Raw genomic sequence first — 114219 nt, 5'->3', positions numbered from 1 at the left:
CTTGCCCAGCACCACCACGTCGCTGCTTTGCGTCGGCGTGTCTTGCGGCGCCAGCTCGATCAGCGCGCGGTTGGCCTTGAACTTGCCCTCGAAGCTGAAGCGCTTGTCATTGCGTACCAGGGTGCTGTTGCCCGACAGGATCAAGGTACGGTCGGGGCGCGACAGCGCCTGCAGTCGGTCGGCCATCAGTTTCAGTTCCAGGCTCGCTTCGCCATTCGCAAAGCGTACCCAGCCATCTGCCTGCACCTTGCCATCGCCGCCGTCAAAGCTCAGGCGCTGCAATTGCAATTGATCGCCGGCCAACTTGGCTTGCAGCACGCCATTGCGCAATTTCAAGCCCTGGTCGGCCCAGTTCACCAGCAGCTTGCTGCCGTTGATGTCGCCATTCAATTGCGGCGCGCCGATGGTACCGCTGCCGGCCAGCGCGACCTTCAAGGCGCCGCCCAGTTCCAGGCCCGGCTGGCCCGTCAGCGGCGCCAGCCACGCCAGCGAATCGATGCTGGTGGTGCCCGTCAGCGAGAGGGCGCTGTCGTTGCTGATGCGCCCGCCCAGCATTTGCACGGTGGCATTGATGTCGCTCTGGCCCGCGCGCGCGCCATCGAGTTTCACGGCCAGGCGCAATTGCTGGTTGGCCACGTCGATGCGCGCATCGAGGGTGCGCAAGCCCAGCGCCAGCGGCTGTTCCACGCCTACCGTCACGTCGCCTTTTTCGCGGTAGATATGCAGCATGCCGGCCAGTGACGGATCTTTCTGCTTGGCCGTCGGCACCTGCATGTCGAGCGACCACTGCGCGCCCAGGGTCAGGTCGCTGCGCGCATTGGCCTGCAGCGCGGGGATCACTTGCGCCAGGTAGGTCAGCGCCACGCCGGCCGCCTGGCCGGAACTGGTCCAGCGGGGGCCGTTCTTGACGAGGTTTTGCATGGTGATGCTGCCTGCTGGCAATTTGATGACGGTGTTGCCCACGCTGATCTGCTCGGGCTGACCGAGGCCCGCCACGCCGCTGCCGGCAGGACCGGCCACCTTGACGGGCACGGGCGCTTGCAGCACCAGCGCATAGCGGCCCTTGTTTTGCAGGCTGTCGATGGTGCCCGTCCAGTCGGCGCCGCTCTGGCTGCCGCGAATTTGCACCGTGGCGTCGAAATCGTCGTTGCGCGCCGCCAAATTCACCGTATGGCTGCCGCGCGTGCCCGTCGTGCCCAGGCGGGCGCTGGCCAGCTTGAAGGTGGGCGTGCTGTAGCCCGTGATGTCCAGGCTGCTGACCATGGGGTCGAGCGCGCCCTGGCCGGCGCCCACGCTGGCGCTGCCTTTGATGGATTTCAGTTGCTGGTCGCCAAAGAAGGTCAGGTCACGGCCGTCGAGCGTCAGTTGTGCGGCGGGCGCGTCCATCTTGCCGCTGACGGAGCCGGCTGCCTGCAGCACGCCGGCAAACCTGGGACCCAGGGTCGACAGTTGCGGCGCATCGAGTTTCCACGTCAGCTTGTCGGTGGCGCCGCCCAGCGCGCCCTTGGCCAGCAGGCTGTTCGGCCCCAGGCGCAGTTCCGTATCCACGCTGTCGATGCGTTTCGCGTTGGCCGACAGCTTGGCGTAGCCGGCCAGCGGGGCGTTTTGCAGGGTCGATTCGCGCAGGGCCAGGTTGAGGGCCACTTGCCAGTCGCCGCTCAGGCGGCCGTTGCCGTTGAAATCCGCATTGACGTTGCCGTTGGGCAGTGATGCGCCAAACGCGGCCGGGTTGATCTTTTGCAAGGAACCCGTCATTTTCAGTTCCGCTTCCTTCTTCGGTCCCGTCAAGCCCACGTCGCCGCTGGCGTGGATGGCGCTGTCCGGCGCAGGGCGCTTGCCGCTGGTGAGACCCAATCCTTTTGCATCGGCAACAAAGCTCGTGCGCGGCTGCTGCAGGGTGCCTTGCACCACGCCGCTGGCCAGCACGGTGCCCAGCAAGTCGCCCTGCAGGGCGGAAAGTTGCCGTGCATCGACATTCCAGTTCAGCTTTTCGCCGGCGCCGCCAAAGTTGCCCTTGGCCGTCACGTTGTTCTTGCCCAGTGCCAGCTGCACGTCGATGCCGCTGAAGTGGGCCGCATCGGCCGTCAGCTTGCCCTTGCCCGACAGGGGCTGGTCGAGCAGCTTGCTGGGGCGTACGGTGAAGTCCGCATTCGCCAGCCACTGGGGCGCCACGTGACCATTGGCGCGCACGTCGAGGTTCAGGTCGGCCACGGGGAAGGCGCCGAAGTCGGCGGGATTGAGGCGGCTGGCATTGGCCACGGCCTTGAACGGCTGATCGTCCTTCAGGCTGATCTGGCCCGTCGCATTCACGCTGCTTTTGCCTGCTTGCAAGGTTGCCTTGCGCAATTGCACGAGCGAGTCGGCCAGGGTGGCTTCCACGTCCAGGCGCAGCTTGGCTTCACCCAGCTTGGCGCGCAGGGTCTGCGTCTTGCCATCGCTGTCGAGCACGATGTCGCCGACGATCTTCGTGCTGTTGATGCTGCTGTAAATGTGTTGCAAGTCGATCTTGTCGGTGTGCAAGGTCAGCTGCGCGTTGCCGATGGGGCCGTCGACAGCGTCGCGGTTGAGCTTGCCGCTACCCGTGAATTTGCCCGCGTTGCCGAAATCGATGATGGCCGACTCGAGCGTGGTGGCCGTCAGGGTGCCGCCCAGGCGCGCCTCGAACTGGCTCAGCGGCAGCTTTTGCTGGTCGATGGGGCCGGGCGTGGCGTGGTTGAGGATGGCCAGCTTGCCCGACACGGTTTGCGCGTTGGGCCGCGTATCGATGGCGGCATCGAGTTCCAGGCTCAGGTCCGCCTGCGGCAGGGTGGCGTCGAACTTGCCCGGATTGATGTTGCGGCCACGGATGCTGGCCGAGCGCAGGATGATGACAGGGTCGAATGGCGCCAGCGCCAGCTGGGCATCGGCCGTGGCCGCGCCCGCGCTGCCCTTGGCTGTCACGTTCAGCACATTCAGGTCGCCGCCCAGTTGCAAGGCGAGGGCGGCGGGTTTTTCACCGGCGGCGGGGGTGAGCTGCGTCAAACTTGCCTTGCCGCCGAGTTTGAACGGTTGCGTGGCGGCAATCGTCGCGCTGGCCGTGGCCTGGCCGAAGGGCGTGAGGGCCGAAGCGTCTTCCAGCTGCCATTGCGTCTTGTCGCCCGACAGGCTGAAATGGATCTTTTCAAACACCGTGTTGCCGCCCGCGCTCACCAGCGTCACCTTGTCCAGGCGCGCGTCGCTGATGCCGATCTTGAACGGCGAGGCCAGGCTGGCAGGCATGGTCGATGGTTCTTCGGACGGCGCCGTGCTTTCCACGGACAGGCTGGCCACGTGCAGTTCGCTGATGGCGATGCCTTCCGAGAAGAACTGGAATGGCGACCAGTTGATATCGATGTTGTCGGCCGTGATGTGCTGCGTCTTGCTGCGGTAGCTGACGTGGCCCAGGTGCATGCGGTTGTACAGCGAGCCGGACACGCCCGACACTTCGATTTCGCCGCCGCTGGCGCTGGCCACTTTTTGCACCAGCATCTGCAAGGTCGATTCGCGGCCCAGGAACCAGAAGGCGCCGCCCAGCAGCACGGCCAGGCTGGCGACGGCGATCAGCACATAGCGCACCCAGCGGCGCGGTTTTTTCGCCGGCGGTGGCGGCGCGGCGTCGTGGGACTCGGTAGTAATATCGGACATCAGAAAGTGAATCCCAGAGAGAAGTGCAAACGGTAGGCGTGGACGGCGTGGCCATACGCCACGTCGACATTGATGGGGCCGACGGGGCTCTTGTAGCGCCCGCCCAGGCCATAGCCCGATTTCGGCGTCATGGCCGCTTTCACGGTATCGGCCGCGTTGCCGGCGTCATAGAAGGCGGCGATGGCCCACTTCGGCTTGAACCAGTACTGGTATTCGGCGCTGCCGGTGAGCATGTAGCGACCGCCGATGGTGGCGTCGCCTTCCTTGACGCCCAGTTCCTGGTAGGCATAGCCGCGCACCGACTGGTCGCCGCCCGCGCGGAACAGGTAGACGGCGGGCACGCCGCGTTTTTCCTTCGAGCCCAGCGCGCCCATTTCGCCGCGCACGATCAGTTCGCCTTTTTCACCGAGCGGACGGTAATACACGGCCTTGCCGGCCACGCGCACGAAGCGCTCGTCCGTCAGCACGGGCAGCAGGGCACCGCCCACCTGGGCGTTGATGACATAGCCCTTGGTGGGGAACAGCAGGCTGTCGAGGCTGCGCTTGGTGATGGCATAGGTCAGCGGCAAGCTCTTGCTGCGCGTCTGTTCCAGGCCGACGACGGTCTTGTCTTCGCTGAGGAACTCGAACGTCAGGCTGCGCTCGAGGTTGGTACCACCCCAGTTGCGCTTGGCCGAGATGGTGGTCACGGCCGTGATTTCGTTGGAAATGTCGCTGCGCTCGAACGAGGCGCCCGCGCTGTCGTTGTAGCCGCGCTCGGTCGTGGGAAAGTAAAAATTGGCGTGCGCCGCCTGTTTCTTCGTTTCCATGGTGATCGCGCTCTTGAAGCGCGTGCCCCACACGTTCAGGTTGTCATAGTTGAGCTGGGCGCGATTCCCCGTGTTCGTACTGAAACCGAGACCGGCGCTGACGTTCTGCTGCTTGTTTTCCGTCACGCGCACCACCAGCGGCAGCAGCGGCGCGGGGCCGCGGTTGGCCGGCTTGGCTTCGGCGGCGGCGCTGGCACCTTCGACCTCGGCTTGCTGGCTTTCCTGGCCCGCTTCGATCTGCTCGTTGAGGATGCTGCTCATGTCGGCGCTCACTTCCACGCTGGCAAAATAGCCCGTGTCCTGCAGGCGCGCCTGGAACGATTGCAGCGCCGATTCGCTGTAGTACTCGCCAGGGCGTATCTTGTCGAGGTTGCGGATGATGCTGGCATCGTAGCGTTTCAAGCCTTCGATGCGCAGCTCGCCGAAGCGCAGCTCGGGGCCGCTGTCGAGCACCACCAGCAGGGAGACCTTGTGCGTTTCCGGGTCGACCACGGCTTGCGTATCGACCAGCTGGGCGCGCGGGTAGCGCGTCTGCACCACTTCGCGCAGCAGGGCGCGCTTGGCCGATTCCCAGTCGGATTGGCGAAACACGCTGCCCGTCTTCAACGACCAGCTGCGCTTCAGGGCTTCCGTATCGTAGGGTTCGCTGGCGGCCAGCGGCGGCGTGGGGTCGAAGCCGCGCAATTCCAGCTCGACCTTGTCGATGGTCACCGGCTGGCCCGGGTCAAGGTCGACGATGACGACGGGTTTGGCGCCCGTCGTATCGACGCGCACCGTGACGACGGGCGTGTAATAGCCGGCCGTGGCGACGAGGTTTTTGGCTTGCTCGGGGGTATCGCGCACGAGGCGTTGCAATTGCTCGCGGTCCATGCGCGGGTTGCCGCGGAAGCGTTCCAGATCCAGGTTTTTTTCGAGCAACTCATCGAGGTCGCCCGGTGCGTTGACCTTGACCTCGTACTGCAGCGGGGCGGGCGCCGCTTCCGTGGAAGGGGTGTCGGCGGCCGCGTCTTGCGGACGCTCTTGCGTTTCCTCCTGCGCGCGCGCCTGGACGGCCGGGCATGCCAGGATGACACTGCCGGCGGCCGCCAGTGTCAGTTGACCCATTACTTTTGTCACTACTTGTGCCAAAATCCGTGGTCGTATCGCCTTGCCGGCAGCCGTATGCCGTATGGGTCGTGCAGAAAACATGGTGCTCCAGATGAGTAAATGCTGACTGCATGTTACCGGAATAGGTAAACTGATGGCGGACGAATAAGTATTTTTTGCATGGGGAATCCTGTTTCCCTGCGCACTATTGGACAGAATAAAACTGAAAGAAAGAAATTATGCTAGCAACGGACTCCGCACTGGTGCTCTTCAGCGGTGGACAAGATTCCACCACCTGCCTGGCCTGGGCCTTGAAACACTATAGCCGCGTGGAAACCATCGGCTTTGATTACGGCCAGCGCCATGCGATCGAACTGACCGTGCGCCCTGGCGTACTGGAGCAGATGCGCCAGCAGTCGCCCGAATGGGATAGCCGCCTGGGCCAGGATCACATGATCGACCTGTCCCTGATTTCCGCCATTTCCGATACGGCCATGACGCAGAACGTCGAGATCGTCATGCAGGAAAACGGCTTGCCGAACACTTTTGTTCCTGGACGCAACTTGCTGTTCATGACGGTGGCCGCCACCGTGGCGTACCGCCGCGGCTTGACGGTGCTCGTCGGCGGCATGTGCGAGACGGATTTTTCCGGCTACCCGGATTGCCGTGACGACACAATGAAGGCCCTGCAAGTGGCCCTGAACCTGGGCATGAATACGCGATTGAAGCTGGAAACGCCGCTGATGTGGCTGGACAAGGCGCAAAGCTGGGACCTGGCGGAAGACCTGGGCGGCCAGCCCCTGGTTGACCTGATCCGCAGCGGCACGCATACCTGCTACCTGGGCGAGCGGGGCGAATTGCACGACTGGGGCTATGGCTGCGGCACCTGCCCCGCCTGTGCCCTGCGCGCGAATGGTTACCAGCAATACGCGGCGAGGAAGGCTGCGAAGCCGGCTGTCAAATAAGCAGTTTGCGCCGTTTCTTCAAGCGGCGGGGCGGGGGACAAGGCCATGCTGTGGTTTTTGCCACAGGAGCGTCTTGCCATGAAATCCCTCTTTGCCGCGCTGTACGGCCCCGTGTTCTGGGCCGGCTTCATCGGCGCCGCCACCGTGCTGGTGGCGCTTTGCCAATTCTCCCTCTGGGTCTTGCCGCCGCTGTTGCTGCTGGCCCTGCTCACATCCTTTCTGGCCGAGCGTTATCTGCCGTATGACGGCGCGTGGAACCACGATCATGGCGACGGCTGGCGCGACATTGCGCACGCGCTCGTCAATGAAGCGCTGTACCTGCTGGGCCTGGCTGCCTTTCCCCTGCTGGCCGGGCACCTGGCGCTGGGCGCATTCTGGCCAGTCCAGCTGCCGTTCTGGGCGCAACTGTTGCTGGCGATCGTCATCGCCGATTGCGGCATCACGTTCGTGCATTACCTGAGCCACCGCTATTATTTTCTGTGGAAACTGCATGCCGTGCACCACAGCGTGCAGCGCCTGTATGGCTTTAATGGCTGGATGAAGCACCCGCTGCACCTGCTGCTGGAAGCGGCGGGCGGCATGCTGCCCTTGCTGCTGCTGGGCATACCGGAGCGTGTCATGGCCGTGCTGGCGTTTGCCGTGGCGATCCAGCTGTTGCTGCAGCATGCGAATGTCGACATGCGCATGGGCCCGCTGCGCCAGATATTCGCCTGGGCGCCATTGCACCGTTTTCATCACATGAAGTACGGCACGGCCGGCGACGTGAACTTCGGCCTGTTTTTTACCTGCTGGGACCGCTTGCTGGGCACGCGTTTCGATGCACCGGGCTACCGCATGCGGGGCGAGGACCTGGGCATCGGCAGCCGTCCCGATTATCCGGCCGCATACGGGGCGCAACTGCTGGAGCCGTTCCGCGCGGAAGAGGGCGTGCGCGCGCCCGAGTTGCCAGCTGGTTTGCGTAAAGTCATCAATCGAGCAGCTTGACGTCGAGCTGGCGCAAGCTGCGGTCGGCGCGCACGCCAAACAGGCTGCGCATGGTGCGCGAAAAATGCGCGGCATCGGCAAAGCCGGCGCCGTGGGCCGCCTCCGTCAGGGTACTGCCGAGCAAGATGAAACGGATGGCCAGGCGCAGGCGGCGCCACAGCACCAGGCGTCGCACGGGCAAGCCCAGCTGGGCGCTGAACAGGCGTTCCAGCTGGCTCAGCGACAAATGCGCCGCCTCGGCCACGGCGGCCGCGCTGACCTTGCCCGATAGCAGCGCATCGACCTTGTCCAGCGCGCGCTGCACGCGCGCGTCGGCGAGGATTTCCCTCGGTTGTGCCTGCAGCGCGGCGGCCAGGCTGTCCAGGCTGTGCGCGCCTGCGCTGGCGGCGGCCGCCAGCAAGGCCGCGCCGCTCAGGCGCTGCGGCTCCGCATAGATGGTCAGTGTGAAAGCCGGCGCGGCCAGGATGGCATGCGGGCGCAGGCTGTCGATCAGCAAGTGCCGCGCCGTGTGGACGATGCCGTCGAGCTTGGCCGTGAAGGGCGCCCCGGTGCTCAGCATCAGCTGGTGCGCATAATGGGCGTGGCTAGCCGTGGCGCCCGCTGCGCCATGCAAGATGGCAAAGTCCGGCGCCAGCCATAGTGTTCCCTGCCAGCTATCCTGCTGCAAACGCGACTCCCAGTTGATGGATTGCGGGGCGATCATACCAGCCGGTGGGGATGGTTTTCACGGCATCGAATTTTCCTGGGGCACACATCATTGCATTGACGAAATATGTGATCTTTTAAATACAATATTCAGCATTGCAAGGGCGCCTGCTGTAACGTACTATCATTCTCATCGACTACCGATGGTAGTCGTGCGGCCCGCCGCCAGCCATGTTGCTGGCCGTGTAGCGGTTTGATGTCCGTCCTGCTTTCTCGCCTGCCATGTCTACACGCGCGTCTACGTCGTGGTTTGCTCGTTCAGTATCGCACTGGCTGGGACCGCGCGCGTTGGCCGCGCTGGTGCTGGCGCTGTGCCTGGGATTGACGTATGGCGCCTGGCGCAATGCCGACGACGCCAGCGAACAGCAGGTGCAGGCCGATTTCGATTTCCGCGTGCGCGAACTGGTGGGCAACATCGTCGGCCGCATGCAGACCTACATCCAGGTGCTGCACGGGGTGCAGGGCCTGTATGCCAGTTCGCAGGAAGTCACGCGCCGCGAATTCCATGCCTATCTGGCGGTGCAGCAAGTGGACCGCCACTTTCCCGGTATTCACGGCATCGGCTACCTGCCGCTGCTGTCCGGCGCCGCCCTGGCACGGCATGAGGCCAGCGTGCGCGCGGACGGCTATCCCGGCTATACCGTGCGTCCGCATGGCCAGCGCGATTGGCATGCGCCTATCACCTATCTGGAACCTTTGAGCGAGAGCAACCTGCTGGCCTTCGGCTATGACATCGGGTCCGAATCCGTGCGCCGGGCCGCGCTGGAGCAGGCGCGCGACACGGGGCAAGCCGCGATGACGGGCAAGATCCACCTGGTGCAGGATGGCGGCAGCGCCCGGGCGCATGGCTTCCTGGTCGTATTGCCCGTGTATGACAATGGCTTGCCGCACGCCAGCGTGGAGCAGCGGCGCGCCGCCTTGCGCGCCTGGGTGTTTGCGCCGTTCCGCATGGGTGATCTGATGGCGGGCGTGGGCGGCGAGGGCGCGCGCCAGCTGGATCTGGAAATCTATGATGGCGCGCAACTGGCCGAGGCGGCCCTGATGTATGACAGCTTGCCGGGCGCCTTGTCGTCTGTCGCCTCGGACAGCCTGGTGTCGCAGCAGGCGATCACCATCGCCGGCCATGCCTGGACCTTGCGCATGCGCGCCATGCCGGGCTTTGATGGCGAACTGCTGGCGCGGCCCCGCCTGGTGGCCTGGACCGGCTTGCTGGCCAGCATCGGGCTGGCGCTGGCCACCTGGCTGCTGGCGGCGGGCCGCGCTCGCGCCCAGGCGGCGCTGGCGCGCTCGAGCGAACTGACCGGCCAGCTGGAGCAGGGGCAGGCGAGCGTGCTGGCCATGGCCGAGGCGGCGCAACGCAGCCAGGCCATGCTGCGCAGCATCCTCGATTCGACCATCGACGGCATTCTGGTCGACAATACCGATGGCCGCATCTTCACGTCGAACCGGCGCTTCCGCGACCTGTGGCAAGTGCCCGATGCGCTCGACTGGCAAGCCGATGGCGCGGCGCTGGTGCGCCATGTGGAAAGCCAGCTGGAGCAGGCGGCGCCGTTCCTTGGGGCACGCGCCCACGCACCGCATGGCCACCGCGAGCGGCGCGACGTGCTGCACCTGCGCGATGGACGGGTGGTCGAGCAATATGTGCGCAGCATGCAACTGGGCAATGAACAGGCGCGCCTGTGGACCTTCCGCGATATCAGCGAGCGCAGCCAGATGGAACGGCGCGAGCATACGCGGCGGCAGGTGCTGGAAATGCTGGCCACGGGCGCGCCGCTGGAACGGGTGCTGGAAAGCGTGGTGCTGAGCGTGCAAGCGGACCATCCCGCCATGCTGTGCAGCATCTTGCTGCTCGATGAAAGCCGCCACCGCCTGGTGCTGGGCGCTGCGCCGAGCTTACCTGCGTTTTTCAACCTGGCCAGCCATGGCCATGACCTCGACACCCTGCAGGGCGTGCATGGCATCGCCGCGCAAGCCGTGCGCGACGGCCAGCGCGTGATCGTCGGCGACCTGCATGCCGATGCGCAGGAAACGATGGAACTGGCGTGGCGGGCCCAGCTGCAATCGTGCTGGGCCGAGCCCGTGCGTGGCGGCTCGGGCAAGCTGCTCGGTGTGCTGATGGCGTATCACCGCCAGCCGACGCTGCCGGGCGCGGCGCATCTGGCGCGGCTGAGCGAGGCGGCGCACCTGGCCGGCATGGCCATCGAACAGGCGCAAGTGGCGCTGGCTCTGCGCGCCGGCGAAGCGCGTTTCCGCAGCCTGTACGACCATGCGCCCGTGGCCCTGTGGGAACAGGACTGGTCGGCCGTGCGCGCCGCGCTCGATGCCTTTGAACAAGCGGGCGTGCGTGACCTGGGCGCCCACTTCCAGGCCCATCCGGACGCGCTGCGGCAACTGGCGGGGCTGGTGCGCATCATCGATGCGAACGGCGCCGCGCTGGCGCAGGTGCGCGCCAACGAGGACGATCAGCGCCGCGGTGCGCTGGGCCTGGCGCAGAATTTCGACGACAGCGCCTTGCCCCGTTTCGGCGACGCGCTGCTGGCGCTGGCTGGCGGCGCCCACCTGTACGAGTGCGAGAGCAGCTTCGTGCGTCTCGACGGTGCGGCGCGGCAAAATGAATTGAGCTTGCTGGTGATGCCCGGCCATGCGGACAGCCTCGATTTCGTCATGGTGTCCTCGCTCGATATCACCGAGCGCAAGCGCATGAACGCGGAACTGCTGCAACTGGCCACCACGGATTTCCTGACCGGTTTGCCGAACCGGCGCCACTTCATGGCGTCACTGGAAAACGAGCATGCCCGTTTGCAGCGCGAGCTGGCCAGCTGCGCCAGCGTGCTGATGCTCGACATCGATCACTTCAAGCGCGTCAACGACGAGTATGGCCACGCCGTGGGCGATGCCGTGCTGCGCCACCTGGGCGCGCTGATGTGCCAGGCGCTGCGCAAGGTCGACGTGCCGGGTCGCGTGGGCGGCGAAGAATTCGCCATCCTGCTGCCCGGCACCGACCTGTCGGCAGCGGCCGTGTTTGCCGAACGGCTGCGCCGGCGCGTGGCGGAAAGTTCGCTGACCATCGATGGCGGCATCGTGATCACCGTCACGGTGAGCATCGGCATGGCCGCCATGGCCGGCACCGATGCCGATTGCGACGCCGTGCTGGCGCGCGCCGACGAGGCGCTGTACCGGGCCAAGCGGGGCGGGCGCAACCGCATCGAGCAGAATGACGGCGGCAGCGACGGCGTGCTCAGCAAGTTCATGGCGCAATGATTACAGGCTGTGCTGACGCGCTTGCGACTGCTTGCGGTTGCGGCTGACGATCAGCCAGACGATGGCGACGGGAATGAGCAGCGGCAGCAGCACGGGCGTGCTCAATGCCAGCGCCAGTACCACGCAGAGCGCCACCACCGCGATCAGCACCACGCCCACGCCGGCCAGGACGACGCCGGTGATGACGGCGGCGCACACTACCGCAATGGCGGCGATCAGCAAGCCGCCGCCGGCAAACACCAGGCCGAACAGCCATTCCAGCGGACCGTCGACATCGTCGCCGTTGAACTGCATGTGCATGTCGCTGCCGCCGATCTTGTCGAGGAACAGGCAGGCGAGCATGACGATGAGGACGAAGGTGAGCAATTTTTTCATGGTGAGCCTCAGTGTGTGGGTGATGGGGTGTTGCATGATCACACTGTAGGGGCGCGCCCGGCTTGCCGCCAGCGGCGTGCGACAGGCTGTCATTTTCACGGTATGGAAGGCGCTGGCGGGACGAAAAACGCTGATCTGGAACAAGATTTCTTTTCTTGTAATGTGCGCAAGCCGTCCTATACTGAATACCTCAGTCTCGCAAGGAGGGCAACATGCTTTTGTTTGCAGATACCGGGGATCAATCGCTATCCCCCCCTGACCATCAAATCACGCGCCAGCGTAGCGCCACGCAGTCCTGCGCCGAGCCCGTCGGCGCGCCATCGGCGATACCGCCGATCATCATCACCCCATTCAACTACCATGCACCGCTGCCGGCCATCGACCCGCGCTGGGTGCCGCCCGGTCCTCCGCTGACCTGGCCCAGCCGGCCTGCCATGTCCATGTGTTGAGGCGGCTATAAAGCGTTGCCGTCCATGCGATGGCTGGTTGTGAAAAAAGCCCGCGTCGCGGGCTTTGGCTTGCGCATGGCCGCGTTATGACGCTTTGCGGCGCAGCATGAAACCCAGCAGGCCCAGACCGGCCAGCAGCATGGCGTATGTTCCCGGTTCCGGCACGGCGGCGATGTAGGCGTGGTTGTCGCTTTCAAACGCGTTCGTGTTTGGCGAATGGAAGGCGACCGAGGTGAAGCTCGCCCCTTGGCCGGCCCAGGCGTTGATATACAGGCCGACGGACTGGTCGCCATTCGGACTGACGCCGCCCAAGGCGGCCATTTGCGAACCGGTCAGGACGACTGTGCTGCTGTCGCCCATGGTGAAGACGATGCTGTTGTACGTGTCGGGCGATCCCATGTAAAAGCCAAAATAGCTGAGCCCGCCGCTGAAGGTGGCCGTGCCTGGCGTGATCTGGCCATCCGAGACGCCGACGGAATAGAAGGCCGTCAAGTCATTTGGAGGTTGCGCGGCGTAGCTGGGGTGGTTGCTGGTAAACACGGCGCCCGTGTAGTTGCCGGGTAGTAAACCATCGTTGAAATTGATGGTCGTGGCGCCTGCGACCGAGGTGACAAGGCCTTCCCCTGCCAGTGCCGTGCCGCCGGCAGTGAAGGTGGGGACGGCGCTTGCGGTACCTGCGGCGAGCGTCAGCGTGGCCAAGGCCAGCGTAGTCAAGATTTTCATGTGAGTCCCTCTGATGAGTATAGTTATATGCAGCGGTAATGGACGATAGAGATGCCTGGCGTGGCGGGGCAATGCGGCGCGCGGGGACGAGGGACGTCGCGTGAGAAAAGAATTTCTTGGAGCCAAGCATTACTACATGCAATATTTAAATACAAAAAACACAATTCAGATTGCAAAATAATAATAGGTTTACTTGAGAAATATCAAAGCTCGATTACTAGAATAAAGCTACTACATTGATAGCTTGTCTTCTTGCCGGGATCGACTATGGCGGGCCGCTCCTTACCTTGCGGCAAGGCGGCACGGGCGGGCGTTTTCGACTATCATGCTAGCCCCGACCTTCCATCACGAGCACCGCCATGAGTACCGATTTTCCCGACTTTTCCGACGAAGCAGCCGAGCAAGACAATGACGCCCCGATCCAGGAGCCGCGCCTGTGGGTAGGCAATGGCTGGACGGCGCGCGTGATCAAGAACGAGGAAGATGAGGGCTGGGCCGTGGCCATGATCAAGGATGGTGAACCGGAGCCGGCCCTGGTGGGCCCGTGGACCATGGGGCGCGACAAGAAAAATCCGAAGCCGCTCGACGTCAACGCGTTCAACACGCTGGTCAAGACGGCTTCGGAAGTGCTGCGCCGCCATGAGCAGCAGCTGCATGCGCAATTGCACAAGAACCTGTTTGTCGCCACCGACGAGGGGCAAGTCAAGGTGATGTTCGACATCGTGCCCGACGAAGAGCACCCGTACGCGGAATTGAGTGCCTACGACGCCGACGGCGAGCAGATCGCCAAGGTGCGCACCTCGGCCGCCTTCAAGTTCAACGCCACATCAGCGGCGAACTGGATCGAAGGCGGCTACCGCCGGCCAGGCTAGCAAAATCTACTGCGCGGCACGCTTTGTGGCCTCCGATGCTCGCTGTACTTAAGTACAGCTGCGCTTCTCGGCCACAAATCGAAGCCGCTCGCTACGATTTTGCTACGCCTGGTTCCAGGACTACACCGCCGCGCCTTCGGGCGCGGCCTGCATTTCCACCTCGTCTTCCCTGCGGTACGCCAGCCGGTACAGCAGCGGCAGCACCAGCAGGGTCAATGCCGTCGAAGATAAAATGCCGCCGATCACCACGGTGGCCAGCGGACGCTGCACTTCAGCGCCCGTGCCCGTGGCAATGGCCATCGGCACGAAGCCCAGCGACGCCACCAGCGCCGTCATCAGCACGGGCCGCAAGCGCGTGATGGCCCCTACGCGTATCGCCTCCTGCAAGGGCATGCCCTGTTCGCGCAACTGGCGGATATAGGCGATCATCACGAGGCCGTTCAGCACGGCCACGCCGGACAGGGCGATGAAGCCCACGGCCGCCGAGATCGACATGGGAATGTCGCGCAGCCACAGGGCGACGATGCCGCCCGTCAAGGCGAACGGGATGCCGCTGAACACGAGCAAGCCATCTTTCACGTTGCCGAACATGGCGAACAGCAAGACGAAGACGAGGGCCAGCGCCACGGGCACCACCAGCTCCAGGCGTTTCGTGGCCGACTGCAATTGCTCGAACTGGCCGCCCCAGCTGGTCCAGTAGCCGGCGGGAATGGCTACCTGCGCTTGCAGCTGCTGCGTGGCGTCGGCCACGAACGAGCCGATGTCGCGCCCGCGCACGTTGGCGCTGATGACGATGCGGCGCTTGCCGTCTTCGCGGCTGATCTGGTTCGGCCCCGGCGCCACTTGCAGGCTGGCCACTTCGCCGAGCGGGATGAAGCGCGCGCGGCCTTCCGCCGCCGCGCCCAGGGGCAGGGCGATGGGCAGGCGTTTGAGTTGCTCCAGGTCGCTGCGCAGGCTGTCGGGCAGGCGCACGACGATGTCGAAGCGGCGGTCGCCCTGGAACAGGGTGCCCGCCTCTTGCCCGCCGATGGCCGTGGCAATCGCCGCTTGCACGTCGGCAATGTTGAGGCCGTAGCGGGCCGTCTGCTCGCGGTCGATCTGCACCGTCAGCATGGGCAGCCCCGTCGTCTGCTCGACTTTTACCTCTGTCGCGCCGGGAATCTTGCCCAGCACACCAGCGATCTTCGCCGCCGTGCCGTCGAGCACGGCCATGTCGTCGCCGAACAGTTTCACGGCCAAGTCGCTGCGCACGCCGGAAATCAGTTCATTGAAGCGCAGCTGGATCGGTTGCGAAAACTCGTAATTGTTGCCGGGTAAACTGGTGGCCGTCGCTTCGATTTCCGCCAGCAATTGCTCGCGCGACTTCCCGGGTTGCGGCCATTCGTCGCGGGGCTTCAGCATGATGTAGCCGTCGGAAATATTCGGCGGCATGGGGTCGGACGCGATCTCGGCCGTTCCCGTGCGGGCGAACACGCGCGCGATTTCCTTGTGGTTTTTCATGAGCTTGCTTTCCAGCTGCTGCTGCATGGCCAGCGATTGGCTCAAGCTGGTGCCGGGGATGCGCAAGGCCTGGATGGCGATGTCGCCCTCGTTCAGACTGGGCACGAACTCGCTGCCCATGCGCGTGGCCAGCAAGCCCGACAGCACGACGGCCACCGCCGCGCCCGTCAGCACGACGGGCGTGTTGCGCATCACCTTGTCCAGCAGCGGCGCATACCAGCGCTTGGCCGCGCGCATGATGGCGTTTTCCTTCTCCGCCACCTTGTCGCCGATAAACAGCGCCACGGCAGCCGGAATGAAGGTGATCGACAGCAGCATGGCGCCCAGCAGGGCAATGACGACCGTCAGGGCCATCGGCGTAAACATGCGGCCTTCCACGCCCGTCAGCGCGAAGATGGGCAGGTACACGACCATGATGATCAGCTGACCATACAGCAAGGGCCGGCGCGCTTCTTGCGATGCCGCAAACACTTCGTGAAAACGTTCCTGCAATGTCAACGGCCGTCCCAGTTTCTGCTGCGCATGGGCCAGGCGGCGCACGCAGTTTTCCACGATGACCACGGCGCCATCGATGATGATGCCGAAGTCCAGCGCGCCCAGGCTCATCAGATTGGCGCTCACATGGTATTGCACCATGCCCGTAAACGTGAACAGCATGGCCAGCGGAATCACCATGGCCGTGATGATGGCCGCGCGGATATTGCCGAGGAACAGGAACAGGATGGCGATCACCAGCACGGCGCCTTCGAGCAGGTTTTTCTTCACCGTATTGATGGCCTTGTCGACCAGTACCGTGCGGTCATACACGGTGACGGCGTGCACGCCTTTCGGCAGGCTGCGGTTGATTTCCACCATCTTTTTATCCACGGCTTGCGACACGGCGCGGCTGTTCTGCCCGATCAGCATGAAGACGGTGCCGAGCACCACTTCGCGGCCGTTTTCCGTGGCCGCGCCCGTGCGCAGCTCGCGCCCCAGCACCACGTCGGCCACGTCGCGGATACGGATCGCCACGCCCTGCACATTGGCGACGACGATGTTGCCGATGTCGTCCTTGGACGCCACCTGGCCCGGCGCGCGTATCAGCAACTGCTCGCCCTGCCTTTCGATGTAGCCGGCGCCCACGTTGCTGTTATTGCGCTCGAGCGCCGTCACCACGTCTTGCAGGCTGATGCCGTAGGCGGCCAGTTTTTCCGGATACGGCGCCACCTGGTATTGCTTGGCGTAACCGCCGATGGCATTGATCTCCGTGACACCCGTGACATTGCGCAACTGCGGCTTGATGATCCAGTCCTGGATTTCGCGCAAGTCCGTCGGCGTGTACGGCGTGCCATCGGGCTTTTTCGCGCCGTCCTGCGTTTCCACCGTCCACAGGTAGATTTCGCCGAGGCCCGTGGAGACGGGGCCCATCTTCGGCGTGATGCCGGCCGGCAGACTTTCCTTGGCTTCCTGCAAGCGCTCGTTGATCATCTGGCGCGCAAAATAAATGTCCGTGCCATCCTTGAAGATCACGGTGACCTGCGACAGGCCATAGCGCGACAGCGAACGCGTCTGTTCCAGGTTGGGCAAGCCGGCCATGGCCGTCTCGATGGGGAACGTCACGCGCTGCTCGGTTTCCAGCGGCGAATAGCCGGCGGACTGGGTATTGATTTGCACCTGCACATTGGTGATGTCGGGCACGGCGTCGATGGGCAGCTTTTGATAGCTGTAGATGCCCAGGCCGGCCATGGCGGCCACGGCCAGCATCACCAGCCAGCGCTGGTCGATGGCAAAGCGGATCAAGCGTTCAAACATGATGGTTTCCTTAGCTTTGACGTGATCAGTGTTCGTGGCCGGCAGAGTCCTTGCCCAGCTCGGACTTCAGGACAAAACTGCCTTGCGCCGCGTACGGCGTGCCGGCGGCCAGGCCCTGCTTGATGTGCGTCAATGTGCCATCGCTGCGGCCCAGCACCACGGGCGTGGCCTGGTAGCCATCTTTCACCTGCACGAAGACGACGGGCTTGTCTTCCACCGTCTGGATCGCCGTGCTGTGCACGGTGACAGGCGCGTCCGCTTCGCCGGAGACCACTTCCACCGTGACGAACAGGCCCGGGCGCCAGGCCATGTCGGGATTCAGCAAGCTGATGCGTGCCTTGGCCGTGCGCGTCTGCTCGCCCAGCAGCGCGCCCACATAGGTGATCGTGCCTTGCGCGCTGGCGTCAAACGCGCTGGCTTTGACTTCCGCCTTGCCTCCCATGCGCACGGTGGCCAGGTCTTTCGCCGGCACGGCGATTTCCGCCCACACGGTCGACAGGTCGGAAATGACGAAGATGTTCGCGTCTTCCTTGACGGCTTCGCCCAGGGTGATATGTTTTTCCAGCACCATGCCGTCGAACGGCGCGCGGATGTCGTAGCGGTTCAGCGGACCCTTGCTGGCCCCGGTCCCGGAACCACTGGCGCCCAGTGCGCTGAGCTTTTGCTGCGCGTTCTGCACGGCGATTTCCGCCTCGCGCCATGCTTGCTGCGCCTGCAGGTAATCCTGTTCGGCCGAAATCTTTTCGCGCCACAGTTTTTCTTCGCGCTCATACGTGGAGCGGGCCAGCGACAGGCGCCGCTGCGCCGACAGCAGTGCGCTGCGCTGTTCCGACAGTTCCGTGCTGGCGATGACGGCCAGTACTTGTCCCTTTTTGACCAGCTGGCCCAGGTCCGCCTGCACGGCTTCCACCACGCCAGCCAGGCGCGGCACGACGTGGGCCGTGCGGTCTTCGTTGAAACGGATTTCGCCGGGCAGGGCGACCGTCGTCTTGATGCGGCCAGGCGCGGCCGTGGCGATGACGACGCCGGCTGCCTTGCTTTGCGCCGCCGTCAATTCCAGCCGGCCTTCCACTTCGTCGTGGCCGTGTTCGTCTTTCTTTTCAGCATGTGCTTCCGCCTTGGCGGCAGGGGCAGGAGGAGCGCTGGACTTGCCCGTGCCGAGGATCAGAGCCGCCAGGACGATGCCGGCGGCGGCGATGGAGACGATGGCGATCGCCTGTTTCTTGTTCAATGTGATGTTCATGGAGGGTATTCCTTACAGGGGAGCTGGTGTGCCCAGCAGGCGCTCGATGTCGGCGGCGGCGTGCTGCGCTTCGGTCAGCGCGCGCAGGTATTGGTTTTTGGCTTGCAGCAAGGTGCGCTGGGCATCGAGCACGTCGAGGAAGGCGAACTTGCCGAACTCGAAGCCCTTGCTGGCCGCGTCGTAGGCGCTCTGGGCGCCAGGCAAGATGTCCTGGCGCAAGCTTTCCACGTCGAGCCGGGCCGTGGCCAGGCGTTCGGTGGCGGCGGTCACGTCCGTTTGCACGGCGATGCGGGCGGCGGCCAGCTCGTCGCTGGCCTTGTCGCTGCGGCGCAGTGCGTCGAGCTTGCTGCCGGCATTGCGGTCGAACAGGGGCAGCGGCAAGGCCAGGCCGATGATGGCCTGGTTGCGGCCCAGCTCTTCCGAACGCTTCATGCCGATACTGACCGTGACGTCGGGCGTGGCGCGCCGCTGTTCCACGTCCAGCATGGCTTGCCGCTGGGCCAGCGCGCTGTGCGCCTGGCGCACGGCCGGGGCTTGCTCCAGGCGCGCCGCCAGTTCGCTGGCCGGGGGCAGCTCGGGCACGGTTTCCAGGCGTCCCTCGGCGAGGGTAAAACGTGGCGTGGCGTTGCCCCACAGGGCGGCCAGGCGCTTGCGGGCGCTGGCCAGAGTGCTGCGGGCCAGGTTCAGCTCCAGCCGTACGCTTGCTTCGGCGACCCTGGCGCGGGTTTCCTCGACCGGGGACGCCTTGCCGGCCGTGACCCGGCGCGCCGTGATGTCGCTGGCGCGCGCGGCCAGCGCCTGCGCGCTGTCGGCCAGGCGCAAGCCTTCCTGCGCCGCCAGCACGTCGACAAAGGCGGAAGTCACGGCGGCGCGGGTTTCCGCCTGCTGCAGTGACAGGCCCGCTTGCGCCAGGTCTGCGCCGCGCTGGGCGACGGCGGCGCGCGCCCCCCGCTTGCCGCCCAGTTCGATGAGCTGGTTGAGCTGCACGGTGGTGCTGCGCGTGGCGCGCCGCGTGTCTTCCAGCACGGTTTGCAGTTCCGGATTGGGCAGGGCGCGCGCCTGTTGCAGGGCGCCCCCTTGCGCCGCCAGTTCATGGCGGGCAGCGGACAAAGTGGCGTTGCCGCCCTCGGCGAGCAGCAGCGCGGCAGGCAAGGTCAGGGGGCCGGCAGTCTCCTGTGGAGCTTGCGCATGGACAAAGTTGCCAGCCAGCAGGCCAGCGGAGAGTAATAACAGATAGATGGATCGGTACATCGAATTCTCCAAAAACATGGAAAAGAATTCGACGGGACGCGCAGGCTGGCGCCTGGCTTACTGCGAAAAGTGATTGAAACGCCCCGTCGGCCTAGGTGGCCGACGACCAGTCAGGGCGCTTGGGAGCGTCCGGGATGTGGGAAGCGTAAAAGAAGGGGGAAGTGTCCGCATTCACGGACGCCGTGTCGCCGATGGGCAGGCTGGAGCCGGCCGGCAGCCATGCATGGCCGATGCCGTGGCAGACGTTGCAGTCGCTGTGCGGCTGGCCTTTTTTCTGCTGCTCAGCTTTATCGCCGGCGGGTTTTTTGTCCGCATCGGCCTTGTGCTGGTGGCTGTGGTGGCCCAGGTGCTGCGCCGCCTTGCCTTCCTCGTGCAGGCAATACGCGCTCGCCGCAGCCCAGGACATCTGGAGCGGAAGCACGAACAGCAGCAAAATGAGGAAGAATCGGCGCATGGTGACGGCTATTGTACAGAAAGGCGGGCGGCCGTGCTGCGCTTAGCGCGGCTGGGCGCGCCACGCCTTCAGCTGCGCGGCGATGGCCTTGCCCTGGAACAGCTGCGGCTCGGAATGCTCTTCCGCTTCCATGCCGCCTTCGCGGAAGTCGGCCGCTTCACGGGCCTGCACCAGCACCTTGGCCTTGTCGAAGGCTTCGGCAAAGCCGGCGCTCCTGGGCAGCGCTTCCTTGAAATATGCTTCGCTGAAGTAGGTAAAATCGTTCTGGTCATCGCAGCCGAACGAAGTGCGGTCGCTGCGCGCGGCCGTGATGATGAGGGTGTTGTCATCCTTGAGTGGCGCAATGAAGCCGCCCGCATAGCAGGCCGAGATCACGATGACCTTCCAGCGGATGCCGCTGTGCTTGAGCATGGACGCCAGCTCTTGCGCGGGCAGGCTGTGCAGGTCCATGCCGTTTTGCGCCAGCGCCAGCTCGTGCTCGGGCGAGCCGTGGCTGGTGAGGAACAGGAACAGGATATCGTTATTCTTGTCCATCTTCGCGCCCAGGGCATCGAGGCTGGCGGCGATGCTGGTGCGCGTGGCCATCGGCTGCTGCGCCACCGTGTTGCGGCTGTTGACGAGCATCAAGGAGCGGCCTACGGTGCCGTAATCGCGGTCGAACTGGCGCTGCACGAAGGCCGTTTCGCGGTGAAACACTTCCTGCGCGCCGTCGCCGGCCACGCCCAGCAGGTACAGATTGATTTTTTTTGCCGCATCGCGCGGCAGTACACGGGCCAGGCTGCGTTCCAGCAAGGATTGCTGGCCGTACAGGGCCAGCTCGACATTGTCGCGCGTGAGCTTGTCCAGGGCCGGATCGTCCAGCTGGCCTTCCGTCCAGTTGCCGCTGTCTTCGCGCCGTCCATCCGCCTGCGCCACTGCATAGCGCAGCACGCCCTTGCCGTCGAACTGGCCATTCTTGAAGCCGCCCCGGTATTCGTCGCCCTCGGCCGTGCGCAGCACGCCTTCGCCTTCGAATTTCCAGTCTTTCAATTCGCCTTCGTAATGGATGCCGTCGCTGGTGGTGACCCTGGCCTTGCCCTGCACCTGGCCCTGGACGAATTCGCCTTCGAAGACGGTGCCGTCCGTGTCGGTCAGCTTGCCGGCGCCATGCGGGCGCCAGTGCTTGAAATGGCCTTCAAAGGTGGCGCCATCGGCGCCCTGGAAGCGGCCTTGGCCCTCGAAGCTGCCCTTGACGAAGCTGCCCGCATAAATCTCGCCCTTGGGCGAGGTGTAGCGGCCGATGCCGTCGAAGGCACCCTGGCGGAAGGCGCCCGTGTATTCGACGCCGGAAGCCTGGCGCAGCTTGCCCTGGCCGGAAAACACGCCGCGCGCGAAGCCTCCTTCATAAAAGGCGCCGCTCGCGTATTCGAGCCGCCCCTGGCCATGCATCTTGCCCGCGACGAGGGGGCCGAAATAGCGTCCGCCATCGGCCGTTTCCGCCGCCGGCGCCTTGGCTGGCGCGGCGCACAGCGGCGGCATGCCCAGCGCGGCAAAGGCCAGCAGGCCGGCGAGGGTGTAGGGGCGAAGCGAGGCGCGTAGCGTGGCAGTCATGAGGACGGTCTGGTCTGTAGGAAGGGGCCTAGTCTGCCACTGTATTGCCATCGTGGCAAATGCGCGCGTGGCGTGTGTTGCTCTGCTTCAAGGCAAGATTCTCCGTTTTATGCCGTGCCAAGGCTGGGCTGAACTGATAATATTGATTTTCAGAACATATACTTGCACAAGGTACATAGTCACCCATGGAAAGCCGTCTCAGCCGCCTGGAAGCCGTCCAGACCGTGTTGCTGGAAATCGGGCAGCGCTCGAGCACCTGCAGCGATATCAGTGAATTCCTGCAGGCGGTGCATGCAGCCTTGGGGCGCATCATGTATGCGGCGAACTTTTACGTGGCGCTCAGCGACCGTGACGACGGCCTCGTGCGCTTTCCCTATTTTGTCGATGAATTCGACGCCGCGCCCGATCCGGACGAGGGCGTGCGCCTGGCCAGCGCCGCGCAGTCGCCCACGGCGTGGGTCATCGTCAACCGCAAGCAGCTGGTGATGACGGCCGACGACGACGCCATGCGCGCCATCGGCGGCGGCGCCTGGGGCGGCGGCACGGCGGCCGAGCACTGGATCGGCTGTCCGCTGCTGGACCAGCAGCACCAGGTGCTGGGCGCCATCGTTATCCAGAGCTATGACGCGCAGCACCGTTTCAGCCTGGAAGACCAGGCCCTGTTCGCGCTGATCGCCACGCACGTATCGAGCGCGCTGCAAGGCATGCAAAGCATGGACCGGCTGGAAAAGGCGGTGCAGGAGCGCACGGCCCTGCTGGCGCACGAGGTGGCCGAGCGGCGCCGCGCGGAAAACCTGCAGCATGCGCTGTATGAAATCGCCAACCTGTCGGCGCAGGCTTCCGATGCGACGACCCTGTACGCGCGCCTGCACGCCATCATCAGCGAACTGGTGACGGCAAAAAATTTCCTCATCGCCCTGTATCACCCGGACAACAAGGACATCACAATCCCGTATTTCGTCGATGAAAAGGATGCGCAGGCGCCCGTGAAACGCTTTCATTACGGCATCGGCATGAGCTCGTATGTGCTGGCGCGCCGGCAAGCCTGTCTGCTGGATGCAGGCAGCTATGCGGCGCTGGTGGCCAGCGGCGAAATGGACGAGCCGCTGGGCAATGTCGGCATCGCCAGCTGGATGGGCGCGCCCATGCTGCTGGGTGACCGGAAATATGGCGTGATCATCGTGCAAAGCTACGACACGTCCGTCGTATATGGCCAGGCGGAACTGGACGTGCTGGCCTTCATGGCCAGCCATGTGGCCGTGGCGATGGCCCGCATCCAGGCCGACAACGCCATGCGCCAGGCCAAGGAAGCGCTGGAAGAGCAGAACGCGGCCCTGAACAGCGCCCTGAGCGCCTTGCAGGAAGCGCAGTCGGAACTGGTGCGCCAGGAAAAACTGGCCTCGCTGGGCCGCCTGGTGGCAGGCGTGGCGCATGAAATCAATACGCCGCTGGGCATTTGCGTGACGGCTACCAGCCATCTGGTGCAGGAATTGAAGCTCACGCGCGAAGACCTGGAAGGGGGCCAGCTCGATGAAGATGGCTTGCGGCAATTTTTCGATATCATCGACCAGACCCTGCGCATCATGACGACGAATACCCAGCGCGCCGCGGCGCTGGTGCGCAGCTTCAAGCAGGTGGCCGTGGACCAGTCGTCGGACGAATTGCGCAGCTTTAACTTGCGCAAATACCTCGATGAAATCCTGCTGTCGCTGCAGCCCAAGCTGAAGGGCAAGCCGATCAAGGTGGACATCGATTGCGCGCCCGAGGTGCAGCTGCGCAGCTATCCGGGCGCCGTTTCGCAGATCGTCACGAACATGGTGGTCAATTCACTCGTGCATGGCTTTGCCGAAGGCGAACCGGGCAAGATCAAGATCAGCGTGCGGACGGCCGGCGAGATGCTGGAACTCGACTACAGCGACGACGGCATGGGCATGGACAGCGCCACCCTGGGCCAGCTGTTCGACCCCTTCTTCACGACCAAGCGGGGTTCCGGTGGCAGCGGCCTGGGCGCGCATATCCTGTACAACCTGGTGACGGGGCCGCTGGGCGGCACGGTGAAGGTGGTCAGCGCGCCGGGCATGGGGTTACATTACAAGATACGCTTCCCATTGGAGCCGAAGAGCGCTTGAAAACCTGAAAACGGCGGGCCGGAGACGCTTGGCCCGGAACGCCCGTGTTGGGGGCTTGGGCCGAAGCCACGTAGGTCGGATTAGCGGCGCAGCCGCGTAATCCGACCTACGCATGCTAATCCGGGAAACGTTGATTCAGCGCCAGCGCTGCATCGAGATTTTCAATCAGTAATTCCACATACTGCGGGTCGAGGTGGCTGCCGCTCACTTCGCGCAGGTAGCCCACCACGCGTTCCAGGGGCCAGGCGTCCTTGTAGCAGCGCTTGTGCATGAGGGCGTCGAAGACGTCGGCCACGGCGGCGATGCGCGCGTATTTGTGGATGTGCTCGCCGACCAGGCCTTGCGGGTAGCCGCTGCCGTCGTATTTTTCATGGTGCTGGTGGGCGATCACGGCGGCCGCCTTCAAGAGCGGGCGCTGCGAGCCGTCGAGGATGGACATGCCCACCGTCGGATGCTGTTTCATGATTTCCCACTCGGCCGCGTCGAGCTTGCCCGGTTTGAGCAGCACGGCGTCGGGCGTGGAAATCTTGCCGATGTCGTGCATGGGTGCCGCGTGGCGCAGCACCATGGTTTCCTCTTCCGACATGCCGGAGGCCTGCGCCAGCAGCTGGCACACTTCGGCCATGCGGCGCACGTGGTTGCCGCCTTCGTGCGAGCGCGATTCGACCACGTCGCCCAGGCGCAGGATCAGCTCGGCCTGGGTATCGGTGATTTCCTGCGTCAGCAGGATGTTGTCGAAGGCGATCGCCACGCCGGAACAGAAGACTTCCAGCAATTGCGCGTCGAGGTCGGAAATTTCTTCCACGCCTTTCAACACCAGCAGCGAGGCCTTGCCGCTGCTGTTGGGAAAGTAGCCCACATAGGTGTCGCCGTGCAGGCGCGAGATCTTGTTGCTCTTGGCATCGTCCAGCTGTGACAGCAGTGACGGGCTGAGGATGCCGTCGTCCGTGTCGCCGATCTGCGCGAGGATTTCATAGTCTTGCTCACCTGAAATGGCGCTGGCGCCGCGCAGGCGCAGCAGCATGCTCGTTTCCAGGCGCAGCAGGGCGACGACTTGCTGCAGCAGGCCGCTGGCGAAGTCGCGCAGGTTGCGTTGCTTGAAAATGTGCGCCGAGGCGGCGATGACGCGCTCGAGCCCCTCGCGGTAATGGAGCTGGGCCTGGCGCGCCTCTTCCACCTTCATGATGTCGCGGTAGGCGCGCAGGGCGGCAAAGGTGGTGGTGAACAGCTTGGTGCGGTCCAGTTCCGTCTTTTCCTTGTAGTCGTTGATGTCGTAGTTGACGATCACCCGTTCTTCCGGCGCCTGTCCCGGCTGTCCCGTGCGCAGCACGATGCGCGTAAACTGGTTGCCGAGGTCTTCGCGCATCCAGCGCGCCACTTCCAGGCCACTGTCTTCGCGTTCCATCACCACGTCGAGAAACACCAGCGCGATGTCTTCTTCGCGCGCCAGCACCTGCTTGGCCTCGGCGCCGCTGTACGCATGCACGAAACTCAGGGCGCGGCCTTCCAGGCGAAAACGGCTCAGCGTCAGTTTGGTGATGTCGTGGATGTCGGGTTCATCATCGACGAGCAGGACTTTCCAGGGAGGTAACTTGGGTGAGGCTGAAGACAAAAATGACATAAGGGCGAGTTCCGCTAAAAGGCATAACTGACGCAATGCTGAGACGCCCGCGCCAGGCTTGCCTGTGCGCCACTACTGGCGTTGCGCGTTTTTCGGGCGCATTTTATCGATTGTAGACTGACAGCCAAGTATTAACAACAAGCAAGAATAATTGACTAAATTCATGCAACATGCATATCAAAAAAGCACTTTAAATCCACGCTGGCGACACTATGTATACTTTATCGCTTAGGCAACTATATTTTCAAGACAATACTTTGTTTTAATTAATATTGCCAATGAATCTGGAAAAAAAGTCTGTGGTCTGCGCCATGTTCGTTACACGGCGCAAGAAAAGTAACAATGTATTAGTTTCTCTTTAGAATGAAACACATCGCGCTATATTAAAACGTAAAGAATGGCCGGAGCGCCATCCACATTCCTGAAAGGACTCATCATGAAAACGACGCGTACCTTCATTGCTGGTCTTGCCTTGCTGGCGAGCACCGCCGCCTGGGCGGGCACGGAAGTGCATTTCACCAAGCCGGAACAATTCACGGACCTGTCTTTCGATCAGACGGAGCGTGAGAAAGTGCTCAAGGACTTGACGGCGCATTTCGAGAAACTGGGAGAGTCGCTCAAGCCTGGGCAAACCCTGAAGATCGATGTGACGGATCTGGACATGGCTGGCCGTGAAAATCCCGCCATGCGCTCCACCCAGGATTTCCGCGTGATGACCGGCGGGGCCGATTGGCCGCGCATGCGCCTGCACTATGTGCTGGAGCAAGATGGCAAGGTCATCGCCAATGCCGATGCAGCCCTGTCCGATATGTCCTATCTGACGCGCATCAACCGCTATTCCAGCGGCGACAAGCTGCGTTACGAGAAACAGATGATCGATGACTGGTTTGCCGACACCTTCAAGACGCAAAAAAAGCCATCAATGCGTAAATAAGTTGTCAGCAAGGTGAGATGCGGGTCAGGACGTTATTTGTCTTTTTTGATATATTGCGCTACAGAAATTCCCATTTGATGTATATTTAAGCAAGGTGCCGCGATGAATGGCATTTCGGAGCTTGCCCGCTTGTAAGACTTTTTGAAAGGGATACTGTATGCGCATTTCGAGAGCGACGAAAACCTGGATAGCCGCCGTGATGCTGGTAGCCAGCAGTAGTGCTTTTGCCGGCGTTGAAGTGACTTTTGCCAAGCCGGAAGAGTTTTCAGATTTGCCGTTCAAACCGCATGACCGACAAGATGTGCTGAAGGGTTTAGAAGAACATTTTCAGTTCCTCGGCAAGCGCTTGCGGCCGGGACAGGAACTGAAGATAGAAGTCACCGATGTCGATATGGCGGGACGCGAAGAGCCGGGACGCCATGGTGGCCGTGACCTGCGCGTGCTGAATGGACAAAGTGACTGGCCGCGCATGCGTCTGCGTTATGTGCTCGAGCAAAATGGCAAGGTCATTGCCAGTGGCGAATCCGCCATGTCCGATATGGCGTATCTGCAGCGTCTCAATCGCTATTCCAGCGGTGACGCGTTGCGCTATGAAAAGCAGTTGATCGATGATTGGTTTAAAAGCGCCTTTGATATCACTCCCAAGGGCCGCAGCAATCCGGTAAGCTCCTTGACACCGCCGCAAGTTCAGGGCAAGTAGGCACCCTCGATCCGCGCCAGCTCGCCGTTCTGCCGCATGGCAAGCAGGGCGGCATTCATCTTCTGGATGAAATCGGCCTTGTAGGCGGGCGTATTGCGCGCGCTGTAGGCGATGTAGGTGGCTTCGGACGACAATTCCAGCACTTCGTGCAATTGAAAGCCGTAACTGGCCAGTTCGGCGCCCAGCTGGCGCGCCGTGTGGCGCGCCGCGCCGCGGTCGCTGGCGTAGCAATCGATGCGCCGCAAGGCCAGTTTTTTCAGGTTGGCTTCATTGCCCTTGGCCGCTTCCAGGCGCAGCAGCCCCTCGCGGGCCGGCGCCATCAGTTTTTCCGAGAGCAAAAAACCTGTATTGACGCCGATGGTCAGGCCGGCAAAGTCGGCGGGAAACCGCGTGCGCGGCGTGCGCATGACGGCATCATGGCAAAACAGGACCACTGATTCGCGGTACAGCATGGCCGAATACGGTTGCACGTACGGCCGTTCCGTTTTGCGTCCGGGTGGAAACAGGCCGAAAACCTGGCCCTTTTCCAGCGCGGCTAGCCCCCGTTTCCAGGGGCGTGGCTGCAGTTCCAGCCGGTAATCGGGCATCGCACTGGCTGCCAGGCGCAGGATGTCGATATACATGCCCTTGAAAACGCCGTTTTCCACATAGCTGTACGGCGCATAGTCGTCGTCGCCGTACAGGATGACGGTTTGCGGTGCGGCATGGGCGATGCCGGGTGCCGCCATCGCGCAGGCGGCGGCCAGCAGGCAGGCGCCGGCGTGGCGCAGGTTAATTTTGCATGTCATCCTGATAAGCATACAGGATGATGGCCAGAATGTACCGCGCCTCAGTCGATCCAGTTTACCTGTGGGAACTTGCTGCCGAAATCTTCTGCCATGGGCACGACCTGGCTGAGCTTATAGTTGAAGAACACAAAACCGGACTTGGCCATGGCGATCAGGGTGTTGTCGCGCGGGCGCGTGATGCGGAAGGTGATGTCGCCGCCATACTTGTTGAAATCCATGACGCCCACTTCGAACAGCAGCTGGTCGCGTGCATGGGCTTCGGCGCGGTAGGTGGTGGCCAGGTCGGTGACGATGATGCCGGTGCCGTCCGCTTCGATGTCGCGCACGCCATATTCGAACAGGAAGCGGGCGCGCGCCTCGGAAATCATGGAAATCATGGAATCGTTGCCGAGATGGTTGCCGGCATTGATGTCCGTCGTGCGTACCGTCAGTTGCGAGGAATAGCAGTACTGGTCTTCAGGAAATTCAAGTTTCAAACGGGCCATGGTGTTCTCTTGGTCTGATGCGCAGGGCGCGGCGGAAATGTCAATTCTAGCCGGTTCCCCGCGTCCCGTCGAAAAATGCCCTCAGCCGCGTGCGTGCCGTCCGCTTCACTGGCACGCAGGTTTGCGTACGCCTATTTACGGACGATCTTGTACACCTTGCCCGTGCCGCTCAGCATGTACAGCTCGTTTTGACCATCCTGGCCAAACGACAGGATGTTGCCCACGTTCGTGATGCCCCAGTCTGTCACGGCCGATGCCGTGCCATTGCTGTAGCTGAAACTCTTCAGCCAGCCGCTGCAGTAGTCCGAATACAGGTACTGCCCCGCCAGCTCCGGCAAGGCCGCCCCCCGGTACACATAGCCGCCCGTGATCGAGCAGCCGCCGGCCGCATCGTGGCCGTATTCGATGGCGGGCAGGACCAGCCCCGCCTGGTTGCAGCTGGCACTGTTGTAGCAGTGCGCGCCTTCCATGATGTTCCAGCCATAGTTGTTGCCCGCCTGGCCCACGGGACGCACATCGACCTCTTCCCAGTTGCCCTGGCCCACGTCGGCGAGGTACAGCAGCTGGGCCGGCACATCGAAAGCGTAGCGCCACGGGTTGCGCAAGCCGTAGGCCCAGATTTCAGGGCGCCCGCCTGCCGCCGTAAATGGGTTGCCCGGCGGAATGGCATACGGTTGGGCCACGCTGCTGGCGTTGACGTCCAGGCGCAGCAGTTTTCCCAAGAGCACGTTGGTGTTTTGCGCATTGCCGGGCGGGTCGCCCGCGCTGCCGCCGTCGCCCGTGCCCGCATACAGATAGCCGTCCGGTCCAAAGCTGAGCAAGCCGCCATAGTGGTTGCTGAACGTGGGGTGGGCAATCGTCAGGATGGTCAGCGCGGACAGGGGATCGGCCACGTTGGGGTTGCCAGCCGACACTTGCCGCCGCTCGATGACGATATCACCAGCCAGGTTGGTGTAATAAATGAAGAAATAGCCGTTGCTGACGTATTGCGGGTGGAAGGCCAGTGACAGCAAGCCCCGTTCGCCGCTCGTGGTGGTGAGCGTACTGATGTCGAGGAAGGGCGTGGCCAGCAGGTTGCCATTTTGCATCACGCGGATGCGGCCGGCCCGTTCGATGATGAACAAACGGCTGTCGCCGGGCGGCGCCGTGAGGAAGATGGGCGCGCTCAAGCCGCTGGCCACTTCCTGCAGCCCCAGGGCCAGCGGCGTGGCGGCCGCATACAGGACGCTGGCGCTGGCCGTCGCCCCCGCATTGACTTGCACCTGCTGCGTGACGGGCGTGGGCGCCAGCGTCCCCGTGCCTTGCGCCACGCTGGCGGCGCTGAGCGTGTAGGCGCCGGGCGCCAGGCCGGTGAGCGTGGTGCTCGCCGTCAGCGCCTTGCTGTATGACGCGGGCCCGCCCACCGTGACGGCGCCCGCCACGCCGGCCGGCAAGCCGCCGATGCTGATATTCAGGCTGCCGGTGCCGGCGGCAGGCGGATGGTGGCCGCCGCCCCCGCCACACGATGCCAGCAGGCTCAGGCAGCAGGCCAGCAGCAAGGCTGGCCAGGCAGGGAAAAGCCGGGATAGGAAGTGGCGCATGTCAGTCTCCTGCGGGAACGATGAAACGGCTGCACGGTATGGCGCTAGGTTTGCTGCAAGAATGCGCGTTTTGGCGTCGGCATGATTGAGCTTGCGCAAGCATACCCCGCGTGGCGTCCGCACTTCCGTGCGCTGCTGCACCGTGCGGCGGCATCGGACAAATGCGCCGCGTTTTCAGACAAGCGCGGGTCCAGCGGTACCGCCGCGCCCGCAGCCGCCCGATAATGGCGCATCTGAAACCGAGCAGGAATGACACACATGAAAACCAAAGCCGCGATTGCCTGGAAGGCGGGCGCCCCGCTGACCATCGAAGAAGTCGACCTGGCCGGCCCGCGCGCCGGCGAAGTGCTGGTCGAGCTGAAAGCCACGGGCATTTGCCACACCGATTACTACACCCTGTCTGGCGCCGACCCGGAAGGCATCTTCCCCGCCATCCTCGGCCATGAAGGCGCCGGCGTCGTCGTCGACGTGGGCCCGGGCGTGACCACCCTGAAAAAGGATGACCACGTCATTCCCCTGTACACGCCGGAATGCCGCCAGTGCAAGTTCTGTCTGTCGCAAAAGACGAACCTGTGCCAGGCCATCCGTTCCACGCAGGGCCGCGGCCTGATGCCTGACGCCACCAGCCGCTTTTCGCTGAATGGCCAGCCGCTGTTCCACTACATGGGCACGTCCACCTTTTCCAATTACATCGTCGTGCCGGAAATCGCCCTGGCGAAAATCCGCTCCGACGCGCCGTTCGACAAGGTGTGCTACATCGGCTGCGGCGTGACGACGGGCGTGGGCGCCGTGCTGTTCTCGGCGAAGGTCGAGGCGGGCGCCAACGTGGCCGTGTTCGGCCTGGGCGGCATCGGCCTGAACGTGATCCAGGCGGCGAAGATGGTCGGCGCCGACAAGATCATCGGTATCGACATCAACCCGGCGCGCCAGGCCATCGCCCGCAAGTTCGGCATGACGCATTTCATCAACCCGAACGAGGTGGAAAACGTCGTCGACGCCATCGTGCAGCTGACGGATGGCGGCGCCGATTACTCGTTTGAATGCGTGGGCAACACGACCCTGATGCGCCAGGCGCTCGAGTGCACGCACAAGGGCTGGGGCAAGTCTTTCATCATCGGCGTGGCGGCGGCCGGCCAGGAAATTTCCACGCGGCCATTCCAGCTGGTGACGGGGCGCGAATGGCGCGGTTCGGCCTTTGGCGGCGCGCGGGGACGCACGGACGTGCCGAAGATCGTCGACTGGTATATGGAAGGCAAGCTCAATATTGACGACCTGATCACGCACCGCCTGAAGCTGGAAGACATCAACCAGGGCTTCGACCTGATGAAAAGCGGCGAATCGATCCGTTCGGTGGTGCTGTATTAAGCGCGCTGGATTGAGCTGAATGTACGTATTGCGCAACACTTGACGGACGGGGCAGGGCGGCAGGCTGTACTTCGCCGCCTGCCCCTGCTAGTGTGAAGACATCCGCCTTGCTTTGGGAGCCGTCCATGTTTGCCACTGCCTACCTCGCGACCTTGCGCCGCATGCTGCCCGTCTTCCTCGGCGCGGCCCTGTCTTCCCTGCTGGCCTTGTGGTGGAGCAATGCCGCCAGCCTCGCCACGCCCGCCATCTGGCTGGCGCTGCTGGCCACGTATCTGCTGTGCGCACTCCTGTTTACGCCGCTGGCCCGTCAGAGCCGCCAACTGGCCACGCGCCACGTGCGCCACGGCAAGCCGCGCTGATTCCCGCTGCGCCTAGCGCGCCGTGCTGGAAAAGCGCTCGCGGTAGTCGCGCGGCGTGATGGCGAGTTTCTTTTGAAACAGGCGGCGCAGCCTCTCCTCGCTATGCAAGCCCGCCTGCACGGCCACCTGTTTTAAGGAGGACACATTGTCCTCCAGCAAACGGCGCGCCACTTCGAAGCGGGCCGTGTCGATGAATTCCGTGGGACTGGTACCCGTTTCGCGCTGGAACACGCGCGTAAAATTGCGCTCGCTCATGGCCAGCCTGGCCGCCAGCAGCGGTACGGTGAGCTCTTCGGCAAGATGCTCCATGATCCAGCCCTGCAACTGGCGGATGGTCGGATGCGTCGTCATCTGGCTCGACAGGTGCACGGAAAACTGCGACTGGCCGCCCGGCCGCTTCAAGTACACCACCAGGTCGCGCGCCACTTCCAGCGCGATATCGCGGCTGAAATCGTCTTCCACCAGGGCCAGCGCCAGGTCGATGCCGGCCGTCACGCCGGCCGACGTCCAGAATTTCCCTTCCCGCACGAAGATCGCATCGGCATTGACCTGTATCAATGGATAGCGCTGGCGCAAACTGTCCACGGCGCTCCAGTGCGTGGCCGCGCTCTTGCCGTCGAGCACGCCCGCCTCGGCCAGGAAGAAGCAGCCCGTGCATAGTGCCGCCAGGGTGCCGATGCGGGGTGCCGCTTCGACTACCCAGGCGGCGAGGGCGGGAATGTCCTGCAAGACTTGCTCGACGTGGTGGCAGCCGACGATGACGGCCAGGTCGGGCAGGCGGCTGGCATCGAGCGCCTTGCTGGCGTGCAACGACATCAGGGTGTCCGACTCGACCGGGCCGATGGCCGTCGAGGCGATACGCACGTCGTAGCCGCCGGGCAGGTTACGCAGGCGCAAATGGGTGTTGGCGTAGTCAAATACCTTCATGGCGCCGATGGCTTCGAGCGCCTTGAAACCGGGATAGACGATGATGTCGACGGTGCGCAGGGGGAATTCTTTGGGGTTTTGCTTGATCATGCGATATGCGCGAGGGGGATAAATACTGCCATAATGCAACAACGGCGATGGCGTAGGTTAGCATGAAATAATCCGCGCGCCCGCTGGCTCCCCACCCATCGGATTCCTGAATATCGTGCGCTTACTCCATCTTTTTGCCGCCCTGACATTGCTGTTGGGCTCATCCCTTGCCCACGCGGTGACGCTCAACTTCAATGGCGGCGCCGTCAACGGCTGCACTCTGCCGGCGTCCAGCAACCAATATACTTGCGCCAGCCTGATCATGGGCAGCACCGACAACGTCGTCATCGCCAGCGGCTATGGCGTGACGGTCAACAGCGATGTGAGCATCGACTACAACCAGGGCTTGAGCATGAGCGGCACGGCGGCCCTGACCGCCAACAAGAATATCGACATCGGCAATGTCAATCCGCCCAACCTGAAGATCACGGGCGGCAGCCTGACGGCCAAGGGCGGCAATTTCAAGGTGGGGTCGCAGGGCGGCACCGTGCTCGTGGCCGATATCTCGGCGGCGTCCGTCTCCCTGGGCGGCACGCCCGTGAAGGTGACGGGCAATATCACGGCCACGGGCAATATCGACATTTCCTCCGGCTCGACGCTGAATGGCGCCATCAGCGGCGGCTCGATCAGCGGCAACTCCAAGGTCACGATCACGGGCAGCGTGAAGGCCAGCGGCAACGTCAGCATCGGCTCCAGCTCGACCATAACGGGACCCGTCAACGGCAGCAGCATCACCACCAGTTCCAGCGTGTCGATTACAGGCGACGTGACGGCTGTCAATGCGTTCAGCCTCGGTTCGGGCAGCAACCTGAATGGCACCACCAAGGCGCCCGTCGTCAGCATCGAGGCAGCGAACAGCCAGGTGCAGGGCGATATCACGGCCAGTACCTCGCTGACAGTCGGTTCGGGCAGCCAGGTGAAGGGCAACCTGACGTCGCCGACCATCGACTTGAAGGCCTCGGGCCTGCTGGTCACGGGCGACGTGAAAGCGTCCAGCTCCCTGAGCATCGCCTCCGGCAACGGCGTGAAGGGCAATGTCGAGGGCGGCAACGTCACGCTGGACTCGTCGAACGCCTATATCACGGGCAATGCGCTGGTCGACCACATCACCCTGGGCTGGCAGGGCCGGGTGCAGCAAACCATCACCTGCAAGGCGTATACGCCATCGAACCCGTGCAGTTGCGTGACGAACAACAGCGGCTGGGCCTTCAATGAACCGATGGGGCCGAAGTGCGGGCCCGGTACGCCGAGCGGACTGCACCATTTCCAGATCGAGCACCCGCTGACGGCGCTTACTTGCCAGGTGCCCACGGTGAAGGTGACTGCCTGCGCGGATGCCAGCTGCAGCGCGGTCTACAAGAATGGCGTGAGCGTTACCATCAGTCCGGGCGGCGTGCCGACGCAGATCGATACCAGCGGCGTCAACGCCAATGTCACGGTGCGCCAGACCACGGTGGGCATCGCCACCCTGAGCCTGGTCAGCACGCCCGCCACGACGGGCGCGCTGGTGTGCAAGAGCGGCGGCAACACGAGCAATTGCCAGATCAGCTTTCTTTCCAGCGGCTTCCAGGTAAGCGGCGTTCCGCGCTACGCGGAGGACGTGGCCGTACTGGAAATCAGCGCCTTGCAGACCTCGTCCGGCAACAGGGACGTGTGCGTGCCCATGTTCGCCAGCCAGACCAAGGACTTGAACCTCAGTTGCGGGTACAGCAATCCGGACAAGGGAACATTGCCTGCGCGTATCTTTGACAGTACCAAAAATAGTTATGTTGCCCTGGCGGCCAGCGACCAGAGCAGTTGCAGCGGGTCGAGCACCAAGGTGACGGTGACGTTCGGCGCCGACGGCGTAGCCAAGCCGAACATGCTGTATGCCGATGCGGGAGCGCTGCTTCTGACAGCCTCCTACAAGCCGGACAGCGGCAGCGACAAAGGTTTGGACATGAACGGCAGCGGTACGGTCGTCGTGGCGCCGAAGAAATTTCTGTTCACGAAGCTGGCGCCGACGCAGCGCGCGGGTCTGGCGGCAGCGCCCCTCGTGGCGGGGGCGACCATCACGTTATCGGCCGTCAATGCGCTCGATGCCGTGACGAAGAACTTTGGCAACGAAAGCGGTGTCGCTGTGCAAAAAGTCGTGCTCGACCGTAATCTGCAGGCGCCGCTCTACACAAGCGTAGTCAATCCGCAGGTCAGCGGCGATCTCGATTTCGTGAAGAAAGGGGGCGTCATCGCGGCGCCGCCGCTGGTCTGGCCCGAAGTGGGCAAGATCAATTTCACGGCCGCGCTGCAAAACGGATATCTGGGCAGCAGCTTGACGTCGCCGGGACCGAGCGATACCGTGCTCTTTTACCCGCACCACTTTGTGACGGAACTGGTCATCAAGCAAGTGGACATCGGGGGGGGCGTGAAGATGCCGTTTCCTTTCCCGTGCAGCGCGCCGCTCGTGTGCGCCGGTGACCGTGCCGTGTATTCGCGCCAGCCCTTTGATCTGACCATCCGCGCCCAGACGGCCGCTGGCAATGAGACGAAGAACTTCGACGCCAGGAATGACGGCATCAACACGACGCAGGTGTCGCTGGTCCCCTATGACGCGGCAACGGGGAAGAACAGCTATCCGCCCACGGCGCCATCGGGCAGCACGCTGACGGATGGGGCAAAAGCAGCTGTGGCCGTGACGGGCGTGCCTGTCACCAGTTTTACCAATGGCCTTGCCACGCGCACCATCGCCTACAGCTTCCCCGCCGCCTATGCCGTGCCCAAGGAGCCGACCGCACTGGCATCGCCGACGGGGCTGCTGCTGCGCGCGACGTATGCCTATCCGGCGGCTGGCAATGTGAGCTCGGCGCCGGCCGATGGCATGGAAGCGCAACTGACCGTGCTCACGGGCCGCCTGATGGTGCCGCATGATTACGGTTCCGAGCGCTATCCCGTACGCCTGGCGGTGCAGGCGCAGTACTGGGATGGCAAGACCTGGGTTACCAGCCTGCTGGACAGCATCAGTGCGTTCGACAACACGCTGGTGGTGTTTGCCAATTGCAAGAAAACCCTGGTGTGCAAGGATTTTGCATTCCCCGTTGGCACCACTATTACTTATACGTTCGACAAGGGAATCTTGCCGCCGAATAGACGCCTGACCCTGGCGGCGCCCGGCGTCGGCAAGAGCGGCAGCGTCGATGTTTCCGTGCCCGGCATTGCATACCTGCCCAGCACCGTGGGCACCGTCGTCTTTGGCGTCTTCAAGTCGGGCCCCGTGATTTACCTGCGCGAGATGTACTAAGCCTGGACAAAGGGCGGGCGCAGAAAGTGGGGAAAACCAGTAACATGCCTGGCTGTGGCATTCCCCCAACCTCAGACTGGAGTTTTCTATGAGCACAACTTCGCAGTGGATCGATATCGCCGGCCCGGACGGCAGCTTCCAGGCCTACCTGGCTGTGCCGCACGTGGGCAAGGGCCCCGCCATCATCCTGTTGCAGGAAATTTTCGGCGTCAACGAGCACATCCGCGCCGTGGCTGACCAGTACGCGGCCGATGGCTACGTGGTGCTGGTACCCGACCTGTTCTGGCGCGCCGGCGCGCACATCGAGCTGGGCTATGACGCGGACGGCTGGAAGCGCGCCGTCGAACTGATGCAGGCTACCGACAATCCGCATGCCGACGCCGATATCGCGGCCACCATCGCCGTCCTGCGCGCGCGTCCTGAAGTGACGGGCAAGCTGGCTTCCGTCGGCTACTGCTTCGGTGGCCGGCTGTCGTTCCAGGCGGCCGCGGCCGGTCTGGTCGATGTTGCCATCGCCTATTACGGCGGCGGCATCCAGAACAAGCTGGACCTGGCTGACCGGATCCAGGTGCCGCTGCTCATGCATTTCGGCGGCCAGGACAGCCATATCCCGCCGGAAGCCGTGCAAAAGATCGCCGAGCGCTTCGAAGACCGGCAAGACGTGGAAATCCATATCTACCCGGGCGCCGAGCACGGTTTCAATTGCACCCACCGCGACAGCTACCAGCAGCGCGCCGCTGCCCAGGCACATGGCAATTCCTTGATTTTCCTGGCAGAAAATCTGTAAGACTGCCTCGCCAGGCTGGCCTGTTGCTATTTTCCGCCCAGCAGCAACGCCGCATGGGCGTTAAAATAGCGGCTGTGCCGGGCAACTCCGGCCGGCCGGGCACGGCGCCCGGCAAACCTGGATGAGGAACCGAATTAAAGATGGCCCAAGTAATTGTTTCTGTAACATTGGCGGCAAGCGCCGAACGCGTGTGGGATTTTATCGGCGGCTTCCAGTCGCTGGCTGAATGGTCTAGCTCGATCAAGACCAGCCTGTCCGAGCACGGCGGCCGCGTGCGCCGCCTGAAAACCACGGACGGCGCCATCATCGCCGAACGCCTGCAAAGCTACAGCGAAGCGGACAAGAGCTACAGCTACACCATCGTTTCGGGCCCGATCCCCGTCAAGAACTACCGTTCTACTTTGCGCGTCACGGGCGAACCGGGCGGCGCTTCCTGCGTGGCGCAATGGTCGAGCGAGTTCGACGCGGCCGAAGGCGTGGAAGAAGTCATGACCGGCGCGTTTCAACATTTGTACGAAACCGCGTTCGTGGACCTGAAACGCATCATGGCAATTTGATTTGCCAGGGCTAACGGCAAATACTGGGGTCAGACCCTGAGGGTCTGACCCCGGCCTTTTTTGCTTTGCGGGTTAGTTCACCGCTATCTGCTTACCGTTTTACTTTTCCAAACGCCTCGCCCTTGTTCCATGTAGGCAAATTCTTGTCATTCGCCACTTCATAGCCCAGATTCAGGGTGAACTGCGCCTGCTGCACCATGCCCGACAGGTCCCATGACGGGTTGTACTCGTCCGTCACCTGGTGGTAATCCTTTTTAAAGGCCACCAGGCGCTCGCTCGACGCTTTCGGGTCCTTGACGAAATCGAAAGAACCATCGCCGGAAAACACGGCCGAGCCCACGTTGAAGGCGGGTACGCCGGCCTTGGCGAAGGCAAAATGGTCGGCCCGGTAAAACGCGCCGGACAGGTCGGGTATCGTCGGCGCCAGGCGCAGGCCCATGCGCTTGGCGACCTTGGCGGCACTCGCGTACAGGCTGCTGCGCTCGGCACCGGCCACGCCGATGTCGCGCGTCTTGCCGACGAAGTTCATGCTGTCGAGGTTCAGGTCGGCGGCCGTCTTGGCCAGTGGCCACAGGGGCTTGCGCGTATAGGCCGTGCTGCCCAGCATGCCCGTTTCTTCGCCGGCCGGCCACAGGAAGATCTGCGTGCGGCGTGCCGGTTGTTTCACGGCCACTTGCGCCATGGCCAGCAGGGCTGCCGCGCCCGAAGCGTTGTCGATGGCGCCGTTGTAGATATGGTCGCTTTGCCCTGAGCGGGCGCTGCCTTCGTCGTCCTTGCCCAGGTGGTCCCAGTGGGCCGAGTAAATCACGGCTTCGTCCTTGAGTTTCGGGTCCGTGCCCGGCACGATGCCGGCCACGTTGAATTGCTCGATGCTGCGGATCTGGCTGTCCAGTGCCACCTTGACCGTGGCGTTCAGGGCCACGGGGCGGAATGCGCGCGTTTCCGCCTGCGCGCGCAAGGCGTCCAGGTCTTGCCCGGCGGCCTGGAACAGCGTGCGCGCCATGTCTTCCTGCAGCCAGCCTTCCATGGCATTGCCCGCGCCGGCCAGGTTGAAGCGCTCATGGCCGAAACCGTTGGCCGGCACCGACCATGGGTACGAGGCCGATGCCGTCGTATGGATCAGCAGCACGCCGGCCGCGCCCTGGCGCAGCGCTTCCTCGTACTTGTAGACCCAGCGGCCGTACCAGGTCAGCGACTTGCCGGCAAAACGGTTGGGTTCGGCGGCGGTCGGTTGCGGATCGTTGACCATCATGATGACCAGTTTGCCTTTTAAATCAGCACCCTTGAAGTCGTCCCAGTTTTCCTCGGGCGCGTGGATGCCGTAACCGGCAAACACCACGGGCGCGTCGAACGCCACCTTCTGCTGGCCATTCGCCGCGCCGAAGACGATGTCCTGGCCGAAGGCGGGAGACAAGGTCTTGCCGCCCGCGCTAAAAGTGACCTTGCTCGATGGCAAGGCCTTGCTGCCGACGATGGTCAGCGCCTGGCGATACGTGCCATCCGGCAAGGGTTGCAAGCCGGCCACGGCCGCCTGCGTTTCCAGGTAGCGCACGGCCAGGTCGCCGCCGCGCTGGCCCGTGCCGCGTCCTTCGAGCAAGTCGTCGGCCAGGAAGGACAGGTGGGCGCGCAGGGGCGCTTCGGTAACGAGCGGTTGGGCGAGGGCGGCCGTGCTGAGCAGGCTGGCGGCGAGGACGAAGGGAAAACGCATGGCAACTCCAAAAGTGAATACGGGAAAACAAAGCAGCGGCAATCTTACTCTACCGCAATGCTCTGGCGTAGCGCGCGGCGCGCGCAAGGCGATTGCGGCCACAATGGCTGCTGGTCCACCGACAAGGAGCGTTCCATGACTAGCCCTAACTTGCAATCGAGCAATACCCTGCGTACCGCCGACGGCACCCTGATCTACTACAAGGACTGGGGCAGCGGCCCGCCCGTCGTCTTCAGCCACGGCTGGCCATTGTCGTCCGACGCGTGGGAAGACCAGATGTTTTATCTTGCCTCGCGCGGCTACCGCGTCATCGCGCACGACCGGCGCGGCCATGGCCGCTCCAGCCAGCCGTTCGACGGCAACGACATGGATACCTATGCCGACGACCTGGCCGCCTTGCTCGCCGCACTGGATTTGACGGGCGCCACCCTCGTGGGCCACTCGACGGGCGGCGGCGAAGTGGCCCGCTACATCGGCCGCCATGGCACGCAGCGCCTGGCCGGCGCCGTGCTGGTGGGCGCCGTGCCGCCGCTGATGCTGCAAACCGCGGAAAACCCGCTGGGCTTGCCGCTGTCCGTTTTTGATGACATCCGCGCCGGCGTGCAGGCCGACCGCAGCCAGTTTTTCCGCGACTTGAGCGAGGCCTTCTATGGCTACAACCGGCCCGGCGCCACCCCGTCGCAGGGCGTGCGCGACAGTTTTTGGCGGCAAGGCATGCAGGCGGGCATGCCGGCCGCCTACCTGTGCATCAAGCAATTTTCCGAGACGGACTTTACGGCCGACCTGGCCAGGTTCGATGTGCCGACCCTGGTGATCCATGGCGACGACGACCAGATCGTGCCGATCGCCGCCTCGGCGCGGCGCACTGCCGAGCTCATTATCGGTAGCAAGCTGCTCGTGTATGCGGGCGCGCCGCACGGCCTGGCGACGACGCACAAGGACCGGCTGAACGAGGACTTGCTGGAGTTCTTGCGCACCTGAAACGGGGCGGGCGCCATCGTCTCGAGGCGCCCGCCGTTGCTGTTGACGCGTGGAACCGGCGCAGGTCGCAGATTGTTGTGTATCGTTTAATGTTAGCAAAATCACGCGCCAATTGCGTGCGGATCGCCGATTTTTCTGGCTTTTTTACGTAGATATGGCGCAAAAAACGGCGTTCTGCGGCATGCGGCCACCCGGTAAGGTCCAGTAAAGAGTAAACTAGCAGATACACTCTTTCGCATTGGGCGATTCGAGCGAACTTGTGAGTGATTTCATGTCTGATACACCAATTTCCTTATTTTCCGACCTTAACCTGAGCGAGCCGCTGATTCGCGCGCTCAAGGATGTCGGTTACGAAACACCGTCGCCTATCCAGGCGGCCACGATTCCATTATTGCTCGCGAACCGCGACGTGCTGGGCCAGGCGCAAACGGGCACGGGTAAAACCGCCGCCTTCGCCTTGCCGATCCTGTCGCGCATCGATCTGAAACAAAGCTCACCCCAAGCCCTGGTCCTGGCACCGACGCGCGAACTGGCCATCCAGGTCGCCGAAGCGTTCCAGGTGTACGCTGCCCACATTCCCGGCTTCCACGTGCTGCCGATCTACGGCGGCCAAAGCTACGGCCCGCAGCTGTCGGCCCTGCGCCGCGGCGTGCACGTCGTCGTCGGCACCCCTGGCCGCGTCATCGATCACCTGGACAAGGGTTCGCTCGACCTGTCCAAGCTGAAGACCCTGGTGCTCGACGAAGCCGATGAAATGCTGCGCATGGGCTTTATCGACGACGTCGAACGCATCTTGCAAGAAACGCCGGAAGGCCATCAAACGGCCCTGTTCTCGGCCACCATGCCTTCCGTCATCAAGCGCATCGCCACGACCTACCTGGTGAACCCGGCCGAAGTGACGGTTGCCGCCAAGACGGGTACGGCCGACAACATCCGCCAGCGCTACTGGCTGGTGTCGGGCATGCACAAGCTCGACGCGCTGACCCGCATCCTGGAAGCGGAAGCGTTTGACGGCATGATCATCTTCGCCCGCACCAAGCTGGGCACGGAAGAGCTGGCCGGCAAGCTGCAAGCGCGCGGCTTCTCCGCTGCCGCCATCAATGGCGACATTCAGCAAGCCCAGCGCGAGCGCACGATCCAGCAGTTGAAAGACGGCAAGATCGACATCCTCGTGGCAACCGACGTGGCCGCCCGCGGCCTGGACGTCGAGCGCATCAGCCACGTCGTCAACTATGACGTGCCGCACGATCCGGAAAGCTATACCCACCGCATCGGCCGCACGGGCCGCGCCGGCCGCAGCGGCGAAGCGATCCTGTTCATCACGCCACGTGAAAAGAACCTGTTGAAAGCCATCGAACGCTCGACCCGCCAGCCTATCGGCATGCTGGAACTGCCGACGATCCAGGCCGTCAACGACGTGCGTATCGCCAAGTTCAAGGAACAGATCAGCGAAACCCTGGCCTTGGGCGAGCTGGAACAGTTCCAGTCGCTGATCGAAGACTTCGAACGCGAACAGAACATTCCCGCCATCGAAATCGCCGCCGCCCTGGCGAAGATGGCGCGTGGCAATGTGCCTCTGCTGCTGGACAAGAACAAGGCGCGCGAGCAAGCCACGTGGCAGGACGACCGTCCCGTGCGCCAAGACCGCTTCGAGCGCAACGACCGTCCGGAACGGGGCGACCGCTTCGACCGTAACGAGCGCAGCGACCGTGGCGAACGCCCGGCCTTCCCGAAAAAGGAACGCATCCAGCGTCCGGCCGACGCCGGCATGCAGACCTTCCGCATCGAAGTCGGTCATCAGCACGGCGTGAAGCCGGGCAATATCGTGGGCGCCATCGCCAACGAAGCGGGCATCGATTCGAAAAACATCGGTCGCATCGAAATCTATGACGACTACAGCGTCCTGGACTTGCCGGACAGCATGCCGAAAGAATTGCTGGACCAGCTGAAAACCGTGTGGGTGGCGGGCCAGCAGCTGCGCATCAGCCGCGACGGCGACGCGCCGGACCTGGCGCCGCCAGCCGCGCCACGCAAGCCGTTTGCCGCCAAGTCCGCGCCCGCGTTCAAGGATGCGCCGGCGGACGCGGGCGAAGTTGCCCCGCGCGCGCCGAAGAAGGAACGTCCACGCCCAGGCGTGACGGCCTACCGCATCGAAGTGGGCCGCGAGCACGCTGTGACGCCAAGCAACATCGTCGGCGCCATCGCCAACGAAGCGAACCTGGAAGCCAAGCATATCGGCCGTATCGATATCTTTGACAACTACAGCGTGCTGGACCTGCCGGAAGGCATGCCGCCGGAAATCCTCGACCACCTGAAATCGGTCGTGGTCTCGGGCCAGAAACTGCGCATCAGCCTTGACGATGGCACGACGGAGCGCAAGCCTGCGCCACCGCGTCCGAAGTCGCCACCCCGTAAAACGTACAAGTAAGCCATTCCCGCGGGCGCTCCGGCGCCTGTGTCGCGGATTGGAGACAGTTCCCCCACTGGCGCATTCGCGCCAGTTTTTATTTTCCCTCAAGAAATGAACATGGTTGCCGCGTTATGGTTGGCAACTGGCGCCGCCATGTGCCGGTAATTGGCATGCCCCTCTGCGCATTTTTATCGGCACAAACAGCGTATTTATCGGCTGGTGCATCGATACATAATTTTTTATTAATTATTTTGTATGCACGCAATTTAAATTTTACATTCAATAAAATCAATCAAGTTGAATCAAAGTAAATTCTAAAACATAAATGAATTGGCTTTTATTAAATTATTTGACTGGCGTCACTGTCGCCGAGGCGATATATCATGGGTGCTTGATGTGGTATATTGTTTTTATGTTTTTGTTATGCTAGTTGAAAAAAAATAGAGGAGCGACGATGCGGGTCAATACACCTATCACGCAAAATGAATACGTATTAAATGAAGGCATGACGATTGTTTCCACCACGGATTTACAGGGAAACATCAATTACGCCAATCAGTATTTCATTGAAGTCAGCGGTTTTTCAGAAATGGAATTGCTGGGTGCGCCACAGAATATCTTGCGTCATCCCGATATGCCGGCCGAAGCGTTTGCCGACCTGTGGGACACCATCAAGACGGGCATGCCATGGACCGGCATGGTCAAGAACCGCTGCAAGAATGGCGATTTCTACTGGGTCTTCGCCAATATCACGCCCGTCATCGAAAACGGCCGCCCGATCGGCTATATGTCCGTGCGCACCAAGCCCACGCGCGAGCAGATCAACGAAGCGGCAGCCTTGTATAAAAGTTTCAAGGACGGCAATAGTGCCAACCTGGCGATCCGCAATGGCCGCGTCGTGCGCCAGGGCTGGGCCGCCAGGCTGGCCGAGTGGCGCAAGCTGAGCCTGTCGCAAGACCTGGCCCTGCATTGCATCGTCTTTGGCGTGGTGCTGGCCATCCTCGGCTGCGCCGTGTGGAATATCGACGGCGACACGAGCACGGCCACGCGCAGCTGGCTCAGCGGTGCTGCCGCCGCGGCCGTGGCGCTGATGCTGTATTTCTGGGCCCATCTGCACAATTCCCTCGTTGCACCGCTGGGCGACGCCATCACCGTGGCGCGCAAGATGGCCGGTGGCGACTTGACGGGCGTCATCGACAAGGTGCGCGACGACGACATGGGGCAATTGATGGCGGCCTTGCGCCAGACCAACATCAACCTGCACAGCATCATCGGCGACGTGCGCGCCAACTTCGAGGATATCCGCATCACCACGGCGGAGATCGCCACGGGCAATATGGACCTGTCCAGCCGCACGGAATCGCAGGCGTCCAGCCTCGAGCAGACGGCGGCCAGCATGGAAGAGCTGACTTCCACGGTGCAAAACAGCGCCGACCACGTGGCCACGGCCAATGACCTGGCGGCGCAGGCGTCGACCGTCGCGGCCAAGGGCGGCACCATCGTCAGCGAAGTGGTCACCACGATGGACGAGATCAGCACTTCGTCGCGCAAGATTCTCGACATCATCGGCCTCATCGACGGCATCGCCTTCCAGACGAATATCCTCGCCTTGAACGCGGCCGTGGAAGCGGCGCGCGCGGGCGAGCATGGCCGCGGCTTCGCCGTCGTGGCCGGTGAAGTGCGCAGCCTGGCGCAGCGCTCGGCGACGGCAGCAAAAGAGGTGAAAAACCTGATCGACCATTCGATCGCCACCGTGAACGCGGGCAGCGTGTTAACCAGCAATGCGGGCGCCACCATGACGGAAGTGATCGCCTCGGTGGCCCGCGTGACGGAAGTGATGGACGAGATTTCCTCCACCACTCGCGAGCAGAACCAGGGCATCGGGCAAGTCAACCAGGCCGTCATCCACATGGATGGCATCACGCAGCAGAATGCGGCGCTGGTGGAGCAGGCGGCCGCCGCCGCCACCAACCTGGCACAGCGCACCGACAGCGTGGCCCAGTCGATCGGCATCTTCAAATTGAAGGCGTCGCCCAAGCGCAAGGTTGCCGGCGTGGGGCGTAGTCCCAGCGTGGCGGCCGGCGTGGCGTCGCGGGCCTTGCTGAAAGCACGCTAATTACCCCAACGGCGAAAGACCGGGGTCGTACCCTCAGGGTACGACCCCAGTTTGTTTTTTTGGTAGTTTTACTTCTTCACCCGGTACACTTCGCCGCTGCGCACCTTCCGCACCACCCCATCCCCGCCAAACAGAATCACATATTCTCCCTGCGCGCCCGAGGCGGCCGGGTAGGTGTACATCCACACTTCATTGCCGCTGTCGAAACGGATGGATGTGCTGTCGCCCAGCGCGGCGCGCACCTGTTCGCGCGTGCTGCTGCCCGGCTGTACCGTCTGCTCCAGCGTTGCGTAAGGCACATTCTTGCTTGCCTGCAAGGCGCGCGTGCCGGAGCAGGCGGCCAGCAGCGCCAGCGCGAAGACACTGAGCCATTTCATGGCGCCACCTCGTCCATATAAGTAAATTCCAGCAAGGTATCGTCGGGCCATTTGGCATCCCACAGGGGCGCGTAATACGTGCGGTCAAGCAGCACCTGGCAATCGCAATAGGGCAGCGAGGCGGGCGTTTGTTCGCCGCCCGCGTACAACATGGTGAACGGCAGGGCCAGGCGGCGTTCGCCATGCACGAGGGTGACGCCGAACAGGGGGCGCTCCGTGAAAAACAGATAGTTGCCGTCCGGCTCGGAACACACCTTGTCCGTGCTGTAGAGCATGCTGGACAGCCAGGCAATGATTTGCGGGTCGTTCGAGATCAGGCCGGAATCCATGCCGGCGCGGCATTCCAGGCGCAGGTCGCCCAGGCGCCGCGTGCCGGGCGGCAAGCCGGGCGTGATGACTTGCGCGCGCCAGCTCATGGTGGTGGCCTTGCGGTTGGCGATCAGCACGGCGTCTTCGCGCGCCGCCTGCGCATGGCGCACGGGGGCAAAGCTGTTGTCCTCGGCCAAGGGCAAGGGGATGCTGACCGTGTCGCCAGCGATGCGCAGCTGCACGCCCGTCATGTCCACGCCGGGCTGGCGCGGCAGCAAGCGAAAGCGCAGCACGGCCTGCGGCGCCAGCGCATGGTCGCGCTCGAAGCGGTCCACGCCCTGCAGCATCTTGCGGTAGGATTTATCGACAGGGTCGCGCGTGGCGTCCACTTTGACTTGCGGCACGGGCACGGTTTGCGCCAGGGCAACAGGGCCAGTGAGCAGGCAGGCAAGCAGCAGGGAAAGAGGGATACGCATGGCCCGATGCTACGCCTTTTTGCGCGGCAGCCACGCACGGATGACGGATCAGTATTCGCTGTATTTGCGCGCATCGCCACGCACCTGCTGCGCCGGGTATTTCTGTGCGTTGAGTTCCATCTTTTCCAGCACGGCCCCATGCAGGTCGACGCCGCTCTTGTCGGCCAGGCGCACCAGATACATCAGCACGTCGGCCAGTTCGTGGCGGATGCCCGTGCGCTTCGCTTCGTCCAGTTCCGCGTCCGCCCCCGTGGGCAGCCACTGGTAGTGTTCCACCAGTTCCGCCACTTCCACGGACAGGGCCATGGCCAGGTTTTTCGGCGTGTGGAATTGCTCCCAGTCGCGTTCGTCGGCAAAGGCGCGCAGGCGCGCGCGAATGTCGAGCAAGCTGTCGGTGGGTGCGCTCATGCCGCCACCTGCAGCGTTTTTTCCATGAAGACACTGAATGGATCGTCGGGATAGTCGCCGTACGGTCCGCGCCGCTGGTAGCCGTGGCGCGCGTACAGGGCGATGGCTTCTGGCTGGTGGATGCCCGTCTCCAAGGTCAGCAAGCGGCAGCCGCGCGCCAGCGCCTGTTCTTCCAGCAGGGCCAGCAGGCGCTTGGCCAGGCCCAGGCCGCGGCTGTCCGGGTGCACGTACATGCGCTTGACCTCGCCGAAAGCGGGCGTGACGACAATGGCGCCGCAGGCGCGCGCCGCACCGGCCGCATCGCGGGCGACGGCAAACAGCAGGGTCTCCGGCGGCAACGATGCCAAGTCCAGCGAGTAGACGCACTCGGCCGGGTACAGGGTCTGTTGATAGGCATCAAGCTCGGCGATCAGGGTTTGCACATCGGCTTGCTGCGGCGATTCCAGGCGGATAGTCATGAGGGAGGTCGAATGAATGGGACTTCCCCCATGGTATCACTGCGGCTGCGTCAGGCGCATGGTCAGGCCGATGGGCGACATCACAAAACCCATCAGTTCCTGCGCCTCGCCGCCATCGGGCGTATCAACACCGGCGATGTCGAAGCTGCCCAGCAGCATGGCCATGGCGATCTTGATTTCCAGCAAGGCCAGGTAGCGGCCCGGGCACGTGCGCAAGCCGGCGCCGAACGGCATCGAGACGCGCTTGTTGTTCGCCTCGCCGCTTTCGGCCAGCCAGCGTTCGGGCTGGAAGGCACTGGCATCGGGAAAGTGCGCGTCGGATACGGTGTCGTTGCGCATCACGCACCACACGAGGGTGCCGGCCGGCACGGCGATGTCGGCGATGACCGTGTCGCGCAGCGCTTCGACGGGCAGGAAGGGCGCCACCGGTTTCAAGCGCATGGCTTCGCTGGCGCAGGCGCCCAGGTAGTCGAGGCTATCCATCTGCTCGATCGTGAAGTGCGCCACGTCGGGCGCCAGGCGCCGCACTTCCTCGCGCGCCCGCGCCAGGGTGTGCGGATGGCGTTGCAACAGGTAAATCATCCAGGAAATCGTGTTGGCCGTCGTATCTTCACCGGCCAGCAGCATGGTCAGCACGTTGCCGGCCACGTTGCGGTCCGTCACGCCGCTGCCTTCCAGGTCGGCGGCGGCGATCATGGCTTCGAGCAGGTTGGGCGGGTGTTCGCGGCGCGCCGGGTCGTGCGCCATGCGCGTGCGCGCCTGCTGTACCAGGCCGGCCACGGCGGCGGAAAGGGCCGCCACGTCGCGGTCCAGCCGGCGGTCGACGGGCAGCTTGACATAGCGCCAGTACGGGAACATGGACAGGCTGCGCCGCGCCACGGCGGGCAGGATGTCGTCCATGTGGCGCTGGATCACGTCCTCGCCCGATTCGAGCGTGTTGACTTCCGTGCCAAAGGCCAGGCCGGCGATGATGTCGACCGTGTAGCGTTTCAGGTCGCCGTCCAGGTCGATCGCCTGACCTTGCGTCGCGGCAAGATGCCAGCGCCGCTGCAAGCGCTGCGCCACCGTCACCAGCGCGGGGAAATAGGCCTTGATGGCGCCGGGCGCCATGCCGGCCATGACCATGCGGCGCTGGTTGCGCCACTCCGTGCCCTCGGCCAGGAACAGGCCGGGGATGCCGCCCATCTCTTCGGAGACGACGGAGCTGCTCAGGGGGCGGCGAAAACCGTCTGGCCGGTCGCGTAGCACGGCGCCGACGGCCTCGCTGTCGGCCACCACCAGCACCAGGGTGCGGCCGAACCAGGCGCGCATGTAGGGGCCGTAGCGCCGCACCCACGCTTCCACGTCGCGGTGGATGCGCGTGAGCTTGAGTTGCAGGCTGTTGCCGACGATGGGCAGGGCGAAGGGCCCCGGCAAGCGGCGGATCTGGCGCAGCGGCCGGGCAATGTCGGGTGCGGCGGCGTGGTCGAGTGGCGGCATGGCAAGCTCCTGTTTCAGTGGGAACGATGGCATGACTGTAGCGCGCTTGCGCGCCCGCGTCTTGAACGAATACGACATCGTGCGCGGCCAGAAATTGCCGGTACAATCGTCGCCATGCCTGCCGCCCCTACGCCCCTGACCCGTTTGATCGCGCCGCGCACCGCGCTCGCTTCCTGCGTGCGCGCCTTCCTCGTGCGCGACACCACGGGCTGCGCGCCCCTGCCGCCGGCGCAGCGCCTGAACCGCTTTCCCGCCGCGCCCATGTGCAGCATCATCTGGACCGTCGCGGGCGACGTGGAAGCGGCCGCGCCGGGCCTGTCGCTGCGGGATGTGCGCATGCCGCCCGCGCTGTTCGGCGGCCCCCGCTCGTATCCGCTGGTCAGCTACAACCCCGGTCCCGTGCGTTCGTTTGTCGTCATGTTTTATCCGGCCGCGCTGCATGCGTTGACGGGCGTGTCGATGGATGCCCTGCTGGACCAGTTTCTCCCGCTCGACGCGCTGCTCGATGCCGACTGGCAGGCCCTGTCGGACGCCGTGCTGGCGGCGCCGGACGACGAGGCCCGCGTCAGGCTGGTGGAAGATTTTCTCGCGCCGCGATGGCAACTGGCGCGCAAGAGCGGCGACCATCCTGCCGGCGCCGTGCAGGACTGGGTGCGCCGCCTTGGCGTGCAGGCGGCATCGACGGGCCTGGCCAGCAGCGCGCGCAATGTCGAGCGCCGCATCAAGGCCTGGGCCGGCCAGCCCATGCGCACCTTGCGCCGCATGCGCCGCGCGGAACAGCTGTTTCTCGACGAGCGCGGTGCCATCCTGCAAGGCACGGCGTCCTGGTCCGACGTCGCCGCCAGCGGCGGTTACGCCGACCAGGCCCATTTCTGCCGCGAGACGCGCGAAATCACGGGCTTGAGCCCCACCGAGCTGGTGCGGGCCATGCGCGACGATGAAAGTTACTGGATTTACAGAATCTGGAATTGAGGGCGTAGGTCGGATTAGCGAGGCTTGGTCTCGCGTAATCCGACAACATTGTTGCAAGACGCTGGTGTCGGATTACGCGGCTGCGCCGCTAATCCGACCTACCGCTCGCTGTACACCTTGCCCTTGGATAGGGTCACTTCATGGTGCCCCGCGCCGGGCGCCATCATGGGGAAGCAGTTTTCCGCGCCATGCACGCGCACGTCGAGGAAGTAGGGGCCGCTGGATTCCAGGCAGGCCGCCAGCGCCGCGTCGAGCTGCTCGCGCCGGCTCACCGTCTGTGCCTGCCAGCCGAACGCGCGTGCCAGGGCGACGAAATCGGGCAGCGCTTCCGTGTAGCTGTGGCTGTAGCGCTCGCCGTGGTGCAGTTCCTGCCACTGGCGCACCATGCCCATGTAGCCATTGTTCGACAACACCACTTTCACGGGCAGGCGGTGCTGCACGGCCGTGGCCAGCTCCTGGATATTCATCAGAATCGACGCATCGCCGCTGACGCACACCACGCGCTTGCCGGGATGGGCGATCTGCGCGCCGATGGCCGCTGGCAGTCCATAGCCCATGGTGCCGGCGCCGCCCGAGGTGAGCCAGCGGCGCGGCTGCTCGAAGCGCATATGCTGTGCCGCCCACATCTGGTGCTGGCCCACGTCGGTGGCGACGATGGCGTCGACGCCGTCCATGCTGTCCAGCGCCGCCTGCAGCCGGCGCATCAGCGCCTGCGGCGCGATCACTTCGGGCGTGTCGTCGAACGCCAGCGAGTCTTGCGCGCGCCAGCCGTCGATGCGTTGCCACCACGGCTGGCGGTCCGCCAGCAGGCGGCCGCGCAGCTGCGCCAGCAATGCCGCCAGCACGGGTGCGCAATCGCCGCGCAGGGCCACGTCGGCGCGCACCACCTTGCCGATCGACGCCGGGTCGATATCGATGTGGATGATTTTCGCGCCGGGACAAAAGGCATCGAGCCGCCCCGTGACCCGGTCGTCGAAGCGGGCGCCGACGCAGACGATCAAATCCGCATGATGCATGGCCAGGTTGGCTTCCAGGGTGCCGTGCATGCCCAGCATGCCGAGGAAGGCCGGGTGCGAGGCGGGAAAGGCGCCCAGGCCCAGCAGGGTCAAGGTGCACGGCGCGGCCGCCAGCTTCACCAGCTGGCCGAACGCGGCGCAGGCATCCAGGCCGGAATTGATAAGCCCGCCGCCGCCATAGAATACGGGCTGGCGCGCACCGGCGATCAGGCTGGCGGCTTGCTCGATATCGGCCGCGCCGGGCAGGGGGGCAGGGACGGCGGCGACGGACGGCAGCGGCGTGCCGGCCGCGACCCGCGCCAACTGCATATCCTTGGGAAAATCGATCAGCACGGGACCGGGCCGGCCCTGCGTGGCCTGCGCGTACGCCTCCTGCACCACGCCAGCCGTCTCGTCGGCCGCGCGGATTTGCCGGTTCCACTTGGTGACGGGGCGCGAAATGCCCAGCGCGTCGCATTCCTGGAAGGCGTTCGTGCCGATGCTGGTGGTGGCCACCTGGCCGCTGATGCAGATGAGGGGAATCGAATCGCACAGGGCGTCGAGCAGGCCCGTGGTGGTGTTGCTCATGCCGGGGCCGGACGTGACGAAGACGACGCCGGGCCGGCCCGTGCTGCGCGCATAACCTTCGGCCGCATGCACGGCTGCCTGTTCGTGGCGCACCAGCACGTGGCGCAAGCGCGGCTGCGCGTGCAGCGCATCGTACAGGGGCAGTACGGCGCCGCCCGGGTAGCCGAAGACGGTGTCGACGCCCAGGGCCAGCAGGGTGTCGATCAGGACGCTGGCGCCGTTGCGCGGCGCAGTATCGGTGGCGGGAGCGAGGAGGGGATCGGGATCGGGTTTCATGTGTCTATTTTCTGCTCGCCCCGACAGAAAAGGCTGCTGGTTTTCTCGTATAGAATGCAATCTTCAGCAAAATTTGCTGTGAAATAAGGAGATGACAGAATGAAGTTGGATAAATTCGACCTCGCCATCCTGACGGCCCTGCAACAGGATGCCCGCATCAGCTTGCATGAGCTGAGCGCCAAGGTGGGCCTGACCTCGTCGCCATGCTGGGCCCGCATCAAGCGCATGGAAGACGATGGCGTCATCGAAGGCTATACGGTGAACGTCAACGCGGCCAAGGTGGGGCTGGCCGACACCGTCATCGTGCAAGTCACGCTGGACGACCATTCCGACCAGGCCCTGTTCGAATTCGGCCACGCGCTGGCCATGATCCCGGAAGTGCTGGAAGCGTTTCTCGTCTCGGGCGACTACGACTACTATTTGCGCATTGCCGTCAGCGACACGCGCGACTATGAACGCCTGCTGCGCGAGCGTTTATATAAAATTCCCGGCATCCGCCACAGCAAATCGAGTTTCGTGTTGCGCCAGCTCAAGCAAAGCTATCTTCCCTTGCAGCGCTGACTTTGTTACCCCTTCCCCGCACGGCGGGAGTTTTTCCCTAGTTCCCCGATGGTGGCTGTCCGATACTGGACGCAATAAAAACCACTATAAAAACGGGGATACGCATGAAACTGACTTTATTCGCGGCCGCCGCCATGGCGGTGTGCCAGGCGCAGGCCGCCGACCTTGCCGCTGACGCCAGCCTGGCCGCGAGCCTGGCCACCTCGGGCGACTTGCCCACCGTCATCATCACGGGCAGCATGCCGCTGCCCACCGTGGAGCAGCCGCGCGATGCCTTGGCCGCGCCCGTGCAGACGGCCAGCGCGCAGCAGATCGCCCGCAGCGGCGCGCTCGATATTTCCGCTTTCCTGCGCCGCAACCTGGGCAGCGTGGTTGTCAACGAGGTGCAGAACAACCCGTTCCAGCCTGACATCAGCTACCGCGGCTACACGGCTTCGCCCCTGCTGGGCACGCCGCAGGGGCTCTCCGTGTATCTGGATGGCATGCGCCTGAACCAGCCGTTTGGCGACGTCGTCAGCTGGGACTTGATCCCGCGCATGGCCATCGAATCGCTGACCCTGATGCCGGGCTCAAATCCCCTGTTCGGCTTGAATACCCTGGGCGGCGCGCTGGCCCTGCAAACCAAGGATGGCAGGAGCAGTCCCGGCAGCGCCATCGAGGCGCGCCTGGGTTCCGACAAACGGCGCGCCGTCGAGGTCGAGCATGGCGGCAGCAATGCGCAAGGCTGGCACTGGTATGTGACGGGCAACCGCTTCAAGGAGGCGGGCTGGCGCGACGATTCGCCGTCCGACGTGCATCAGGTGTTTGGCAAGCTGGGCTGGAGCGATGCGCGCACGGACATCGCCTTGATCTTGTCTCACGCGGACAATGCGCTGACGGGCAACGGCTTGCAGGAACAGCGCCTGCTGGCGCGCGACTACCGCAGCGTCTATACCAAGCCGGATTTGACGCAGAACAAATCGACCCTGTTGAACCTGACGGGCAAGCACCAGGCCGGTGCTGCCTTGCTCTTGTCCGGCAATGTGTACTACCGCAAGATCGACACGCACACGTTCAATGGCGACCTGAACGACGAGTCGCTCGACCAGTCCGTCTACCAGCCCGGCGCGGCCGAGCGGGCGGCCCTGGCGGCGGCCGGCTACACGGGCTTTCCCGCCAGCGGGGCGAATGCATCCAACACGCCATTTCCCAAATGGCGCTGCATCGCCAACGTGCTGCTGAACGATGAGCCGGCCGAAAAGTGCAATGGCATGCTCAACCGCAGCCATACGCGGCAGGAAAACTATGGGTTTTCCGGCCAGGTCACCGCGCTGGCCGACGTGGCGGGAGCACGCCATGCCGTCACTGCCGGTACCGCCTACGACACGAGCCACGCCACCTTCCGCCAGACGAGCCAGTTCGGCTATCTGAATCCCGACCGCAGCATCACGCCTGTGGATTTCTTTGCCGATGGCACGCAGATCGATGACGATGGCACGCCCGTCGATAACCGGGTCGACTTGAGCGGGCGCATGCGCACGTGGAGCGTGTATGCGAGCGACAGCATGGCGTTGAATCAAGACCTGACCTTGACCATCTCCGGCCGTTACAACCGCAGCACGGTGCGCAACCGCGATGCCATCACGCCCGGTGGCGGCAGCGGCTCGCTCGATGGCGACCATCGTTTCAGCCGCTTTAATCCCGCCATCGGCCTCGCCTATGCGCCGGCCGGAGGTACCGGCGCGTATTTCGGCTACAACGAAGGCAGCCGCACGCCGACGGCCATCGAACTTGGTTGCGCCGACCCGGAAAACCCATGCCGCCTGCCCAACGCCATGGCCGGCGACCCGCCATTGAAACAGGTGGTGACGAAGACGTGGGAGGCGGGCGTGCGCGGCCAGTGGCGCGACGTGGCCCGCTGGAGTGCGGGCGTGTTCCGCGCGGAAAACCATGACGATATTCTGTTCGTCGCCGACAACCAGGCCGGTTTCGGCTATTTCAAGAATTTCGGCAAGACGCGCCACCAGGGCGTGGAACTGGCGGTCGACGGCAAGGCGGGCGCGCTGGACTTCGGCGTCAATTACACGTGGCTGCAGGCGACCTACCAAAGCCGGGAAACCGTCAACGGCAGCGCCAACAGCAGCAGCGATGCGGAGGCGCCCGGTCTGGAAGGCAATATCGCCATCGCGCCGGGTAACCGCATTCCTTTGACGCCGAGCCATATCCTGAAGGCGCATGTGGATGTCCAGGGCGGGCGCGACTGGACGGTGGGCCTGGCCATGACGGCCGTCTCCAGCGCGTATGCGCGCGGCAATGAAAACAACCAGCACCAGGCGGGCGGTCCATCGTACCTGGGCGCGGGCAAGAGCGGCGGCTATGCCGTGGTCGAGCTGAACGGCAAGTACCAGCTGACGCCCCGGCTCAGCGTGGTCGCCCAGGTGAATAATCTGTTCGATCGGAAATATGCGACAGCGGCCCAGCTGGGCGCGACGGGTTTCGATGCCAGCGGCAATTTTGCCGCCCGGCCATTGCCCGCCGTGAACGGTGAGTATCCGATGGTCAATGCCACGTTTTATGCGGCCGGCGCGCCGCGCAGCGTGAACGTGGGTGTGCGCTACGCGTTTTAAGGGTGGATATGCTCAATGACGCCATTGCGCAGCGCAAGGTGGACGAGGGCGGCGGGGCCGGGCACGTCGAGCTTTTCCTTGATGCAGGTCTGGTGGTTGGCCACCGTCTTGCTGCTCACGTGCAGCAGGCGGGCGCAGTCGGCGGCGCTGCGGCCTTCGGCCAGCAGGCGGAAGATTTCGAATTCGCGCTGGCTCAGGCTGCTCAAGCGCTGTGCTTCCGCACTGGCCGTGCCTTGCAGCATGCCCGGTGCGCTGTGCGGGTCCAGGTAGCGCCGGCCCGCGTGGGCCGCGCGCACGGCGTCGACCAGGTGTTCCGGGTCGGCTTGCTTGCTGACGAAGCCGCAGGCGCCGCCATCGAGCGCGCGCGCGATCAGCTGCGGCGTGTCGTGCATGGTAAATACCAGCACGCGCGCGCCGGCATCGCGGGCGAGCAGCTTGCGCAGCAATTCCAGGCCGCCGATGCCGGGCATGGACAAATCCGTCACGCAGACGTCGGGCGCGTGCTCCTGGTACAAGCCATACGCCGTTTCGCCATTGCCCGCCTCGGCCACGACGGCGATGTCGCCGCCCTGTTCCAGCAGGCGGCGGTAGCCCGTGCGCACCACCGGGTGGTCGTCCACCAGCATCACGCGGATCGGCCGTATGCTGCCGTGCATGGCGCTCATGCCGCGCACCGTGCCGCCAAGGGCATCGCCACTTCGATGCGCAAGCCCTTGCCCAGCGCGCTGATCCAGCGGATATGGCCGCGCAAGCCGGCCACGCGCTCGCGCATGCCCAGCATGCCGTAACCGGAGTCCTGCTGCATGTCCTGGCGCAAGCCCCGGCCATTGTCTTCGATGGCCAGGTGCAGCACGCCGCGCGCATCGGCGCGCAATTCCACCGTGGCCTGGTCGGCGCCCGCGTGGCGCGCCACGTTCGTCAAGCCTTCCTGCACCAGGCGGTAGATGGCGGTGGCGGTGCTGTCGTCGAGGCCGGCGGGGATGGCGTGCGCCGCGAAATGGCAGGCGATGCCGTGCTGCTGGGCCCAGCTGTCGCACAGCGCCTGCAGGGCCGGCGCCAATCCCAGGCTGTCGAGCACGGGCGGGCGCAGCCGGCGCAGCATGGTGCGCACCATCGCATGCAGCGCTTCCGAGGAGCGGGCGATGCTGGCGGCGCAGGCCTGCACGTTGGCCTGGTCGCCATCGCGCGCGCGCAGGATGTAGCTGGCGGCGGCGCGGATGGCCGTGCAGTCTTGTCCCACTTCATCGTGCAGCTCGCGCGCCAGCGCGCAGCGTTCCTCTTCCTGCGCGCGCAGCAGGCGCTGCGTGAGGGCGCGGTTTTGCGCCAGCAGCAGCGCCACCTGGCGTCCGCGCCGCACGGCAAAGCCGGCCAGCGCCAGCACCAGCAGCAACAGGCTCAGGACCAGTTCATCGAGTTGCCAGTGTTCCTGGCGCCAGAGCGCGCGCGTCAGCCGTTCGGCCAGGTCCAGCCTGGCGGCCAGCAGGAAAAAAGCCAGCGCCAGCGTGCCGCACGCGATGATGCGCCGGGCCGGCAGCGTGCCTGAGCGGCCGCTGCCGGCCAGTTGGTAGTGTTCCATGATGCTGCTCCCTGAGCACGGTCGATCTCTTTGTTGTGCAAGCTTCATGCCATCGCTGCAGGGGCTGTGGCCGGGCGCGTGGCGGGAGAGACAAGTGTTCCAGGATGGAACAGGTGTACCGCGATGTGACGGGAAGATGACGGTGCGGCAGGCGTGGTTTTCGAGCTTATCTGAAGTCGGGCCGGCACGCTGGCGCGCACGTCTGCAGTGCGCAGCATTGTTGTTCCAATGTAACGTTGAGATTGCTCAAGCTTTCATAGATAAAACAAAACAAAGTTTCGCGGAGCTAGATAAAAAATAAATAAATGATATTAAAAATATGTTATTTGTTTTATGCGATTTGCTATATTTGTTGACACTTTTGTGAAAAAGCTGAAAGCGGGCGCCAGACCTGCCGACCTATCTATCCACAACAAACAAGGGAATAGAATGAATCGTTCATCACATGCGCGGGTATCGCCCGCCACCGCCAATCCGCCCGCTACCCGCGGTCGCGCCACCATCCTGGCCGCGCTGGCCACCTTGTCCGTGCTGGCCTCGGCGCCGGCCATGGCCGATGTCCTGACCTTCGATAACTTGCGCCCCGACGTGTATGCCAGCGGCCAGACGCTCAATACGTCGAGCTACAACCTGCTGTTCCTGGCCGATCCGACCACGGCGGCCGGCGGCGGCGTCAGCGGCGTGGGCGCCATCCTCGATGGCCGTGTGGGCTCGTCGTGCGATATCGCCGCCTGCCCGCAGGGCGCCACCGGCAATTACCTGGCCATCCTCAACGATGGCGGCGTGAATTTTTCGCGTGCCGACCACCAGGCGTTCAGCCTGGCCGGTTTCGATTATTCCTTCATCGCGCCCGTATCCGGCTTGCCCAACATGAATTGGGGCCAGTTGCAGCTGAGCGGCACCCTGAGCAACGGCCAGGTGATCAGTACCTCGCTGGCGTTTCCCGGCCAGGGCGGCGATGGCAATTACCATTTCCAGGGCGCTTCCCTGCTGGGCGGTTTCAGCAACTACGCGTTTACGGGCCTGACCTTCAACGCGTGCATTTTCAATGACACTGGCGCGTGCAGCAATTCCATCGATTTCCCCGCCTTTAACCAGGGCCAGTTTGCGCTCGACAATATCAACATCAGCGCCGTGCCGGAACCGTCGACCTACATGCTGATGCTGGTCGGCCTGGGCGCCATCGGCATGCTGTCGCGCCGCCGCACCGGCAAGTTCGCAGCGTTCACCGTGCAAGGAGCGTGAGATGAAATTACGTCCCGTTTCACTCGGTATCCTCCTGCTGGCCGCCAGCCTGGCGCAAGCGGCGCAGGCGCAGGAACGCCGCTCCTACATCGTGCAATTGGTCGACAAGCCGGCCGCCACCTACACGGGCCAGGTCGATGGCCTGGCCGCCACCAAGCCGGCCCCGGGCGCGCGCATCAACGTGGGCGCCGCCGATGTGCAGGCTTATTTGAGCTACCTCGACACCAAGCAGGCCGCCGTGGCCGGCACCGTCAGCGCGGCTGAAATCACGCACCAGTACAGCGTCGTCTTCAACGGCTTTTCTGCCTTGCTGACGGACGATGAAGTACGGGCCCTGAAGAAAAACAGCGGCGTGGCCAGCATCAGCGCCGACTCCATCTTGCAGCTCGACACCAGCTACACGCCCAGCTTCCTGGGCCTGGACAAGCCGGGCGGCATCTGGGAGCAGCTGGGCGGCAAGGCGCACGCGGGTGAAGACATCATCATCGGCATCGTCGACAGCGGCATCTGGCCGGAAAACACGGCCTTTGCCGACCGCCTGGACGAGAATGGCGTACCTAGCCACAGCGGCAACAATGTCGTGTACGGCGCGCCACCGGCCAGCTGGCAGGGCACTTGCCAGACGGGCGAGGGATTCTCCGCCGAGAATTGCAACAACAAGCTGATCGGTGCGCGCTACTACCGCGCCGCCACGTCGGCGCTGCACTGGACGGAATTCCGTTCGCCGCGCGATTCCGTCGCCGGCCTGACGGGACACGGCGGCCATGGCACGCATACGGCCTCCACGGCCGGCGGCAACAATGGCGCCCTGGCCACCTCGAACGGCGTGTCGCTGGGCAAGGCGTCGGGCATGGCGCCGCGCGCCCGCATCGCCGCCTATAAAGTGTGCTGGACGGCCGCATCGACGGGCCGCAACGGTTGCGCCACGGCCGACAGCGTGGCCGCCATCGACCAGGCGGTCAAGGATGGCGTCAACGTCATCAACTTCTCCATCGGCCCGAACGCGGGCGGCGGCGCCTTCGACGAACCGACGGAAGTCGCCTTCCTCGGCGCGGCGGCAGCCGGCGTATTCGTTGCCACGTCGGGCGGCAATTCCGGTCCGGCCACGCCGGCGCCCGACGTGCCGGCACCCGTGTCGCACATCAGCCCGTGGCTGGCAACCGTGGCCAATTCCACCCACAACCGCCTGTACGCGGGCAATGTCATCCTCAGCAACGGCACCAAGCTGGAAGGCGCGTCGAGCAATGCGAAGACGCCGGCGCTGCCGCTGATCCGCTCGCGCGACGCGGGCCTGGCCGGCGTGCCGCCGACGGACGTCAATCTGCTGCGCTGCTTCGGCGTGGCCGATGCCACTTCGGCGTATCTGGACCCGGCGAAAGTGGCTGGCAAGATACTCGTGTGCGACCGTGGCGGCAACGTGCTGGTCAACAAGAGCGCGAATGCGAAGACGGCGGGCGCGGCGGGCGTGATCATCGCCAACGTGGCCGGCGGCGCCAACACCATCATCAACCAGGCGCACGTGCTGTCGACCGTGCACCTGGCGCAGGCGCAGGGCGACGCGCTGAAGGCCTTCATGGCGGCGATGCCCGATGGCACGGCGGCGCTGGGCGAGGTGCATACGATCCCCGACACCACGGTGCAGGCGCCGATCGTCAGCGACCGGTCCTCGCGCGGGCCGAACGTGGCCAATGCGAACATCCTGAAACCGGATCTCTCGGCGCCCGGCACCAACGTGCTGGCCGGCGTGACGGCCGACCTGACGCCGGCGCAGCGCGATGCCGTGGCGGCAGGCGGCGTGGCGCCGGCGGCCGAGTGGGATTTCTATTCCGGCACTTCGATGGCCAGTCCGCACGTGGCCGGTGTGGCGGCGCTGCTCAAGCAGCAGCATCCCGACTGGTCGCCCGCGGCCATCAAGTCGGCGCTGATGACGACGGCCTTCAGCACCTATTCGGATGGCTTGAACGGTTCCGTGTCGTGGGATGCCACGGCGAAGACCTCGGGCCAGCTGCCATGGGGCCAGGGCGCCGGCCACATTGCGCCGAACAGCGCGGCCGATCCTGGCCTCGTGTACGACATGTCGGAAATCGACTATGCGCGCTTCCTGTGCGGCCTGAACCTGAAGGTCTACAGCGCCGCCACGTGCCAGGCCATCGGTACCATCACGGCCTATAACCTGAACCTGGCGTCGCTGACGGCGGCCAACGTGCTGGGCACGCAAACGCTGACGCGCACGGTGACCAACGTGGGCGCCAGCAGCGCCGTCTACAACGTCTCGGCCAGCCTGCCCGGCTATACGGTGGCGGTGACGCCTACCAGCCTGAACCTGGCGCCGGGCGCCAAGGGTCAGTACCAGGTCAAGCTGACGCGCACCACGGCGCCGGCCAATACCTGGACCTACGGCGCCCTGAGCTGGACGGATGGCACGCACACCGTGCGCAGCCCGCTGACGGCGCGCGGCACCTCGCTGGCCGCCATTCCGCTGGTCAGCAGCGAAGCGGCCACGGGCAGCAAGGTGCTGACCCTGGGCACGGGCTTCACGGGCGCGCTGGTCGGCGTCAAGTCGGGTCTCGTCGAAGCCGTGCGCCAGACGCGCACGATCGGCCAGGCGGCGACAGGGGCTGCCGCATCGGCTGCCTGCAAGGCGGGCGGCGCCACGGGTGTGAACGTGCACAACGTGGTGATCCCGGCCGGCACCCTGGCGGCGCGCTTTGCCACCTACGATGCGGAAACGACGGGTGGCGCGAATACCGACATGGACATGGAGGTCTACAACGCCGCCAATGTGCTGGTCGGCAGCAGCGGCAATGAAAGTTCCAATGAACAAGTGGAACTGCGCCTGCCTGCCGCCGGCACCTACAAGGTGTGCGTGATCGGTTTTGCGCCGCAAAACGGCCAGGCCGACTACACCTTGTCGTCGTGGGTGCTGGCGCCGGGCTTGAACAACGGCAGCTTCAAGGCGCTGATGCCGGGCACGGCCTACACGGGCGGCACCGCATCTGTCTCCCTGAGCTGGTCCAACCTGGCCGAAGGCAAGCGCCACCTGGGCGCCGTCGGCTACCAGGTGGCTGGCGTGGTGCAGGGCGTGACGGTGGTCGAGGTCAATACCAATGATCCCGTGCCGCTGTTCCAGAACGCGCGCGGCGCCAGGCCGGTGCTGGCGGAATAAACCGTTCATTGTGTGAACGCAAGGCGTGCCTCCGGGCACGCCTTTTTTTATGGGAACCCCCGTTCGCCAGGAATAGCGCTTGCGCGCCGGCAAAGCCACCGGTATCTTGTCGGATAGCCATGGCTTTGTGCCCTGGCATTCTTGGGGAGTCGCGCGTGACCAGTTTCCGCACCAATACCGACCGCCTGCTGGAAGTGCGCCTGCAGGATGAAAAAGTGCTGGCGATTGCCGGCGCCATGGTCGCCTATACGGGCGCCATCAAATTTGAAAAGTCCCTGCTCGGTGGCGAGGGCATCTTTGGCGCGCTCAAGCGCAAGGTGACAAACGAAGGCATGCAGGTGATGCAGGCCGCCGGCACGGGCACCGTGTTTTTCGCGCAGAATGCGGCCGAGATCACCGTCATGGCGCTGGCCGGCGAAAAGCTGACCATCGAAAGCAGCAGCCTGCTGGCCTACGACACGAGCCTGAAGACGGGCACCAGCTTTGCGGGCTTGCGCGGCGCCAGTTCCGGCCAGGGCCTGTTCTCCACCACCGTGGAAGGCAACGGCAACCTGGCCGTCATTTCGCGCGGCAACCTGATCATGCTGGAAGTGACGCCGGCGCATCCGCTGCGCGTGGACCCGGACGCCTTCGTCGGCTTCAAGGGCGACATCCGCCAGGAATTCGTTTTTGATGTCAACTGGCGCACGATGATCGGCCAGAGCTCGGGCGAATCGTACCAGCACAAATTCACAGGCCAGGGCGTGGTGTTCATCCAGCCCGCCGAACGTTAAGTCAGCGAGGACCCGCGATGCCTGTCTATCAGCAGATCAATGAAAAGATGCTTGAGGTCAAACTCGGCAATGAGGAAGTGTTCGCGCGCAAGGGCGCCATGGTGTCGTACCAGGGCGACGTGGCGTTCAGCCGCTCCTTCCTGGCCGGCCAGGGCGTGCAAAGCCTGGCCATGCGCGCCGTCACGAATGAAGGCTACGCCATGATGTCGGCGCGTGGCACGGGCAGCGTGTTTTACGCCCAGGGCGGCCTGTTCGTCACCATCGTCCCCGTGCGCGGCGAAACGTTTTATGTGGAAAGCGATTCCCTGCTGGCCTTCGATGCGCGCCTGACGGCTGGCACCATGTTCCTCGGCAACCAGGGCGGCGTGCAGGGCGTGGTGCGCGGCATGGCCTCGGGCCAGGGCTTGTTTACCACCACCTTGCAAGGCACGGGCGAAGTGGCGATTTTGTCCGATGGTAACGCCATCGGCTTGCCCGTCACGCCGGATGTGCCCGTGTTTGTCGACCCGCAAGCGTATATCGGCCATACGGGGCAGCTGAGCTCGACCATCGTCACGGACCTGAACTGGAAAACCTTCGTCGGCCAGGCGTCCGGCGAATCGTACCAGGTGAAGTTCACGGGCCAGGGCACGGTCTACATCCAAGCGAGCGAAAGGTAAGCCATGACGATTTACACCCCCGATACCTTGCCGAAGAACGATAACCTGAACCGTTTTTCGTATGTCATCGACGTCAAGGAACAGATCTTCATTCGCAAGGGCAAGATGATCGCCTTCTATGGCGAACTGCGCTTCGAAGCCATGGGCAGCAGCGTGCTCGACTTGATCGTGCGCAACGCCTTCAATGCGCCGAAATACATCCACCATTTTGTCGTGGCGCAAGGGCAGGGCCAGTTGATCCTGGGCGACAACGGCAACGACCTGGCGTGCTATGACCTGGACAACGCCAACATGACCATCCGCGCGAAAAACCTGCTGGGTTTTACGAAGGACGTGATTTGCCAGGAATCGACCTTGCCCGGCTATCTGACGATGATCGGCACGGGCAAGGTGATCGCCTCGTCGAACGGCCCCGTGCACTTCCTGGAGCTGCCGTGCCGCGTCGACGAGCAGGCCGTGCTGGGCTGGGCCGATTGCCCCAGCCCGTCGTATCACTACGATTACGCCCACGTGCAGGGCTGGGCTTCGGCCGCCGGCGCGCTGACCGGTTTCAGTTTGTCGGGCGAGGAAAAACAGATCGACTTCACGGGCGCCGGCACGGTGCTGGTGCAGTCGTCCGAGCTGGACGTGACGGGCAGTTCCGCCCTGATGCAGCTGCTGGCGCAATTGCCGCTGCTGGGCAAGGAAGACCTGGGCACCTTGAGTCTTTCCGTGCAGCAGCAGATGAAGCAGGAACGCTAAGTTAGATTACGGCCGCGCCCAGCTGGGCGGCCGTTTTTCAAGGAAGGCGGTAACGCCTTCGTCCGCATCCTCTTCCATCATATTGCGCGCCATCACGTCGCCCGCGTACGCATACGCCTCGTCCAGCGGCAGCTGGCGCTGCCGGTAGAACATGGCCTTGCCGTAGCGGATGGCTGTCGGGCTTTTCGCCATGATCTGCTGCGCCAGGCGCGCCACGGCCTCGTCGAGCGCCGTGTCGGCCACCGTTTCGTTGATCAAGCCCCAGTCGGCGGCCGTGTCGGCATCGATGAAGCGGCCCGTCACCAGCATGTCGAAAGCCCGCTTGGGCGAGACATTGCGCGACAGGGCCACGGATGGCGTGGCGCAGAACAGGCCCACGTTGATGCCGGACACGGCAAAGCGGGCGGACGCGCCCGCCACGGCCAGGTCGCAGCTGGCGACCAATTGGCAGCCGGCCGCCGTGGCGATGCCGTGCACGCGGGCAATCACGGGCACGGGCAAGGTTTGAATGGCTTGCATCACGCGCGAGCATTGCGCGAACAGGGTTTGGTAATACGCAAGCTGGCGCGTCGCCTGCATCTGGCGCAAATCGTGGCCCGCGCAAAACGCCTTGCCTTCGGCGGCCAGCACCACGCAGCGCACGTGCGGCTGCCCGGCGATGAAGTCCAGTTCAGCCAGCAGCGCGGCCAGCATGGCTTCCGACAGGGCATTGAATTGCAGGGGACGGTTCAGGCGCAGGGTGACCAGGCCACCCTCGTCCTCGCGCAGCACCAGCGGTGCTTGCGTGTCATGTGTTGCGGTCATGCGGTCTCCAGTGGCCTGATGGCCTTGTTATTTTAGGAAATCTTATTTGGCGGCGTTGACGCTGCCGATGCCGGCGATCGACTTGTGCACGATCTTCGGCTTGCCGTAATAGATCAGTTCGCCCATGCCGCGCACCACGGCATTCAGTTCGCCCGAGGAATACACCTTGACGGAACCGATGCCGTCGAAATTGACGTCGACGTTTTTCGCCAACAAGGCTTTCGTATCGACTTCGCCGACGCCTTGCGCCTTCAGGCGCAGCCAGTCGACCTGTCCATCGGCAGCCAGGCGGCCCGCGCCCTTGTAGCTGATGTCGACCCGGGGACCATTGAGCTTGGTCAATATCTTTTCTCCCGCGCCTTCCGCGATCAGCTTGCGCAAGGTGGGCATGGTGATGATGACCCGCGGGTCGCCATCCGTCTTCTTGATGTCCTTGTCCTTCATGGAAATTTTCAGCTCGCCATCGACCACTTCCGTGATCACGCCGCTGAGGAATTTCTGGTCGCCGCGCAGCAGCAGGCTTTGCTCCTTGCCCGATTCGACTTCGATGCTGATGGGGCCGCGGATGTCGATGGCGTTGAAGGCGCCGACCGTGCGGGTTTGCTCGTCGGCATGCGCGAGCGTGGAGAGGCAGGCAAGGGACAGGACTGACAACAGGAGCAGAGGGCGCATGGCGGTTTCCTTGAGTAGTTGATCAGTGTATTCTATTGTGCAACATCTCCATTGGGGAGAAATTTGCGATGAACTGCACAAATCGCGGCGCGGATGATACGGCTGCCATCGGGCAGCCGCGCGCCCGGCAAGGCGCCGTTGGGCTATGCTATGGCGTACCGCGTCCTGGAGACTGCATGAAAAATTACCACAAAGAAGATTATCCCGTCGCCGACATCCGGCGCTTCCTTGAACCGGGGCCTGTGGTGCTCGTCAGTTCAACGTGGAAGGGTGAGAGCGACGTCATGACCATGGCCTGGCACATGCTGATGGAATTTACGCCATCCTTGCTGGGCTGCTTCATTTCCGACGCGAACCACAGCTATGAAATGATCAAGCGCAGCATGGAGTGCGTGATCAACCTGCCCACGGCCGATATGGTCGACCAGGTGGTGGCCATCGGCAATTGCAGCGGCGAAGATACGGACAAGTTCACGGCCTTCGGCCTGACGGCCCAGCCGGCCGAGCAGGTGGGCGCGCCCCTGATCGCCGAGTGCTACGCCAACTTCGAATGCAAGCTGGCCCAGGTGTCGGGCAACCCGAAAGGCGGTTTCTTCATTTTCGAGTGCGTGAAAGCCCACGTGGCCACGTCGCCCAAGCTGCCCGAAACCCTGCACTACCGTGGCAATGGCGAGTTCATGGTGTCGGGCAGGACCATCAGCCGCAAGAGTCTGATGAAACCTGAAATGCGTTAACCCCAAACGCAAGGGCTGGGGTCGGACCCTGAGGGTCCGACCCCAGATTTTGTCATTGGGTTAAATGACCCCTTGCGCCAGCATCGCGTCGGCCACTTTGACGAAGCCGGCGATATTGGCGCCATCCACATAGCTGACCGTGCCGTCGGCGCGCGTGCCGTACTGCTTGCACGCGGCGTGGATGCCTTGCATGATCTGCAGCAAACGCGCATCGACTTCTTCGCGCGGCCACGATATGCGGGCCGCGTTCTGGCTCATTTCCAGGCCGGACGTCGCCACGCCGCCCGCATTGCTGGCCTTGCCCGGCGCGTACAGCACGCCGGCCGCTTCGAAGGCCTTGGCGGCCTCGATGGTGGTGGGCATGTTGGCGCCTTCGGCCACGCACTGCACGCCATTGGCAATCAAGGTGCGCGCATCGTCGATGTTCAGTTCATTTTGCGTGGCGCAGGGCAGGGCGATGTCGACCGGCACATGCCATGGCGATACGCCTGCTTCGAAGCGCACGCCCGTGCGCGCGGCGTAATCGCTGACCCTGCCATACAGATGGTTCTTGATCTCCATCAGGATGGCCAGCTTTTCCGGCGTGAAACCTTCCTCGTCGATGACGGTGCCGCTCGAATCGGAGACGGTGATGATTTTCGCGCCCATGGCCATGGCTTTCTCGACCGCGTATTGCGCCACGTTGCCCGAGCCGGACACGGACACGCGCATGCCTTCGAACGAGCGGCCCCGGGTTTTCAGCATTTCCTGCGCGAAATACACGGTGCCGTAGCCCGTCGCTTCCGGACGCATCAGCGAGCCGCCGAAGCTGGCGCCCTTGCCCGTGAATACGCAGTCGGCGCGGTTGCTGAGTTTTTTCATCATGCCGGCCATATAGCCCACTTCACGCCCGCCCACGCCGATGTCGCCGGCCGGCACGTCCGTGTCCGAACCCACATGGCGGAACAGTTCGCTCACGAAGGCCTGGCAGAAGCGCATCACTTCGCCCGGGCTCTTGCCCTTCGGATCGAAATCGGCGCCGCCCTTGCCGCCGCCCATCGGCAAGGTGGTCAGGGCATTCTTGAACGTCTGTTCGAAGGCGAGGAATTTCAGCACGGACAAGGTGACGGAAGGGTGGAAGCGGATGCCGCCCTTGTACGGCCCGATGGCCATGCTGTGCTGGATGCGGTAGCCGCGATTGACTTGTACTTGCCCGTGGTCATCGACCCACGACACGCGGAACATCACCACGCGTTCCGGCTCGATCAAGCGTTCCAGCAAGCCTTGTTCCGCGTATTTCGGGTGCTGTTCCAGGAATGGCCACAAGCTCTCCATGACTTCGGTGACGGCTTGCAGAAACTCGGGTTGACCTGGATTGCGTGCGGCGACATGCTGGACATACTCGTGAGCAGATGCGTATTTCATCAGAATTCCATGGAGGTAAACGGTTATTTGGGCAACTATCATCGCAGATTTTGCACGAAAATGGTGCGGAAATTTGGTTTTGAGGGGTTTCTGCTACATTCTGGAGCGCGCTTTCCCATCAAGCGGCGAGGCAAAGCAGATAGTGGTCTGGTGGAAAAAATGACCGAAAAACAAAAAACGCCAGCGCGAGCGCTGGCGTTGCGGGCCGTTACATCGGATGCCCGGATCGTTTCGGGCGCAGCTCAGGCAAGAGTGCTTCCTTGCCGATGAGTAGCTGCATGGCGCGCTGCCGCAGCGTGTGGCGAATCCGGTGCGGGGCCCGGCATGCAATAGTGTCTAACAAGAAATAGGAAAGGGTGCGCAGGCTGGATGCCGGGCGCGGCACGCTGGCGCGCCAGTAACGTAGCGCCGCCCGCATGCCGGTATGGCTCAGCAGGGAACGCAGATTGTTCAGCCGGCGCGCGCAACGGATCCGCTTCGCCAGCGCTGGCGCCAGCTGCTCGAGATAGGGCGCGACAATGGCATCCATATTCAGGAAATGCTCGAACTTGCGCGCCGGCGCCGTCATCTGCGGATGATGTTGCCGATAGTGCAGCAGGACGTTGCTGCTGTAGCGGATGGACATGCCGGCACTCAGGCAGCGTATCCAGTAGTCGTAAGCGGCACCTTCCTTCAGTTGTTCGCTGAATGGCCCGATACGGGAGAGCAGCCGTTTGCTGAGCAACACGCCGGATGGCTGGATGGGAGAACCCAGCAGGCAGGCGGGCCAGGTGGCAAACTGCCGTGGCGTTGCCCAAGCCACGGGATTGCCGCCATGGCTGTTCAGCGTGGCAACTTGCGATACATACATGATCGCATCTGGCGTTACTGATGCGTGTACCTGTGCCAGTTGTTCAGCCAGTTTTCCAGGACACCAGATGTCATCGTCGTCGATGAAGGCGACCCATGGAAAACGGGCGGCGGCCACTCCCGTGTTCCGGGCGGCCGCCAGGCCGGTGCCCGCATTGTGCACGATGATTACGTGCGGGTAGGCTTGCCGGACGTAGGCGGCCGTGCCATCGCTGCTGGCGTCATCGATCAGCAAGATTTCCTGCGCGGGCCTGGACTGGGCCAGCAGCGATTGCAAAGTGTCGTCGAGAAAGCCCCTGGACCAGCCGTTCCTGGTGCAAATGATGACGCTGACGGGGGCGACGCTCATGGCGCCACGGCTTCTGGCGGCGCAACACGGATGCGGATGGCTGCGCCGTCTTGCCGGATGTCATACGGTTGCAGTGTCAATGACGGGCACGATGATTTTCCTGTTTGCAAGTCGAACGAGATGGCACAGGCCGGGCAATACACTTTGTCGCTATCGCATCCGCCATCGGCCAGGTCTACGCCGTAGTGCGGGCAGGCCGCGTCGTAGGCGCGGGTGCCGTCGCTGGTGTGCACCAGCATGATGCGATACGGCGCGGCATCGACGATGATGCGCTGCGTGTCCGGCCCGGCGGCAGGCAGCTGGCCATGTATGAAGCCGCTCGCCTGGTCGAGCTGGCCGGCAATGACGGGAACGGCTGCCGGCGTCTGCACGGGGGCGGCGACGACGGGCGCGCCGAAGTTGTCTTCGCGTCGCAGGTGCAGCACTTCATCGTGGCCCTGCTCGATATCGGCGGCCCGGCGCCAGAATTCGCGCGAGTAAAAACAGGCGGGATCGAAGGTCGGGCGGGAAGCATTGAGGCGCATGGAAATGGCCACGCGCGTCGCGTCCGTCGTATTGAGGTGCGTGCCATGCAGCACTTCTGGATCGAAGACCAGCATTTCGCCTGCCGCCAGCGGCAGATAAGTTGGCACCGGCAGGCGGTAGCCCGCTTGCAGGTACAGCGTGCGTCGCTCGCAGGGCAGCGAGGCGTTGGCCAATTCCGGATACAGCACCATGCCCGCTTCCGCCGGCACTTCGCCGATGGCCCACCAGATATTGCGCCCGTCCCGCGAATGGCCGGCCCAGCTATCGATGTGCGGACCATGCGCCCAGGCGGCGGGCGGGTGGCCCCGGTGATAGTCTTTCGGCGCGTACACGGGGTCAACGACTTTACGGGCTTGAAATTGCTCGCGCACGGACGCGCTGAGGCGGCCAATGCCGGGATTTTCGCTCGCCGGATTGGTCTTGCGCGCCACTTCATAGGGGAAGTTGATGCGCAGGATCAAATAGTCATCCACATAGAAATCACCATCCCAGCCCAGGATCTGGCGGCCGACGGCCGTCGCCATGGCCAGCAAGGGCTGGCGCAAGCGTTCCAGCACCTGGTTGCGCAAGGACGTCACATCGTCGGTGTCGATCACTTCGTGCAGCCGCTCGATGCCATGCTGGCGCAGCACCTGGGCTGCCGCGGCGCCTTTCATTTGTTCGACCGTGGAAATGATTTCGCTGAGCACGCGTTCGGTCATCGTTGCCCACGGAGCGAGTTCACGGACGTGACACTTGAGCCACACGCCCTGTGTCGAGGATGGAGCGCTCATCTTCATTGCTCCGATGCCAGGGTGCGCAATGTCTGCAAGCCGTGCACCGTGATCTGGCGCAATTCTTGTATCAGCGGCAGGGCGTTCTGGCGGGCGCGGTAATACTGCGCGGCCGAGCGCGCGCGGTCCATGATGGCGCTCACGCAGTCGCCACTTTGCATCAGATCGACATCCCACGACGCCATGCCGATGGTCGACAGCATCGAGCGGCCCCGTTCGTCATACGACAGGTTGATGCTGTGCGAGCCCATGGCCAGGCAGGGCAGGAAGCCATGCAGGCGGTAGCTGACGTGCAGCTTGCAGGTGCGCAGCGCCTCGATGTAGCGGCCGACTTCGTCAAAGTACAGGGGCGCCGCGTCCGGGAAGCCGGCGGCGAATTCGAGGTCGATGTAGTCGTGGCAGGCCAGATAGACCGGTTGCGCATATTCGGCACGCAGGGCGGCAATCAGGCGGCGCAAGTCTTCGGCGATGCGCCACTGTAAGGGGGCAGGAACGCTCATGCGCATGGGATGACGGATGGAAATGATCACGCCGCCCCTGGCCGCTTCACCCTCGGCATTCGGCGGCAGGTACAGCGTGGGGCAGCCACCGACCGTCACCTTGGCGCCAAGGTCGGCGAGGATTTCCTGCGAACCCGTGTCGCGCACCATGGCCACCTTGGCGTGCTCGACCAGGTGCCGTATCGCAGTCGGGCTGAGCGCGTCTGTGCGGTCTTCCATTTGCCCGTCGCGCCCCGTGATGCGGCCGTGGGATAGGCCCATCAGCATCATCGGTCGGCGCAAGGCATTGACGGCCTGGACATCATAGGATAGCTGGCCGTTTTCAAACAGGTTTCCGCCGCCGACGATAACGGCGTCGGCGAGACGGTTCATGTCATAGATCTGGCGTGGCACCAGGCCGCCAAACTGCGGTCCCTTCAAGGCGGGAATGCTGACGACATTGGTGGCTGCTCCGAACACTTCGTAGAGGAGCTCTGCTGTAGCGTAGCCGATGAGGTCGTTGCCGATGTTGCGAGTGGTGGGCCGCACCATAAAGATATTCAATGTTCGTCCTTCTTGTTGTACGTGTTTAAGGAAAATGGGGAGGCGGGGCGTTGATTAGCCGCGTGCCGCAAGTTCTTCGACGAGCGTGCGCATGCGCGATTTCAGTTCCAGATCACCCGGGTAGGCGCCCCGATCCACGTCCAGCATGCGCTGGGCGCTTGCCGCATCGGCGTTGACGCCGAGCAAGGCGGCGATGTCATCGATCAGCGTCATGTCGTGCCTGTTGACACGTTCGGTACTGATGACGAGCGGTTCGATACCCCGTTGCCTGAACCAGTCCTGCCAAAGCTGTTCATCCACGGCAATCAGCTGCATGGCCTTGCGCGCCGCCAGTTTGAGGCGCCAGGTCGAGTAATTTTTTGTTACCGGGGCGACTTCGAAACCCCAGCGCCCCGTGATCATGCAGGTCGCCAGGGATGCCGCCTGGGCGAGCTTGTTGTCGCGGATCAAATGAACGACCGTCGCGCCTTCGAACAAGGCGGTAAAGTCGTGCGGATACGGCCATTTTTGCATCTGGGGAAACTGGATATTCGATGCGAACAGGCCATTCGCAGAACGCCTGGCAAAAATATGCGCGAGGTAATCCTGTTTGTTGATTTGCCAGCGCTCCGTCAGCGCCTGCACGCTATTGTCATTGAAATACTCCAGCGGCACGCCGATCCCTGCGCCGAGTAACAGGCGGGCCAGCCGCTTGCTCGATGCGCGTGGCGCTGCGCAGACCAGCAGCTTTTTATCGGGGAACGCCGGCGACGTAGTATCGTAAGGAAACTCACGCATTTCTGCGGGTGTCGGGCGCGTGGCGCCTGTCCACACGGACTTGGCTTCAGTCAACGAAGTTGGAGAACGTTCATTCATGAATAGGGAGATAGGCCAGCTGCGCCATGTTACGTGCGATCGGATGTATTCAAAGCAAGGGAGCAACTGACTTCTTTTGAAAATATATTGCTTTAAAATACTATCGTACTTCATGCTATCTATGGAACGAAATTGCATTTTATTTATGTTTGCATGTCTCTCTCTAGCAACTATTGGTGGCCGCTAGCAAGTTGAGCCGCGCACCAACGACAACGCCAGCCCGAAGGCTGGCGTTGTCGTTGCGGATCGCCTGGTCAAGCCAGGATCGTCATCACCCCGCCATGCTGCGCAGGATCAGCCCCGTGATGTAGGCGCCGTAGGTGCCCAGCGCATAGCCAAGCACGGCCAGCAGCACGCCGACGGGGGCCAGGGCCGGATGGAAGGCGCTGGCGATGACGGGGGCGGAGGCGGCGCCGCCGATGTTCGCTTGCGATCCCACGGCCATGAAGAACAGGGGCGCGCGGATCAGTTTGGCGACGAGCAGCATCAGGCCGCCATGCACGGCGATCCAGATCAGGCCCAGCAGGAACAAAAACGGCTTGTCGAGCAGGGCGCCCAGGTCCATGTGCATGCCGATCGTTGCCACCAGCACGTACAGCATGGCCGAGCCGATGGTCGAGGCGCCCGCGCCTTCCAGGCTGCGCGCCTTGGTAAAGCTGAGCAGCAAGCCGAAGGTGGTGGCGAGCACGACGATCCAGAAGAAGTTCGACGTCAGGCTGTAGTCCTGCAAGCGCCATGCGGCGGGCAGGGTGTTGATCCAGCTGATGATGGGGCCGGCCAGGAAGTGCGACAGGCCCGTCACGCCCAGGCCCACGCCGAGGATGATCATGATGTCGGTCAGGGTGGCGATGCGCGCGTGTTGCGTGCGGTAGCTTTCGATGCTGTCCTTGAGCGCGTTGATGGCCGTCAAATCGGCCCCCGTCCAGCGGTCGAAGGCGCCCGCGCGGCCGGCCAGGAAGAGCAGCACGGCCGTCCAGACGTTGGCCACCAGCACGTCGACGGCGACGAACTGGCCGAACAGGGTGGCATCCACTTCAAACACTTCCTTCATGGCCGCCTGGTTGGCGCCGCCGCCTATCCACGAGCCGGCGACAGTCGTCATGCCGCGCCAGGTGTCGCCCGCCACCGTTTCCGGGTGGATCAAACGCAAGGCTTCGAACGAGACGAGGGCGCCCAGCATGACGCCCAGGGTGCCGGTCAAGAACATGATGATGGCCTTGGGGCCGAGGCGGATGATGCCGCCGAAATCGATGGCCACGCACAGCAGGACCAGCGCGCTGGGCAGCAGGTAGTCGCGCGCCACCGCATACAGGCCGGAAGCGTTGCCATCGATGATGCCAAACGTGTTGAGCAGTGCCGGGATCAGGTAGCACATCAGCAGCGACGGGATATACGTATAAAACTTTTTCCAGAAGCCATCCTGGCGGGAGGCGGTCCAGAAGACGGTCCCCAGGGTCAGGGCGAGCAAGCCGAGGACGACGGCGTCATTGGTGATCAGGGCGGTAGTGGCAGGTGGCATCGGGGATTCCGGTGAACGTGTCAGGGACGCACCGGGTGCCGATAAGGCCCCCGGGCGCAGGGTGGCCGTATCGTATAGCAATGTTGAAGCCTAAACAAATTGTTTAGACGGTGGTGCGTGGATTTTTACTTGCCAAATCAAACACTTAGATACTGGTTCCTCACCCCGCGCGGCAGACTGGCGGTTACAAATAACGTGCCAGCAAGGCCTTGTCGAGGGCCCCGTCGAGTTCGATGCGCACGAAGTGGCCGCTGCCGGGCGCCACCTGGATCTCGCTGCCATCGTCGTCGAGCATGCGGGCAATGGTGAAATCGCGGTTGCCACCCGGATGCACGGCCTCGATGCGGTCGCCCACGGCGAAGCGGTTTTTCACTTCCACCCTGGCCCAGCCGTCCGTCACGCCCAGCACGTCGCCCACGTACTGGCTGCGGTCCGCTTCGGACGCGCCGCGCATGTAGTTCTGGTGCGTTTGCGTGTGGTGGCGCTGGTAGAAACCGTCCGTGTAGCCGCGGTTGGCCAGGCCTTGCAGCTGACCTAAGAGACCAATATCGAAGGGGCGGCCCGCCACGGCGTCATCGATGGCCTGGCGGTAGACTTGCGCCGTACGCGCCGCGTAGTACAGCGACTTGGTGCGGCCTTCGACCTTCAGCGAGTCGACGCCGATTTTCACCAGGCGCTCGATGTGCTCGACGGCGCGCAAATCCTTCGAATTCATGATGTAGGTGCCGTGCTCGTCCTCGAGTATCGGCATCAGCTGGCCCGGACGCTGGGCTTCTTCAATAAAATATGGCTGGTCGGCCAGCGGGTGGCGCGGCTGCTGGTGCAGGGCGGAAAACGCGTTGTTGTCGGCTTCGGCCAGCGCCTGGTGAAATTCCAGCGGCACTACCTGCATGCCGCCCAGGTCGCCGCTGGCGTCTTCGGACGCATTTTTCACCTTGTAATCCCAGCGGCAGGAATTCGTGCACGTACCCTGGTTCGGATCACGGTGGTTGAAATAACCGGACAACAGGCAGCGGCCCGAATAGGCGATGCACAGGGCGCCGTGGACGAATACCTCGAGCTCCATTTCCGGGCAGCGCTGGCGGATTTCCTCGATTTCGTCGAGCGACAATTCGCGCGACAGGATCACGCGCGTCAAGCCCATGCGGTGCCAGAATTTGACGTCGGCCCAGTTAACGGCGTTCGCCTGCACCGACAGGTGCACGGGGACGTCCGGCCACTTGTCGCGCACCATCATGATCAGGCCCGGATCGGCCATGATCAGGGCGTCCGGGCGCATGGCGATCACCGGCTCCATGTCGCGCAGATACGTTTTCAGCTTGGCGTTGTGGGCGAAGATATTGCTGGCGACAAAAAATTGCTTGCCGCGCGCATGCGCGCCTTCAATTCCCTCCTGCAAGGCTTGCAAGGTCGAAAAATCATTATTGCGCACACGCAAGCTGTAGCGCGGCTGGCCCGCGTAGACGGCGTCAGCGCCAAAGTCGAAGGCGGCATGCATCTTGGCCAGGGAGCCGGCAGGCAGGAGGAGTTCGGGAGCGTGGCGCATGGAGGAGGGGCAAAGCCGGCGATTGTAAGCGGGCGGCGAGCGCATTGCATTGCCCTGGATCAAGGGATTGCAAGGCGCTGCGCCGTGGCAGCCTAGGCGGCCGGACAGATGTTCTGGTTGGCGCGGAACAGGTTGGCGGGATCGTATTGCTTCTTGATGCGCGCCAGGCGCGGATAGTTCACGCCATACGCGTCGGCCGTGCGCCCGCTTTCATCCTCGGTCAGGAAATTGACGTAGACGCTGCCCGTCGCATACGGTGCGGCGTCGTTGAAGAAGTCGCGAGCCCAGGCGATGCAGCGCGCATCATCGGCCGGCTCGTCCCAGCGCGTGTGCACGTTCATCACGTACAGGGCGTCGCGGTGCGGATAGGCCGTATCCTGCGGCGCCGGCCGGCTCGCCTGCGCGCCCAGCAGGCCGAGGAAGATTTCGCATTGCGGCGTCGGCAGCTTGCCGGCATGGCGGATGACAGTATCGATGGCCGCGTCGCTGAGCTGCGTGAAGTTGTGCGATTTCCAGTAATTGCGCGCGCCCGGCGTGAGCAGGGCATCGAACGCCTGTTGCCAGGCCGTGTACGGCATGCTGCCCAGGTGCATGCCCAGCGGCTGGCCGAAGCTGCCGATGCGCTCGATCGCTTCCTGCATGGCGGCAGATTGCACGGGTGAAAAGACGGGCAGGACCAGCACGTCCTGGCCGTGCACTTCCGGTGGCAGGAAGGGCAGCGGCGGCGCCTTGCGCAAGACGGCCCAGACGGTCAATTCATCGGGCATGCCGTCGACGAAATCGCGGTATTTCGTCAGCACCGCCTTGGCTTGCGCGTAAGGAAACACGATGAGGCCGGCCGTCACTTGCGGCCCCACCGGATGCAGCTGGAATTCGAAGCGCGTGACCACGCCGAAGTTGCCGCCGCCGCCGCGCAAGGCCCAGAACAGGTCGGGATGCTCCGTCGCGCTCGCATGCAGGAATTGTCCGTCGGCCGTGACGACGTCGGCCGCCAGCAGGTTGTCGGCCGCCAGGCCCAGCGTGCGGCTGAGCCAGCCAAAGCCGCCGCCCAGGGCCAGTCCTGCCACGCCCGTGGTGGAATTGATGCCCAGCGGCGTGGCCAGGCCGAACGCTTGCGCCTCGTGGTCGAAGTCGTGCAAGGTGGCCCCGCCTTCGACGTGGGCGCGGCGTTGTTGCGGATCGATATGCACCGAGCGCATGCCGGACAGGTCGATCACCAGGCCATCGTTGCACAGGGCGCTGCCGGCGATATTGTGGCCGCCGCCGCGCACGGCCAGGGGCAGGCCGTGGTCGCGCGCATATGCCAGCGCCGTGCGCACGTCGGCCGTGCCCGCGCAACGCGCGATAAGGGCCGGATGCCGGTCGATCATCGCATTCCAGACGGCGCGCGCGCTGTCGTAGCCGGCGTCGTTCGTTTGTAACAGTTGCCCTCTCAATGAGGCTTGCAACTCATTGAGCTGGCCGTTCGTCAAGGTATTCATCGTGTACCTCCCAGCGGCTGCATGCGGTTATGGGTATGGTGACGGGAAGCAGGAGGACTTTCCCCGCGTGCCGGCCTGCATGCATCGTTTGCCAGCGCGTGGTTTCATGATAGGAAGGCACCAGACGGTACGCAAGCCCAGGTGCTGGCAAATGAAACAAGGAAGTGCGAGGGCTTGCGCTGCGACAGACGATGGGCTGCCTGAACGACGGGGTTGTCGCTTCAGGCGTAGGGCGTGCCCGCCATGGCGGCGTTCAAGCCCGTGTGTCCCCGGTCCACCAGGGACAGGAAGCCGGCCTTGGCCAGTTGCGCGTCGCCATGTTGCGTGAAGGCACGGTGCGCCTCGATGAGGGCGGTGCTCCACGTGGCCAGCAGCAGGCTGGCCGCCAGGTGCGCGAGGGGATCGCTTGCATCGCGCCCCGTGGATTCGGTCAGCGCTTGCGCCACTACTTGCGCCAGTTCGTCGCGGATGGCCCGCGCCCGCGCTTTCAAGGTATCGCTGGCTTCGATGGTGGCAATGAAACCCTGGCCAGCGGCGGAAAAGGTGATGTAGGGACTGTCTTCCAGTACCAGCCGGTGCGCCAGCAGGCGCAGGGTTTCGATGGGCGGGATGGCGGGATCGCGCTGGCGCAAGGCGTCGCGCAGCAGCTCGCGCCCCTCTTCCTCGCGGTCGAAGAACATGTCTTCCTTGCGCGGGAAATGGTTGAACACCGTCATGCGTCCCACGCTGGCCGCCGCCGCGATCTCGTCCACCGTCACCTGCTCGAAGCCGCGCACGAAGAACAGGCGCGTGGCGGCATTCGAGATGGCTTGGCGGGTGGCAAGGCGTTTGCGGGAGCGGAGGTCGGAAGGAATCGTCATGTTGCCACGATCATACACGAAGTGTACTGAGTACAGATAAGGCTTGCTGGCGCGGCAAGGCTGGGCGTACTATTTATGTACTGAGTACATATTTGGATTGAGTATATGAAGGAATCTGTTCCCGTGGCGGCATTGCCCGTCATCTTTACCACTGTCGTGCTCGACGCCGTCGGCATCGGCCTGATCTTTCCCATCCTGCCGGCGCTGCTGCGGGACGTCACGCACGCCGATAACGTGGCGCCGTATATCGGCATCATGACGGCCCTGTATGCGTTGATGCAGTTCATCTTTGCGCCCGTGCTGGGGGCCCTGAGCGACCGCCTGGGGCGGCGCCCCGTGCTGCTGCTTTCGTTGGCGGGCGCGGCCGTCAATTACCTGTTCCTCGCCTTTGCGCCGAGCCTGTGGATGCTGCTGCTGGGGCGTGCCATCGCCGGGTTGACGAGCGCCAACGTTTCCGTGGCCACCGCCTACATCACCGACATTTCTCCCGAGGCGAAGCGGGCGCACCGCTTCGGTTTGCTCAACGCCATGTTCGGCGCAGGCTTCATCATCGGTCCCGTGCTGGGAGGCGCGCTGGGCGATTACGGGCTGCGCCTGCCGTTCATGGCGGCAGCCGTTTTGAATGCCGGTAATTTGCTGCTGGCCTGGCATCTGCTGCCAGAATCACGCCACCCCTCGCGCACGCCGACACGGGGGAAAATCGACCTGGCGGCATTGAACCCTCTGCGCCCGTTGCGCTGGGTTTTCTCGGAGAAAAGCTTGCTGCCGATTACCGTCATCTTCTTTACCTTCAGCGCGGCCGGCGAAGTGTATGGCGTGTGCTGGGCGCTGTGGGGACACGATGCGTTCGCGTGGAACGGGCTGTGGATCGGCCTGTCGCTGGGCGCCTTTGGCGTGTGCCAGGCGCTGGCCCAGGCTTTTCTACCTGGCCCGGCCGTGAAACTGCTGGGCGAGCGCGCCACCATCCTGGCGGGCGTGGCCTGCGCCTGCGTGGCATTGACCGTCATGGCGTTTGCCACGCGCAGCTGGATGATCTTCGCCATCATGCCCGTGTTCGCCTTGGGCGGCATCGGCGCGCCGGCCCTGCAGTCGCTGGCCACGCGCCAGGTGGCCGAGGACCGGCAAGGCCAGTTCCAGGGTGTGCTGGCCTCGGCCGTGAGCCTGGCATCCGTCCTGTGTCCGCTGGTGTTTTCCAGCATCTATTTTGGTGTCAGGGCGTACTGGCCCGGCGCCGTCTGGCTGTCGGTGCTCGTCGTGTACGCGGCACTCGTGCCGCTCGTGCTGGGCTTGCGCTTGCAGAAACCGGCGCAAGCCCTGGCAGGCTAGTGCGCGTGCGAGGCCCCGCTGCTGCCGGCTTGTCCCGTCATGGGCAGATGTTCGGGCGGCATGCCGTCCTTGAACAATTGGCGTAGTTGCTGGCGCAGCTCCGGGGTATCGTGGTGATGGTGTACCGAGACTGCGTGTTCCACAGCAATGCCAAGCAGCTCTTCCTCGCTGTCAGCCGAGATGGCTACCGAGCAATGCGTGTCGCTTGGGAATTCCCTGCAATCGATGTATTTGCGCGTCATGATCGACTCCTTTCTGGAAAGAGCGGGCACCGTACCCGCTCCATTCAGTATAGGCCGCAAAGCAGCCCCGCCTAGGCTGCGCGGCTCTCGCCAGCGGATTCGTCATCAAGACGCTGCACGGCGCCGCCGCCTTGAGCCAGATGCGCCGCATCGGCCGGAAAATCGTCGACCTGGATCAAGCCGTCGACCAGGCGCGCATATTCGAGCAAGGTATTGTGCTCCTGGCAGCTGACCGAGCCTGCGGCCTTGGCCGTTGCCAGCCACTGCTGCATGGCGGACAGGCTTTGCGGCAGGTGCCGCAGGGCTGCGCCTGCGGGCGTGTCTTTCAGGCGTTTTTCGATGTGCAGCACGTCGGCCAGCAGGGCCAGTGCCCGCTCGGCGCAGGCCACGGGATCTGTGTTGTCGTTGGCCACATAACCGTCGGCCAGCAGGCGCTCGCGGTCGGCACCCGGCGTTTGCAGGGCCAGCGCCACTTCGCTGCCCAGCTCGTCGGAAGGCGGGCGATGCGGCAGGCCGAACGGGAACAGCAGGGTGCGCAGCAGCACGGCCAGCACGCGCGCGGGGAAATTGTCGAGTACGCCCGTCAAGCCCTGCTGCGCCTTGACCAGCGCATCTTGCAGCGACCAGTGCACGTAGGGCAGGTCGGCCTCGGGCCGGCCATCGTCCTCGTAGCGCTTCAGCACGGACGAAGCCAGGTACAGCTGCGCCAGCACGTCGCCCAGCCGGGCGGACAGCCGCTCGCGGCGCTTGAGCTCACCGCCGAGCACGAACATCGACATATCCGTCATGACGGCAAACGCCGTCGACAGCCGCGTCAGGGCGCGGTAGTAGGGCGCCAGTGCGGGCGCGCCGGTGTCGGGCGCGGCCGCCAGGCGCGCGCCGCCCAGTCCGTACCATAATCCCCTGGCCAGGTTGCCCAGCACAAAGCCCACGTGGCCAAAGAAGGCAGCGTCGAAATCCCGCAGGGCCTTGCGGCCATCGCTTTCGTTGACGGCGGCCATTTCCCTGAGCACATACGGATGCGCGCGGATGGCGCCCTGGCCGAAGATGATCAGGCTGCGCGTGAGGATGTTGGCCCCTTCGACGGTAATGGCGATGGGGATTTGCTGGTAGGCGCTGGCGAGGAAGTTGTTGGGCCCCACGCAGATGCCCTTGCCGCCGAGAATGTCCATGCCGTCATTGACGAGCGCGCGGCCCCGTTCCGTGACGTGGTATTTGACGATGGCGGAAATGACGGCCGGCTTTTCGCCCAGGTCGACGGCGTGCGCGGCCAGCGTGCGGGCCGCGTCCATCAGGTACAGGTTGGCGCCCATGCGGGCCAGCGCTTCCTGCACCCCTTCGAATTTGCCGATAGCCATGTTGAACTGGCGCCGCACGGCCGCATACGCGCCGGTGCCGCGCACGGCCATCTTGCCCATGCCCACGCTGGACGAGGGCAGCGAAATGGCGCGCCCGGCCGCCAGGCACTCCATCAGCATGCGCCATCCCTTGCCCACTTGCGCCTGGCCGCCGATGACCCAGTCGATGGGGATGAAGACATCGTTGCCCGAGGTGGGGCCGTTCTGGAACGCGGCGTTCAATGGGTGATGGCGGCGGCCGATCACCACGCCGTCGTGGCTGGCGGGGATCAGGGCGCAAGTGATGCCCGGCGTGTCATTCTCGGACAGCAGATGTTCGGGATCACTGGTCTGGAATGCCAGTCCCAGCAAGGTCGCGACGGGCGCCAGGGTGATGTAGCGCTTATTCCAGGTGAGACGGAAACCCAGCGTGGCGCGGCCCTCATGCATGCCCATGCACACGACGCCGAGGTCGGGAATGGCGGCCGCATCGGAACCCGCATACGGGCTGGTGAGGGCAAAACAGGGAATCTCGGTGCCGGCGGCTAATCGCGGCAGATAATGGTTTTTCTGTTCTTCGGTGCCGTAATGCAGCAGCAGCTCGGCCGGCCCCAGCGAATTGGGTACCATCACGGTGACGGCCAGCGCCGAGCAGCGGCTCGACAATTTCATGACCACTTGCGAGTGCATGTAGGCGGAGAATTGCTTGCCGCCGTATTGTTTCGGGATGATCATGCCGAGGAAACCTTGCGCCTTCATGTAGGCCCAGGCCTGGGGCGGCAAGTCCTGCGCCTGCTGCGTTTCCCAGTCGTTGACCAGTTCGCACAGCCGCTCGACGTCATGCTCGAGAAAGTGACGCTCCTCGGTCGTGAGCGAGGCACGTCCATAGTCCAGCAGCTTGGGCCAGTCGGGCCGGCCGGAAAACAGGTCTGCGTCCCACCACGTGGTACCCGCTTCGAGCGCGTCGCGTTCCGTGTCGGACATGGTTGGCAAGATGCGCTTGAACAAGGCCAGCAAGCGCGGGGTGACGAGGGCGCGGCGCACGGGGCCGGGGGCGAACAGTAAAGCCAAGCCCAGCAGGGCTACCATCAGTAGGATCGTCAGCATGCGTATCTCCCTGTGTAATAAGTACAGGGTAGGCCGATTTGGTGAATGTTACTGTGCGGTACAGCGCATACGCACAACGCCAACCGCATGGGTTGGCGTTGTGGTGTATGGCGTGGGGCGTATTAGCGTTGCGGGACGACAATCACCGTGTCGCCCGTCTTGCCTTTGGCGCCGTCGTCGCCCTTGGCGCCATCGTTGCCTTGAACACCATCGTTGCCTTGTGCGCCAGTGGCGCCCTTGGCGCCGTCATATCCGGCGGCACCGCTGTCGCCGGTCTGGCCCGTGGCGCCGGTCGCACCGGTCGCGCCGGCAGGGGCTTCAGCGCCCGTCGCACCCGTAGCGCCGGCAGGACCAGGCGCGCCGGCCGGGCCAGCGATGACTTGCACGACAGGTGGCGCTTCGCGCTGGCAAGCGGTCAAGGCGAGGGTAGAGGCGAGCGCGAGCAATATCAGGGTAGTTTTCATGATGCATCCTTTGGCAGTGTGCCGTGATGTACGGAACGGCTCGACGGCGTCGGGCGCGAGTTTCGCATGGCGGTGTTACGGAGAGAATCTGATCAGGTGGCCGTTGCGCCGTGTCGCGCAGGGCGCTGGCGGCGGGAGGGGGTGTGGTCTGCCTGCAGCATGTGCTCTTGGGCGGCTGCAGTCCGTACGTTTGCGTACATAGCGGCGTGGTGGGGGAGGGTTTGGCAAAGAGAAACAAAAAAGCCAACCCGAAGGTTGGCTTTTTGCTATGTTCTGCTGAATTCTTGGTGGCCCGGGGCGGAATCGAACCACCGACACAAGGATTTTCAATCCTCTGCTCTACCGACTGAGCTACCAGGCCAAGGCGGCGAATTATAGCAGAAAGACTTTCCACCTGACCAGAGCTAGCTGTGTTCAAATGCAACAGATGGCCAAAACATAGTGTTTTGGCATCCTTGTATGAACTGAAGGGATGTGGCGATGCAGCGACGTATTGGAGTGCAAGGCCTGGCGGCGGCGGGCTTGTTCGGCTTGTTGTGCGGCGCGGCGCGGGCCGACGGGCTGGCTGATTTGAATGCGGCGCTGGCGCGCTTGCAGGGCCAGATGCCCATCAAGGCGCAGGTCGAATCGAAATCCTGGCGCCGCGAGGGCGAGGGCAAGGCGGCGGAAGAGGATAGCGGCCAGGCCACTGTCACTGTCGAGGGCGGGCCGGCGGGCTTGCAGGTGCTTTACGGCAAGGACTTGCTGGCGAAAGTGGAAGCCGAGCAGCGCGCCAGGGTGAAGGATCCGAAGGTCAAGACGCCGATCGGCTTTGCGCTGGGGGAAATGAAGGCAACGGAGCTGCGCTCCATGGTGTCGGCGGCCGATGCCCTGTCGCGCGAGATCGAGGAAGCCGTGTTCAGCAGCGAAAAGATGGATAGCTACAAGGGCAAGCCGGCGCGTTTGCTCAGCTTTACCTTGTCGCTTGACAAGGTGCCTGAGAAAGACCGCAAGTATGTGAAGAAGTTCGAAGGCGGCATCGAGGTATGGATCGCCGCGGACGGCACGCCGCTGGCCAGCCATTTCCACTTTGACGTGAGCGGGCGCGCCTTTGTCGTCGTCAGCTTTACGCAGAAGTCGGACGAGACGCGCCAGTATGGCGTCAGCGGCGACCATTTATTGTTGCTGCGCAAGGAGAGCAAGAATGCCACCGCGGGCGCGGGCGAGAAGGTGGAGAGCAAGATCGTCAAGACCTTGCAATTGCAGTCCTGACGTGTTGCAGAAGCACTCAAGCCGCTGATCCAGCGGCTTTGTTTTTTACATGGCGGCGCTGCCGCCCAGGGCGCTCTTTTGCAGCACGCAGCGCCCCGCCTCGCAGGTGGCGCCCGGGTCCGTGACGATGGAGCAGGTCGACATCATGCCGTCCGCTTGCTGCTGTTTGCGGCTCGCCTCGGCTTGCGCCTGGGCCAGTGCCTTGAGTTTCTTGCCGTCATTGCCCTTGCTGGACCAGGCCAGGTAGCGCTCGGGGCCGCCGCAAGCCTTGGCGCCGATGGCGATGGTCTGGCATTGCTGGGTGGAATCGCAGGCGGCTACGCCCACTTCCGCCTGGATTTGCGCCAGCAAGCCGGCATTGCCGGGGGCGGGCGGCGCATCATCTTGCGTGGGCGCGCTGCCGCAGGCGCTGGCGGCCAGCAGCAGGAAGCTGGCGCACGCGGCGCGCAGCAGGGAGTAGGTAGGTGTGTGCATGCCTTTATCATGTGCCACGCTTGCGTAAATGGCAAGCGCGATTCGCACTTGGCGAGAACCTTGACCCTGGTCATTTTCCTTATTAACTAGTCAAAGTTAATATAAATCAACATCCAACCAGCGATGTACGGGTGGCAACCGGGCCGGTGCGCTGCATTCCCGCGCCGGTGCGCGCCGCCGATTCGGGAATGCTTCCAGGAGTTAGATTATGCGCCGCACCCTTTCACCCTTTCTCTTCATCACCAGCCTGGCCCTTGGCGGCGTCCTGCATGCCGCCGACAAGGAGCCGATCCAGCCCATCACTGCCGCCAAGATCGCCAATCCGGCCATGGTCGAATTGGGCAAGAAGCTGTTTTTCGATCCCCGCCTGTCGCGTTCGGGCTTTATTTCCTGCAATAGCTGCCACAACCTGAGCATGGGCGGCACGGACAATATCAAGACCTCGATCGGCCACAACTGGCAGCGCGGGCCCATCAATTCGCCCACGGTGCTCAATTCCAGCATGAACGTGGCGCAATTCTGGGATGGCCGCGCCAAGGATTTGCAGGAACAGGCGGGCGGTCCCATCGCCAATCCCGGCGAAATGGCTTTTACGCACGAGCTGGCCATCGACGTGCTGGCCTCGATTCCCGCCTACCGCGCGGAGTTCCGGCAAGTGTTTGGCCAGGATAAGCTGACCATCGAGCAAGTCACGCGCGCCATCGCCGCCTTTGAAGAGGTGCTGGTGACGCCCGGTTCTCGTTTCGATCAATGGTTGTCGGGCAAGAAAAGCGCACTGACGAAGGACGAACTGGCCGGCTACCAGCTGTTCAAATCGAGCGGCTGCATCGCCTGTCATAACGGCCCGGCCGTGGGCGGCAACACCTTCCAGAAGATGGGCGTGGTGGAACCGTATAAAACGGCGATGACGGCGCAGGGACGCTCGGCCGTGACGGGCAAGGATGCGGACCGCTTCAACTTCAAGGTGCCGACCTTGCGCAACGTGGAACTGACGTATCCCTATTTCCACGATGGCGAAGCGGCGACGTTGACGCAAGCCGTCGACGTGATGGGCCGCCTGCAGCTGGGCCGCACCTTCACGCCCGATGAAAACGCCAAGCTGGTAGCCTTCCTGAAAACCCTGACGGGCAAGCAGCCGCACATCGTGCTGCCGATCCTGCCGCCATCGTCGGACACGACGCCGCGGCCGGTGCCGTTTGACTGAATGAGTCCATGAAAAATGCCCGCATCAAGCGGGCATCGGGGTTTATTTCAATGTTCTCTGGAACAACTGATAGATGCGGCGGTACTCGTCATACCACGCTTCCGGCTGCACGAAGCCGTGGCGCTCCATCGGGTAGCTGGCCATTTCCCAGTTATCCTTTTTTAGTTCGATCAGGCGCTGCGACAGGCGCACGGAATCCTGGTAAAACACGTTGTCGTCGATCATGCCGTGGGCGATCAGGAGGTTGCCCGTCAGCTTGTCCGCGTATTCGATCGGCGACGAGACTTTATAGGCTTGCGGATCGACGTCCGGCGTGTTCAGGATATTTGCCGTGTACTCGTGGTTGTAGGTGGTCCAGTCCGTCACGGGACGCAGCGCGGCGCCCGATTTGAAGATGTCCGGCGCGCGCATCAGGGCCATCAGGCTCATGAAGCCGCCATAGCTGCCGCCATAGATGCCCACGTTCCGGATGTCGCCCTGGTGCTGGGCTGCCAGCCAGTTGGCGCCGTCGATGAAATCTTCCAGTTCCGGGTGGCCCATCTGGCGGTAGATGGCCGTGCGCCAGGCGCTGCCGTAGCCGAGCGAGGCGCGATAGTCGACGTCGAGCACGATGTAGCCCTGTTCCACCAGCAGGTTGTGGAACATCTGCTCGCGGAAGTAGACGGGATAGCGTTCAGTGACGTTTTGCAGGTAGCCGGCGCCATGCGCGAACATGACGATGGGATATTTCTTGCCCGCTTCCAGCTGGGCCGGGCGGTACAGCTTGGCCCAGATCGGCGCCGCGCCATGTGTGGACGGCACTTGCACCAGTTCCGGCATGACCCAGTGGCGCGCCTTGAAGGCCTCGCTGCGGGTATCGGTCAGGATAGTCGCCTTGTCGCCGGCAACGGAAATCGTCGCCAGCTGGGCCGGCATGTAGCTGGTCGAATAGCGCAGCAGCAGCTTGCCGTTATCGGGCGACAGGCCGAAGTTTTCCACGCCTTTCAGATTCGTCACTTCGCGCGCGCCGCCATCCCTTGCCGTGCTGGCGCACACTTCATAGGTGCCGGGCGCCTGCCGGTTGCACATGAAATAGGCATGCTTGCCGTCGCGGCTCCATTCGACGGCGCTCACTTCCCATTTGCCTTGCGTCAATGCGCGTGCCGGGGCCGCGCCTGTCTTCGTGTACAGGTGGGCGTAGCCGCTTTCCTCGGACAGATACCACAGGGTGGTGTTGTCGGGCAGCCAGCCGAATTCGTCGGCGCGGCGGTTGACCCAGGCCGTGTCGCTGATGCGGTGCACGGGCACGAGGGCGGCGTTGGCCAGGTCGACGTTGGCGAGCCAGCCATCCTTGTTGTCGACGGCGCGGATGCGCACGGCCACCTTGCTGCCGTCATCGGTCCAGGCGATGCCGTCGCGCTGGGCGTCGATGCGCACGGCACGGTTGCCTTTCAGGGGCGGCAGCTTCTGTTCGGCGCGCAGACTGGCCAGCGGGTCGGTGGCGATGCCGGGCAGGCTGTCGAAACCGATCTCGCGCACGGTGCCCGTGCGCAGGTCGGCCAGCTTCAGGCTTTGCGCGATCGGCATGTTGCGGCCCACGCGCGTGCGCTCGTCATCGACGTCCGGGTAGCCCGTTTCCGTCACGTAGCGGGCCAGTTTGCCCAGCTTGCCCTTCTCGGCCGCCTTGTCTTGCGTGACGAACAGCAGCCAGCGGCCGTCCGGCGACAGGGCGCTGCCGGAAATGGTGACTTTCTCGCCCAGGTAGATCGGTTCCGGCGCGCGCGTGGCGTCCAGGCGGCGCTCTTCATGGCGGCGTTCGCGGTTCGCGTCGCGGTCTTGCTTCTGGCGTGCCAGGTTGACGATCAGGCGCAGCTGCAGGTCGCGCAGGGCGTCCGCTTCCGGTGTGGCGTCCGGGTCCTTGGCCGCGCGCAGCAGGGCGACGGGGGCGCTCAGACGCTCTGCGCGGCTCCAGCTGAACCAGTCGGTACCGCTGCGGTATTGCACGGCGACGCCGTCGGCGGAATATTGCGGGTCGCTGATGGCCGAGACGCCGCGCGTAATTTGCGTCAAGGCGCCGCTTTTCAGGTCGCGCTCGAACAAGTCGCCGTTGCGCAGCAGGATGGCGCGCGTGCCGGAGCGGTTGACGACCATCTGCTGGCCATCGAGATTGGCCAGCTGCGCATCGTCGACCTTCTTGCCGCTATTTAGTTTGGCGTTTGCGCCTGGCAATTGATACGTGTCGCGCAGGGGCGAGCCGAGGCGTTTTTGCTTGTAGTAGAGCTGGCCATTCCAGCCCCACCATGCCGCTTCGACGGGCGTGCCGATCCAGTCGGGGTCGGCCATGGCCTGGTCTAGCGTGATCGGCGTGGGGGGGATGGTGGATGGGGCCGCATGCGCGGCGGGCAGGGCGGCGGCTATCAGGGTGAGCAGCAGGGGAAGAACCAGACGCATCGGGGATCACTTTAATCAAAGGGGATGGTGAAGGTACAGGCTATGAGGCCGGTATTCTAGCGGAGGAGTTTCGTGCAGGAAATGTCGGAAAGCTAAGCTTGGCGCTGGGCCAGCCAGGCGAGAAAGTCATCGAGCGGCATCGGCCGCGCATACAGGTAGCCCTGCAAGCCGTCGCAATCGTGGGCGACCAGGAAATCGGCCTGCTCCTGCGTTTCCACGCCTTCGGCCACCACGCGCAAGCCCAGGTGGCGCGCCATGGCCAGGATCGCTTGCACGATGGCCGTGTCGCGCGCATCGTGCGGCGTGTCGTCGATGAAGCGCTTGTCGATCTTGAGTTCGTACAGCGGCATCGACGTCAGGTAGGCGAGGCTGGAATAGCCGGTGCCGAAATCGTCGATGGAAAAGCGGATGCCCAGGGCCGCCAGTTCGCGCATGCGCGCCAGCGAGGCGTCGCGCTGGTCGATCAGCAAGCCTTCCGTCAGCTCCAGGATCAGGGCGCCGGCCGGCGTGCCGTGTTCGGCCAGCGCGGCCTGCACGCGGGCGGCAAAATCGGGCTGGCGAAACTGGGCCGGACTCACATTCACGGACAGGGCGACAGGCGACCCGGCCCGCACCAGCATGGCGGCGGCGCGGCACGCTTCGCGCAGGGCCCAGTGGCCCAGCTTGACGATCAGCCCCGATTCCTCGGCGATGGGGATGAAGATGCCGGGAGCGATATGGCCGCCGTCCGCGTGCGGCCAGCGCATCAGCAGTTCGGCGCCCGTCACCCGGCCATGGCGGTCGACCTGCGGCTGCACGTGCATGCATAATTCACCGGCGTTGAGGGCGCGCGCGAGTGTCCTTTCCAGGGTCAGGCGGCGTTCCACGCCCGCCTGCATGGCCGCTTCAAAGAAGGCGATGCCGTTGCGTCCTTCCGCCTTGGCCCGGTACATGGCGATGTCCGCTTCGCGCAGCAGGTCGTGCGCCTGCTGGCCCGCTTTCGGCAGCAGGGTCACGCCGATGCTGGCGCTGCAATGATAGGACTGCCCTTCGATCTCGAAGTCGCGCGCGATGGCGGCGCGGATTTTCTCGGCTACCTGGGCCGCCGCGCGGGCGGCGTTGTGCAGGTCATCGGCCAGGTGCGCCAGCAGCACGACGAATTCGTCGCCGCCGATGCGCGCCACCGTGTCGGCCTTGCGCATCAGCTGCGCCAGCCGTTCGCCGGCCAGGCGCAGCAGCGCGTCGCCGGTGGCGTGGCCGCGCGCGTCGTTGATGTGCTTGAAGTGGTCGAGGTCGATGAACATCAGCGCACTGATGGTATGGCCGCGCGGCGCGGCGGCCAGCAGGTGGCCGATGCGGTCCATCAGCAGGCGCCGGTTGGGCAGGCCCGTGAGCACGTCGTAGAAGGCCAGGCGGTGGATGTCCGCTTCGGATTTCTTGCGCTCGTCGATTTCGCGCTCGACGGCCACCCAGTGCGTCTGCCTGCCGTCCGCATCCGTGAACGGCACCAGTTCCGCTTCGACCCAGTACGCCTTGCCGGCCTTGTTGTAATTGAGCAATTCCGCGCGTGCCGGCTGGGCGCGGGCCATGGCGGCGGCGATGCGCGCCAGTTCGCCCGCATCGGTGGCGGGGCCTTGCTGGAACAGCAGGCTACGGCCCAGCACCTCGGCGCGCGCATAGCCGCTGCTGCGCTCGAAGGCGTCGTTGACGAAGATGATGCGCGTGGCCGGCGCCGCACCCGCGCCTGGCGGGGCATCGGCCACTTCGGCGAGCATCACCATGTCGTTCAGGCGGGCCAGCGCCGTGGCCGTCAGGCGCAGATCGGCGTTCAGCTGCGACAGGGCCTGGCTGCTGCGTTCCAGGTGGCGCAGCAGGAAAGCGCAGGAGAGGGTCAGCACGGCGGCGATGAACAGGAAGTTCAGGGCCACGATCAGCGCGCGCAGCACGGGGGAGTCGGGCACGCCGCGCAATTGCAGCTCCACGTCGGGATGCAGGCCGAGGAAAAAAATGGTCAGCGAAGTCAGGGCCAGGGTCGACAAGGCTGGCCGCATCCCCAGCAGCAGGGCCGCCAGCACGGGCATGAGCATCATGTAGATCTGGCTGACGGGGCCGATTTTCAGCAGCAGGCCCACGCCCACCAGGTAGGCGACGATCAGGAATTGCCACACGCGCCAGCGGTAGGGCATGGCGCGCAGATGCCAGATGAGGCCGACCCAGCCGATGGCCAGCACGTCGAGGGCGACTATGGACCAGATAGCTTCGCGCGCCGCCAGCAGGGCGCTGGGAATGGCAGTGACGATGCCAAGCAGCAGCACCGCCTGCAGCAAGCGCGCAAAAATCTGTCCGCGCCAGTGCGCGAGATCGTTTGACGCGGCCACGCTGCCGTCCTTTCCCCAAGGAGCTGTGCTGCCGAGCTGAGCAGTATGGTAAAAATATTACGCGGTATCGTTCTGCATGTCATCTTGATCATTCGATATGATTGACTGCGCGACCACCCGCAGGGCGCATCGGGCCGTCTATTCCTTTTCCGCCGTGGGCCAGTAGTGGCTATCTGGCGTGTCCCGTGCGCCGAAGATGGCCTGGCCGACCCGCACGACGGTGGCGCCTTCTTCAATGGCGATTTCATAGTCGCCGGACATGCCCATCGACAGCTCGTCGAGGCCGATGCCATCGGGAACATCCTGGCGCAGCCGGTCGCGCAATGTGCGCAGCAGAACGAAGCAGCGGCGCACGCGCACGGCTTCCGCCGACAACAGCGCCAATGTCATGAGTCCGCGTACCCGCAGCGCCGGGAAGGCGGGCAGCTCGCGCAGGAAAGCGGCCACCTCGTCCGGCGGCAAGCCGTACTTGCTGGCTTCTCCCGATGTGTTCACTTGCACGAACACATCGAGCCCTCGTCCTGCCGCTTGCAGGCGCCGTTCCAGCGCCTCGGCCACGCGCAGGCTGTCGAGAGCCTGGAATTCGCTGGCAAAGCGCGCCACCAGCTTGGCCTTGTTGGTCTGCAAATGGCCGATCACCGACCATTGCAGATCGCCCAGGTCCGCCATCGCTTCCCACTTGCGGCCTGCCTCCTGCGGCTTGTTTTCTCCCAGCATGCGGCAACCCGCGGCATAGGCCAGGCGCAGGCTCGCCTCGGGCTTGGTCTTGCTGACGGGCAGCAGGCGCACGCCGGCCGGATCGCGGCCGACCCGCTGGCATGCGGCGGCCATGCGCGCGTGCACGGCGGCCAGATTGCGGCGGAAGTCGTCCACCGACACGGCTTGCGGCCAGCGCCCATGCTGCGCGTGCATGGTCGCAGTGAGCTGGGGATTGTCATTGTTCATGTGTCAGCCTTGTGTCAGCTTTATGAGCAGCAGGAGTCGCCGCAGTGATGTATGATTGTCCTATGCCAAAATATATCATGTCTGAGACTATCATGAGGATTGCAGGGAAAACCGCTGGGGAGCTGTTCGACAGCATCCGCGCGCTGACGCAGGCGGGCGAACTGGCGCCGGGCCAGGAGTTGCCGACCGTGCGCGAGCTGGCCGCGACCTTGGGCGTCAACCGCAATACCGTGTCGCTGGCGTACAAGCGCCTGGTGACGGCCGGGATCGCGGTCACGCAAGGGCGCCTGGGCACGGCCATCCGCGCACAGCGCGATCCCGGCGAGCAGGAAGGCCTGCTGCCCGGCTCGCCGCTGGCCGACCTGGGCGGCGGCAATCCTAACCTTGCCTGGCTGCCCGATGTCGGCGCGGCCCTGGCGCGCAAGCCATACCGCCCGCGCCTGTATGGCGAAGCCACGCTGGATCCGGAGCTGGAAGCCCTGGCGCGGCGCTGGATGGCCGGCGATTGCCCTGAGGGCCACGACATCACCCTGACGAATGGGGCGGTCGATGCGGTGGAGCGCCTGCTGGCCGCGTATCTGGTCGCGGGCGACAAGGTGGCCGTGGAAGACCCGTGCTTCGTCAGCAGCATCAACACCTTGCGCATCGCCGGGCTGCACGCCGTTGGCGTGGCTGTCGATGCCGAGGGCATGCAGGCCGAGGCGCTGGAACGGGCGCTGGCGCAAGGCGCGCAAGCCGTCATCGTGACGCCGCGTGCGCACAATCCGACCGGATGCAGCCTGAGCGCTGCGCGCGCGGACCAGCTGCGCGCGGTGCTGGCCGCTTACCCGCACGTGCTGGTCATCATCGACGACCATTTCTCGCTGCTGTCCGTCGCCAGCTACCAGGACGTGATTCCCCATGCGGCCCGGCGCTGGGCGCTGATCCGTTCGGTATCGAAGATCTTCGGCCCCGACCTGCGCCTGGCCGTTGTCGCCAGCGACGGGCAGACCGCCCAGCGCCTGCGCCTGCGCCTGGCGCCCGGCACGAACTGGGTCAGCCATCTCTTGCAGGATGCCGTGAGCGCCTGCCTGTCGTCACCCGAAGTGTCCGCGCAGGTGGTCCTGGCCCGTGCCGACTATGCGCGCCGCCGTGGCATCCTGGCCGATGCGCTGGCGGCGCAAGGCCTGGTTAGCGCCAGTCCTGCCGATGGACTGAACCTGTGGCTGCCGCTGCCGGGCGGTAGCCAGGCGGCCGTGCTGGCGCTGGCCCGGCATGGCTGGCTGGTGCGCGGCGGCGAAGCCTTCGGTGTGCAGGCGCCGGCGCAGGGATTGCGGATCACCGTATCGACCATGGACGCAGCGCGTGCGCAGTCGTTCGCCGGCGTGCTGGCCCAGGTGCTGGGCCGGCCATAGTTTTTTAATTCCTCGCCACAGAAAGGGAACATCATGAAAGTCCATTTCATCGTGCATGAAGCGTTCGAGGCGCCTGGCGCCTACGAGACATGGGTACGCGAGCGCGGCTACGCGGCCACGTATTCCCGCGTCCACGCCCATGACCCGCTGCCCCCATCCATCGCGGATATCGACCTGCTGGTCGTCATGGGCGGACCGCAGTCGCCGTCGACGACACGCGAGGAATGCCCGCATTTCGACGCCGCCGCCGAACAAGCCTTGATCGCCGCATGTGCCGCCGCGGGCAAGGCGGTCGTCGGCGTCTGCCTGGGGGCGCAGCTGATCGGCGCGGCCCTGGGAGCGCGCCATGCGCACAGCCCTGAAAAGGAGATCGGCAAGTTCCCCGTCATGCTGACGCGAGAAGGACAGGCGAACGACAAGTTCGCCCATTTCGGCGATGTCCTGGAGACCGGACATTGGCATAGCGACATGCCGGGCCTGACTGACAGCGCGAAGGTCATCGCCCACAGCGAAGGCTGCCCCCGCCAGATCGTCGAATACGGCAATCTGGTGTACGGATTCCAGTGCCATATGGAGTTCACGCCGGAGGTGGTCGACCTGCTGATCGCCGCTTCAGAAACGGAACTGGCCACGCTGGAGTCGCACCGCTTCGTGCAGCCGCCAGCGACCCTGCGCGCCCACGACTGGCAGGCCATGAACGGCAAGCTGTTCGGTTTCCTTGACCAGCTCATGCAGGCCTACGCATCGCCATGAAAAAAACGCCAGCATGATGCTGGCGTTGTGGGGCAAGCAGACGAGGCGCTTATTTTTTCGGCGCGCTCAGGCATTCCTTCATGAAAGCCTTGCGGGCATCGCCCTTCATGTCCTTGGCGTCGACATTGCATGCCTTCATCTTGTTTTGCTGCGTCATGGCCGGCGCCGGCTTGGCGCTCAGGCATTCCTTCATGAACGCCTTGCGCTCATCGCCTTTCTTGCCGGCGGCGTCCGCATTGCAGGTCGTCATTTTTGACTGTTGGGCCGTCTTGGCGACAGGCGCCGCTTCCGGCGCGGCGGCAAAGGCGGTGCTGGCAAACGCGGCGGCGATGCAGAGGGCGAATAATTGTTTCATGGCAAATCCTTGTAGACGCAGTCAGTGGAAGGGGACGTGCAACCGGCAGGCAATGCCGATATGCAGAACGTAACTAACTATATGACATTTATCAACAAAATTTGCAATCGAGTGTGTCTTTTTGTTACTGGCCGGCGCCAGGAACCTGCCGGCTGCCCCGGGCAGCCATCTTGCGGCGGCAGCTCCCCTGTTTTTTGCTATGCTAGCGACTTTCCACCGGTCGATGCCGCTGCCTTGGCCGGCGCACCCTCAATACGGAGTAGTTATGGTCTCGTTGCAAGAGCAGTTTTTAAAGGCCGGCCTGGTCGACAAGAAGAAGGTCAAGCTGGCCAACCAGGACAAGAGCAAGCAAAAAAAGGACGAGCGCAAGAGCGGCACGCAAAGCGTCGACGAAGTGCGCCTGGCCGCGCTCGAGACCCAGCGCAAGAATGCGGAACGCGCGCGCGAACTGAACGCCCAGCGCGACGCGGCCGCCAACCAGAAGGCCATCGTGGCGCAGATCGCGCAAATGGTGCAAAAGAACCGCCAGAGCAAGGGCAACAACGGCGACGTGCCGTACAACTTTACATTTAATAACAAGATCGAGCGCATCTACGTGACGGCGGCCGTGCAGGCCCACCTGGTGGCGGGCCGCCTGGTGATCATCTGCCTGGGCGGCGCCGTGGAACTGGTGCCGCGCATCATCGCCGACAAGATCGCCGAACGCGACCCCGCCATCGTCGTGCGCGTCAAACAGGCCAGCACGGAAGTGGACGAGGACGATCCGTATGCGGCGTTCCAGATTCCCGATGATTTGATGTGGTAAGAGGGGGCTTGCCCGGCGCTGACGGCGCCGGGGAGTAGTTGCGGGCCGGAAGCGGCCCGTTTTTGTTTGTGGCGCATACACGGCGCCACAAACAAAAACGCCACCCGAAGGTGGCGTTTTTGAATGTAAAACGAATTCTTGGTGGCCCGGGGCGGAATCGAACCACCGACACAAGGATTTTCAATCCTCTGCTCTACCGACTGAGCTACCAGGCCAAGGTGGCGAATTATAGCAGACCAAAACGGGAATGCAAGAGCCGGCTGTGACTTTTCCCCGATTTTCTGCATAGGCAACACCTTACTTGCTTGCGAGGCAAATATGATTTGATATAAACGGTATTTTTCTCAACAAAGGATGGGCGCATAGTGTGGTCATCGTTACTGACTTGAGAGGATTACCGCATGAACGCCACCACCCATCACACCGCCATCCCTGAAATCGGCCTGGGCACTTTCCGCCTGCAGGGACAGGTCGTCATCGATTCCGTCGCCACGGGCCTGGACGTCGGCTACCGCCATATCGACACGGCGCAAATCTACGGCAATGAAGCCGAAGTGGGCCAGGCCATCGCCGCCAGCCCCGTCCCGCGCGACGAGCTGTTCGTCACCACCAAGATCTGGATCGAGAGCTTGCGGCGCGACAAACTCATTCCCAGCTTGAAAGACAGCCTGCACAAGCTGCAACTGGAGCAGCTGGATTTAACGCTGATCCACTGGCCGTCGCCGCAGGACGCGATTCCCGTCGCCGAATACATGGCGGCGCTGGCGGAGGCCAAGGAGCAGGGGCTGACCAAGGCCATCGGCGTATCGAATTTCACGAATGCGCAGCTGCAGCAAGCCATCGATACGGTGGGTGCGGCGGAAATCGCCACGCAGCAGATCGAGATCCACCCGTTCCTGCAAAACCGCCAGGTCATCGATTTTGTGCGCAGCCAGGGCATCCACATCACGGCCTACATGCCGCTCGCGTATGGCAAGGTGATGGCGGACCCCGTGATCGCCGCCATCGCCGCGAAGCACGGCGTGACGCCGGCGCAAGTGGCCTTGAGCTGGTCGCTGCAGCAGGGCTTTGCCGTGATCCCCTCGTCGACGAAACGTGCCAACCTGGAAGCGAACCTGCATTTCCAGCGCATCACCCTGTCGCCGGACGAGATGGCGCAGATGGCGACCCTGGAACGGGGCGAACGCCTGGCCAACCCGGACGGCCTGGCGCCGCAGTGGGATTGAGATGGGCGCCATGACAAAGCTGGGGCAGGGCGGTTTCAGCATCGGCCTGGAACTGCCGCTCGATAATGACTGGTCGTCCACGGGGCGCCAGGCGAATGCGGCGTCCGGCCGCGTGCCGGGCGAACCGGACCTGAAACAGCATGCGGCACTGGCGAAGCTGGCCGACCGCCTCGGTTTCAGGGCCCTGTGGCTGCGCGACGTGCCTTTGTACGACCCGTCGTTCGGCGACGCGGCCCAGGTCTTCGAGGTATTTACCTACCTGGGCTACCTGGCCGGCATCACCGGGAACATCTTGCTGGGCACGGCCGCCGTGGTGCTGCCGCTGCGCGAGCCCGTGCTGACGCTAAAAGCGGCGGCCAGCGTGGACCAGTTGAGTGGCGGGCGTTTGCTGCTGGGCGTGGCCAGCGGTGACCGGCCCGTCGAGTATCCCGTGTTTGGCCGCGATTTCGAGCAGCGCGGCGCCGCCTTCCGCGAGCAGGTCGCCATGCTGCGCGACTGGGGCGAGACGCGTCTGCCGCCCGGCATCCGTTTGCTGCCCAAGCCAGCCGCGCCCTTGCCCCTGCTGGTGGCGGGCCTGGCGCAGCAGTCGCCCGCGTGGATCGGCGCGCAGATGGATGGCTGGCTCGCCTATCCTGGCACGCCGGACGACCATGCGCGGCGCTCGGCGCAATGGCGCGCCGTGGCTGGCGATGACAAGCCGTATGTCAGCTTCATCCACCTGGACCTGGACGAGGATCCGAACCTGCCGCTGCAGCGTTTTCGTTTCGGCGGCCGCACGGGGCGCCATGGCCTGATTGCGGAACTGCACGCCATGCGCGCGGCCGGCGTGCGGCATATCGGCTTGCAGCTGCGGCAGAACCGCCGCCCGCTGGCCGAGACGATGCAGGAGATCGCGGACCATGTGCTGCCCGTCTTTCATGGCGCCGCTTGATCTGGGGCACGTGTCCTGTACTTCCGGACTATCTGAAAAGGGTGGGGCAAACGCTATAATGGCCGCATGAACAGTCCCACTCCCCCTACCATGCGGCGCTTCATGCATAGCCACAGCGACGTTTGCATCGTCGGCAATGGCGCCATCGCGAAAACCACGGCGCTGGCGTTTGCCCAGGCAGGACAAAGCGTCACCCTGTTATCCCCGGTGAGCGCGCCCGCCCCCGCTTCGGCTGCCAAGCCGGTCGAAGCCAGCTGGGACGTGCGCGTGTATGCGCTCAATCATACGGCGCACCAGTTGCTGTCGTCGCTGAAGGTATGGGGTGCTTTGGCGCCCGACAGGGTGGCGCCCGTTGACGCCATGCTGGTCAACGGCGACGGCGCGCAGGCGGGCGGACTCGGTTTCGACGCCTACGGCGCCCATGTGGGCACGCTGGCTTGGATCATCGAAGACCGCAACCTGGGCCAGGCGCTGGATGCCGCCCTCAAGTTCGCACCGAATGTCAGCGTGCTGCAGGGCCGTGCCAGCCGCCTGGAATGGACGAATGATTCGGCCATCGTGCACCTCGATGGCGGCGACACCATCACTTGCGCATTGGTAGTGGGCGCGGATGGCGCCCAATCGTGGGTGCGGGGCCAGTGCGATATCGGCCTCGATTACCGCGCGTATGGCCAGCGCGGCGTGGTCAGCAACTTCGCCTGCGAAAAGCCGCACCATGGCGCGGCCCACCAGTGGTTCACGGGCAGCGAAGGCATCGTCGCCCTGCTGCCGCTGCCGGGTGACCGCGTTTCGCTGGTCTGGTCGGCGCCCGATGCGCTGGCCGATACCTTGATGGCCGAATCGGCCGATGCCCTGGCCGCGCGCCTGGCCGCCTATTGCCACGACAAACTGGGCAAACTCACGCCGCTGCAGCCGGAACTGGTGCGCGCCTTCCCATTGACCCTGATGCGTCCGCACGCCATGGTGGCGCCGCGCGTGGCCCTGGTGGGTGACGCCGCCCACGTGGTGCATCCGATGGCGGGCCACGGCATGAACCTCGGTTTTGCCGACGTGGCGCAGCTGGTCAATACGATCAGCGAACGCGAAGCGCACCGCGGCATCGGCGACGAACGCGTGCTGGCCCGCTATGCGCGCGCGCGCAAGGAAGACGTGCTGTTGATGCAGCTGGCGACCGATGGCCTGGCGCGATTATTTGGCGCCGATCTGGAACCGTTGCGCGTGGTTCGCAATTTGGGATTAAACTTACTGGATAAATTGCCGGCCCTGAAGCGGAAAATGATTGCGCACGCATTGGGACAACAGTAAATATCAGCGAATCTTAAGATATCGCCGGATAATGGCAGGTGTGAAAATTCAAGGTCGCCGCAGCTGGTCTGCGGCGATCGTTTTGTCAAAGAGATCATGACGCCGGACCAGAGGCCAGTCCCGCCAGGCGTTTCAAGTGGAGAAGTGATAGTGATAAAAATGAGCAGAATCGCATTGGTACTGGCCTCGGGCCTGATGATGTCGTGCGCCGGCGCGGAAACGCCGACGGAAGCGAACATCAAAAAGCTGATCGAGCCGCGCCTGGGCGAAGGCGCCAAGGTCGATTCGGTCAAGGAAACGCCGTACGGCGGCCTGTACGAAGTGCGCACGGGCGGCGATATCCTGTACACGGATAAAGCCGCGCAATACCTGTTCGTCGGCCACGTCTTCGACGCCAAGACGTCGCAAGACCTGACCAAGGTGCGCCTGGACGAAGTCAATCGCATCAAGTTCTCCGACTTGCCGCTCGATTCCGCCATGAAGACCGTCAAGGGCAATGGCAAGCGCGTGATCGCCGTGTTCGAAGATCCGAACTGCGGCTATTGCAAGCGTTTCCGCCAGAATGCGCTGAAGGAAATCGACAACGTCACCGTCTACACCTTCATGTACAACATCCTGTCGCCCGACTCCATCGTCAAGTCGCGCAATGTCTGGTGCGCGCCGGACCGCAACAAGGCCTGGGATGACTGGATGTTGAACGGCAAGGCGCCGGCCACGGTGGCCGCCACCTGCGCCAACCCGCATGAAAAAATCCTCGCCCTGGGCCAGCAATTGCGCGTCTCGGGCACGCCAGCCATCTTCTTTGCCGACGGCAGCCGCATTCCGGGCGCGGTCGATGCGAAGACGCTGGAACAGAAATTCTCGACCATTAAGTAATCCGGGCTGTCGCCAGGAAGGCTGGACGGCGCGCCCTCGCAAGGCGCGCTTTTTTTTGCACTTTTTTCCGCTGTCGTATCATCAAGTGTTGTTCGTAGACGCCATAACAATCCAAAAAAGGGGAAGCAGCAGATGATTACCTTGAATATCAACGGACGCGACACGCAGGTCGACGCCGATCCTTCCACGCCCATCCTGTGGGCGCTGCGCGACAACCTGAATATGACGGGCACCAAGTTCGGTTGCGGCGCGGCCCTGTGCGGGGCCTGCACGGTGCACCTCGACGGCCAGCCGATCCGCTCCTGCATCACGCCGATTTCCTCGGTGGGCGCGCAAAAGATCACCACCATCGAAGCGATGGAAAACGACCAGGTTGGCAAGGCCGTGCAGGCGGCATGGGTACGCCACGACGTGCCGCAATGCGGCTACTGTCAAAGCGGCCAGGTGATGAGCGCCACGGCGCTGCTGCGCACCAACAAGGCGCCCAGCGATGCCGACATCGACGGCGCCATGAGCGGCAATATCTGCCGCTGCGGCACCTATCAACGGATCCGCGCAGCCATCAAGGACGCGGCCAAGACCCTGGCCTGAGGAGAGCGACATGCGTATCGAATGGTTGAATCAGGAAGCATTGCAGCATGGCGGGGTGACCCTGGGCGCGGCGCTGGCATCGGCGCCGGTGGCCGTTGCCGATGGCGTGTCGCGGCGCGGTTTCATGAAGGCCGGCGCTGCGGCCGGCGGCGGCTTGATGCTGGGCTTTTTCCTGCCCGGCGCAGGCAAGCTGGCGCAGGCGGCCGATGCCGCGCCCGCCAAGCCCGTGTATGCGCCGAACGCCTTCTTGCACATCGCTCCCGATAACACGGTGACGGTGCAGGTGAACCGGCTGGAATTCGGCCAGGGCGTGCAAACGAGCTTGCCCATGCTGATCGCCGAGGAACTCGACGCCGACTGGAGCCTGGTGCACGGCGCCCTGGCGCCGGCCGGCGAGCAGTACAAGGATGCCGCCTACGGCATGCAGATGACGGGCGGTTCGGGCAGCATCGCCCACTCGTTTACGCAGTACCGCGAAATCGGCGCCAAGGCGCGCGCGATGCTGGTGGGCGCCGCTGCCGCGCAGTGGAAGGTCAGTCCCGACCAGGTGCGTGCCGCCAAGGGCGTGCTGTATGGCCCTGGCGGACAAAAGGCGACGTATGGCGAGTTTGCCGACGCGGCCATGCGCCAACCCGTGCCCGCCACCGTCAAGCTGAAAGACCCGCGCGAATTTGTCATCATCGGCAAACCCGTGAAACGCCTCGACGCGGCCGCCAAGTCCACGGGAAAACAGCAGTTCGGCATCGATTTCAAGCCGCCCGGCGCGAAAGTGGCCATGGTGGCGCGCCCGCCCGTGTTTGGCGCCAAGGTGGCGAAATTCGACGCCAGCAAGGCGAAAGCCATCAAGGGCGTGCTCGAGGTGCTGGAAGTGAAGACCGACCGTGGCGGCAGCGGCGTGGCCGTCATCGCCGACGGCTACTGGCCCGCCAAGCAGGGACGCGACGCGCTGGTGATCGAGTGGGATACGAGCGCCGTGGAAAAGGTCAGCAGCGACAAGCAGCTGGCCGCCTTCAAGGCGCTGGCGAAAACGCCGGGCACGGTCGCCAAACCTGCCGACATGGACAAGCTGGCCAAGGCGCCGAAAAAGATCGAAGCCGTGTACGAGTTCCCCTACCTGGCGCACGCGCCGATGGAGCCGCTCAACTGCGTCGTCGACCTGCAAGCGGACAAATGCACGATGTGGGTGGGCTCGCAATTCCAGACCGGCGACCAGGCGGCCATCGCGGCTACTTCCGGCCTGAAACCCGGGCAGGTGACGCTGCACACCATGATGGCTGGCGGCGGCTTCGGCCGGCGCGCCGTGCCCTCGTCCGATTATGTGGTCGAAGCCGTCAACGTCGCCAAGGCATACAGGGCGGCGGGCAAGAGCGGCCCCTTAAAGCTGATGTGGAGCCGCGAGGATGACATCAAGGGCGGCTACTACCGGCCGTCGCATGTGCACCGCGCGCAGATCGGTCTCGACGCCAAAGGGAAAATCCTCGCCTGGGACCACACCATCGTGGGCCAGTCCATCATGGCCGGCACGCCATTCGAAGCCTTCATGGTGAAAAATGGCGTCGACGGCACCATGGTCGAAGGCATGGGCGAGCCGTACACCCTGCCGATGAAGCTGTCCGTGCACACGGCCAAGGCGAACGTGCCTGTGCTGTGGTGGCGCTCCGTCGGCTCGACGCACACGGCCTTCGTCATGGAAACCCTGATCGACGAGGCGGCGCACGTGGCGAAGATGGACCCCGTCGCCTACCGCAAGCAGCTGATCGACGCCAGGCACACGCGCCACATCGCCGCGCTGGACCTGGCCGTGGCCAAGTCCGGCTATGGCAAGAAGAAGCTGCCGAAAGGGCAGGCCTGGGGCGTGGCCATGCATGAATCGTTCAATTCCGTCGTCGCCTACGTGGTGACGGCTTCCGTGGTGGAAGGCGCGCCCAAGCTGCACCAGGTATGGGCCGGCGTGCATTGCAACCTGGCCGTCAACCCCTTGACGATCGAGGCGCAAGTACAGGGAGCCGCGCTGATGGCGCTGGGCATGACCATCCCCGGTGCGGCCATCACGCTCAAGGATGGCGTGGTGGAGCAGCAGAACTTCGGCGACTACCCCGTACCGCGCATGCAAGACATGCCGGTGATCGAGGTGCACCTGGTGCCATCGGGCGACGCGCCAACGGGCATGGGCGAACCGGGCGTGCCGCCATTGGCGCCCGCATTCGCCAATGCGCTGTTCGCGCTGACGGGCAAGCGCCTGCGCAAGCTGCCATTCGACCTGGCGGCCGCATGACGGCAGCGGTTTTTTGAGTACGGTCGGCATCTTGCTGGCAGCCGGAAGGGGGCGCAGGTTCGACCCTTCCGGCGTACAGAATAAATTATTGCAGCCGCTGGCCGAAGGCCCGCATGCGGGCTTGCCGGTGGTGGCGGTTGCCGCAAAAGCCATGCTGGCGGCCTTGCCGCGCGTGCTGGCCGTGGTGCGTGCCGACGATACGCAGGTGGCGCGCGTGCTCGGTGCGCTGGGCTGCGAGGTGCGCGTCTGCCATGACGCCGACACGGGCATGGCTGCCTCGCTCACCTGCGCCATCGATTACGTGCGCGGCGCGCCGGGCTGGCTGATCGCCCTGGGCGACATGCCCTGGGTGGAAGCGGCTACAATCGCTGCCTTGTCGCAAGCCATCGGCGATGGCGCGCACATCGCCGTGCCCGTGTTCCAGGGCCGGCGCGGCAATCCTGTTGCCTTCAGCGCCTTTCACTTGCCGCTGCTGCTGGCGCTCGATGGCGACCAGGGCGCGCGCAGCATCGTCAACAGCCATGCCGTATGCGAAGTGACAGTGGACGACAGCGGCATCTTGCGCGATATTGATACACCTGACGATTTGTCGCCGGTGCCTGGCGCACCCGGGCGATTGTAGAACATCCATGCCAGACACGAGGAAAACATGAAGAAAGCACCGATTCAAAAAATCACCGCCAAGGCGGGAGCCAAGGCAAGCGGCAAAGCCACAAGCAAAGCCGTAGCGAAAACCGCAGTGAAAACCACACCAGCCGCCGGCATCATCTACAGCATCGCCGCTGCCGACCTGGCCGGCCACATGTTCAAGGTGACGTTGACAGTCAAGTCGCCGGCCGCCATCGGCCAGGTCTTGTCCTTGCCGGCCTGGATCCCGGGCAGCTACATGATCCGCGAATTTTCGCGCAACATCGTCAGCATCCGCGCCGAGTCCGAAGGCAAGGCCGTGGCGCTGACCAAATTGGACAAGCACTCGTGGCAAGCCGCCCCTTGCAAAGGCCCGTTGACGGTGGAATACGACGTGTATGCCTGGGACCTGTCCGTGCGCGCCGCCCACCTGGACCAGAATCACGGCTTCTTCAACGGCACCAGCGTGTTCCTGCGCGTGCTGGGCCAGGAGGCCGAGCCGCATGAAGTGCACATCGTGCAGCCGAAGGATGCGGCCTGCAAGTCCTGGAAGGTGGCCACCACCCTGCCGGAACTGAAAGCGAAGCGCTATGGCTTCGGCAGCTACCAGGCGGCCAATTACGATGAGCTGATCGACCACCCGGTGGAGATGGGCGACTTCGCGCTGGCCACCTTTACCGCGCATGGCGTGCCGCACGATATCGTCGTCACGGGCAAGGTGCCGAACCTGGACCTGGACCGTCTGTGCCGCGACCTGAAAGCCATCTGCGAAACACAGATCGCCTTCTTCGAGCCGAAGACCAAGAAGGCGCCGATGGACCGCTATGTGTTCATGACCATGGCCGTCGGCGACGGTTACGGCGGCCTCGAACACCGCGCCTCGACGGCGCTGATCTGCGCGCGCGCCGATTTGCCGACGACGGCGTCGACCAGCACGGAGATCGGCGACGGCTACCTGAAATTCCTGGGCCTGTGCAGCCACGAGTACTTCCACACTTGGAACGTCAAGCGCATCAAGCCGGCCGCTTTTGCGCCGTACAACCTGCAGGCGGAAAGCTATTCGCCGCTGCTGTGGCTGTTCGAAGGCTTCACCAGCTATTACGATGACCTGATGCTGGTGCGCGCGGGCCTGATCGACGAGGCAGCCTATTTCAAGCTGCTCGGGAAAACCGTCAACAGCGTCTTGCGCGGCAGCGGCCGCACCAAGCAAAGCGTGGCCGATTCCAGCTTCGACGCCTGGGGCAAGTACTACCGCCAGGATGAAAACGCGCCGAATGCCATCGTCAGCTATTACACCAAGGGTTCGCTGATCGCGCTGGCCTTCGATCTGACGATCCGCAGCAAGACGAACGGCGCAAAGTCGCTGGACGACGTGATGCAGGCCTTGTGGCAGCGCTATGGCCGCGATTTCTACAAGGGCAAAGCGCGCGGCGTGACGCCGGCGGAAGTTGAAGCCCTGTTCGATGAGATTGCCGGCACGCGCATGAAGCCGTTCTTCGAGCGCTACATCCGCGGCACGGACGACGTGCCGCTGGCGCGCCTGCTGGCGCCGTTCGGCGTGAAATACAGCGATGCGCGCAAGGCGGAAAAGGCCAGCCTGGACGTCAACCTGGGCCGCGACGGCAACGATGCCAAGCTGGCGCAGGTGCACCAGGGCGGCGCTGCCCACGTGGCCGGTCTTTCGGCGGGCGACGTGCTGGTGGCCATCGACGGCTTGCGCGTGACGGGCACCAACCTGGACACCTTGCTGGGCCGCTATGCGGTGGGCGCGAAGGTGGCGGTGCACGCCTTCCGCCGCGACGAGCTGATGACGTTCGCGGTAGTGCTGCAGGGCGACCGCGTGCCAGGTGTCAGCTTGACCCTGCTGCCGGCGCCAAAGAAAGCCGCGGGACCGAAGCGTCCTAGCGCGGCATGATGCAGTTTGTCATGCAGTAGGACAGAAAACCGGCCGTCACTGGCCGGTTTTTTTATTGCAAGTAGCAATTTCTCAAATGCAACTCATCCGCTGAACTGGCGGCTTGCCATCATATTTACCGTAAATGAACTAATTTTTCTTTAACTAAACTAAAATTGCCGAACCGCTTCTTTTAGATCGCGCCAACGTGCAAACCCTCGATCCTCGAACCATCATGCTGATGACGACCCTGATGTGCGGGGCGATGAGCATCGTCATGTTCTCGGTGTATCGCAGTTTCCGGCGCGAGGTGCATGGCCTGGGACATTGGGCGGCCGGTTTACTGTTGCTGGTGTGCGCGTCCCTGCTGTTCGGCACCCGCGAAGTGCTGCCGCCGGCATTGTCCGTGATCGCGGCCAATGCGGCGCTGGTGGCGGGCATCGGCCTGTCGATGCTGGGCACGGAGACATTCTTTGGCCTGGCGCCCAGCCGCCGCGCCTATCTGCTGATACTTGCCCTGGCCATCGCCGGCAATAGCTGGTGGCTGCTGGTGCACCCTGATTTCTCGGCGCGCGTGGCGGTCTTCTCCCTGCTGGTCTTCCTGTTTTACGCCCGCCAGGCGCAGTTGGTGTGGCGCCATGGCGAGCGCCATTTCTCGAGTTTTTTCTTTGGCGCGCTGATGCTGACGCAGGCGATCGTGGTGCTGGCGCGCGGCGTGTCTGCCTTGCTGCATGGCGGCGCCAGCGTGAACCTGACGGTGGCCGGCACGCCGGCCGGCATCTATCTGGCGGTCGCCAATTTCATGGCGCTGCTGCTGACGGTGGGCTTCATGACGGTGGCGACGCGTCGCCTGCAGCAGATACTGGAGCGCCGCTCGACCCACGATCCGCTGACGCAGGTGCTGAACCGGCGCGGCTTTGGCGATGCCTATGCGCGCGAAATGGGCAATCTGCGGCGCCGCCGTTTGCCGCTGACACTGCTCAGCATAGACCTCGATTACTTCAAATCGATCAATGACCGCTACGGTCACGCGGTGGGCGACCAGGTGCTGGCGCATGTGGCCACTGTCATCGGCGGGGCCTTGCGCGAATCGGATTGCGTTGCGCGTTACGGCGGCGAGGAATTCGTCGTGCTGATGCCGGACATGCCGGCGCAAAGTGCGCTGGGCGTGGCCGAACGCATCCGCACCTTGCTGCGTGAGTCCAGTCATGCGGGACTGCCTTCGTGTACGGTCAGCATCGGCGTCGCTTGCCAGGCATCGGTGGTGGAAGGGCTGGAACAGTTGCTGTCGCGCGCCGATGCGGCCCTGTACCTGGCCAAGGAGCGGGGACGCGACCGCATCGAACTCGATACCGCTGCGCTTACTGTGGACCGGACAATGTCCGCAGCTGGAATCGGTACTGGTCGTTGAACAGGAAGGTTTCGGAAAAATCGAAGGTCTTGGCATGGCGGCGCATCAGGTGTGCCGCCGGTGGAAAGGGCGCCTGCACGCGCCGCACGGCGGCCAGGGCCGCAGCCGATGCTTCGCTGTCGCGCGAACGGTGGACATGCACGCTTTTCAGCTCGCCGTCGGGCCCCACGCTCAGGTCGAGCACGACGATGGCCGGCAGCATGGGCGGCAGGCGTCCGCTGAACGTGTATGCAGCGTTGGCCTCCATGATCTGCTGCGCCACCAGTGATTTGTAGGCGTCGATGCTGGCGGCGAGCTGTATTGCGGCGGGCGTGGGAGCGGGCGTAGGTGTGGGCGTGCGCGCCGCTGGCGGGGCCGCAATCTGGCAAGCCGACAGCAGGCTGGCGGCGGCAAGGACGATTATCGCGTGTCTCATGCCTGCCAGCCTACCATGGTTTAGCTGAACAGGCGTTCCAGCTCCACGCCGGGGTCTGGCGCGCGCATGAACGCTTCGCCCACGAGGAAGCTGTGGATGTGCGCGTCGCGCATGCGTTGCACGTCGGCCGTGCTGTGGATGCCCGATTCCGTGATGATCAATCTGTCTTGCGGGATGCGCGGCAAGAGATTGATGGTCGTGTCGAGCGACGTTTCGAAGGTGCGCAGATTGCGGTTGTTGATGCCGATCAGCGCGCTCTTGAGTTTCAGGGCCGCCGTCAGCTCTTCGCCGTCGTGGCTTTCGATCAGCACGCCCATGCCCAGTTCGTGGGCGCACGCTTCCATCTCCGCCATCAGGCCATGGTCGAGCGCCGCGACGATCAGGAGGATGCAGTCGGCGCCCATGGCCCGCGCTTCATAGATCTGGTACATGTCGACCATGAAATCCTTGCGCAGCACGGGGATGGCGCAGGCGGCGCGCGCCTGCTGCAGATACTCCACGGATCCCTGGAAGAACTGTTCGTCCGTCAGCACGGACAGGCAAGCCGCGCCATGCGCCGCATAGCTGGCGGCGATATCAGCCGGACGGAAGTCGGCGCGGATCACGCCTTTCGACGGCGACGCTTTTTTCACTTCGGCGATGATGCCGGGCTTGCCGGCGGCGATGTGCTGGCGCAAGCTCGCTTCAAAGCCGCGCAGGCCGGCGCGCAGTGCGCTGTCGCTTTCCACGTCGCCGCGCAGGCTGGCCAGGCTGCGGCGGGCTTTGGCCTTGGCCACTTCATCGGCCTTCACGGCCAGGATTTTATCGAGTATGTCGGACATGATGGTCGCTATTCTATAAAGGAGGGCGGTGGCTTACGCTTGCGCCGGGGGGCCCAGCTGCTGCGTGACCTGCACGAATTGATCGAGTTTTGCCAGCGCCGCGCCCGAGCTGACGGCGGTGCGCGCGCGCGCCAGGCCGTCTTCGATCGAGCTGGCCACGCCGGCCGCGTACAGCGCCGTGCCCGCGTTCAGGGCGACGATGTCGGCAGCGGCACCGGGCTCGCCGCGCAGCGCTTCCATCATCTTGGCCTTCGATTCGGCGGCATCGGCCACCTTCAGGTTGCGGCTGGCGATCATCGACATGCCGAAGTCTTCGGGATGGATTTCATATTCGCGGATTTCGCCGTTGACCAGTTCGCCGACGAGGGTAGAGGCACCGAGCGAGACTTCATCCATATTGTCGCGGCCATACACGACGATGGCGTGCTGCGCGCCCAGGCGCTGCAGCACGCGCACCTGGATGCCGACCAGGTCGGCATGGAACACGCCCATCAGGATGTTCGGCGCACCGGCCGGATTCGTCAGCGGACCGAGGATGTTGAAAATCGTGCGCACGCCCAGCTCCTTGCGCACGGGCGCCGCATGCTTCATGGCCGCATGGTGGTTCGGCGCATACATGAAGCCGATGCCCGTCTGCGCGATCGACTGGGCGATCTGCTCGGGCTGCAGGTTGATGTTGACGCCCAGGGAGTCCAGCACGTCGGCGCTGCCGGACGAGGACGAGACGCTGCGCCCGCCATGCTTGGCGACGCGCGCGCCGGCCGCCGCCGCGACGAACATCGAGGCGGTGGAAATATTGAAAGTGTGCGCGCCGTCGCCGCCCGTGCCGACGATGTCGAGCAGGTTGGTGGTGTCGGCCATGGGCACCTTGGTGGAAAACTCGCGCATCACTTGCGCGGCGGCGGCGATTTCGCCGATGGTTTCCTTTTTCACGCGCAAGCCCATGGTCAGGGCTGCGATCATGGTGGGCGACATTTCGCCGGACATGATCTGGCGGAACAGGTACAGCATTTCGTCGTGAAAGATTTCGCGGTGTTCGATGCAGCGCAGCAGGGCTTCTTGTGGGGTGATCGGCATGATGCTTCCTTCTTCAATGATGGCGCAGGACGACACTGATGGCACGCCGTGGCGTGCGCGGAAAATCAGCGCTCGAGAAAGTTCTTCAGCAGGGCGTGGCCGTGCTCCGAGAGGATCGATTCGGGGTGGAACTGCACGCCCTCGATATCGTATTCCCGGTGGCGCACGCCCATGATTTCGCCGTCGTCCGTCCACGCCGTCACTTCCAGGCAGGAAGGCAGCGAGGCGCGTTCGATCGCCAAAGAGTGGTAGCGGATCACTGTGAAGGGGCTGGGCATGCCTTTGAAAACGCCCACGCCCGTATGCGCGATGAGGGAAGTCTTGCCATGCATGACTTGCTTGGCGCGGATGACCTTGCCCCCAAACGCTTCGCCGATGGCCTGGTGGCCCAGGCACACGCCCAATATCGGTTTCTTGCCGGCGAAGTGCTTGAGCACTTCCACCGAAATACCCGCCTGTGCCGGCGCTTTCGGCCCGGGCGAGATACAGATGCGGTCCGGGTTCAGCGCCTCGATCTGTGCGATCGTGATTTCATCGTTGCGGTAGACCCGCACGTCTTCGCCCAACTCGCCGAAATACTGCACGATGTTGTAGGTGAAGGAGTCGTAGTTGTCGATCATCAGCAGCATCTTAAAACCCTCCATCCAGGCCATCTTGCACTTGTTCGGCGGCGCGCAGTACGGCGCGCGCCTTGTTTTCGGTTTCCTGCCATTCCATTTCGGGGATGGAGTCGGCCACGATGCCGGCCGCGGCCTGCACATACAGCATGCCGTCCTTGACCACGCCCGTGCGGATGGCGATCGCCACGTCCATTTCGCCGCCAAACGACAGGTAGCCGCAGGCGCCGCCGTAGATGCCGCGCTTGGTGATTTCCAGTTCGTCGATCACTTCCATGGCGCGCACTTTCGGCGCGCCCGTCAGGGTGCCGGCGGGGAAGGTTGCGCGCAGTACGTCCAGGTTCGACAGGCCATCCTTCAGCTTGCCCTCCACGTTCGAGACGATGTGTTGCACATGCGAGTATTTTTCGATGACCATGCGGTCGGTGACGTGCACGCTGCCCGTCTCGGCAATGCGGCCGATGTCGTTGCGCGCCAGGTCGATCAGCATCACGTGCTCGGCGATCTCCTTCGGATCGGCCAGCAGCTCGGCCGACAGTTCGGCGTCGCGCTCTGGCGTGGCGCCGCGTGGACGGGTGCCGGCAATCGGACGCAAGGTGACTTTCTTGCCGCCGTCCGCCGTCTTCTCGTTGCGCACCAGGATTTCCGGCGAGGCGCCGATGATCTGCATGTCGCCGAAATTATAGAAGTACATATACGGCGACGGATTGAGCGAACGCAAGGCGCGGTACAGTGTCAGCGGCGAATCGACATACGGCTTGCGGATGCGCTGGCCGATCTGTACCTGCATCAGGTCGCCCGCCATCACGTATTCATGCGCCTTGGCGACGGCCTTCAGGTAGTCTTCCTTGGAAAAGTCGCGGATGGTTTCCGTGCGCACGGAAGCGCTGGTGACGGGTGCATCGACACCGCGGCGCAGCATCATGCGCAAGTCCTTCAGGCGCTGCTGCGCTTTCGAAAACGATTCGGGCTGCGTGGTGTCGGCGTAGACGATCAGGTAGAGCTTGCCGGACAGGTTGTCGATGACGGCCAGTTCTTCCGTCACCATCAGCTGGATGTCGGGCAGCTTCAAGTCGTCTTTCGGCGCGCCGCCGGCCAGTTTTTTCTCGATGTGGCGCACGGTGTCGTAGCCGAAGTAGCCGGCCAGGCCGCCGCAGAAGCGCGGCATGCCGGGGCGCAGGGCCACCTTGAAGCGCGACTGGAACTGTTCGATGAAGTCGAGCGGATTGCCTTCGTGTTCTTCGATCACTGTGCCGTTCTTGACGATTTCGGTGCGCTTGCCGTAGCTGCGCAACACGGTCGTGGCGGGCAAGCCGATGAAGGAGTAGCGGCCGAAGCGTTCGCCGCCGACGACGGATTCGAGCAGGAAGGTGTTCTTGCCGCCCTGTTGGGATTGTGCCAGTTTCAGGTACAGGGTGAGCGGGGTTTCCAGGTCGGCGAACGCTTCCGCGATCAGGGGGATGCGGTTGTAGCCTTGCTGGGCCAGCGATTTGAATTCGAGTTCGGTCATGTTTCTCTCCATGCCGCCAGGGTATGAGTGTGCATAGTGCACAAACCCTGCGGTGGGTTATCAAAAAACTTGCCGGGACATGCAATATGCGCAAAATGCGCAAAGGACGCGTGTGCAGCCGGCAGCAATCGTAACGGCTCGGCCCTTAGGCCTGCCAGGATTGCCAGCGTCGCCAAAGCCAGGCCTCAATCGAGCCGGTTTGGGTGACATTGTGTTTTTTGATGAGAAACGTGTTCACGATATGGTGTTGGGTTTGGTCAGTATGCTGGTTAATTTTGCATGCTAATAAAACGGGCTGCTTCGAGCAGTGTCTTTACTATACCATCGGAATCGGTATCGTGTATAGAGTGTCCGTGATTGTAGCCATACGGTACCGTCAGTACGGGGCAAGCCGCAGCCCTGGCCGCTTGTGCGTCATTCGAGGAGTCGCCGATGGCCACCACTTTGGAGGGCGGCAAGTCGAAGTCCGCGCACACTTGCAGCAGCGGCATGGGGTGCGGTTTTTTCTGCGGCAGCGAATCGCCGCCGTAGACGATCTCGAAATACTGGTCCAGGTTTTTCAGTTTCAGCAGGGGCAGAGCGAAGGCGATCGGCTTGTTGGTGACGCAGGCCAGGCGCAAGCCCGCCGCCTTCATCGCCGCCAGTCCCGCTTCCACATCCGGGTATAGGGTGCTGAACTGGCCGTTGATGGCCAGGTAATGGCGCTGGTAACCGTCCATCGCCTGCTCGAAACGCTGTTCCACGCCGGCCGCATCGAAGTCGAGCGCCAGCACGGTGCGGATCAGGTTTTCCGAGCCTTTGCCCACCATCAGCTTGATGGCGTCGGCGCTGATGGGCGCCAGGTCCAGTTCGGCGCGAATGCCATTGATGGCGACATGAAAATCGGGCACGGTGTCGAGCATCGTGCCATCGAGGTCGATGATGGCGGCGCGCACGCCGGCCAGTACGTGGTCTTTCACCGTGCCCGCTTGCATCAGGCGCCCGCTACTTTGGCCAGCTCGGCGCGCATGGCGTCGATGACGGCCTTGTAGTCCGGCTTGCCGAAGATGGCCGAACCGGCGACGAAGGTGTCGGCGCCGGCGGCGGCGGCAGCGGCGATGTTGTCGATCTTGATGCCGCCATCGACTTCCAGCATGATGTCACGGCCCGACTCGTCGATCATGCGGCGTGCCTCGGCGATCTTCTTCAGCGCTTGCGGAATGAAGGACTGGCCGCCGAAGCCCGGGTTGACGGACATGATCAGGATGATGTCGATCTTGTCCATCACGTGTTCCAGGTAGTGCAGCGGCGTGCCCGGGTTGAATACCAGGCCCGATTTGCAGCCATTGTCGCGGATCAGCTGCAGCGAACGGTCGACGTGATCCGACGCTTCCGGGTGAAAGGTGATGATGTTCGCGCCAGCCTTGGCGAAATCCGGGATAATGCGATCGACAGGCTTGACCATCAGATGCACATCGATGGGTACTTGCACGTGCGGGCGGATCGCTTCGCACACCAGGGGGCCGATGGTCAGGTTCGGCACGTAATGGTTATCCATCACGTCGAAGTGGATGATGTCGGCGCCGGCGGTAACGACGTTGCGCACTTCCTCGCCCAGGCGGGCAAAGTCGGCGGACAGGATGCTGGGAGCGATACGGAATGTTGTCATGGTGAAGTAGCCAAAGGATAGAAAATGCGATTTGCGCTATTTTACGCCTGACGCCGCTACCGTGCCTCATTGAAGTACGGTGAAATACAGAATACGCATCGCGCGATGGCCAATGCGGCGCGCGCGACACACAATATGACTGGCAATGTCTGAATAGGAATGACGATGGCGACTTATGAATTTACGGTAACGGTCAAGACGCAATATCTGCCCGATCAATCGGCACCGGACCAGGGGCGGCACGTGTTCAGCTACACGATCCGCGTCGTCAACACGGGCACGGCTGGCGCGCAACTGATTTCGCGCCACTGGGTCATCACGGATGCGAACAACAAGGTGGAAGAGGTACGCGGCCTGGGCGCCGTCGGCCACCAGCCGCTGCTGCAGCCGGGCGAGCAGTTCGAATACACGAGCGGCACCATGCTGGGCACGCCGCAAGGCTCGATGCATGGCGAATACTTTTGCGTGGCCGAAGACGGCCATCAGTTCGAAGCGCCGATTCCCGAGTTCGTGCTGTCGGTGCCGCGCACCCTGCATTAAGGAAACGCCGGGGGCGTGCGCCCCTATTTCAGTTTTTCGGTGGCGTCCTGTTCTTCACTGAGCTGCTTGCGCGCCGGCGGTGCGGGCTTTTTGCCCGAGTACATGGTCCACCAGACTATAAATGCCAGCAAGAAGAACGCCACCAGCGCCTCTATCATCAAGATCCACATACGCACCCCTATGTTATTTACACGCAGCCCATTTACCAGCCGTCTGTTTACACGCGGTAGTCTACTCGTTTCAATCGCCGGCGTCGCGCTGACTCTTTCCGCCTGCACCACGCCGTCCACGCCACCCGCTGCCTCCAGCGGCAAGGCGCCCGCCATCGCGCCGACCGTCGTCAGGCCGGTGCCGGCCAAGCCTGCCGACGCCAAGGATGCCACGGATGCGGCAGCCCCCACATTCGTGCCCGCCAAGTTTGCCGCCTTGCCTGGCTGGGCCCGCGACGACATGCGCGCGGCCTGGCCCGCCTTCATGGCGTCGTGCGGCGTGCTCGTCAAGCGTCCGGACTGGAAAGAATCGTGCACGATTGCGCGCCAGGTGAATGCCGACAGCGACAAGGCCATCCGCCTGTTTTTCGAGACCTTCTTTGTGCCCAATCAAGTCGTCACCGCCGATGGCGCCAATACTGGACTGGTGACCGGTTATTACGAGCCATTGCTGCACGGCGCGCGCAAGCGCGGCGGTCCATACCAGACACCGCTGTACAAGGTGCCTGACGACCTGGTTTCGGTGGACTTGGCCGGCGTGTATCCGGAACTGAAAAACATGCGCTTGCGGGGCAAGCTGGTCGGCAAGAAGGTGATACCGTACGCAACCCGCGCCGACATCGAGCGCGCCACCTCCGTCACGGGCAAGGAATTGCTGTGGGTGGATGACGAAGTCGAGGCATTCTTCCTGCAAGTGCAGGGTTCCGGGCGCGTGCAGTTGACCGATACGCAGGAAACCGTGCGCGTGGCGTACGCGGATCAAAACGGCCATCCGTATAAATCGATCGGCCGCTACCTGGTCGACAAGGGCGAACTGACCTTGAGCCAGGCATCCGCGCAAGGCATCAAGGCGTGGATCGCCGGCCATCCCACGCGCAAGGATGAATTGTTCAACGCCAATCCCAGTTATGTCTTCTTCAAGGAAGAGCGCTTGCCCGACCCGAAAGTGGGGCCGAAGGGCGCGCTGGGCGTGCCGCTGACGCCGCAGCGCTCGGTAGCCATCGATTCGCGTTTCCTGCCGCTGGGCGCGCCCGTGTTCTTGTCCACCACGCAAGCCAATAGCGAGATCCCCATGCAGCGCCTGGTGATGGCGCAGGATACGGGCGGCGCCATTCGCGGGCCGATCCGTGTCGATTATTTCTTTGGCTTTGGCGCGGAAGCGGCCGAGAATGCGGGCCGCATGAAGCAGAGCGGCGCCGTGTGGGTGTTGTTGCCGAAGCAGGCACCGGCGCGCTAGAGGAGGTGCGCGGCGCCGGCGGGTGATGGTCTGGCGTCAGCTTAGCGCAGAACCATCACTGGCAAGTGCGTGTGGGCCAGCACTTTTTGCGTTTCGCTGCCCACGAACAGCTTGTTCAAGCCCTTGCGGCCATGCGAGGCCATCAGGATGATGTCGCAATGGTAGGTCTGCGCCGCATTGACGATTTCATCGTGCGGGCTCGGTGACACGGCCACCACGCCTTCGAAGGGCACGCCGGCGGTGCGGGCCGCTGCGCCGATCTTGTCGATGGCGCGTTGCGACGCTTCCTGCATCTGTTGTTCATACAGGCTGGCGTCGAGCACGATGCCGCCGTCGGCCATCGGCGAAAACGGGAAAGGCTGCACCACGCTGATGGCGACCAGCTTGGCTTTGTTCAATTGGGCGAAGGCGAGGGCGGTCTCGGCGGCTTTGTCGGACAACGGCGAGCCGTCGGTGGGAAATAAGATGGTATTAAACATAGCGTGCTCCTCAAGTGATGTAAGACAGCTTATGGATTTATATCAATTGAAACCTTGATATAAATCAAACCTCACAGGCTTTGGCGTGAATAGTGTCGCCAAGGCAATCTTTTAGCAGTGTATGCCTGTTCATCGCATCAGGTGCGCACGCTACGCAGCGGCGTGCCCCACACCATGGCGGCTGTCAACAGGATGCTGCCGGCCGCGATGCAGGCAAGGCCATTGCGCACGCCAAAGTGTTCCGCGATCCAGCCGGCGGCCAGCGCGCCCAGCGGCGCCGTCGCCACCGTCAGGAAGCGCATGGTCGACGTCATGCGGCCCAGCATGGGGTCGGGCGTGACTTTCTGGCGCAGGCCCAGATAGGGAATAAAGAACAGCATCACGCCGCAATCGAAAAAGAACATCAATATGGCATACGCCACGGCGCTGGCGGCAGCGCTGCCGAACAGCGCGGCGGGAATCGTTGGCGTCAGGGCAAAGCAGAGCGAGGTCGATGCCAGGCCGATCAGGATGGTGCGGCCGGCGCCGTAGCGCTTCGTCAATGGCTTGACGATGAAGGCGCTGAGCAAGACGCCGGCGCCGCCCAGCATCTGCGTCATGCCCAGCACGCCAGGACTCATGCCCAGGTCGCGCGTGGCGAACAGCACCGTCAAGGCCATGCTGGCGTAAAACAGGAAGTGCCAGATGCCGGCGCCCCAGGCCAGCGCGCGCAGCAGCGGTTCGCGCCAGACGAACAGCAAGCCGTCGGCGATGTCGCGCAAGGCATGTTTGTCGGATGGGGCGGGGTGCGGGTCGCGCACGCTCATGGCACGCAAATTGAAGACGGAAATCAGATAGCCGCACGCCGTGCACAGGATGGCGACGGGCGCTGACAAGACTTGCACCAGCACGCCGGCCAGGCCGGGACCGATCAGGCGCGACGCCGATTCGGTGGCGGCAAATTTCGATTGCGCATCGATCAAGCCGTCGCGGCCCACCAGGAAAGTCAGAAACACCTGTTCGGCACCGCCACCGACGACGAAGCCCGTGCCGATGATGAACCCCACTATATATAACCACGGCATGGACAGCACGCCGCACCAGTAAGCCACGGCCACGCTGGCCAGAGCCAGGCCGGACATGCTTTCGCTGAACAGCATGATCGGGTGCTTGCTGCGCCGGTCCAGCAGCACGCCGACGGGCAAGCCGAAGAGGGCGAACGGCAGCGCCTGCAGGGCAACCAGCATGCCCATCTGTTCCGGCGTCGCATGCAATAACAGTACCGCGCACAAGGGCAGGGCCAGCGAGGTGATCTGGGCGCCGAAGCAATTGAGGCCGTTGCTGAACCACAGGCGGCGGAAATTGACGCTGGCGGCGCTGCCGTCGCCTCGCAGGTAATGGGCACAGTACTGGAAGAGGGAGGAGAAAATATCTTGCTCGATATGAAAATGATCAGGCTCACAATAATAGCAGCGCGCCTGCCGCGCCGCTGCCGTTAGCCGCTACAATCGTTGCCACCGTGTTCATCCAGAGGAGACTATATGCAATACGAAGACTTGATCATCGATATCCAGGACAAAGTGGCGGTCATCCGCCTGAATCGCCCGAAGGCATTGAATGCCTTGAACGACAACATGATGAATGAGCTGGGCGACGCCTTGCTGAAGTTCGATGCCGACGAGAATATCGGCTGCATCGTCCTCACGGGCAGCGAAAAAGCGTTTGCCGCCGGCGCCGACATCGCCGCCATGGCCGATTACACCTATCCGGACACCTTTACCCAGGGCTACATCAGCCGCAACTGGGAACATATCTTGCGCGTGCGCAAACCTGTGGTGGGCGCAGTGGCGGGCTATGCGCTCGGTGGCGGCTGCGAACTGGCCATGATGTGCGACTTCCTGATCGCTGCCGACAGCGCCAAATTCGGCCAGCCGGAAATCAAGGTCGGCGTTACGCCAGGCGCGGGCGGTACGCAGCGTCTGCCGCGCGCCATCGGCAAGGCCAAGGCCATGGACCTGTTGCTGACGGCGCGCACCATTGACGCTGCCGAGGCGGAACGCATCGGCCTCGTATCGCGCGTGGTGCCGGCCGATAAATTGCTGGAAGAAACCCTGGCCGCCGCCAAGACCATTGCCGCCATGCCGACCTCGGTTGCCATGATGATCAAGGATTGCGTCAACCGCGCCTTTGAAACCACCTTGACGGATGGCGTCGCCTACGAGCGCCGTTTGTTCCAGGCTGCCTTCGGTACGCCTGCGCAAAAAGAAGGCATGCACGCTTTCCTGGAAAAGCGCTTGCCAAACTTCGACGGTCTTTGATATGATTCGCCTCCCCGATGAGACGCACTGGTTTGCGGCACAAAAGGGACAGCCTTCCGGGGCTGGGTAGTAAAAAAGAAGGTTGACGAAATGCTGCAAACGCTTCATACTCTTCCTTCTTCGCAGCTGACAAACACAACGCTTTGTCGATAGCGCGAAAGCAGTAACCGAATACAGT

Annotated in this window: 96 protein-coding genes and 2 tRNA genes (1 of these 98 only partly in view); 43 read left to right on the top strand and 55 right to left on the bottom strand. The window is 63.8% G+C overall.

Going from position 1 to position 114219, the window contains the following annotated elements; genetic code table 11:
- Together IGS58_RS25350 and IGS58_RS25345 are read right to left on the bottom strand one after the other, a co-directional pair.
- A protein-coding gene (locus IGS58_RS25350) for a translocation/assembly module TamB domain-containing protein (RefSeq protein ID WP_230523013.1) crosses the window boundary here: on the bottom strand, nucleotides 1–3663 show its 5' portion. Its footprint begins 762 nt before the window's first position; only the first 3663 of its 4425 coding nucleotides appear in the window; the start codon lies at nucleotides 3661–3663; its stop codon lies off the left edge, out of view.
- On the bottom strand, nucleotides 3663–5576 hold the full coding sequence (locus IGS58_RS25345; protein ID WP_230523012.1) for an autotransporter assembly complex protein TamA: 1914 nt from the start codon (nucleotides 5574–5576) through the stop codon (nucleotides 3663–3665). Before IGS58_RS25345 ends, IGS58_RS25350 begins: the two co-directional genes overlap by 1 nt.
- 221 nt (nucleotides 5577–5797) lie before the next feature.
- Between IGS58_RS25345 and queC the strand changes: the two genes are divergently transcribed.
- Together queC and IGS58_RS25335 are read left to right on the top strand one after the other, a co-directional pair.
- Nucleotides 5798–6523, top strand: coding sequence for a 7-cyano-7-deazaguanine synthase QueC (queC, locus tag IGS58_RS25340; protein ID WP_230523011.1), 726 nt, complete (start codon nucleotides 5798–5800; stop codon nucleotides 6521–6523).
- A 78-nt stretch (nucleotides 6524–6601) separates the two neighbouring features.
- Entirely contained in the window at nucleotides 6602–7507 is a 906-nt protein-coding gene (locus tag IGS58_RS25335; protein ID WP_230523010.1) for a sterol desaturase family protein, read from the top strand.
- On the opposite strand, the gene IGS58_RS25330 is transcribed toward IGS58_RS25335, so the two are convergent.
- The gene (locus IGS58_RS25330; protein WP_230523009.1) at nucleotides 7491–8210 is read right to left on the bottom strand and encodes a helix-turn-helix domain-containing protein; all 720 of its coding nucleotides are present in this window, start codon (nucleotides 8208–8210) and stop codon (nucleotides 7491–7493) included. The two genes, IGS58_RS25335 and IGS58_RS25330, sit on opposite strands and share 17 nt — an antisense overlap.
- 224 nt (nucleotides 8211–8434) lie before the next feature.
- Between IGS58_RS25330 and IGS58_RS25325 the strand changes: the two genes are divergently transcribed.
- Nucleotides 8435–11473: a sensor domain-containing diguanylate cyclase gene (locus IGS58_RS25325; protein WP_230523008.1), complete on the top strand. Its 3039-nt coding sequence runs from the start codon at nucleotides 8435–8437 to the stop codon at nucleotides 11471–11473.
- On the opposite strand, the gene IGS58_RS25320 is transcribed toward IGS58_RS25325, so the two are convergent.
- On the bottom strand, nucleotides 11474–11848 hold the full coding sequence (locus IGS58_RS25320) for a hypothetical protein (protein ID WP_230523007.1): 375 nt from the start codon (nucleotides 11846–11848) through the stop codon (nucleotides 11474–11476).
- 212 nt (nucleotides 11849–12060) lie between these two features.
- Here IGS58_RS25320 and IGS58_RS25315 point away from each other — a divergent pair, with 212 nt between their 5' ends.
- On the top strand, nucleotides 12061–12297 hold the full coding sequence (locus IGS58_RS25315; protein ID WP_230523006.1) for a hypothetical protein: 237 nt from the start codon (nucleotides 12061–12063) through the stop codon (nucleotides 12295–12297).
- A gap of 84 nt (nucleotides 12298–12381) precedes the next feature.
- Here IGS58_RS25315 and IGS58_RS25310 read toward each other — a convergent pair whose 3' ends face one another.
- The gene (locus IGS58_RS25310; protein ID WP_230523005.1) at nucleotides 12382–13020 is read right to left on the bottom strand and encodes an Npun_F0296 family exosortase-dependent surface protein; all 639 of its coding nucleotides are present in this window, start codon (nucleotides 13018–13020) and stop codon (nucleotides 12382–12384) included.
- A 359-nt stretch (nucleotides 13021–13379) separates the two neighbouring features.
- Between IGS58_RS25310 and IGS58_RS25305 the strand changes: the two genes are divergently transcribed.
- On the top strand, nucleotides 13380–13892 hold the full coding sequence (locus tag IGS58_RS25305; protein ID WP_131689372.1) for a hypothetical protein: 513 nt from the start codon (nucleotides 13380–13382) through the stop codon (nucleotides 13890–13892).
- 120 nt (nucleotides 13893–14012) lie between these two features.
- On the opposite strand, the gene IGS58_RS25300 is transcribed toward IGS58_RS25305, so the two are convergent.
- From IGS58_RS25300 to IGS58_RS25280, 5 genes are all read right to left on the bottom strand, one after another.
- Nucleotides 14013–17183: an efflux RND transporter permease subunit gene (locus IGS58_RS25300; protein WP_230523004.1), complete on the bottom strand. Its 3171-nt coding sequence runs from the start codon at nucleotides 17181–17183 to the stop codon at nucleotides 14013–14015.
- Between the two features lie 25 nt (nucleotides 17184–17208).
- On the bottom strand, nucleotides 17209–18426 hold the full coding sequence (locus tag IGS58_RS25295) for an efflux RND transporter periplasmic adaptor subunit (protein ID WP_230523003.1): 1218 nt from the start codon (nucleotides 18424–18426) through the stop codon (nucleotides 17209–17211).
- 12 nt (nucleotides 18427–18438) lie between these two features.
- The gene (locus IGS58_RS25290) at nucleotides 18439–19677 is read right to left on the bottom strand and encodes a TolC family protein (protein ID WP_230523002.1); all 1239 of its coding nucleotides are present in this window, start codon (nucleotides 19675–19677) and stop codon (nucleotides 18439–18441) included.
- 91 nt (nucleotides 19678–19768) lie between these two features.
- Nucleotides 19769–20131: a cation efflux protein, CzcI family gene (gene czcI / locus IGS58_RS25285; protein ID WP_230523001.1), complete on the bottom strand. Its 363-nt coding sequence runs from the start codon at nucleotides 20129–20131 to the stop codon at nucleotides 19769–19771.
- A gap of 42 nt (nucleotides 20132–20173) precedes the next feature.
- Nucleotides 20174–21721, bottom strand: a complete 1548-nt coding sequence (locus IGS58_RS25280; RefSeq protein ID WP_230523000.1) for a C13 family peptidase — start codon at nucleotides 21719–21721, stop codon at nucleotides 20174–20176.
- A 185-nt stretch (nucleotides 21722–21906) separates the two neighbouring features.
- Between IGS58_RS25280 and IGS58_RS25275 the strand changes: the two genes are divergently transcribed.
- Nucleotides 21907–23850 (top strand): GAF domain-containing sensor histidine kinase, encoded by a 1944-nt coding sequence (locus IGS58_RS25275; protein ID WP_230522999.1) that lies wholly within the window; start codon nucleotides 21907–21909, stop codon nucleotides 23848–23850.
- A gap of 115 nt (nucleotides 23851–23965) precedes the next feature.
- On the opposite strand, the gene IGS58_RS25270 is transcribed toward IGS58_RS25275, so the two are convergent.
- Nucleotides 23966–25471: a DUF3369 domain-containing protein gene (locus tag IGS58_RS25270; protein ID WP_034784319.1), complete on the bottom strand. Its 1506-nt coding sequence runs from the start codon at nucleotides 25469–25471 to the stop codon at nucleotides 23966–23968.
- 436 nt (nucleotides 25472–25907) lie between these two features.
- Between IGS58_RS25270 and IGS58_RS25265 the strand changes: the two genes are divergently transcribed.
- Nucleotides 25908–26405 carry a DUF3016 domain-containing protein gene (locus tag IGS58_RS25265; protein WP_070259921.1) on the top strand — a complete coding sequence of 166 codons (498 nt, stop codon included), beginning with the start codon at nucleotides 25908–25910 and terminating at the stop codon, nucleotides 26403–26405.
- Nucleotides 26406–26562: 157 nt separating this feature from the next.
- Nucleotides 26563–27105 (top strand): DUF3016 domain-containing protein, encoded by a 543-nt coding sequence (locus IGS58_RS25260; RefSeq protein WP_070259909.1) that lies wholly within the window; start codon nucleotides 26563–26565, stop codon nucleotides 27103–27105.
- Here IGS58_RS25260 and IGS58_RS25255 read toward each other — a convergent pair.
- From IGS58_RS25255 to IGS58_RS25245, 3 genes are all read right to left on the bottom strand, one after another.
- A complete protein-coding gene (locus IGS58_RS25255; RefSeq protein WP_230522998.1) occupies nucleotides 27093–27893 on the bottom strand; it encodes a substrate-binding periplasmic protein in 801 nt (266 codons plus the stop codon). The genes IGS58_RS25260 and IGS58_RS25255 overlap by 13 nt on opposite strands.
- A gap of 41 nt (nucleotides 27894–27934) precedes the next feature.
- On the bottom strand, nucleotides 27935–28378 hold the full coding sequence (locus tag IGS58_RS25250) for a thioesterase family protein (RefSeq protein ID WP_034784316.1): 444 nt from the start codon (nucleotides 28376–28378) through the stop codon (nucleotides 27935–27937).
- 131 nt (nucleotides 28379–28509) lie between these two features.
- Nucleotides 28510–29958, bottom strand: coding sequence for a PQQ-dependent sugar dehydrogenase (locus tag IGS58_RS25245; RefSeq protein WP_230522997.1), 1449 nt, complete (start codon nucleotides 29956–29958; stop codon nucleotides 28510–28512).
- Nucleotides 29959–30216: 258 nt separating this feature from the next.
- Between IGS58_RS25245 and IGS58_RS25240 the strand changes: the two genes are divergently transcribed.
- Together IGS58_RS25240 and IGS58_RS25235 are read left to right on the top strand one after the other, a co-directional pair.
- The gene (locus tag IGS58_RS25240; protein WP_034784313.1) at nucleotides 30217–31323 is read left to right on the top strand and encodes an S-(hydroxymethyl)glutathione dehydrogenase/class III alcohol dehydrogenase; all 1107 of its coding nucleotides are present in this window, start codon (nucleotides 30217–30219) and stop codon (nucleotides 31321–31323) included.
- 125 nt (nucleotides 31324–31448) lie between these two features.
- The gene (locus tag IGS58_RS25235) at nucleotides 31449–31682 is read left to right on the top strand and encodes a hypothetical protein (RefSeq protein ID WP_034784311.1); all 234 of its coding nucleotides are present in this window, start codon (nucleotides 31449–31451) and stop codon (nucleotides 31680–31682) included.
- Nucleotides 31683–31694: 12 nt separating this feature from the next.
- On the opposite strand, the gene IGS58_RS25230 is transcribed toward IGS58_RS25235, so the two are convergent.
- A complete protein-coding gene (locus IGS58_RS25230) occupies nucleotides 31695–32699 on the bottom strand; it encodes a GlxA family transcriptional regulator (RefSeq protein WP_070259904.1) in 1005 nt (334 codons plus the stop codon).
- Between the two features lie 154 nt (nucleotides 32700–32853).
- Here IGS58_RS25230 and IGS58_RS25225 point away from each other — a divergent pair, with 154 nt between their 5' ends.
- From IGS58_RS25225 to IGS58_RS25215, 3 genes are all read left to right on the top strand, one after another.
- Nucleotides 32854–35973: a polymer-forming cytoskeletal protein gene (locus IGS58_RS25225; protein ID WP_230522996.1), complete on the top strand. Its 3120-nt coding sequence runs from the start codon at nucleotides 32854–32856 to the stop codon at nucleotides 35971–35973.
- Nucleotides 35974–36061: 88 nt separating this feature from the next.
- The gene (locus tag IGS58_RS25220; RefSeq protein ID WP_099395909.1) at nucleotides 36062–36760 is read left to right on the top strand and encodes a dienelactone hydrolase family protein; all 699 of its coding nucleotides are present in this window, start codon (nucleotides 36062–36064) and stop codon (nucleotides 36758–36760) included.
- A 140-nt stretch (nucleotides 36761–36900) separates the two neighbouring features.
- Nucleotides 36901–37317, top strand: a complete 417-nt coding sequence (locus tag IGS58_RS25215; RefSeq protein WP_092608892.1) for an SRPBCC family protein — start codon at nucleotides 36901–36903, stop codon at nucleotides 37315–37317.
- Between the two features lie 91 nt (nucleotides 37318–37408).
- Here IGS58_RS25215 and IGS58_RS25210 read toward each other — a convergent pair whose 3' ends face one another.
- Nucleotides 37409–39025: a M28 family peptidase gene (locus tag IGS58_RS25210; RefSeq protein WP_230522995.1), complete on the bottom strand. Its 1617-nt coding sequence runs from the start codon at nucleotides 39023–39025 to the stop codon at nucleotides 37409–37411.
- Nucleotides 39026–39160: 135 nt separating this feature from the next.
- Between IGS58_RS25210 and IGS58_RS25205 the strand changes: the two genes are divergently transcribed.
- From IGS58_RS25205 to IGS58_RS25195, 3 genes are all read left to right on the top strand, one after another.
- Nucleotides 39161–40006 carry an alpha/beta fold hydrolase gene (locus IGS58_RS25205; RefSeq protein WP_230522994.1) on the top strand — a complete coding sequence of 282 codons (846 nt, stop codon included), beginning with the start codon at nucleotides 39161–39163 and terminating at the stop codon, nucleotides 40004–40006.
- Between the two features lie 271 nt (nucleotides 40007–40277).
- Nucleotides 40278–42434, top strand: a complete 2157-nt coding sequence (locus IGS58_RS25200) for a DEAD/DEAH box helicase (protein ID WP_071653749.1) — start codon at nucleotides 40278–40280, stop codon at nucleotides 42432–42434.
- A gap of 436 nt (nucleotides 42435–42870) precedes the next feature.
- On the top strand, nucleotides 42871–44532 hold the full coding sequence (locus IGS58_RS25195; protein WP_092608886.1) for a methyl-accepting chemotaxis protein: 1662 nt from the start codon (nucleotides 42871–42873) through the stop codon (nucleotides 44530–44532).
- A 68-nt stretch (nucleotides 44533–44600) separates the two neighbouring features.
- On the opposite strand, the gene bamE is transcribed toward IGS58_RS25195, so the two are convergent.
- From bamE to IGS58_RS25170, 5 genes are read right to left on the bottom strand one after another with little or no spacing between them, the layout of a single operon-like run.
- Nucleotides 44601–44909, bottom strand: coding sequence for an outer membrane protein assembly factor BamE domain-containing protein (gene bamE / locus IGS58_RS25190; RefSeq protein WP_099389928.1), 309 nt, complete (start codon nucleotides 44907–44909; stop codon nucleotides 44601–44603).
- Nucleotides 44906–45694 (bottom strand): hypothetical protein, encoded by a 789-nt coding sequence (locus IGS58_RS25185; RefSeq protein ID WP_230522993.1) that lies wholly within the window; start codon nucleotides 45692–45694, stop codon nucleotides 44906–44908. Before IGS58_RS25185 ends, bamE begins: the two co-directional genes overlap by 4 nt.
- A gap of 48 nt (nucleotides 45695–45742) precedes the next feature.
- Nucleotides 45743–46102: a nucleotide pyrophosphohydrolase gene (locus IGS58_RS25180; RefSeq protein ID WP_070259888.1), complete on the bottom strand. Its 360-nt coding sequence runs from the start codon at nucleotides 46100–46102 to the stop codon at nucleotides 45743–45745.
- Nucleotides 46099–46560, bottom strand: a complete 462-nt coding sequence (locus IGS58_RS25175; RefSeq protein ID WP_034784299.1) for a GNAT family N-acetyltransferase — start codon at nucleotides 46558–46560, stop codon at nucleotides 46099–46101. The genes IGS58_RS25180 and IGS58_RS25175 overlap by 4 nt, the downstream gene beginning before the upstream one ends.
- Nucleotides 46561–46596: 36 nt before the next feature.
- On the bottom strand, nucleotides 46597–48039 hold the full coding sequence (locus tag IGS58_RS25170) for a cytochrome P450 (protein WP_230522992.1): 1443 nt from the start codon (nucleotides 48037–48039) through the stop codon (nucleotides 46597–46599).
- 114 nt (nucleotides 48040–48153) lie between these two features.
- Here IGS58_RS25170 and IGS58_RS25165 point away from each other — a divergent pair, with 114 nt between their 5' ends.
- Complete coding sequence (locus tag IGS58_RS25165; RefSeq protein WP_230522991.1) at nucleotides 48154–49011, top strand: helix-turn-helix domain-containing protein; 858 nt, start codon at nucleotides 48154–48156, stop codon at nucleotides 49009–49011.
- A gap of 98 nt (nucleotides 49012–49109) precedes the next feature.
- Here the strand turns inward: IGS58_RS25165 and ilvB are convergent, their stop codons facing one another.
- Entirely contained in the window at nucleotides 49110–50870 is a 1761-nt protein-coding gene (gene ilvB, locus IGS58_RS25160) for a biosynthetic-type acetolactate synthase large subunit (protein WP_230522990.1), read from the bottom strand.
- 99 nt (nucleotides 50871–50969) lie between these two features.
- Between ilvB and IGS58_RS25155 the strand changes: the two genes are divergently transcribed.
- Together IGS58_RS25155 and IGS58_RS25150 are read left to right on the top strand one after the other, a co-directional pair.
- Nucleotides 50970–51431, top strand: a complete 462-nt coding sequence (locus tag IGS58_RS25155) for an Lrp/AsnC family transcriptional regulator (RefSeq protein WP_034784295.1) — start codon at nucleotides 50970–50972, stop codon at nucleotides 51429–51431.
- Between the two features lie 104 nt (nucleotides 51432–51535).
- Nucleotides 51536–54037, top strand: a complete 2502-nt coding sequence (locus IGS58_RS25150) for a TonB-dependent receptor (RefSeq protein WP_230522989.1) — start codon at nucleotides 51536–51538, stop codon at nucleotides 54035–54037.
- Here IGS58_RS25150 and IGS58_RS25145 read toward each other — a convergent pair.
- Nucleotides 54034–54702, bottom strand: a complete 669-nt coding sequence (locus IGS58_RS25145; protein ID WP_230522988.1) for a response regulator — start codon at nucleotides 54700–54702, stop codon at nucleotides 54034–54036. The genes IGS58_RS25150 and IGS58_RS25145 overlap by 4 nt on opposite strands.
- A complete protein-coding gene (locus IGS58_RS25140; RefSeq protein WP_070259879.1) occupies nucleotides 54699–55613 on the bottom strand; it encodes a histidine kinase in 915 nt (304 codons plus the stop codon). Before IGS58_RS25140 ends, IGS58_RS25145 begins: the two co-directional genes overlap by 4 nt.
- A 429-nt stretch (nucleotides 55614–56042) precedes the next feature.
- Between IGS58_RS25140 and IGS58_RS25135 the strand changes: the two genes are divergently transcribed.
- The 5 genes from IGS58_RS25135 to IGS58_RS25105 all read left to right on the top strand — a co-directional run bounded on the left by IGS58_RS25135 (nucleotide 56043) and on the right by IGS58_RS25105 (nucleotide 62197).
- Nucleotides 56043–56858, top strand: a complete 816-nt coding sequence (locus IGS58_RS25135) for an NF038120 family PEP-CTERM protein (protein WP_070259877.1) — start codon at nucleotides 56043–56045, stop codon at nucleotides 56856–56858.
- A gap of 1 nt (nucleotide 56859) precedes the next feature.
- A complete protein-coding gene (locus IGS58_RS29220) occupies nucleotides 56860–60024 on the top strand; it encodes a S8 family serine peptidase (RefSeq protein ID WP_329958022.1) in 3165 nt (1054 codons plus the stop codon).
- Nucleotides 60025–60179: 155 nt separating this feature from the next.
- Complete coding sequence (locus tag IGS58_RS25115; RefSeq protein ID WP_034784290.1) at nucleotides 60180–60797, top strand: AIM24 family protein; 618 nt, start codon at nucleotides 60180–60182, stop codon at nucleotides 60795–60797.
- 17 nt (nucleotides 60798–60814) lie between these two features.
- Nucleotides 60815–61456 carry an AIM24 family protein gene (locus tag IGS58_RS25110; protein ID WP_099389936.1) on the top strand — a complete coding sequence of 214 codons (642 nt, stop codon included), beginning with the start codon at nucleotides 60815–60817 and terminating at the stop codon, nucleotides 61454–61456.
- A gap of 3 nt (nucleotides 61457–61459) precedes the next feature.
- Entirely contained in the window at nucleotides 61460–62197 is a 738-nt protein-coding gene (locus IGS58_RS25105) for an AIM24 family protein (protein WP_230522987.1), read from the top strand.
- Nucleotides 62198–62203: 6 nt separating this feature from the next.
- Here the strand turns inward: IGS58_RS25105 and IGS58_RS25100 are convergent, their stop codons facing one another.
- Both IGS58_RS25100 and IGS58_RS25095 read right to left on the bottom strand, forming a co-directional pair.
- Nucleotides 62204–63001, bottom strand: a complete 798-nt coding sequence (locus IGS58_RS25100; protein ID WP_230522986.1) for an enoyl-CoA hydratase — start codon at nucleotides 62999–63001, stop codon at nucleotides 62204–62206.
- Between the two features lie 42 nt (nucleotides 63002–63043).
- Complete coding sequence (locus tag IGS58_RS25095; protein WP_092608852.1) at nucleotides 63044–63673, bottom strand: head GIN domain-containing protein; 630 nt, start codon at nucleotides 63671–63673, stop codon at nucleotides 63044–63046.
- 176 nt (nucleotides 63674–63849) lie between these two features.
- On the opposite strand from IGS58_RS25095, the gene IGS58_RS25090 reads away from it, so the two are divergent.
- On the top strand, nucleotides 63850–64407 hold the full coding sequence (locus IGS58_RS25090; protein ID WP_099389938.1) for a flavin reductase family protein: 558 nt from the start codon (nucleotides 63850–63852) through the stop codon (nucleotides 64405–64407).
- A 60-nt stretch (nucleotides 64408–64467) separates the two neighbouring features.
- On the opposite strand, the gene gdhA is transcribed toward IGS58_RS25090, so the two are convergent.
- The 9 genes from gdhA to IGS58_RS25045 all read right to left on the bottom strand — a co-directional run bounded on the left by gdhA (nucleotide 64468) and on the right by IGS58_RS25045 (nucleotide 75611).
- Entirely contained in the window at nucleotides 64468–65811 is a 1344-nt protein-coding gene (gene gdhA, locus IGS58_RS25085) for an NADP-specific glutamate dehydrogenase (protein WP_230522985.1), read from the bottom strand.
- A gap of 208 nt (nucleotides 65812–66019) precedes the next feature.
- Nucleotides 66020–67009 carry a glycosyltransferase family 2 protein gene (locus IGS58_RS25080; RefSeq protein ID WP_070259863.1) on the bottom strand — a complete coding sequence of 330 codons (990 nt, stop codon included), beginning with the start codon at nucleotides 67007–67009 and terminating at the stop codon, nucleotides 66020–66022.
- Entirely contained in the window at nucleotides 67006–68307 is a 1302-nt protein-coding gene (locus IGS58_RS25075; protein ID WP_230522984.1) for a Rieske 2Fe-2S domain-containing protein, read from the bottom strand. The genes IGS58_RS25080 and IGS58_RS25075 overlap by 4 nt, the downstream gene beginning before the upstream one ends.
- A gap of 2 nt (nucleotides 68308–68309) precedes the next feature.
- Entirely contained in the window at nucleotides 68310–69350 is a 1041-nt protein-coding gene (locus tag IGS58_RS25070; RefSeq protein WP_139144274.1) for a polysaccharide pyruvyl transferase family protein, read from the bottom strand.
- A gap of 54 nt (nucleotides 69351–69404) precedes the next feature.
- Nucleotides 69405–70205: a Stf0 family sulfotransferase gene (locus IGS58_RS25065; protein ID WP_167468629.1), complete on the bottom strand. Its 801-nt coding sequence runs from the start codon at nucleotides 70203–70205 to the stop codon at nucleotides 69405–69407.
- Between the two features lie 271 nt (nucleotides 70206–70476).
- Complete coding sequence (locus IGS58_RS25060) at nucleotides 70477–71724, bottom strand: DUF819 family protein (RefSeq protein ID WP_230522983.1); 1248 nt, start codon at nucleotides 71722–71724, stop codon at nucleotides 70477–70479.
- A 184-nt stretch (nucleotides 71725–71908) separates the two neighbouring features.
- The gene (gene trhP / locus IGS58_RS25055; RefSeq protein WP_070259858.1) at nucleotides 71909–73270 is read right to left on the bottom strand and encodes a prephenate-dependent tRNA uridine(34) hydroxylase TrhP; all 1362 of its coding nucleotides are present in this window, start codon (nucleotides 73268–73270) and stop codon (nucleotides 71909–71911) included.
- A gap of 92 nt (nucleotides 73271–73362) precedes the next feature.
- The gene (locus tag IGS58_RS25050; RefSeq protein WP_230522982.1) at nucleotides 73363–74751 is read right to left on the bottom strand and encodes an FAD-binding oxidoreductase; all 1389 of its coding nucleotides are present in this window, start codon (nucleotides 74749–74751) and stop codon (nucleotides 73363–73365) included.
- 221 nt (nucleotides 74752–74972) lie between these two features.
- Nucleotides 74973–75611: a TetR/AcrR family transcriptional regulator gene (locus IGS58_RS25045; RefSeq protein WP_070259856.1), complete on the bottom strand. Its 639-nt coding sequence runs from the start codon at nucleotides 75609–75611 to the stop codon at nucleotides 74973–74975.
- 105 nt (nucleotides 75612–75716) lie between these two features.
- Here IGS58_RS25045 and IGS58_RS25040 point away from each other — a divergent pair, with 105 nt between their 5' ends.
- Nucleotides 75717–76937: a TCR/Tet family MFS transporter gene (locus IGS58_RS25040; RefSeq protein ID WP_230522981.1), complete on the top strand. Its 1221-nt coding sequence runs from the start codon at nucleotides 75717–75719 to the stop codon at nucleotides 76935–76937.
- Here IGS58_RS25040 and IGS58_RS25035 read toward each other — a convergent pair.
- From IGS58_RS25035 to IGS58_RS25020, 4 genes are all read right to left on the bottom strand, one after another.
- Nucleotides 76934–77179, bottom strand: coding sequence for a DUF1059 domain-containing protein (locus IGS58_RS25035; protein WP_070282880.1), 246 nt, complete (start codon nucleotides 77177–77179; stop codon nucleotides 76934–76936). The genes IGS58_RS25040 and IGS58_RS25035 overlap by 4 nt on opposite strands.
- Before the next feature lie 71 nt (nucleotides 77180–77250).
- The gene (locus IGS58_RS25030) at nucleotides 77251–79623 is read right to left on the bottom strand and encodes an acyl-CoA dehydrogenase (protein ID WP_230522980.1); all 2373 of its coding nucleotides are present in this window, start codon (nucleotides 79621–79623) and stop codon (nucleotides 77251–77253) included.
- Nucleotides 79624–79745: 122 nt separating this feature from the next.
- Nucleotides 79746–80087 (bottom strand): hypothetical protein, encoded by a 342-nt coding sequence (locus tag IGS58_RS25025; protein ID WP_070259850.1) that lies wholly within the window; start codon nucleotides 80085–80087, stop codon nucleotides 79746–79748.
- A 285-nt stretch (nucleotides 80088–80372) separates the two neighbouring features.
- A tRNA-Phe gene (locus IGS58_RS25020) sits at nucleotides 80373–80448 on the bottom strand.
- 119 nt (nucleotides 80449–80567) lie between these two features.
- Here IGS58_RS25020 and IGS58_RS25015 point away from each other — a divergent pair.
- Nucleotides 80568–81338 (top strand): hypothetical protein, encoded by a 771-nt coding sequence (locus IGS58_RS25015; protein ID WP_230522979.1) that lies wholly within the window; start codon nucleotides 80568–80570, stop codon nucleotides 81336–81338.
- Nucleotides 81339–81383: 45 nt separating this feature from the next.
- Here the strand turns inward: IGS58_RS25015 and IGS58_RS25010 are convergent, their stop codons facing one another.
- Entirely contained in the window at nucleotides 81384–81812 is a 429-nt protein-coding gene (locus tag IGS58_RS25010) for a hypothetical protein (RefSeq protein WP_070259846.1), read from the bottom strand.
- Nucleotides 81813–82020: 208 nt separating this feature from the next.
- On the opposite strand from IGS58_RS25010, the gene IGS58_RS25005 reads away from it, so the two are divergent.
- Nucleotides 82021–83016 carry a cytochrome-c peroxidase gene (locus IGS58_RS25005; RefSeq protein WP_034784396.1) on the top strand — a complete coding sequence of 332 codons (996 nt, stop codon included), beginning with the start codon at nucleotides 82021–82023 and terminating at the stop codon, nucleotides 83014–83016.
- Between the two features lie 42 nt (nucleotides 83017–83058).
- On the opposite strand, the gene IGS58_RS25000 is transcribed toward IGS58_RS25005, so the two are convergent.
- The 3 genes from IGS58_RS25000 to IGS58_RS24990 all read right to left on the bottom strand — a co-directional run bounded on the left by IGS58_RS25000 (nucleotide 83059) and on the right by IGS58_RS24990 (nucleotide 88748).
- Nucleotides 83059–85446, bottom strand: a complete 2388-nt coding sequence (locus IGS58_RS25000) for a S9 family peptidase (RefSeq protein ID WP_230522978.1) — start codon at nucleotides 85444–85446, stop codon at nucleotides 83059–83061.
- 92 nt (nucleotides 85447–85538) lie between these two features.
- Nucleotides 85539–87803 carry a putative bifunctional diguanylate cyclase/phosphodiesterase gene (locus IGS58_RS24995; RefSeq protein WP_230522977.1) on the bottom strand — a complete coding sequence of 755 codons (2265 nt, stop codon included), beginning with the start codon at nucleotides 87801–87803 and terminating at the stop codon, nucleotides 85539–85541.
- 138 nt (nucleotides 87804–87941) lie between these two features.
- Nucleotides 87942–88748 (bottom strand): YggS family pyridoxal phosphate-dependent enzyme, encoded by an 807-nt coding sequence (locus tag IGS58_RS24990; protein WP_230522976.1) that lies wholly within the window; start codon nucleotides 88746–88748, stop codon nucleotides 87942–87944.
- Between the two features lie 92 nt (nucleotides 88749–88840).
- Between IGS58_RS24990 and ptsJ the strand changes: the two genes are divergently transcribed.
- A complete protein-coding gene (ptsJ, locus tag IGS58_RS24985) occupies nucleotides 88841–90142 on the top strand; it encodes a MocR-like B6 salvage transcription factor PtsJ (RefSeq protein ID WP_230522975.1) in 1302 nt (433 codons plus the stop codon).
- A 33-nt stretch (nucleotides 90143–90175) separates the two neighbouring features.
- Nucleotides 90176–90895 (top strand): glutamine amidotransferase-related protein, encoded by a 720-nt coding sequence (locus tag IGS58_RS24980; protein ID WP_230522974.1) that lies wholly within the window; start codon nucleotides 90176–90178, stop codon nucleotides 90893–90895.
- 49 nt (nucleotides 90896–90944) lie between these two features.
- Here IGS58_RS24980 and IGS58_RS24975 read toward each other — a convergent pair whose 3' ends face one another.
- Entirely contained in the window at nucleotides 90945–91250 is a 306-nt protein-coding gene (locus IGS58_RS24975) for a PsiF family protein (RefSeq protein ID WP_211552105.1), read from the bottom strand.
- 265 nt (nucleotides 91251–91515) lie between these two features.
- Between IGS58_RS24975 and IGS58_RS24970 the strand changes: the two genes are divergently transcribed.
- Entirely contained in the window at nucleotides 91516–92055 is a 540-nt protein-coding gene (locus tag IGS58_RS24970) for a DUF2058 domain-containing protein (RefSeq protein ID WP_034784389.1), read from the top strand.
- A 139-nt stretch (nucleotides 92056–92194) separates the two neighbouring features.
- Here the strand turns inward: IGS58_RS24970 and IGS58_RS24965 are convergent.
- Nucleotides 92195–92270 (bottom strand) — tRNA-Phe (locus IGS58_RS24965).
- Nucleotides 92271–92456: 186 nt separating this feature from the next.
- Between IGS58_RS24965 and dkgB the strand changes: the two genes are divergently transcribed.
- The 9 genes from dkgB to IGS58_RS24920 all read left to right on the top strand — a co-directional run bounded on the left by dkgB (nucleotide 92457) and on the right by IGS58_RS24920 (nucleotide 103191).
- Complete coding sequence (dkgB, locus tag IGS58_RS24960; protein WP_230522973.1) at nucleotides 92457–93281, top strand: 2,5-didehydrogluconate reductase DkgB; 825 nt, start codon at nucleotides 92457–92459, stop codon at nucleotides 93279–93281.
- A gap of 1 nt (nucleotide 93282) precedes the next feature.
- Nucleotides 93283–94212: an LLM class oxidoreductase gene (locus IGS58_RS24955; protein WP_230522972.1), complete on the top strand. Its 930-nt coding sequence runs from the start codon at nucleotides 93283–93285 to the stop codon at nucleotides 94210–94212.
- A 66-nt stretch (nucleotides 94213–94278) separates the two neighbouring features.
- Complete coding sequence (locus tag IGS58_RS24950) at nucleotides 94279–95517, top strand: FAD-dependent monooxygenase (RefSeq protein ID WP_230522971.1); 1239 nt, start codon at nucleotides 94279–94281, stop codon at nucleotides 95515–95517.
- Nucleotides 95518–95676: 159 nt separating this feature from the next.
- The gene (locus tag IGS58_RS24945; protein WP_034785648.1) at nucleotides 95677–96393 is read left to right on the top strand and encodes a DsbC family protein; all 717 of its coding nucleotides are present in this window, start codon (nucleotides 95677–95679) and stop codon (nucleotides 96391–96393) included.
- Nucleotides 96394–96525: 132 nt separating this feature from the next.
- Nucleotides 96526–96984, top strand: coding sequence for a (2Fe-2S)-binding protein (locus tag IGS58_RS24940; protein WP_034753534.1), 459 nt, complete (start codon nucleotides 96526–96528; stop codon nucleotides 96982–96984).
- A gap of 10 nt (nucleotides 96985–96994) precedes the next feature.
- Nucleotides 96995–99259 carry a xanthine dehydrogenase family protein molybdopterin-binding subunit gene (locus IGS58_RS24935; protein WP_070254116.1) on the top strand — a complete coding sequence of 755 codons (2265 nt, stop codon included), beginning with the start codon at nucleotides 96995–96997 and terminating at the stop codon, nucleotides 99257–99259.
- A gap of 13 nt (nucleotides 99260–99272) precedes the next feature.
- A complete protein-coding gene (locus IGS58_RS24930) occupies nucleotides 99273–99881 on the top strand; it encodes a nucleotidyltransferase family protein (protein ID WP_070254117.1) in 609 nt (202 codons plus the stop codon).
- A 117-nt stretch (nucleotides 99882–99998) separates the two neighbouring features.
- A complete protein-coding gene (locus IGS58_RS24925; RefSeq protein WP_329958021.1) occupies nucleotides 99999–101801 on the top strand; it encodes a M61 family metallopeptidase in 1803 nt (600 codons plus the stop codon).
- 214 nt (nucleotides 101802–102015) lie between these two features.
- On the top strand, nucleotides 102016–103191 hold the full coding sequence (locus IGS58_RS24920; protein ID WP_099396064.1) for a GGDEF domain-containing protein: 1176 nt from the start codon (nucleotides 102016–102018) through the stop codon (nucleotides 103189–103191).
- Here IGS58_RS24920 and IGS58_RS24915 read toward each other — a convergent pair.
- The 7 genes from IGS58_RS24915 to rpe form a co-directional block, all read right to left on the bottom strand.
- Complete coding sequence (locus IGS58_RS24915) at nucleotides 103142–103606, bottom strand: energy transducer TonB (RefSeq protein ID WP_230522970.1); 465 nt, start codon at nucleotides 103604–103606, stop codon at nucleotides 103142–103144. The genes IGS58_RS24920 and IGS58_RS24915 overlap by 50 nt on opposite strands.
- Before the next feature lie 20 nt (nucleotides 103607–103626).
- Nucleotides 103627–104427, bottom strand: coding sequence for an indole-3-glycerol phosphate synthase TrpC (gene trpC / locus IGS58_RS24910; protein ID WP_230522969.1), 801 nt, complete (start codon nucleotides 104425–104427; stop codon nucleotides 103627–103629).
- A gap of 33 nt (nucleotides 104428–104460) precedes the next feature.
- Nucleotides 104461–105504, bottom strand: a complete 1044-nt coding sequence (trpD, locus tag IGS58_RS24905; protein ID WP_230522968.1) for an anthranilate phosphoribosyltransferase — start codon at nucleotides 105502–105504, stop codon at nucleotides 104461–104463.
- A 65-nt stretch (nucleotides 105505–105569) separates the two neighbouring features.
- Nucleotides 105570–106133, bottom strand: a complete 564-nt coding sequence (locus IGS58_RS24900; protein ID WP_070254122.1) for an anthranilate synthase component II — start codon at nucleotides 106131–106133, stop codon at nucleotides 105570–105572.
- A gap of 1 nt (nucleotide 106134) precedes the next feature.
- Entirely contained in the window at nucleotides 106135–107631 is a 1497-nt protein-coding gene (gene trpE / locus IGS58_RS24895; RefSeq protein WP_092608763.1) for an anthranilate synthase component I, read from the bottom strand.
- Between the two features lie 269 nt (nucleotides 107632–107900).
- Complete coding sequence (locus tag IGS58_RS24890; RefSeq protein WP_230522967.1) at nucleotides 107901–108605, bottom strand: phosphoglycolate phosphatase; 705 nt, start codon at nucleotides 108603–108605, stop codon at nucleotides 107901–107903.
- Complete coding sequence (gene rpe / locus IGS58_RS24885; RefSeq protein ID WP_086145604.1) at nucleotides 108605–109279, bottom strand: ribulose-phosphate 3-epimerase; 675 nt, start codon at nucleotides 109277–109279, stop codon at nucleotides 108605–108607. The genes IGS58_RS24890 and rpe overlap by 1 nt, the downstream gene beginning before the upstream one ends.
- Nucleotides 109280–109444: 165 nt before the next feature.
- Here rpe and apaG point away from each other — a divergent pair, with 165 nt between their 5' ends.
- Nucleotides 109445–109819, top strand: coding sequence for a Co2+/Mg2+ efflux protein ApaG (gene apaG / locus IGS58_RS24880; RefSeq protein WP_034785627.1), 375 nt, complete (start codon nucleotides 109445–109447; stop codon nucleotides 109817–109819).
- Nucleotides 109820–109842: 23 nt separating this feature from the next.
- Here the strand turns inward: apaG and IGS58_RS24875 are convergent, their stop codons facing one another.
- Complete coding sequence (locus IGS58_RS24875; RefSeq protein ID WP_167468630.1) at nucleotides 109843–109989, bottom strand: hypothetical protein; 147 nt, start codon at nucleotides 109987–109989, stop codon at nucleotides 109843–109845.
- 10 nt (nucleotides 109990–109999) lie between these two features.
- On the opposite strand from IGS58_RS24875, the gene mltA reads away from it, so the two are divergent.
- On the top strand, nucleotides 110000–111265 hold the full coding sequence (mltA, locus tag IGS58_RS24870; protein WP_230522966.1) for a murein transglycosylase A: 1266 nt from the start codon (nucleotides 110000–110002) through the stop codon (nucleotides 111263–111265).
- Between the two features lie 41 nt (nucleotides 111266–111306).
- Here mltA and IGS58_RS24865 read toward each other — a convergent pair whose 3' ends face one another.
- Nucleotides 111307–111744, bottom strand: coding sequence for a universal stress protein (locus tag IGS58_RS24865; protein ID WP_070254126.1), 438 nt, complete (start codon nucleotides 111742–111744; stop codon nucleotides 111307–111309).
- Nucleotides 111745–111881: 137 nt separating this feature from the next.
- Nucleotides 111882–113075, bottom strand: coding sequence for an MFS transporter (locus tag IGS58_RS24860; RefSeq protein ID WP_230523082.1), 1194 nt, complete (start codon nucleotides 113073–113075; stop codon nucleotides 111882–111884).
- Nucleotides 113076–113264: 189 nt separating this feature from the next.
- Here IGS58_RS24860 and IGS58_RS24855 point away from each other — a divergent pair, with 189 nt between their 5' ends.
- Complete coding sequence (locus IGS58_RS24855; protein WP_070282850.1) at nucleotides 113265–114041, top strand: enoyl-CoA hydratase; 777 nt, start codon at nucleotides 113265–113267, stop codon at nucleotides 114039–114041.
- The last annotated feature ends 178 nt before the right edge of the window (nucleotides 114042–114219 follow it).

The organism is Janthinobacterium sp. EB271-G4-7A, assembly GCF_020858075.1.
Lineage (GTDB): Bacteria > Pseudomonadota > Gammaproteobacteria > Burkholderiales > Burkholderiaceae_D > Janthinobacterium > Janthinobacterium lividum.
The sequence above is the reverse complement of the archived record's forward strand: the minus strand, read 5'-3'. Positions and strand labels throughout refer to the sequence as shown.

Excerpts from the sequence above, each read along its gene's own strand:
- IGS58_RS25345 (WP_230523012.1), bottom strand. The coding sequence starts at position 5,576 with ATGGGTCAACTGACACTGGCGGCCGCCGGCAGTGTCATCCTGGCATGC.
- queC (WP_230523011.1), top strand. The coding sequence starts at position 5,798 with ATGCTAGCAACGGACTCCGCACTGGTGCTCTTCAGCGGTGGACAAGAT.
- IGS58_RS25335 (WP_230523010.1), top strand. The coding sequence starts at position 6,602 with ATGAAATCCCTCTTTGCCGCGCTGTACGGCCCCGTGTTCTGGGCCGGC.
- IGS58_RS25330 (WP_230523009.1), bottom strand. The coding sequence starts at position 8,210 with ATGATCGCCCCGCAATCCATCAACTGGGAGTCGCGTTTGCAGCAGGAT.
- IGS58_RS25325 (WP_230523008.1), top strand. The coding sequence starts at position 8,435 with ATGTCTACACGCGCGTCTACGTCGTGGTTTGCTCGTTCAGTATCGCAC.
- IGS58_RS25320 (WP_230523007.1), bottom strand. The coding sequence starts at position 11,848 with ATGAAAAAATTGCTCACCTTCGTCCTCATCGTCATGCTCGCCTGCCTG.
- IGS58_RS25315 (WP_230523006.1), top strand. The coding sequence starts at position 12,061 with ATGCTTTTGTTTGCAGATACCGGGGATCAATCGCTATCCCCCCCTGAC.
- IGS58_RS25310 (WP_230523005.1), bottom strand. The coding sequence starts at position 13,020 with ATGAAAATCTTGACTACGCTGGCCTTGGCCACGCTGACGCTCGCCGCA.
- IGS58_RS25305 (WP_131689372.1), top strand. The coding sequence starts at position 13,380 with ATGAGTACCGATTTTCCCGACTTTTCCGACGAAGCAGCCGAGCAAGAC.
- IGS58_RS25300 (WP_230523004.1), bottom strand. The coding sequence starts at position 17,183 with ATGTTTGAACGCTTGATCCGCTTTGCCATCGACCAGCGCTGGCTGGTG.
- IGS58_RS25295 (WP_230523003.1), bottom strand. The coding sequence starts at position 18,426 with ATGAACATCACATTGAACAAGAAACAGGCGATCGCCATCGTCTCCATC.
- IGS58_RS25290 (WP_230523002.1), bottom strand. The coding sequence starts at position 19,677 with ATGTACCGATCCATCTATCTGTTATTACTCTCCGCTGGCCTGCTGGCT.
- czcI (WP_230523001.1), bottom strand. The coding sequence starts at position 20,131 with ATGCGCCGATTCTTCCTCATTTTGCTGCTGTTCGTGCTTCCGCTCCAG.
- IGS58_RS25280 (WP_230523000.1), bottom strand. The coding sequence starts at position 21,721 with ATGACTGCCACGCTACGCGCCTCGCTTCGCCCCTACACCCTCGCCGGC.
- IGS58_RS25275 (WP_230522999.1), top strand. The coding sequence starts at position 21,907 with ATGGAAAGCCGTCTCAGCCGCCTGGAAGCCGTCCAGACCGTGTTGCTG.
- IGS58_RS25270 (WP_034784319.1), bottom strand. The coding sequence starts at position 25,471 with ATGTCATTTTTGTCTTCAGCCTCACCCAAGTTACCTCCCTGGAAAGTC.
- IGS58_RS25265 (WP_070259921.1), top strand. The coding sequence starts at position 25,908 with ATGAAAACGACGCGTACCTTCATTGCTGGTCTTGCCTTGCTGGCGAGC.
- IGS58_RS25260 (WP_070259909.1), top strand. The coding sequence starts at position 26,563 with ATGCGCATTTCGAGAGCGACGAAAACCTGGATAGCCGCCGTGATGCTG.
- IGS58_RS25255 (WP_230522998.1), bottom strand. The coding sequence starts at position 27,893 with ATGACATGCAAAATTAACCTGCGCCACGCCGGCGCCTGCCTGCTGGCC.
- IGS58_RS25250 (WP_034784316.1), bottom strand. The coding sequence starts at position 28,378 with ATGGCCCGTTTGAAACTTGAATTTCCTGAAGACCAGTACTGCTATTCC.
- IGS58_RS25245 (WP_230522997.1), bottom strand. The coding sequence starts at position 29,958 with ATGCGCCACTTCCTATCCCGGCTTTTCCCTGCCTGGCCAGCCTTGCTG.
- IGS58_RS25240 (WP_034784313.1), top strand. The coding sequence starts at position 30,217 with ATGAAAACCAAAGCCGCGATTGCCTGGAAGGCGGGCGCCCCGCTGACC.
- IGS58_RS25235 (WP_034784311.1), top strand. The coding sequence starts at position 31,449 with ATGTTTGCCACTGCCTACCTCGCGACCTTGCGCCGCATGCTGCCCGTC.
- IGS58_RS25230 (WP_070259904.1), bottom strand. The coding sequence starts at position 32,699 with ATGATCAAGCAAAACCCCAAAGAATTCCCCCTGCGCACCGTCGACATC.
- IGS58_RS25220 (WP_099395909.1), top strand. The coding sequence starts at position 36,062 with ATGAGCACAACTTCGCAGTGGATCGATATCGCCGGCCCGGACGGCAGC.
- IGS58_RS25215 (WP_092608892.1), top strand. The coding sequence starts at position 36,901 with ATGGCCCAAGTAATTGTTTCTGTAACATTGGCGGCAAGCGCCGAACGC.
- IGS58_RS25210 (WP_230522995.1), bottom strand. The coding sequence starts at position 39,025 with ATGCGTTTTCCCTTCGTCCTCGCCGCCAGCCTGCTCAGCACGGCCGCC.
- IGS58_RS25205 (WP_230522994.1), top strand. The coding sequence starts at position 39,161 with ATGACTAGCCCTAACTTGCAATCGAGCAATACCCTGCGTACCGCCGAC.
- IGS58_RS25200 (WP_071653749.1), top strand. The coding sequence starts at position 40,278 with ATGTCTGATACACCAATTTCCTTATTTTCCGACCTTAACCTGAGCGAG.
- IGS58_RS25195 (WP_092608886.1), top strand. The coding sequence starts at position 42,871 with ATGCGGGTCAATACACCTATCACGCAAAATGAATACGTATTAAATGAA.
- bamE (WP_099389928.1), bottom strand. The coding sequence starts at position 44,909 with ATGAAATGGCTCAGTGTCTTCGCGCTGGCGCTGCTGGCCGCCTGCTCC.
- IGS58_RS25185 (WP_230522993.1), bottom strand. The coding sequence starts at position 45,694 with ATGCGTATCCCTCTTTCCCTGCTGCTTGCCTGCCTGCTCACTGGCCCT.
- IGS58_RS25180 (WP_070259888.1), bottom strand. The coding sequence starts at position 46,102 with ATGAGCGCACCCACCGACAGCTTGCTCGACATTCGCGCGCGCCTGCGC.
- IGS58_RS25175 (WP_034784299.1), bottom strand. The coding sequence starts at position 46,560 with ATGACTATCCGCCTGGAATCGCCGCAGCAAGCCGATGTGCAAACCCTG.
- IGS58_RS25170 (WP_230522992.1), bottom strand. The coding sequence starts at position 48,039 with ATGCCGCCACTCGACCACGCCGCCGCACCCGACATTGCCCGGCCGCTG.
- IGS58_RS25165 (WP_230522991.1), top strand. The coding sequence starts at position 48,154 with ATGCCTGCCGCCCCTACGCCCCTGACCCGTTTGATCGCGCCGCGCACC.
- ilvB (WP_230522990.1), bottom strand. The coding sequence starts at position 50,870 with ATGAAACCCGATCCCGATCCCCTCCTCGCTCCCGCCACCGATACTGCG.
- IGS58_RS25155 (WP_034784295.1), top strand. The coding sequence starts at position 50,970 with ATGAAGTTGGATAAATTCGACCTCGCCATCCTGACGGCCCTGCAACAG.
- IGS58_RS25150 (WP_230522989.1), top strand. The coding sequence starts at position 51,536 with ATGAAACTGACTTTATTCGCGGCCGCCGCCATGGCGGTGTGCCAGGCG.
- IGS58_RS25145 (WP_230522988.1), bottom strand. The coding sequence starts at position 54,702 with ATGAGCGCCATGCACGGCAGCATACGGCCGATCCGCGTGATGCTGGTG.
- IGS58_RS25140 (WP_070259879.1), bottom strand. The coding sequence starts at position 55,613 with ATGGAACACTACCAACTGGCCGGCAGCGGCCGCTCAGGCACGCTGCCG.
- IGS58_RS25135 (WP_070259877.1), top strand. The coding sequence starts at position 56,043 with ATGAATCGTTCATCACATGCGCGGGTATCGCCCGCCACCGCCAATCCG.
- IGS58_RS29220 (WP_329958022.1), top strand. The coding sequence starts at position 56,860 with ATGAAATTACGTCCCGTTTCACTCGGTATCCTCCTGCTGGCCGCCAGC.
- IGS58_RS25110 (WP_099389936.1), top strand. The coding sequence starts at position 60,815 with ATGCCTGTCTATCAGCAGATCAATGAAAAGATGCTTGAGGTCAAACTC.
- IGS58_RS25105 (WP_230522987.1), top strand. The coding sequence starts at position 61,460 with ATGACGATTTACACCCCCGATACCTTGCCGAAGAACGATAACCTGAAC.
- IGS58_RS25100 (WP_230522986.1), bottom strand. The coding sequence starts at position 63,001 with ATGACCGCAACACATGACACGCAAGCACCGCTGGTGCTGCGCGAGGAC.
- IGS58_RS25095 (WP_092608852.1), bottom strand. The coding sequence starts at position 63,673 with ATGCGCCCTCTGCTCCTGTTGTCAGTCCTGTCCCTTGCCTGCCTCTCC.
- IGS58_RS25090 (WP_099389938.1), top strand. The coding sequence starts at position 63,850 with ATGAAAAATTACCACAAAGAAGATTATCCCGTCGCCGACATCCGGCGC.
- gdhA (WP_230522985.1), bottom strand. The coding sequence starts at position 65,811 with ATGAAATACGCATCTGCTCACGAGTATGTCCAGCATGTCGCCGCACGC.
- IGS58_RS25080 (WP_070259863.1), bottom strand. The coding sequence starts at position 67,009 with ATGAGCGTCGCCCCCGTCAGCGTCATCATTTGCACCAGGAACGGCTGG.
- IGS58_RS25075 (WP_230522984.1), bottom strand. The coding sequence starts at position 68,307 with ATGAGCGCTCCATCCTCGACACAGGGCGTGTGGCTCAAGTGTCACGTC.
- IGS58_RS25065 (WP_167468629.1), bottom strand. The coding sequence starts at position 70,205 with ATGAATGAACGTTCTCCAACTTCGTTGACTGAAGCCAAGTCCGTGTGG.
- IGS58_RS25060 (WP_230522983.1), bottom strand. The coding sequence starts at position 71,724 with ATGCCACCTGCCACTACCGCCCTGATCACCAATGACGCCGTCGTCCTC.
- trhP (WP_070259858.1), bottom strand. The coding sequence starts at position 73,270 with ATGCGCCACGCTCCCGAACTCCTCCTGCCTGCCGGCTCCCTGGCCAAG.
- IGS58_RS25050 (WP_230522982.1), bottom strand. The coding sequence starts at position 74,751 with ATGAATACCTTGACGAACGGCCAGCTCAATGAGTTGCAAGCCTCATTG.
- IGS58_RS25045 (WP_070259856.1), bottom strand. The coding sequence starts at position 75,611 with ATGACGATTCCTTCCGACCTCCGCTCCCGCAAACGCCTTGCCACCCGC.
- IGS58_RS25040 (WP_230522981.1), top strand. The coding sequence starts at position 75,717 with ATGAAGGAATCTGTTCCCGTGGCGGCATTGCCCGTCATCTTTACCACT.
- IGS58_RS25035 (WP_070282880.1), bottom strand. The coding sequence starts at position 77,179 with ATGACGCGCAAATACATCGATTGCAGGGAATTCCCAAGCGACACGCAT.
- IGS58_RS25030 (WP_230522980.1), bottom strand. The coding sequence starts at position 79,623 with ATGCTGACGATCCTACTGATGGTAGCCCTGCTGGGCTTGGCTTTACTG.
- IGS58_RS25025 (WP_070259850.1), bottom strand. The coding sequence starts at position 80,087 with ATGAAAACTACCCTGATATTGCTCGCGCTCGCCTCTACCCTCGCCTTG.
- IGS58_RS25015 (WP_230522979.1), top strand. The coding sequence starts at position 80,568 with ATGCAGCGACGTATTGGAGTGCAAGGCCTGGCGGCGGCGGGCTTGTTC.
- IGS58_RS25010 (WP_070259846.1), bottom strand. The coding sequence starts at position 81,812 with ATGCACACACCTACCTACTCCCTGCTGCGCGCCGCGTGCGCCAGCTTC.
- IGS58_RS25005 (WP_034784396.1), top strand. The coding sequence starts at position 82,021 with ATGCGCCGCACCCTTTCACCCTTTCTCTTCATCACCAGCCTGGCCCTT.
- IGS58_RS25000 (WP_230522978.1), bottom strand. The coding sequence starts at position 85,446 with ATGCGTCTGGTTCTTCCCCTGCTGCTCACCCTGATAGCCGCCGCCCTG.
- IGS58_RS24990 (WP_230522976.1), bottom strand. The coding sequence starts at position 88,748 with ATGAACAATGACAATCCCCAGCTCACTGCGACCATGCACGCGCAGCAT.
- ptsJ (WP_230522975.1), top strand. The coding sequence starts at position 88,841 with ATGAGGATTGCAGGGAAAACCGCTGGGGAGCTGTTCGACAGCATCCGC.
- IGS58_RS24980 (WP_230522974.1), top strand. The coding sequence starts at position 90,176 with ATGAAAGTCCATTTCATCGTGCATGAAGCGTTCGAGGCGCCTGGCGCC.
- IGS58_RS24975 (WP_211552105.1), bottom strand. The coding sequence starts at position 91,250 with ATGAAACAATTATTCGCCCTCTGCATCGCCGCCGCGTTTGCCAGCACC.
- IGS58_RS24970 (WP_034784389.1), top strand. The coding sequence starts at position 91,516 with ATGGTCTCGTTGCAAGAGCAGTTTTTAAAGGCCGGCCTGGTCGACAAG.
- dkgB (WP_230522973.1), top strand. The coding sequence starts at position 92,457 with ATGAACGCCACCACCCATCACACCGCCATCCCTGAAATCGGCCTGGGC.
- IGS58_RS24955 (WP_230522972.1), top strand. The coding sequence starts at position 93,283 with ATGGGCGCCATGACAAAGCTGGGGCAGGGCGGTTTCAGCATCGGCCTG.
- IGS58_RS24950 (WP_230522971.1), top strand. The coding sequence starts at position 94,279 with ATGAACAGTCCCACTCCCCCTACCATGCGGCGCTTCATGCATAGCCAC.
- IGS58_RS24945 (WP_034785648.1), top strand. The coding sequence starts at position 95,677 with ATGAGCAGAATCGCATTGGTACTGGCCTCGGGCCTGATGATGTCGTGC.
- IGS58_RS24940 (WP_034753534.1), top strand. The coding sequence starts at position 96,526 with ATGATTACCTTGAATATCAACGGACGCGACACGCAGGTCGACGCCGAT.
- IGS58_RS24935 (WP_070254116.1), top strand. The coding sequence starts at position 96,995 with ATGCGTATCGAATGGTTGAATCAGGAAGCATTGCAGCATGGCGGGGTG.
- IGS58_RS24920 (WP_099396064.1), top strand. The coding sequence starts at position 102,016 with ATGCTGATGACGACCCTGATGTGCGGGGCGATGAGCATCGTCATGTTC.
- IGS58_RS24915 (WP_230522970.1), bottom strand. The coding sequence starts at position 103,606 with ATGAGACACGCGATAATCGTCCTTGCCGCCGCCAGCCTGCTGTCGGCT.
- trpC (WP_230522969.1), bottom strand. The coding sequence starts at position 104,427 with ATGTCCGACATACTCGATAAAATCCTGGCCGTGAAGGCCGATGAAGTG.
- trpD (WP_230522968.1), bottom strand. The coding sequence starts at position 105,504 with ATGCCGATCACCCCACAAGAAGCCCTGCTGCGCTGCATCGAACACCGC.
- IGS58_RS24900 (WP_070254122.1), bottom strand. The coding sequence starts at position 106,133 with ATGCTGCTGATGATCGACAACTACGACTCCTTCACCTACAACATCGTG.
- trpE (WP_092608763.1), bottom strand. The coding sequence starts at position 107,631 with ATGACCGAACTCGAATTCAAATCGCTGGCCCAGCAAGGCTACAACCGC.
- IGS58_RS24890 (WP_230522967.1), bottom strand. The coding sequence starts at position 108,605 with ATGCAAGCGGGCACGGTGAAAGACCACGTACTGGCCGGCGTGCGCGCC.
- rpe (WP_086145604.1), bottom strand. The coding sequence starts at position 109,279 with ATGACAACATTCCGTATCGCTCCCAGCATCCTGTCCGCCGACTTTGCC.
- apaG (WP_034785627.1), top strand. The coding sequence starts at position 109,445 with ATGGCGACTTATGAATTTACGGTAACGGTCAAGACGCAATATCTGCCC.
- IGS58_RS24875 (WP_167468630.1), bottom strand. The coding sequence starts at position 109,989 with ATGTGGATCTTGATGATAGAGGCGCTGGTGGCGTTCTTCTTGCTGGCA.
- mltA (WP_230522966.1), top strand. The coding sequence starts at position 110,000 with ATGTTATTTACACGCAGCCCATTTACCAGCCGTCTGTTTACACGCGGT.
- IGS58_RS24865 (WP_070254126.1), bottom strand. The coding sequence starts at position 111,744 with ATGTTTAATACCATCTTATTTCCCACCGACGGCTCGCCGTTGTCCGAC.
- IGS58_RS24855 (WP_070282850.1), top strand. The coding sequence starts at position 113,265 with ATGCAATACGAAGACTTGATCATCGATATCCAGGACAAAGTGGCGGTC.